The sequence below is a fragment of the Algoriphagus lutimaris genome, assembly GCF_017051705.1.
Lineage (GTDB): Bacteria > Bacteroidota > Bacteroidia > Cytophagales > Cyclobacteriaceae > Algoriphagus > Algoriphagus lutimaris.
On sequence record NZ_JAFIDJ010000001.1, the window covers coordinates 2072855 to 2188197 of the forward strand.

At 38.8% G+C, this 115343-nt stretch carries 90 protein-coding genes (2 of these 90 running past the window's edge); 58 read left to right on the plus strand and 32 right to left on the minus strand.

The window, feature by feature from the left end:
• Both JYB62_RS08530 and JYB62_RS08535 read right to left on the minus strand, forming a co-directional pair.
• Positions 1–303 carry the 5' end (the start) of a response regulator transcription factor gene (locus JYB62_RS08530; protein ID WP_205644973.1) on the minus strand. The gene continues 366 nt to the left of window position 1, outside the view, so 303 of the gene's 669 nt are visible here — the first part of the coding sequence; it begins with the start codon at positions 301–303; its stop codon lies off the left edge, out of view.
• A gap of 161 nt (positions 304–464) precedes the next feature.
• Complete coding sequence (locus tag JYB62_RS08535; RefSeq protein WP_205644974.1) at positions 465–1688, minus strand: PepSY-associated TM helix domain-containing protein; 1224 nt, start codon at positions 1686–1688, stop codon at positions 465–467.
• Between the two features lie 317 nt (positions 1689–2005).
• Between JYB62_RS08535 and JYB62_RS08540 the strand changes: the two genes are divergently transcribed.
• The gene (locus JYB62_RS08540; RefSeq protein WP_205644975.1) at positions 2006–2773 is read left to right on the plus strand and encodes a DUF6503 family protein; all 768 of its coding nucleotides are present in this window, start codon (positions 2006–2008) and stop codon (positions 2771–2773) included.
• Here the strand turns inward: JYB62_RS08540 and JYB62_RS08545 are convergent.
• The 3 genes from JYB62_RS08545 to JYB62_RS08555 form a co-directional block, all read right to left on the minus strand.
• Positions 2770–3630 carry a transglutaminase family protein gene (locus JYB62_RS08545; protein WP_205644976.1) on the minus strand — a complete coding sequence of 287 codons (861 nt, stop codon included), beginning with the start codon at positions 3628–3630 and terminating at the stop codon, positions 2770–2772. The genes JYB62_RS08540 and JYB62_RS08545 overlap by 4 nt on opposite strands.
• Positions 3631–3758: 128 nt before the next feature.
• Entirely contained in the window at positions 3759–4739 is a 981-nt protein-coding gene (locus JYB62_RS08550) for an alpha-E domain-containing protein (RefSeq protein ID WP_205644977.1), read from the minus strand.
• Between the two features lie 7 nt (positions 4740–4746).
• Positions 4747–6174: a circularly permuted type 2 ATP-grasp protein gene (locus JYB62_RS08555; RefSeq protein ID WP_205644978.1), complete on the minus strand. Its 1428-nt coding sequence runs from the start codon at positions 6172–6174 to the stop codon at positions 4747–4749.
• A gap of 297 nt (positions 6175–6471) precedes the next feature.
• On the opposite strand from JYB62_RS08555, the gene JYB62_RS08560 reads away from it, so the two are divergent.
• A complete protein-coding gene (locus JYB62_RS08560) occupies positions 6472–7377 on the plus strand; it encodes a YitT family protein (protein WP_205644979.1) in 906 nt (301 codons plus the stop codon).
• 118 nt (positions 7378–7495) lie between these two features.
• Here the strand turns inward: JYB62_RS08560 and metG are convergent, their stop codons facing one another.
• Positions 7496–9556, minus strand: coding sequence for a methionine--tRNA ligase (gene metG / locus JYB62_RS08565; RefSeq protein WP_205644980.1), 2061 nt, complete (start codon positions 9554–9556; stop codon positions 7496–7498).
• Positions 9557–9649: 93 nt separating this feature from the next.
• Positions 9650–10282: a TetR/AcrR family transcriptional regulator gene (locus JYB62_RS08570; protein WP_205644981.1), complete on the minus strand. Its 633-nt coding sequence runs from the start codon at positions 10280–10282 to the stop codon at positions 9650–9652.
• Positions 10283–10420: 138 nt separating this feature from the next.
• Here JYB62_RS08570 and ligA point away from each other — a divergent pair, with 138 nt between their 5' ends.
• The 5 genes from ligA (at position 10421) to JYB62_RS08595 (ending at position 16147) form a co-directional block, all read left to right on the plus strand.
• On the plus strand, positions 10421–12871 hold the full coding sequence (gene ligA, locus JYB62_RS08575) for an NAD-dependent DNA ligase LigA (RefSeq protein ID WP_205644982.1): 2451 nt from the start codon (positions 10421–10423) through the stop codon (positions 12869–12871).
• 73 nt (positions 12872–12944) lie between these two features.
• Positions 12945–13808, plus strand: coding sequence for a 4-hydroxy-tetrahydrodipicolinate synthase (gene dapA / locus JYB62_RS08580; RefSeq protein ID WP_205644983.1), 864 nt, complete (start codon positions 12945–12947; stop codon positions 13806–13808).
• A 5-nt stretch (positions 13809–13813) separates the two neighbouring features.
• Complete coding sequence (gene xseA / locus JYB62_RS08585) at positions 13814–15121, plus strand: exodeoxyribonuclease VII large subunit (RefSeq protein WP_205644984.1); 1308 nt, start codon at positions 13814–13816, stop codon at positions 15119–15121.
• Complete coding sequence (gene xseB / locus JYB62_RS08590) at positions 15121–15309, plus strand: exodeoxyribonuclease VII small subunit (RefSeq protein WP_205644985.1); 189 nt, start codon at positions 15121–15123, stop codon at positions 15307–15309. The genes xseA and xseB overlap by 1 nt, the downstream gene beginning before the upstream one ends.
• 133 nt (positions 15310–15442) lie before the next feature.
• On the plus strand, positions 15443–16147 hold the full coding sequence (locus tag JYB62_RS08595) for a hypothetical protein (protein WP_205644986.1): 705 nt from the start codon (positions 15443–15445) through the stop codon (positions 16145–16147).
• 26 nt (positions 16148–16173) lie between these two features.
• Here JYB62_RS08595 and JYB62_RS08600 read toward each other — a convergent pair whose 3' ends face one another.
• The 5 genes from JYB62_RS08600 to JYB62_RS08620 form a co-directional block, all read right to left on the minus strand.
• Positions 16174–16686 carry a UpxY family transcription antiterminator gene (locus JYB62_RS08600; RefSeq protein WP_205644987.1) on the minus strand — a complete coding sequence of 171 codons (513 nt, stop codon included), beginning with the start codon at positions 16684–16686 and terminating at the stop codon, positions 16174–16176.
• Positions 16687–16822: 136 nt separating this feature from the next.
• Complete coding sequence (locus JYB62_RS08605) at positions 16823–20227, minus strand: efflux RND transporter permease subunit (protein ID WP_205644988.1); 3405 nt, start codon at positions 20225–20227, stop codon at positions 16823–16825.
• A gap of 2 nt (positions 20228–20229) precedes the next feature.
• On the minus strand, positions 20230–21363 hold the full coding sequence (locus JYB62_RS08610) for an efflux RND transporter periplasmic adaptor subunit (RefSeq protein ID WP_205644989.1): 1134 nt from the start codon (positions 21361–21363) through the stop codon (positions 20230–20232).
• A gap of 55 nt (positions 21364–21418) precedes the next feature.
• Positions 21419–22801, minus strand: a complete 1383-nt coding sequence (locus JYB62_RS08615) for a TolC family protein (RefSeq protein WP_205644990.1) — start codon at positions 22799–22801, stop codon at positions 21419–21421.
• 60 nt (positions 22802–22861) lie between these two features.
• Positions 22862–23464, minus strand: coding sequence for a TetR/AcrR family transcriptional regulator (locus JYB62_RS08620; RefSeq protein ID WP_205644991.1), 603 nt, complete (start codon positions 23462–23464; stop codon positions 22862–22864).
• 368 nt (positions 23465–23832) lie between these two features.
• On the opposite strand from JYB62_RS08620, the gene purL reads away from it, so the two are divergent.
• The 4 genes from purL (at position 23833) to JYB62_RS08640 (ending at position 32008) form a co-directional block, all read left to right on the plus strand.
• Positions 23833–27519, plus strand: coding sequence for a phosphoribosylformylglycinamidine synthase (purL, locus tag JYB62_RS08625; protein ID WP_205644992.1), 3687 nt, complete (start codon positions 23833–23835; stop codon positions 27517–27519).
• An 804-nt stretch (positions 27520–28323) separates the two neighbouring features.
• Positions 28324–28827: a hypothetical protein gene (locus JYB62_RS08630; protein ID WP_205644993.1), complete on the plus strand. Its 504-nt coding sequence runs from the start codon at positions 28324–28326 to the stop codon at positions 28825–28827.
• Between the two features lie 241 nt (positions 28828–29068).
• The gene (locus tag JYB62_RS08635) at positions 29069–30547 is read left to right on the plus strand and encodes an APC family permease (RefSeq protein ID WP_205644994.1); all 1479 of its coding nucleotides are present in this window, start codon (positions 29069–29071) and stop codon (positions 30545–30547) included.
• A gap of 3 nt (positions 30548–30550) precedes the next feature.
• On the plus strand, positions 30551–32008 hold the full coding sequence (locus tag JYB62_RS08640; RefSeq protein ID WP_205644995.1) for an aldo/keto reductase: 1458 nt from the start codon (positions 30551–30553) through the stop codon (positions 32006–32008).
• 7 nt (positions 32009–32015) lie between these two features.
• On the opposite strand, the gene JYB62_RS08645 is transcribed toward JYB62_RS08640, so the two are convergent.
• Positions 32016–35111, minus strand: coding sequence for a WD40/YVTN/BNR-like repeat-containing protein (locus JYB62_RS08645; protein ID WP_205644996.1), 3096 nt, complete (start codon positions 35109–35111; stop codon positions 32016–32018).
• Between the two features lie 283 nt (positions 35112–35394).
• Here JYB62_RS08645 and ygiD point away from each other — a divergent pair, with 283 nt between their 5' ends.
• Positions 35395–36207 carry a 4,5-DOPA-extradiol-dioxygenase gene (ygiD, locus tag JYB62_RS08650; RefSeq protein ID WP_205644997.1) on the plus strand — a complete coding sequence of 271 codons (813 nt, stop codon included), beginning with the start codon at positions 35395–35397 and terminating at the stop codon, positions 36205–36207.
• 176 nt (positions 36208–36383) lie between these two features.
• Positions 36384–37520 (plus strand): patatin-like phospholipase family protein, encoded by a 1137-nt coding sequence (locus JYB62_RS08655; protein WP_205644998.1) that lies wholly within the window; start codon positions 36384–36386, stop codon positions 37518–37520.
• An 8-nt stretch (positions 37521–37528) separates the two neighbouring features.
• Here JYB62_RS08655 and JYB62_RS08660 read toward each other — a convergent pair whose 3' ends face one another.
• Positions 37529–38869: a TRAFs-binding domain-containing protein gene (locus tag JYB62_RS08660; RefSeq protein ID WP_205644999.1), complete on the minus strand. Its 1341-nt coding sequence runs from the start codon at positions 38867–38869 to the stop codon at positions 37529–37531.
• Between the two features lie 521 nt (positions 38870–39390).
• Between JYB62_RS08660 and JYB62_RS08665 the strand changes: the two genes are divergently transcribed.
• On the plus strand, positions 39391–41793 hold the full coding sequence (locus JYB62_RS08665; RefSeq protein WP_205645000.1) for an outer membrane beta-barrel protein: 2403 nt from the start codon (positions 39391–39393) through the stop codon (positions 41791–41793).
• 383 nt (positions 41794–42176) lie between these two features.
• Here JYB62_RS08665 and JYB62_RS08670 read toward each other — a convergent pair whose 3' ends face one another.
• From JYB62_RS08670 to JYB62_RS08680, 3 genes are all read right to left on the minus strand, one after another.
• The gene (locus tag JYB62_RS08670) at positions 42177–43349 is read right to left on the minus strand and encodes a dicarboxylate/amino acid:cation symporter (RefSeq protein ID WP_205645001.1); all 1173 of its coding nucleotides are present in this window, start codon (positions 43347–43349) and stop codon (positions 42177–42179) included.
• A 344-nt stretch (positions 43350–43693) separates the two neighbouring features.
• On the minus strand, positions 43694–44320 hold the full coding sequence (locus JYB62_RS08675; protein WP_205645002.1) for a hypothetical protein: 627 nt from the start codon (positions 44318–44320) through the stop codon (positions 43694–43696).
• 459 nt (positions 44321–44779) lie between these two features.
• Positions 44780–45334: a DUF2911 domain-containing protein gene (locus JYB62_RS08680; RefSeq protein ID WP_205645003.1), complete on the minus strand. Its 555-nt coding sequence runs from the start codon at positions 45332–45334 to the stop codon at positions 44780–44782.
• A 340-nt stretch (positions 45335–45674) separates the two neighbouring features.
• On the opposite strand from JYB62_RS08680, the gene JYB62_RS08685 reads away from it, so the two are divergent.
• The 6 genes from JYB62_RS08685 to JYB62_RS08710 all read left to right on the plus strand — a co-directional run bounded on the left by JYB62_RS08685 (position 45675) and on the right by JYB62_RS08710 (position 50784).
• Complete coding sequence (locus tag JYB62_RS08685; RefSeq protein WP_205645004.1) at positions 45675–46187, plus strand: OsmC family protein; 513 nt, start codon at positions 45675–45677, stop codon at positions 46185–46187.
• Positions 46188–46196: 9 nt separating this feature from the next.
• A complete protein-coding gene (locus tag JYB62_RS08690; RefSeq protein WP_205645005.1) occupies positions 46197–47024 on the plus strand; it encodes a class I SAM-dependent methyltransferase in 828 nt (275 codons plus the stop codon).
• 146 nt (positions 47025–47170) lie between these two features.
• Positions 47171–48127 carry an NAD(P)-dependent alcohol dehydrogenase gene (locus JYB62_RS08695; protein WP_205645006.1) on the plus strand — a complete coding sequence of 319 codons (957 nt, stop codon included), beginning with the start codon at positions 47171–47173 and terminating at the stop codon, positions 48125–48127.
• A gap of 40 nt (positions 48128–48167) precedes the next feature.
• Positions 48168–49493: an ADP-ribosylglycohydrolase family protein gene (locus JYB62_RS08700; protein WP_205645007.1), complete on the plus strand. Its 1326-nt coding sequence runs from the start codon at positions 48168–48170 to the stop codon at positions 49491–49493.
• 116 nt (positions 49494–49609) lie between these two features.
• Positions 49610–50416, plus strand: coding sequence for a metallophosphoesterase family protein (locus tag JYB62_RS08705; RefSeq protein WP_205645008.1), 807 nt, complete (start codon positions 49610–49612; stop codon positions 50414–50416).
• A 32-nt stretch (positions 50417–50448) separates the two neighbouring features.
• Positions 50449–50784 carry a HopJ type III effector protein gene (locus tag JYB62_RS08710; RefSeq protein ID WP_205645009.1) on the plus strand — a complete coding sequence of 112 codons (336 nt, stop codon included), beginning with the start codon at positions 50449–50451 and terminating at the stop codon, positions 50782–50784.
• A 97-nt stretch (positions 50785–50881) separates the two neighbouring features.
• On the opposite strand, the gene JYB62_RS08715 is transcribed toward JYB62_RS08710, so the two are convergent.
• Complete coding sequence (locus tag JYB62_RS08715; RefSeq protein ID WP_205645010.1) at positions 50882–51418, minus strand: pyridoxamine 5'-phosphate oxidase family protein; 537 nt, start codon at positions 51416–51418, stop codon at positions 50882–50884.
• Positions 51419–51665: 247 nt separating this feature from the next.
• Here JYB62_RS08715 and JYB62_RS08720 point away from each other — a divergent pair, with 247 nt between their 5' ends.
• The 14 genes from JYB62_RS08720 to JYB62_RS08785 all read left to right on the plus strand — a co-directional run bounded on the left by JYB62_RS08720 (position 51666) and on the right by JYB62_RS08785 (position 65091).
• Complete coding sequence (locus tag JYB62_RS08720) at positions 51666–53903, plus strand: FdhF/YdeP family oxidoreductase (RefSeq protein WP_205645011.1); 2238 nt, start codon at positions 51666–51668, stop codon at positions 53901–53903.
• Positions 53904–53957: 54 nt separating this feature from the next.
• Entirely contained in the window at positions 53958–54692 is a 735-nt protein-coding gene (locus JYB62_RS08725) for a peptidylprolyl isomerase (protein WP_205645012.1), read from the plus strand.
• A 104-nt stretch (positions 54693–54796) separates the two neighbouring features.
• Positions 54797–56386, plus strand: a complete 1590-nt coding sequence (locus JYB62_RS08730; protein WP_205645013.1) for a sulfatase — start codon at positions 54797–54799, stop codon at positions 56384–56386.
• Between the two features lie 48 nt (positions 56387–56434).
• Positions 56435–57367: an aldo/keto reductase gene (locus JYB62_RS08735; protein ID WP_205645014.1), complete on the plus strand. Its 933-nt coding sequence runs from the start codon at positions 56435–56437 to the stop codon at positions 57365–57367.
• A gap of 12 nt (positions 57368–57379) precedes the next feature.
• Complete coding sequence (locus JYB62_RS08740; protein ID WP_205645015.1) at positions 57380–58411, plus strand: zinc-binding alcohol dehydrogenase family protein; 1032 nt, start codon at positions 57380–57382, stop codon at positions 58409–58411.
• Positions 58404–59219 (plus strand): sugar phosphate isomerase/epimerase family protein, encoded by an 816-nt coding sequence (locus JYB62_RS08745; RefSeq protein ID WP_205645016.1) that lies wholly within the window; start codon positions 58404–58406, stop codon positions 59217–59219. The genes JYB62_RS08740 and JYB62_RS08745 overlap by 8 nt, the downstream gene beginning before the upstream one ends.
• An 11-nt stretch (positions 59220–59230) precedes the next feature.
• Entirely contained in the window at positions 59231–59572 is a 342-nt protein-coding gene (locus JYB62_RS08750) for an L-rhamnose mutarotase (RefSeq protein WP_205645017.1), read from the plus strand.
• Positions 59565–60509 carry an alkaline phosphatase family protein gene (locus JYB62_RS08755; RefSeq protein ID WP_317194647.1) on the plus strand — a complete coding sequence of 315 codons (945 nt, stop codon included), beginning with the start codon at positions 59565–59567 and terminating at the stop codon, positions 60507–60509. The genes JYB62_RS08750 and JYB62_RS08755 overlap by 8 nt, the downstream gene beginning before the upstream one ends.
• A 76-nt stretch (positions 60510–60585) precedes the next feature.
• Positions 60586–62139: a M81 family metallopeptidase gene (locus tag JYB62_RS08760; RefSeq protein WP_205645018.1), complete on the plus strand. Its 1554-nt coding sequence runs from the start codon at positions 60586–60588 to the stop codon at positions 62137–62139.
• Between the two features lie 89 nt (positions 62140–62228).
• Complete coding sequence (locus JYB62_RS08765) at positions 62229–62687, plus strand: nuclear transport factor 2 family protein (RefSeq protein WP_205645019.1); 459 nt, start codon at positions 62229–62231, stop codon at positions 62685–62687.
• Between the two features lie 4 nt (positions 62688–62691).
• The gene (locus JYB62_RS08770) at positions 62692–63618 is read left to right on the plus strand and encodes an SGNH/GDSL hydrolase family protein (protein WP_205645020.1); all 927 of its coding nucleotides are present in this window, start codon (positions 62692–62694) and stop codon (positions 63616–63618) included.
• Between the two features lie 3 nt (positions 63619–63621).
• The gene (locus JYB62_RS08775) at positions 63622–64215 is read left to right on the plus strand and encodes a TMEM175 family protein (protein ID WP_205645021.1); all 594 of its coding nucleotides are present in this window, start codon (positions 63622–63624) and stop codon (positions 64213–64215) included.
• Between the two features lie 14 nt (positions 64216–64229).
• Positions 64230–64538 carry a hypothetical protein gene (locus tag JYB62_RS08780; RefSeq protein WP_243431470.1) on the plus strand — a complete coding sequence of 103 codons (309 nt, stop codon included), beginning with the start codon at positions 64230–64232 and terminating at the stop codon, positions 64536–64538.
• Positions 64539–64614: 76 nt separating this feature from the next.
• Positions 64615–65091, plus strand: coding sequence for an acyl-CoA thioesterase (locus JYB62_RS08785; protein WP_205645022.1), 477 nt, complete (start codon positions 64615–64617; stop codon positions 65089–65091).
• 35 nt (positions 65092–65126) lie between these two features.
• Here JYB62_RS08785 and JYB62_RS08790 read toward each other — a convergent pair whose 3' ends face one another.
• Both JYB62_RS08790 and JYB62_RS08795 read right to left on the minus strand, forming a co-directional pair.
• Positions 65127–66002, minus strand: coding sequence for a DUF808 domain-containing protein (locus tag JYB62_RS08790; RefSeq protein ID WP_205645023.1), 876 nt, complete (start codon positions 66000–66002; stop codon positions 65127–65129).
• A gap of 73 nt (positions 66003–66075) precedes the next feature.
• Positions 66076–68112 carry a family 20 glycosylhydrolase gene (locus JYB62_RS08795; RefSeq protein WP_205645024.1) on the minus strand — a complete coding sequence of 679 codons (2037 nt, stop codon included), beginning with the start codon at positions 68110–68112 and terminating at the stop codon, positions 66076–66078.
• A gap of 243 nt (positions 68113–68355) precedes the next feature.
• Here JYB62_RS08795 and JYB62_RS08800 point away from each other — a divergent pair, with 243 nt between their 5' ends.
• Both JYB62_RS08800 and JYB62_RS08805 read left to right on the plus strand, forming a co-directional pair.
• The gene (locus tag JYB62_RS08800) at positions 68356–69687 is read left to right on the plus strand and encodes a GntP family permease (protein ID WP_205645025.1); all 1332 of its coding nucleotides are present in this window, start codon (positions 68356–68358) and stop codon (positions 69685–69687) included.
• Positions 69688–69707: 20 nt separating this feature from the next.
• Positions 69708–70511 (plus strand): polysaccharide deacetylase family protein, encoded by an 804-nt coding sequence (locus tag JYB62_RS08805; protein WP_205645026.1) that lies wholly within the window; start codon positions 69708–69710, stop codon positions 70509–70511.
• 54 nt (positions 70512–70565) lie between these two features.
• On the opposite strand, the gene katG is transcribed toward JYB62_RS08805, so the two are convergent.
• Positions 70566–72818, minus strand: coding sequence for a catalase/peroxidase HPI (katG, locus tag JYB62_RS08810; protein ID WP_205645027.1), 2253 nt, complete (start codon positions 72816–72818; stop codon positions 70566–70568).
• Positions 72819–73201: 383 nt separating this feature from the next.
• Here katG and JYB62_RS08815 point away from each other — a divergent pair, with 383 nt between their 5' ends.
• The 3 genes from JYB62_RS08815 (at position 73202) to JYB62_RS08825 (ending at position 74970) form a co-directional block, all read left to right on the plus strand.
• The gene (locus JYB62_RS08815; RefSeq protein ID WP_243431473.1) at positions 73202–73483 is read left to right on the plus strand and encodes a LemA family protein; all 282 of its coding nucleotides are present in this window, start codon (positions 73202–73204) and stop codon (positions 73481–73483) included.
• Positions 73484–73688: 205 nt separating this feature from the next.
• On the plus strand, positions 73689–74342 hold the full coding sequence (locus tag JYB62_RS08820) for an SGNH/GDSL hydrolase family protein (protein WP_205645028.1): 654 nt from the start codon (positions 73689–73691) through the stop codon (positions 74340–74342).
• An 85-nt stretch (positions 74343–74427) separates the two neighbouring features.
• Positions 74428–74970 (plus strand): dihydrofolate reductase family protein, encoded by a 543-nt coding sequence (locus JYB62_RS08825; RefSeq protein ID WP_205645029.1) that lies wholly within the window; start codon positions 74428–74430, stop codon positions 74968–74970.
• Here JYB62_RS08825 and JYB62_RS08830 read toward each other — a convergent pair.
• The 3 genes from JYB62_RS08830 to JYB62_RS08840 are packed head-to-tail and all read right to left on the minus strand — an operon-like array spanning position 74963 to position 79446.
• The gene (locus tag JYB62_RS08830; RefSeq protein ID WP_205645030.1) at positions 74963–75754 is read right to left on the minus strand and encodes an SDR family NAD(P)-dependent oxidoreductase; all 792 of its coding nucleotides are present in this window, start codon (positions 75752–75754) and stop codon (positions 74963–74965) included. The genes JYB62_RS08825 and JYB62_RS08830 overlap by 8 nt on opposite strands.
• A 34-nt stretch (positions 75755–75788) precedes the next feature.
• Positions 75789–76880, minus strand: coding sequence for a sugar phosphate isomerase/epimerase family protein (locus tag JYB62_RS08835; protein WP_243431475.1), 1092 nt, complete (start codon positions 76878–76880; stop codon positions 75789–75791).
• Positions 76881–76917: 37 nt separating this feature from the next.
• A complete protein-coding gene (locus tag JYB62_RS08840; RefSeq protein ID WP_205645031.1) occupies positions 76918–79446 on the minus strand; it encodes a DUF7133 domain-containing protein in 2529 nt (842 codons plus the stop codon).
• Between the two features lie 821 nt (positions 79447–80267).
• Between JYB62_RS08840 and JYB62_RS08845 the strand changes: the two genes are divergently transcribed.
• From JYB62_RS08845 to JYB62_RS08875, 7 genes are all read left to right on the plus strand, one after another.
• Positions 80268–81503 (plus strand): multidrug effflux MFS transporter, encoded by a 1236-nt coding sequence (locus JYB62_RS08845; protein ID WP_207758596.1) that lies wholly within the window; start codon positions 80268–80270, stop codon positions 81501–81503.
• Positions 81504–81589: 86 nt separating this feature from the next.
• Positions 81590–82723 carry a DEAD/DEAH box helicase gene (locus tag JYB62_RS08850; protein WP_205645032.1) on the plus strand — a complete coding sequence of 378 codons (1134 nt, stop codon included), beginning with the start codon at positions 81590–81592 and terminating at the stop codon, positions 82721–82723.
• Between the two features lie 60 nt (positions 82724–82783).
• Positions 82784–84541: an arylsulfatase gene (locus JYB62_RS08855; protein ID WP_205645033.1), complete on the plus strand. Its 1758-nt coding sequence runs from the start codon at positions 82784–82786 to the stop codon at positions 84539–84541.
• 135 nt (positions 84542–84676) lie between these two features.
• Positions 84677–85984 carry an APC family permease gene (locus JYB62_RS08860; RefSeq protein WP_205645034.1) on the plus strand — a complete coding sequence of 436 codons (1308 nt, stop codon included), beginning with the start codon at positions 84677–84679 and terminating at the stop codon, positions 85982–85984.
• A 95-nt stretch (positions 85985–86079) separates the two neighbouring features.
• Positions 86080–86946, plus strand: a complete 867-nt coding sequence (locus JYB62_RS08865) for a cation diffusion facilitator family transporter (protein WP_205645035.1) — start codon at positions 86080–86082, stop codon at positions 86944–86946.
• Between the two features lie 25 nt (positions 86947–86971).
• Entirely contained in the window at positions 86972–87679 is a 708-nt protein-coding gene (locus JYB62_RS08870) for a class I SAM-dependent methyltransferase (RefSeq protein WP_205645036.1), read from the plus strand.
• A 238-nt stretch (positions 87680–87917) separates the two neighbouring features.
• Positions 87918–88337 carry a nuclear transport factor 2 family protein gene (locus tag JYB62_RS08875; protein WP_205645037.1) on the plus strand — a complete coding sequence of 140 codons (420 nt, stop codon included), beginning with the start codon at positions 87918–87920 and terminating at the stop codon, positions 88335–88337.
• Positions 88338–88342: 5 nt separating this feature from the next.
• Here the strand turns inward: JYB62_RS08875 and JYB62_RS08880 are convergent, their stop codons facing one another.
• From JYB62_RS08880 to JYB62_RS08915, 8 genes are all read right to left on the minus strand, one after another.
• Positions 88343–89440, minus strand: coding sequence for a bile acid:sodium symporter family protein (locus JYB62_RS08880; RefSeq protein ID WP_394369693.1), 1098 nt, complete (start codon positions 89438–89440; stop codon positions 88343–88345).
• Between the two features lie 90 nt (positions 89441–89530).
• Positions 89531–91015: a mandelate racemase/muconate lactonizing enzyme family protein gene (locus JYB62_RS08885; RefSeq protein ID WP_205645038.1), complete on the minus strand. Its 1485-nt coding sequence runs from the start codon at positions 91013–91015 to the stop codon at positions 89531–89533.
• Between the two features lie 110 nt (positions 91016–91125).
• Positions 91126–92031: an RraA family protein gene (locus JYB62_RS08890; protein WP_205645441.1), complete on the minus strand. Its 906-nt coding sequence runs from the start codon at positions 92029–92031 to the stop codon at positions 91126–91128.
• Between the two features lie 111 nt (positions 92032–92142).
• On the minus strand, positions 92143–93420 hold the full coding sequence (locus JYB62_RS08895) for a mandelate racemase/muconate lactonizing enzyme family protein (RefSeq protein WP_205645039.1): 1278 nt from the start codon (positions 93418–93420) through the stop codon (positions 92143–92145).
• Positions 93421–93446: 26 nt separating this feature from the next.
• Positions 93447–94385, minus strand: coding sequence for an RraA family protein (locus JYB62_RS08900; protein ID WP_205645040.1), 939 nt, complete (start codon positions 94383–94385; stop codon positions 93447–93449).
• Positions 94386–94920: 535 nt separating this feature from the next.
• Complete coding sequence (locus JYB62_RS08905; RefSeq protein WP_205645041.1) at positions 94921–96060, minus strand: DUF819 family protein; 1140 nt, start codon at positions 96058–96060, stop codon at positions 94921–94923.
• Between the two features lie 120 nt (positions 96061–96180).
• On the minus strand, positions 96181–97470 hold the full coding sequence (locus tag JYB62_RS08910) for a glycosyltransferase family 4 protein (RefSeq protein WP_205645042.1): 1290 nt from the start codon (positions 97468–97470) through the stop codon (positions 96181–96183).
• A 105-nt stretch (positions 97471–97575) separates the two neighbouring features.
• Positions 97576–99030, minus strand: a complete 1455-nt coding sequence (locus JYB62_RS08915; protein ID WP_205645043.1) for an NADP-dependent isocitrate dehydrogenase — start codon at positions 99028–99030, stop codon at positions 97576–97578.
• A gap of 211 nt (positions 99031–99241) precedes the next feature.
• On the opposite strand from JYB62_RS08915, the gene JYB62_RS08920 reads away from it, so the two are divergent.
• From JYB62_RS08920 to sov, 12 genes are all read left to right on the plus strand, one after another.
• Positions 99242–100027 (plus strand): enoyl-CoA hydratase/isomerase family protein, encoded by a 786-nt coding sequence (locus JYB62_RS08920; protein WP_205645044.1) that lies wholly within the window; start codon positions 99242–99244, stop codon positions 100025–100027.
• A 15-nt stretch (positions 100028–100042) separates the two neighbouring features.
• Positions 100043–101545, plus strand: a complete 1503-nt coding sequence (locus tag JYB62_RS08925) for a polysaccharide biosynthesis C-terminal domain-containing protein (RefSeq protein WP_205645045.1) — start codon at positions 100043–100045, stop codon at positions 101543–101545.
• Positions 101546–101754: 209 nt separating this feature from the next.
• On the plus strand, positions 101755–103440 hold the full coding sequence (locus tag JYB62_RS08930) for a tetratricopeptide repeat protein (protein ID WP_207758597.1): 1686 nt from the start codon (positions 101755–101757) through the stop codon (positions 103438–103440).
• Positions 103433–104173: a DUF4292 domain-containing protein gene (locus JYB62_RS08935; RefSeq protein WP_205645047.1), complete on the plus strand. Its 741-nt coding sequence runs from the start codon at positions 103433–103435 to the stop codon at positions 104171–104173. The genes JYB62_RS08930 and JYB62_RS08935 overlap by 8 nt, the downstream gene beginning before the upstream one ends.
• Before the next feature lie 5 nt (positions 104174–104178).
• Complete coding sequence (locus tag JYB62_RS08940; protein ID WP_205645048.1) at positions 104179–105426, plus strand: murein hydrolase activator EnvC family protein; 1248 nt, start codon at positions 104179–104181, stop codon at positions 105424–105426.
• Between the two features lie 109 nt (positions 105427–105535).
• Positions 105536–105733, plus strand: a complete 198-nt coding sequence (tatA, locus tag JYB62_RS08945; RefSeq protein WP_074223171.1) for a twin-arginine translocase TatA/TatE family subunit — start codon at positions 105536–105538, stop codon at positions 105731–105733.
• 18 nt (positions 105734–105751) lie between these two features.
• Positions 105752–107179: an Asp-tRNA(Asn)/Glu-tRNA(Gln) amidotransferase subunit GatA gene (gene gatA, locus JYB62_RS08950; protein ID WP_205645049.1), complete on the plus strand. Its 1428-nt coding sequence runs from the start codon at positions 105752–105754 to the stop codon at positions 107177–107179.
• An 11-nt stretch (positions 107180–107190) separates the two neighbouring features.
• Positions 107191–108588: a LysM peptidoglycan-binding domain-containing protein gene (locus JYB62_RS08955; protein WP_243431478.1), complete on the plus strand. Its 1398-nt coding sequence runs from the start codon at positions 107191–107193 to the stop codon at positions 108586–108588.
• A gap of 118 nt (positions 108589–108706) precedes the next feature.
• The gene (locus JYB62_RS08960; protein ID WP_205645050.1) at positions 108707–109804 is read left to right on the plus strand and encodes a DUF4837 family protein; all 1098 of its coding nucleotides are present in this window, start codon (positions 108707–108709) and stop codon (positions 109802–109804) included.
• A gap of 22 nt (positions 109805–109826) precedes the next feature.
• Positions 109827–112097, plus strand: a complete 2271-nt coding sequence (locus tag JYB62_RS08965; protein WP_205645051.1) for an NADP-dependent malic enzyme — start codon at positions 109827–109829, stop codon at positions 112095–112097.
• Complete coding sequence (gene ruvA / locus JYB62_RS08970; protein WP_205645052.1) at positions 112094–112693, plus strand: Holliday junction branch migration protein RuvA; 600 nt, start codon at positions 112094–112096, stop codon at positions 112691–112693. Before JYB62_RS08965 ends, ruvA begins: the two co-directional genes overlap by 4 nt.
• Positions 112694–112900: 207 nt before the next feature.
• Positions 112901–115343 carry the beginning of a T9SS outer membrane translocon Sov/SprA gene (sov, locus tag JYB62_RS08975; protein WP_243431479.1) on the plus strand. The gene runs 4496 nt beyond the window's last position, so the window shows 2443 of its 6939 coding nt (coding positions 1–2443); it begins with the start codon at positions 112901–112903; its stop codon lies off the right edge, out of view.

Consider the following 115343-nt stretch of genomic DNA (forward strand, 5'->3'; position numbering starts at 1 on the left):
CTTTTTAATGTAATCATTAGCACCGGATTGAAGTCCAACTATGGTCTCATCCACGGTGTCTTTTGCGGTTAGAAATAGAATCGGGGTACTCGGGAATTCTTTTCTAAACTGCCTGGTAATTTCTATCCCGCTGAATCCAGGAAGCATCCAATCCAGTAAAAGCAAATCATAACTTCCTGATAACGCCAACTCCAGCCCAACCTTCCCATTATCTGCTACATCCACAGCAAAGGCCTCTTCCTCTAATCCTTGCTTTAAAAAACTGGAAATCCCAGGTTCATCTTCTACTACCAGAATACGCATCCGCTAAATGGTTTATTTCTAGATCTTCCCAACAATTGTTTATTAAAGTAAATTTCTGCGTTAAATCTTCTCGGGACAAGGCAATGCTCTTAAGATTCTCTTAAAAGTAGTAGAATGATTCAAAAAAAAGAGCCCTTTCTGCTAAGAAGGGGCTTAAAATATTAGGCCATTTCCACTTTTCTCTCTACAGGCTTTCTTTTTTTAGATGGCTTTTTCTTCTTCTTCTTTTTATTTAGCCAAATAAGGGTGCCTGTGATCGGTAAACTGGTAGCAATCAGGCATGCCAAAAACCAGATAAATTTAGTGAATTGCCCAAAGATCTCTCCTGTGTGCAAAGATTTTACCGATCTACCTACCTGCTGCCTAAATGGTAAGTCTGAGAATAAATTAGCTTCTACTACTTCAAGCGTACCTCCATTAATTTTTAACTGATCAGCTCCTGCTCTTGCAAAAAATCCACTTCTATACTTACTGACACTAATTGGTTCGGTGTCCTGCCCTGGCAAGGAAATTCTGTAAACACCTTCATAAGAAAGGGCAGCATCGGTGGCTTCTATTACTTCATCCAGAGTAAATTCTCCTGGAGTGATTGCCAGAGGTTCAGGTTTGGCACTATCCTCAACTTTAGCATTAGGGTCTCTATAGGTATCCCATGTTTTCTGCCAACCTTCTCTATACCATTGAAAAGACCAAAATGGACCTGTAGCTCCCATGATCAATAAAAATATCAAGGAATAAAAAGCTAAAGTGTTGTGCAGGTCGTGATTGACTCTTTTCCAGTTTGCATTCCATTTTACTTTCAGACCTTGTCTCCAGTTCTTCACTTTTTTAGGAAACCAGATTACTATACCAGTAATCACTCCAAGGGTAAAAAGCAAGGTCGCGATTCCGTTGATAAACCTTCCCAAATCACGATTAGACATGCTCTCCATAATTGGAGCCTCGATTCTATCTAATAACAACCATCTGTGAAGGCTAAACATATACCCCATAAACTCAGATGCTACAGTTTTAACCCCTGAATCTCCCAAAATTTCACCCGTATAAGGATTTACAAAATAGGTGGTCCCTCTCCCCTTTTCCTCCTCCTTTTTCAAGGTAAACTGAACACTACTTTCTGGATCCGTATTCCAATTGACACCTACTACGTTTGACTCCAGCTCGCCTTCCAACTTCAATTTCAATGCTTCTGCAGATTTCCTCTCCCCGATTTCCTCTACCCTGTAGAGCTCGGGATTTGCGGATTCTCTGATCTCAGTATTGTAAACATAGATCGTCCCACTTAAACAGACTACTATTACGATAATGCCAGAAATCAATCCTGCATAAAGATGGATTTCATTGAAAATATGTCGTACGGATTGCCAAAGAGTTGATTTCGTCATGAGAAGGTCAATGGATTAATGGTCTGACAGGCAGCTTCTTTTATGGTTTAGGCACAAAACTAACAATCCTAATTATTATTTAGACTAATTCCAATATAAAATAATCGATTTTTTTTAGCCTTTAAAAAGAGGAGTTTCAATTGGAACCAGAAGTCCAATATTCAAAAAATCAAGAATTCTCTATGGACTTCTTTGGAATTAAAAAACTAAGAGATAGTTCTTGGGCTTTTTCTTTGCCTAAGTATTTTTTAAATGATCCAATCCAAATGGTATTGGTTCCATGAATATCTTTAACTTGAGCCTCAAATATTCGAATAATGAAGAAAATAAGCCCTTTGTTGTCAGCCCTATTATTGGTCTTATGTTTTGCTTGTCAACCCAATGATGAAAAACCTTTACCTGAAGTATCTCCTGAATACGAAGCGTTATTGGATGCACATGGAGACTGGTCAAAATGGATACAAGCCAAAGCCATGAGTTTTTCTATGATCCACGAAACCAATTTGACCCAAGAGAACTATTTCATCAACTTAGATTCCCGAAAAATTCGATTGGATGGTTTCAATTTTTCAATAGGAAAAGATGATACTGGCACCTGGGTTTCTCCAAGTCGAGACTCTTTCGGAGGACAGTCGATTGACTTTTACCATAATTTATATTTCTACTTTTATTCTATCCCCTATGTCTTCACAGATCCGGGAATCACTGTTTCACAAGTAGAAAACAAGGTCTTAAATGGAGTCTCCTATAAAACTTTACAAGCTAAAATGAATGCGGAGAATGGAAAGTCCCCCGATGACCAATATTTCATGCTACTCAATGAAGAAACAGGAAGGTTAGAATATTTACTTTATACAGTTACCTATTTTGGCAATCCAAACCCACCCTTTACAGCATTAAGATATGAGGATTACCGAGAAGCAGATGGCTTGGTATTTCCAAGGTACCTCACAGGTTTTACCATTGAAAACGATTCTACAAAAGGCATCCGCTACCAGGTAAGTTTTGCTGACATCTTATTATTAGATGAATCTTTTGACGATTCAATTTTTGATAAACCTGAAAAAGGAGTGTATGCCGATTAATTCTTGATCAATTTGATTTGAACATCCGTAACTAGCTGAGATTCTCCTTTACCTGTAAAAGTACCTTGAACCGGTGATGCCAGAGCTGGTTTGGCATGAGCTGCTAATGGGATATAATGATGATCTGTTAATAGTCCCAAACTTGGGTCCAATCCTACCCACCCTGCTCCAGGAAGATAAACCTCCAACCAAGCGTGTAATTCATGCCCATCGTTTAATTCGGGATTAAAAGCATATCCACTTACAAACTTAGTGGCAAGCCCCATATTCCCAAGTATATTCATGAGCATCCAAGCCAAATCTCGACAGGAACCCTTCTTTTCTGAAAAAGTAAAATGAGGAGTCCAAAGGTCCATTTCATACCGGATTACATGTTGCCATTCTGCTTTTACTCCTGCCGTAATTCTAACCAAGAAACCAATGAGGTCTTCATTTCTTTTCCAAAATTTGTTTATAAAAAATTGGTAATCAGGAATCTGATCATCAAATATAAAATAAGAAATTATTTCTTTTTCAGGACCTGAATATATAAAGAAAGGGTAAGAAGAATGAGTATTCGATTGGACAAACTCATCATCCACCAAGAATGCAAACGGGTTAAAACTTTCTATTTCCAAAGTCAGTGCACTCTCTATTTTTAACCGGCTTGATAAATCATTAAACCAAACCAGAGAATAAAAATTGCCGAAAAGGTCCTGCCTCATACTTTGATTGACTGGATTAGGGAAAATCCTAAGATCTGTATTCAGAATTTTAAAATGTGGACGTACCTGTGGGAACAAATAAAGTTTATGTACACCAATGTATACCTGACCTTCATATGCATAATCAGTGACATGGTTGACTTGAAGTCTCATTATGATATAGTGTAACTATAAAAGAAATCCGGAAGTCCAAGGGAATTTTTCGCTCGCTACTTCCAATGAAAAGTACCATTTCGAAGGCAATTCAAACCGCAGATGGGTAGAAATTGAATTCGTGAATTCTATTCATTCACCTGGCTTTGTACTAAGAGATTGTCTTTGATTTTAAAGAAGTTCTCGTTGACATGATTGGAGATATGGTTGATCTTAATTTGAAGGCTATCCAAATATTCATGCAAACCTATATTTATAATCTCGCTCACTTCAGCATATTCTAGCTTGGAACGTAATTCCCCCATGGCCTTTTCCGCACTATTTTGATAGCCACCAGACATGTTCCCTGAAATGGCTAAGAGGCAGTTTTCTGCTTCTTTCAAACAATAATAGATGGACCTAGGAAAATATTTATTTAACACCATGAATTCAACAACTCCTGCGGGATCGATATTTCCATAGATTCTTCTATAAGAATTAAATCCTGTAACAGATTTCAACAGGGCCATCCAATGTAAGAAATCCAAGGGAGTCCCCACTTCATCAGAAGAAGGTAGGAGAATATGATATTTTACATCCAGTATCCTGGAAGTTTGATCTGCTCTTTCCAAAAATTGACCTAATTGCCTAAAAAACCATCCTTCGGTTCTAGCAACTGTATTATCAGCTATTCCATAAATCAATAGGATCTGGTTTTTAATTTGTTCAAAAAAGCTGCGGGGATCTTCCTTTTTCCACAATTTTTTGACTGCTCCATTTTTAATCATGTAATAAAGCTCATTTACCTCCTCCCAGGTTTCTTTGCTTAAACTTTCCCTAATAATTCGGGCATTTTCCCGAGCACGATAAATCGAATTGATCATAGAATTGGGATTTTTCTCATCAAAGGATAAGAAAAAAAGCACCTGATCTCTGGAGAAAGTTTTATGGGATTCAAGGTAAAATTTTAAATCACCTGTGGCAGCAATTAAAGGTTGCCATTGTTCTTTAAGATCAAGAGGCAAGTCCTGCATTAAATTAAAATTGACATCAATAAATCGAGCATAGTTTTCTGCTCTTTCTAGGTACCTCCCTAGCCAATAAATGTGATTTGCTACTCTACTCAGCATAGTTTAATTAGTTATATAATACCCAAGTATCTTTACTTCCTCCCCCTTGTGAACTGTTTACCACAAGGGAACCTTTTTTCAGGGCAACTCGGGTCAATGCTCCAGGTATCACCTCGATATTTTCTCCATATAAAATATAGGGCCTTAAATCCACATGTCTTCCCACTACTCCTTCGTCTGTTAAGCTTGGAACTGTAGAAAGGGATAAGGTAGGTTGAGCAATGTAATTCGAAGGATTGTTTTTAATTAAGGTCTTAAAGTGCTCATGCTCTTCTTTCGTAGCTTTTGGACCTATCAACATTCCATAGCCTCCAGCGGCATTAGTCTCTTTGACCACTAATTCATGGATATTTTCCAGTACATAGTTACGATCATCTTCCTCTCTACATAAGTAAGTAGGCACGTTATTTAAAATAGGATCCTCATCCAAGTAATATTTTATAATCTTGGGTACATAGGCATATACCGCTTTATCATCTGCTACACCAGTACCCGGAGCATTTGCCAACCCAATATTTCCTGCCTTATAGGCTTCAAAAACTCCAGGAATACCCAGCATGGAATCTGGGTTGAAAACCGTGGGATCTAAAAATGTATCATCTATTCTTCGATAGATTACATCAATTTGTTGCAAACCTTTGGTGGTCTGCATATATACTTTTTTGTTTTCTACAATTAGGTCTACCCCACTTACGAGTTCAACCCCCATTTGGAGCGCTAAATACGAATGTTCGAAATAGGCCGAATTATAAATCCCAGGTGTCAGCACACCCACTACTGGTTTTTGTTTTCCGCTTATATTTTGCAACATTTTAAGAAGCTTGGCAGGATAATCGGAAACAGGCATCACTCCTTTATTATTGAACAATTCCGGGTAAACTCTTTTAATAATCTCTCTGCTTTCCAACATATAGGAAACTCCGGATGGGCAACGGAGATTATCTTCCAGAATATAAAACTCCCCACTTTTATCCCTAACCAAATCAGTACCGGTAATGTGACACCAGATTCCTTTTGGAGGGGTTAAGCCAATACAGGGCTTTAAATAATCTTTACTTTTTAAGATCAGCTCCGCAGGTACCACCCCATCTTTTAAAATCTTTTGATCATTGTAAATATCCTGAAGGAATAGATTTAATGCGTACACTCGCTGCTTTAACCCCGCCTCCAATTTTTTCCACTCTGAATTGGAGATAATTCTGGGAATGATATCGAGATGTAAGATTTTCTCCATCCCTTGATTGTCATGGTATACATTGAAGGTCATTCCCATGGCCAATTGAGTTTTATTGGCCGAAAATTGAAGATGCTTCATTTTTTTTGAAGATGCTTTATTCAAAAACTGGAAAAAGCCTTCGTAATGAGGCCTCACTTCACCTTCTGGAGTAAACATTTCGTCAAAATGCTCCCCTGCACTATATCCTTCTGTTTTCATTAAAAATCTATTTTTTAAAATATGAGGTCAAATAAGATAGCTTAAAATAGATAAAAGTCAAATTATCAAACCATGTACGAGTGAATTTTTATCAAAATTTAATTTCAACTATAAAATATTCAAAAAACAGGTCTATTTATTAATTCAATAATATATTGATAGATTCTACTTGATATCCTATTCAAAGAGAAGAATGCCAAATATGCCATCTACTCAAAATCCGATGAATGATATAATTTACAAAGTATTCTTAAGCCTTGCTATTAAATACACTTGATAAAAGCCTTATTTTACAATATGAATAATGAAAGTTTTAATTCAGTCAGTCCGAGTTTTACATCAAGGCTTACCTCCTGGAGTACTTGGAAGGATTTTATTTTTATTGCCATAGGTACCTGTATGGCCAGTATTGGGTTAAAAGGTTTTTTACTTCCCAATGGTTTTTTTGATGGAGGAGCCATGGGAGTTTCTCTGTTATTGGAAATCCTGACCCCTGTCAATCTTTCGGTCTTAATTGTTTTAGTCAATATTCCATTTATCCTTTTGGGAGCAAAACAGTTTTCCTGGCCATTCGCCATTAAGTCCAGTATTGCCATCTTTGGTTTAGCACTCCTTGTCCATTACATAGAGGTTCCAACCATTACCGCTGATAAATTATTGATAGCCGTATTTGGAGGATTCTTTCTAGGAAGTGGCATTGGATTTGCCATTCGAGGTGGTGCGGTAATAGACGGAACTGAGGTCTTGGCTATTTCAGTTAGTAGAAAATCAAGCTTAACCGTCGGAGACTTCATTACCGTATTCAATGTATTCCTATTTATCGTAGCAGCAGTTTTTGTCAATATAGAAACAGCCATGTATTCCATGTTGACTTATTTCTCTGCTTCGAAAACTGTAGACTTTCTAATCAACGGCGTGGAAGAATACTTAGGGGTAATGATTATGTCTCCCCAAACTGAAGAAATAAAATCGATGATTTCCCACGGATTGGGTAGAGGGGTTACGGCTTTAAAATCGGATGGTGGATATGGTGAAAAAGCCAATCTGTACCCCGAAAGAAAGGTTCTTTTCTGTGTCATCACCAGACTTGAGGTCACGAGATTGCTGAATGAAATTGAAAAAATAGATCCGAAGGCATTTGTGATTCAATACCCTATCAAAGACACCAAAGGGGGAATGATCAAAAAAAGGCCGATGCATTAAAAAGCCAAAAGCCAAAGAATTGGTTTCTTTGGCTTTTTAGAATCGTTTAAGTTTGAGTTGGGCTTCAACACTGTTCAGCCCGACCAAACTTTATTCTGCTATTCTGTGTACTTTTTAATTAGGATATAGTCGATCCACTTGCAGTTCCTTCATGTGGAGTAAGTAGCTTCAACTTACCATCTTTATCTTCAGCCATTAAAATCATGCCTTCCGAATCAATCCCCATCATTTTTCTTGGGGCTAAATTGATCAGCATCGTTACTTGCTTACCCACCAGAAACTCCGGTTCAAAATGCTCTGAAACCCCGCTTAACACGGTTCTTTCACCCAATCCAGTATCTACTTTCAACTTCAATAGCTTTTTGGACTTAGGCATTTTTTCTGCCGCTAAGATCGTTACTACCCGCATATCCAGTTTTGCAAAATCATCATAGGTAATGATTTCTTTCATTACTGGCACAGGAGCATTTGCTGCCTCATTTTCTTTTTTCGCGTCCATCAATTTTTGTACTTGTTTCTCCACTACTTCATCTTCAATTTTCTCAAATAACAGCCCCATTTCTCCTAAAGAGGTTCCTGCCTTCAATAATTCCGCATCTCCAGCTTTACTCCAGTCACATCCTTCCATTCCAAACAAGTTGACCAATTTTGAAGCGGTAAACGGTAAAAAAGGCTCGGATACAATAGCCAGATTCGCAGCGATATTCAAAGCGATATTCAGTATGGTAGCAGTTCTAGTTTCATCTGTTTTGATCGTTTTCCAAGGCTCTGTATCAGCTAGGTATTTATTTCCTAAACGAGCTAAGTCCATGACCAAAGCAAGAGCTTCTCTAAATCTATATCGCTCAATCGAGGAAGCAATCTTTTCCGGGAAGCCTGCTAGTTCAGCCAACACTTCCTGATCATAGCCAGTCAACTCTCCCCTAGCTGGAATAGCTCCATCGAAATACTTTTTAGTAAGCACTACGGCACGATTCACAAAGTTTCCATAAATCGCTACCAACTCAGAATTATTTCTTCCCTGAAAATCTTTCCAGGTAAAATCATTGTCTTTGGTTTCAGGTGCATTGGCAGTCAAGACGTACCTCAAGACATCCTGCTTACCTGGGAACTCTTGCAAATATTCATGAAGCCAAACCGCCCAATTTCTAGAAGTAGAAATCTTTTCCCCCTCCAAATTCAAAAACTCGTTTGCAGGCACATTATCAGGAAGTACATAGCCTCCATGCGTTTTTAAAATCGCCGGGAAAATGATGCAATGGAATACAATGTTATCCTTTCCGATAAAGTGAACCAACTTGGTATCCTCATCTTTCCAGTAGGGCTCCCAATCAATCCCTTTCTCTTTTGCCCATTCTTTGGTAGAAGAGATATAACCGATAGGTGCATCAAACCACACATATAATACTTTACCTTCCGCATCCTGCAACGGCACTTTGATCCCCCAATCCAAATCTCTAGTCATGGATCTTGCCTGTAGTCCATCCCCGGCTTCCAGCCACGAACGGCATTGGCCTAACACGTTATTTTTCCAATCCTCAGCATGCTCCTCCAAAATCCACTTTTTCAAAAAGTTTTGGTACCTAGCCAAATCCAAGAACCAATGTTTGGTTTCCTTTAATACTGGAGTTCTTCCACTTAGCTTGGATTTAGGATTGATAAGTTCAGTTGGACTTAAAGAACTCCCACATTTCTCACATTGATCTCCATAGGCATGCTCATTTCCGCACTTAGGACAAGTCCCCTCAATATATCGATCAGCCAGGAACTGCTTGGCTTCCTCATCATAATATTGCTCCGTACTTTGCTCTAAAAACTCCCCTTTTTCATATAAATCCTTGAAAAACCCTTGAGCTGTTTCGTGGTGAATAGGAGCAGAAGTCCGGGAATAGTGATCGAAGCTGATTCCAAATTCCTGGAAACTTCCCTTCATGATTTCATGGTAATGATCCACGATTTCCTGAGGAGTCTTTCCTTCTTTTTTGGCTTTGATGGTAATGGCAACTCCATGCTCATCGGAGCCGCAGATATAGGCCACGTCCTTCCCTAAGCTTCTTAAATAACGGACGTAGATATCGGATGGAATATAACATCCCGCCAAATGGCCAATATGCAAGGGGCCGTTGGCATAAGGAAGAGCTGAAGTGACAGTGTATCTTTTAAAGTTTTTATGGCTCATATTCTGAGAATAATTCGAATGCTAAATGGGTGAAATAGATTTCAATTCAATTATTTCTGGCCGCAAAGATAAGGAAAACGATTGAGGGAGAAGTCAGGCATTTGCAAATTCATTCCTTGCTTCCTCAGTTAATATCCCGTTATAGATTATCGAAATGGCTTGATCAAAGATTTCTGAGGCAGATAGTTTCATTTCCTTTTGCATGGAATCCGGAAACTGTCCGATAAATTTAGGGTCTAATAAGGACTGTACCGCCGATGCGTAGAGCATTACTACCAGATTGATATTGATACCTGGATTCACCAAACCTTGCTCCACTCCTTGCTTTATCAATTTCTGAAATCTCAAGTAGGCAGATTCATTGATATAAATCTTCATTTCTTCCCAGATTTCATGCGCATGCTCACGCACATCTTCAAACAATTCTGGATTGATGGGAGCTAAATGATTCGCTACTACTGTTAAAGTAGACTTTAATTTGAGTGGAAAAGAAATGTATTTGTTTTCCAAAATAGCCTCCACTTTGGAGCTCATCTTTAATTTCAAAACCTCGAAAGAAGCCTCCAATAATTCCAATTTCCCCGGATAATATTTATACAAAGTTTTTTTGCTTATCCCCAAGTTTGCCGATATCTCATCCATGGTGGTATGACGGTACCCTTTCTCGAGAAAAAGTTTGTATGCTGCATCTAGAATTTTACCTTCTTGGCTATTTTTTTTACTCATGATGACTCTTATCTGCTCAAAGATAGAAATTCAATCTTAGGAGAAAATATTATTAAGGAACCTATTGTTCCTAAGATTTCTAATTGGTCTTTGTACTGGCAAAACGTATTTTTAGGATTCCAATTTTCAGGCCCATTTATGAACTACCAAGAAGCAGCAGCAAAAATTGCTCGACTCACCCAAGAAATCAATCATCATAATAATCTGTATTATCAGGAAAGCAACCCTGAAATCTCTGATTATGAGTTTGATCAATTATTGGAAGAGCTGATTAAACTGGAAACCGAGTTCCCTGACCTGTTAGATCCTGATAGTCCGAGCCAGCGAGTGGGTGGTACAATTACAAAAGAATTCAAGACGGTAGAACATGAAACCCGCATGCTTTCCTTGGGGAATACCTATTCTGTTGAGGAGTTAATTGCCTTTGACGAACGCGTCATCAAAGGTCTGGGCCATTCTGATTTTGAGTACTTCTGTGAAATGAAATTTGATGGAGTGGCCATCAGCTTGGTTTATGAAAATGGACGCTTAGTTAGGGCAGTTACCAGAGGAGATGGTTATCGTGGAGATGATGTCACTACTAATGTACGGACGATTAGAAACATCCCTCTAGAGGTTAAAGGAGAGCATATTCCATCCAAATTTGAGGTGAGAGGAGAAATATTTTTACCCTTGAGGGAATTCCAAAAAATTAACGATGCTCGTGATGAGGCTGGGGAGGCTTTGTTGGCAAACCCTAGAAATGCAGCTTCCGGAACCTTGAAAATGCAGGATTCTTCCATCGTGGCAAAAAGAAGGCTAAACTGTTATTTTTATCAATTACTCGGGGATGATTTGAGTGTCAACACCCATTCAGAAGCTATTTCACTTATAGAAGAATGGGGATTCAATGTGTCTCAGACCTATAGAAAAGTAGCAAACATCCAGGAAGTTGTTGAATACATTAATGATTGGAAAGAACAGCGATTTTCGCTACCCGTAGAGACCGATGGGGTGGTTTTGAAAGTCAATAATTATGATCAGCGAGAGGAATTGGGCTTTACAGCTAAAAACCCTCGTTGGGCAATTGCCTATAAATACAAAGCAGAGAGTGCAGAATCAGAGCTTCTATCTATCACCTACCAGGTAGGAAGAACTGGAGCCATCACTCCTGTAGCCAACCTATCTCCAGTAAGCTTGGCTGGAACAACCGTGAAACGGGCTTCCTTACATAATGCCAATGAAATTGAACGTCTGGATTTACACGATGGAGATTTTGTATACGTAGAAAAGGGTGGAGAAATCATTCCCAAGATTACTGCAGTAAACTTTGATCGCAGAAAATTAGATTCTAAACCCATCTCTTATATCACGCATTGCCCCGAATGCGGAACAGCCTTGGAGAGAAAAGAAGGAGAAGCAAAACATTATTGTCCAAATGCAGAAACCTGTCCTCCTCAAGTTCTAGGAAGAATAGAGCATTTTGTACATAAACGTGCCATGGATATTGATTCTATGGGAACTGAAAGAATCCGTGCTTTGATCGATCAGGGTTTCATCTCCAATCCTGCAGATATTTATGAGTTGGAGTACAAAAAACAGGAACTTTTAGGACTTGAAATGTCCCATGATCAATACGAAACAGAAGGAGATGGTTTATTGTATATCACGGTAGAAAAAGCACTTTTTGCTTTGACAGAGCAAATCTCTTTCAAACAGATTCATGACTTTTTATTGGAAAAAGCAGAGCTGCCACTACTGGAAACCTTGAGGTCATTTCAGGAACAAATTAGGCTTTGGAAAAAGAAAGTTCCAGCCAACGTGGGAATGGTGGAGTACCTGATCAACCATTTGAAAGACCGAAACTTACCTAAGCTGGAAGATTATGTGCCGGTAGCAGTGGTGCTAGAGATTTTACTGGGAAGAAGAGTGGATTTTGAAACTATTTTATCTATTTCTAAATCGGAAGGGACCGTCCATGGGATTTTACTGAAACTGAATTTAGACCTCTCCTCCGAAGTCCATGATCGAATTAAAAAATTGAAAGCAAATACTTTTCAGGACGGAGTGATTTCGAATATGATGGAGGGAATTTCTGCTTCGAAAAACCAACCATTTGAAAAGGTATTGTTTGCGTTGGGAATTCGAAATATTGGAGAGAATACTGCTCAATTATTGGCAAGACATTTTGGGTCCATAGAAAAATTAGAAGCTGCCACTACGGAGCAACTTTTAGAGATCAATGGTGTAGGAGAAACATTGGTACATAGCATCCATGATTTCTTTACACAGCCCAAAAACCAAGAGATCATTACCCGATTAAAAGCCTTTGGGTTAAAATTTGAAATTGAGCATCATGAAGACCGCCAACTAGGAGATGCTTTAGCGGGTAAGCGGATTTTGGCCAGCGGGAAACTTGTCCATTTCAAAAGAGATGAAATCAAAGATGCCGTCATTGCTCATGGAGGCCAATACATTTCATCCGTATCCAAAAATCTGGACTTTATCATAGAGGGTGCAGATATGGGACCGAGTAAGAAGGAAAAAGCTGAAAAACTGGGTATTCCAATGATTTCAGAGGAAGAATTCCTTAAAATGATACAAGAATAATCCAAATATCAATTTTCTTAAGATCAATTCAAGTAAGCCCATTATCTTTAGGCTTCAAACCTATTTATTACAAATGAATCAATTTAAAGGAACAGGAGTAGCGTTAGTCACACCATTTCATGATGATTGCTCTATTGACTTTACAGGATTAAAAAAGCTAATAGACCATGTGATCGATGGCGGAGTTGATTATTTAGTCGTTTTAGGAACGACAGGTGAATCCGCTACTTTGTTGCCTGCTGAGAAGAAACAAGTGCTTGCTGCTTGTTTGGAATACAATGCAGGAAGAGTTCCTGTGGTGTATGGCGTTGGAGGAAACAACACTCAATTCGTATTGAATGAGATCATCAACACCGATTTCACTGGAATCTCTGCCATTCTTTCAGTCAGCCCTTTTTATAATAAGCCAAGTCAAAGAGGAATTATTGCCCATTACAATGCAATTGCGGATAACTGCCCCGTGCCAGTGATCCTATATAACGTTCCTGGAAGGACCATGTCAAATATGACGGCTGAAACCACTTTAAGATTAGCGGACCATCCCAATATCATTGGAATGAAAGAAGCAAGTGGAAACTTGGAACAGTGCATGCAAATCGCAGCCTCCATGCCCAAAGACTTTCTATTGATCTCCGGAGATGACTTAATGACTAGAGCCATGTTTAGTATCGGTGGTTCCGGAATCATTTCTGTTTTGGCAAATGCACTTCCTTCCACTTTTAAAGCGATTTGCCATGGTTCAGAAAAAGAAAGTTTAAAAGCTTCTTTTTCCCTTTTGGATTTCAATTCCTTGATGTACCAGGAAGGGAATCCCGTTGGAATTAAAAACCTGTTGATGCATATGGGAATCTGTGGCGATCAGCTAAGACTTCCCATGTTGAGAGCAAGCCTTGAATTGAATCAGCAGATCAAAACGGTATACCAAAAATCCAAATAATCTGAATGCATAATGCACGATCCATCTCAGAATTAAACCAGCTGATCCAACAGGTAATCGATACTGAACTGGATCCGGTTTATTGGGTGGTAGGTGAAATTTCAGATTTTAGACTTTCTCCGCAAGGTCACGCTTATTTTGAAATCGTTGAGAAATCCGGGAATAAAATCCAAGCTAAACTACGAGCCAACCTATGGGCTTTCACCTATAGAAACATCGCTGCTAAATTCGAATCGGTTACTGGCTCCAGTTTGAAAAATGGAATGAATATCCTGGCTCAAGTGGCCATTAATTTTCACCCACTTTATGGACTAAGCATCAATGTAAAGGATATTGACCCTTCGTTCTCTTTAGGAGAAAGAGCAAGGTTGAGACAGGAAACGATTGACCGACTTACCAAGGAAGGGATGATAAGCCTGAATAGCCAACTTGAAATGCCTCCGGTTATTCAAAAAATCGGTATTATCAGTAGCGCTACTGCAGCAGGGTTTGGAGACTTCATCAATCAACTTAATTCTAATCCTGGAGGCTACCATATTTATTACAAATTATTCCCTTCTTTGATGCAAGGGAATGAAGCATCCGCCAACTTGATTCGGGCCATTGAGCTTGCCGAAGAATCCAAAGAAAGCTTAGGATTGGAGGCAATAGTGATTATTAGAGGGGGTGGAGCCCAGTTAGACCTTGACTGCTTTGATGATTATCAGTTGGCTCTCAAAATTGCTCAATGCAGTTTACCGGTATTCACCGGAATTGGTCATGAACGGGATGAAACCATTGCTGATCTAGTGGCACACACCAAATTAAAAACTCCCACTGCGGTGGCGGAGTTTTTACTTTCAGGTTTTCGGGAATTTGACGAAATGCTTTCCTTGCAAATTCGAAGATTGGATCGGAGTACCAGATTGCAGCTACAAGAACAATTCACGGTTTTGCAAGGTTTGAGTCATCGAATCAATTCCAATTGTATGAATAGGTTGAGTAGAGAAACCGACCGGTTAAATGCTAATCTCAACCAAATTAAAAGCGCTTCCAAAAGTTTACTTCAATTGGAAAATGTAAAACTCTCATCCTTGGAAAAAACGATAACGCAAGAGATTGAACACACCTTGGTTCAGGAATCAAATCGTATTGAGAGACTTTCAAAAACTCTTTCACAATTGGATCCAAAATCAATTTTGGAGCGTGGCTATACAAAAACAGAGGTAAATTCAGTTCCTGTTCAATTAGTAGATATAAAAGAAGGGGATCAGATGATCACCCACACATTGACAAAAACAATTAGTAGTATAATTACCCAAATTGAGGAGTAATGGAAGATATAAATTATACCGAAGCAATGAGCCGTCTAGAACAGATCTTGGTTCAATTAGAAGAAGGAAAAAAAAGCATTGATGAATTATCTGATTTGGTGAAAGAGGCTTCAGAATTGGTAAAAGCATGCCGATTTAAGCTAAAATCTACTGAAGAAGAAATTCAAAAAGCCTTCGAAAACGAGTGATTCATATTGCTCTTTGAACAATAGCTCTACCATAATCCTATTAAGGATATGAAATGTTTTAAAGGATTGGCATATTTGTTGACGAATTTGCAAACAATCCTGAAACTTTCATTTATGCATCGGGAATTCCATCATGCAAAAACTACTTTCCATACCGTTTTTTATATTTTTTCTGATATTCTTCCAGGCAGTGGAGGCTCAAAATTTCTATAAGGAAAAAATTTCCAGAGATAATATTTTAAGCATTGGTGTGGGGCCCTCTTTTGCCTACCTGGATAATGGTGGTGCATACAGAACTTTTAATTTTGAAATCAAACCTTCTTTTTCCGCTTCCATTGCAAAAAGGCTAAGTCCAATGTTTGACCTAAGAGCTACAACAGGAATTCAATGGATATCCAGTGGTGGCAATCCAAGTACAAAAGTTCGGGACTTTTGGTATGAAAACAATTCTGCATTTACCGCTAAAGGAAGTGCTATTTATTTTGATATGATGCCTAGCATAAACCTTATTCCTTTTTCGAATCACATGAACCGAAGCTTTGCAAATCTTTACGGTGGATTTGGATTAGGAGTGATGTACACTAGTACCAAACAAACCAAGTCATTTAACGAAGATGAGATCCCGGAAAAATTCAATAAAACTACAGCTTACATCCCTGTGCGAGCTGGCCTAAGCTTCCAGCTAGGGGCATATTCCGATATTGCAGCTGAAGGTACCATGCTACTCACCTTTGTAGATGATATAGACGGAAATGTTGGATTTAATAAATTTGGAGACCATTTATTTCAGTTACAAATCGTATATAGAAGATACCTTTACCCGAGGTTTGAAAAATAAAAAAAGGAGCGAATTTGCTCCTTTTTTTATTGATTTATCTTTCCAAGTGGTTGTAAAAATTTACGCGGAATACTTACTAGCATATTTTGGTAGATACTAGGTATTCTAATCAAGAAATAATCCTTATTTCCTTTTTCTATGACTTCTCCTGTCATATTTTGAAGAGCTCCACCAATCACCTCTACTTTTTCTCCGGGCTCTATGACTGTTCCATCGGATTCCACTGCCACCCCTGTGGAAATAATTCTTTCAATGATATCTAACTCCTCATCTCTGATCGTTGCATGCTGTCCAGAGAAATGAACGAATTTTACTGCTCCCGGAACCTGCAGACATTCCCACAATTGATTCCTATTCGTTTTCACAAACACATACCCGTTAAACAAAGGTCTTTTTACCTTCTTCTTCCTATCTGACCACTGCCTAACTTCCTCTATGATTGGCAAATAAACCTCTTTGCCATTTTCTCTTAATCTTTCAGCCACTTTCTTTTCGGAACGTGATGCTGTATACATCACATACCACTTCAGCTCATTCATTTTAGTAATCTATTTGGGTATTCAAAATTAACATTTTTTAGCAGCAAAGGCCGAACCAAGCTGGACTTAAAATGAAAAAAACCCCCGGGATAGAACCCCGGAGGTTTTATAAAAAAAACCACCAACCTTAAAACAATCATGCTTTAATCTTCTTTAACCGCACATTTAACTTGTCGGCCAAGAGATACATGACTGGTACAATTACTAACGTGAGGAAGGTCGCAAAGGTTAACCCAAAAATCACTGTCCAGGCCATTGGACCCCAAAAAGCTGCGTTATCTCCTCCCACATAAAATTGCGGATTAAAGTCACTTAATAATGTCCCAAAATTTATATTCATACCGATGGCTAAAGGGATCAAACCGAGCACGGTTGTAATCGCTGTAAGCAATACCGGTCTTAATCTGGTTTTTCCTGATTCCACAATACTTGCAATCATTAAGTTAAATGGTAAATGATCTTTTGGCCCCATCCCCAACTCTTCTCTTTTTCTTTCTCTTACCAAGTTGGTATAGTCAATCAATACAATGGCATTGTTTACCACAACCCCAGCCAAGGATATAATTCCAATCCCCGTCATGATCACCACAAAGTCCATATTAAAGATCACCAGTCCTAAGAATACACCGATCGTACTCAACACTACCGAAGCCATGATTATAAATGGTGTGGTCACAGAATTAAACTGTGCAACGATGATCAGGAAGATCAATGAAACCGCAATACCCAATGCGCCAATTAAGAATTGCATAGATTTTTGCTGCTCTTCTTGTTCGCCTGTATACTTAACAGAAATCCCATCCGGCACGTCATAATTTCTAAGTGCAGCTTGAATTTGAGCGTTCACTTCAGTCGGGTTATATCCATCCAATACATTGGAGTAAACCGTAATCGCTTTATCCAAATCCTTCCGTTTTACAGAACCATAAGTAGAACCATATTTAATCTCTGCGACTGCAGAAATAGGCACCTCGCGTTTCGTTCCGAACTTATCTCTAAAACCGATCTTTTTATTGATCAAAGTATTGATATCATATCGGAAGTCCTCTTCCAGCCTTAATTGAATCGGATAGTCATCCTCCCCTTCTTTAAATTTCGATACTTCCAGTCCAAAGAGCGCAGTTCTCAAATCGTTGGCAATTTCTGAAGTAGACAAACCAAACCTTCTAGCTTTCTCTCTGTCGATATTCAAGATTACTTCAGGATTCCCTAAGGAAAGATCAGACTTAAGTTCCTCAATTCCTGCTATGTTCAGATTGGTCAGGTATTCCCTGGTTTTATTTACGTATGCGATCAACTGGTCATAATCTTCCCCAACAAACTCAAGGTTGACGGCTTTTCCAGTTGGAGGGCCATTTCGCTGTTTATCTACAGTGATTAAGACTCCGGGATATTTTTCAACAAGTTGACGAATCACTTCCATCGCTTCATTGGTATTGATCCCTTGTCTATCAATGTAATCAACAAAGCCGATGGTGATTTTTGCCTTATGAGGAGTAGGTTGGTTACTTGGTCCCTCTAATGGATCTCCGGTTCCCTCTCCTACTTGACTAATTACAGACTCCAAAATTTCTTTATAATCATCCAAAGCTACCATCAACTCATCCTCCATCCCATCTACAAATTCATTGGTTGCTTCAATATCGGTACCGATAGGGAATTCAATGAATACATTGATTAATTGGGGCTGATTATCTGGGAAAAACAAAATTTTTGGAGCTCTTACACCTAATAAAACCAATGAAAAGAACAATAAGAGTACTGTGCCTCCGAAAAACATGTATGGCTTTTTACCATTTAATGCATATTCCAAAGTGGACTCATAAATATTCTCCAGCTTTACCAATAACACAGTCTGGAACCAACGAATCGCTTTCCTTAAAATAAAGACGTTGAATAAGGTCAGCACACAGGCCACTAGTAGAAGCGTTCCAAATGCAGTGATTCCAACCAAATAAAATATGGTAGACAGAATGAGAAATATTCCAGCAACTACAATTGATTTCTGTTTGGGTTTATCCTTGCTTACATCTTCCACTTTCATATACAAGGCTGTCAATACAGGATTGATCACCAAGGCTACAAACAAGGATGAGGAAAGTACAATGATCAAAGTAATCGGTAAGAATTTCATAAACTCTCCTACCAAATCATCCCAGAATGCTAAAGGAAGAAATGCCGCTAACGTGGTTGCTGTAGAGGTAATGATTGGCCAAGCTACTTCTCCTACCCCTTCTTTTGCGGCCTGAACTGCCGACTTTCCTTCTGACATCAGACGATAAATATTTTCAACCACCACAATTCCGTTATCCACCAACATCCCTAATGCCAGAATCAAAGAGAATAATACCATCAGGTTAAGAGTAATCCCAAAGGCATTCAACACCAAGAAGGAAATAAACATGGAAAGAGGAATGGCAATTCCCACAAACAATGCATTTCTGAAACCCAGGAAGAACATCAATACCAATACCACCAAGATCACTCCGAAAATAATGGAATTCTCCAAGTCGCTTACTTGAAGTCTGGTCTGCTTTGATTGATCATTGGTTATAGTAATCTCCAAATCTGGAGGAAATCTATTTGCTTTTGTTCGTTCTATAATCTCTTTGATTTTATCAGCCGCATACAATAAGTTTTCCCCACTTCTTTTGGTCACGTTGATGGTAACTACCGGAAGGTTTTTACTACGTGCATAACTGGTTCTTTCCTTATAGGTATCTTTTACTTCTGCTACATCCCGTAGGTAAACAATTTTTTGGTTATCCGTTTTGACGATGATATTCTGGAGATCCATTGGATCACTGAATTCTCCATCTATTCTAAGTGTGCGCTGATAATCCCCAGACCGGATATTACCTCCTGATATGGTAACATTTTCTGTTTGTACCGCTTGTGCAATGTCATTAAAGCTCACACCAACAGATTCCATTTTATAGGGATCTGCATTGATTTGGATTTCACGTTCCACTGTTCCTGCCAGATCTGCCTTGGATATTTCCGGAAGCTTTTCAATCTCATCTTCCAAATATTCCCCAAACTTTTTCAGTTCTGCTTCGGAATAATTTCCCGAAATATTCACATTCATAATCGGGAAATCAGAAGTATTAATTTCCAATACATTAGGATCCTGATCTAGATCAGTGGGGAGTTCACTCTTTGACTTATCGACTGCATCCTTTACATCCTGGATGGCTTTTGAAATTTCTACTCCTGGATTAAACTCGATAACAATGGAAGAAAAGTCCTGTACAGAGGTAGAATTAATATCTTTGATATCGTTTAGAGATTTCAATTCCTTTTCGATAGGACGAGTAATCAAATTCTCCATATCGACTGGGGAATTACCTGGATAGGGAGTCCCTACATAAACCGTAGGAATCACGATTTCCGGGAAACTTTCCTTGGGCATATTTCTGTAAGCACTGAGTCCTAACACCGAGATAATTAAGGTAAGGATAACCACCGAAGTGGAATTGTCCACTGACAAGCTAGACAGTCCAAACTCTCTCGTTTTTTGTGGTTTCTGTTGTTCTGCCATAATTACTGCTGTGCTATGTTCACATTGAAATTATCTCCTACTTCACGAAATCCTTTATCCACTAAAACTTCTGAACCAGTAAGTCCAGTAAGGATCTCCGTTTCCTTATCAAATGTCTTTCCTCGCTCTACATACTTCTTAATAGCTTTGCCATTTTCCACGGTAAAGACATAGTCCCCTCTGTTGTCACTTAAGATCAAATAGCTTGGTACAATTACTGCATCTGCACTTTGGTAATCCAAGATTTTTAGCACGGAAATCATATTCGGTTTTACCAATTCCAGATTTGGAAGGAAAACCTCCACCTTAAATGTTCTATTATTTGGGTTGATAATCGCTCCTACAGAAGAGACTTTTGTTTGAAGCTCTTTATTGATAGAAGGAAAACTCACCTCTACAGAATCACCTTTCGAAAGCACGCCAACGTAACTTTCTGAAATATCTGCTTCAATAAAAAGATCACTTTCACCTACAAATTGAAACATCCCTATTCCTGGCTGAACCAATTCTCCCAATCTCACTTGAACTTCTTCTATTGTCCCAGCAAATGGTGCTCTAATAATGGCCTTATCAAGATTGGTTCGGGCAGATGCCAAATTTCTTTCCAATCCTTCTTTTCTATTTTTTGCTTCTAGGTATTGAACTTCTGTTCCAATTTGCTGATTCCATAATCGCTCCTGTTTTTCAAAAAGTGTAGTCGCCAATTCCAGCGAGTTTTCTAACTCATCTATACTTCTCTCAATAGATTCCGCATCGATTTTGGCTAACACTGTTCCTTTGGCAACACGCATACCTTCCAATACTGGGATTTCCAATATTCTACCTGACGTTTCGGAACTGATTACCACGTTCTTTTTAGATAGCACAGATCCTGTTACTTCAACATAATGTTCAAATTCTCCTTTTTTAGCATTGGTGGTAGTAATTAGGATGGACTTTTGGTTCTGATTTGCAAATTCAGGATCCAATCTCATCAATTCCTCCTCTAGTAAAGCAATGGAGGTATTAAGCTCATTGGATTGATTTTTCAACTCTTCCAATTCAGCTTTTTTTACAGCCAACTCATCTTTTGGTTCGCAAGAAAAAACCAAGAAAGTCAAGCCAATCAGTGGTAAAAATTTATGTGATAATTTCATTGTGTATAAATAATATCGTTGTTACTAGTTTTTTTTGTGATAGTGGACCTACCACTTAATAATCCAATCCGTTTTTCAGAACTCCTAAAGCTTTTTCTAAATCTACTTTAGAAACCAACCCATCATAAAGAGCTCCTAAATAATTGATTTCAGATTCTATCAAGGCGGCATCCGCTTCCACTACTTCCAAATTGGAGCCTACTCCTTCATTGTATTTGATTTTAGATATGTCGTAGACCTCTTTGGCGAGTTCCATACTTTCTCTTTGTACCGCTAACACTTCCAAATCATTAGCTAAATTTTGCTTAGCCTGATACACTTCTAAAGCAATGTTTTGATTCAAATAAAACTTTTGATTTTCAAGCTGTTGCATTTGAATTCTATTTCTTTGAATCCGTGCACTTTTAGATAAACCGTCAAAAATCGGAATGTTCATGGTCACTCCCACCATGGAAGAACTAAACCAGTTAATGCTATTAAACACCCTGCTAAATGTATCCCCTGCTCCCGACCTATTGAAGTTTGCATTCAAATCGATGGTAGGCATGTACTGCGAAGTGTTATACTTTAAATCCAACTGAGTCAATTCCAAATTGGTATTGATCTGATCCATCTCTACCCTATGCCCTACCTCCATGGCTAATAAAGCAGCTAAATCTTCTTCTGGATTTAATTCCGCTAGAGTTTCGGTAATCACTATATCATAGTTCCTAGGTAATCCAAGTTGAATCTTTAATAACTGTTTGGAAATATCATAGGCTGTAAGGCTTTGCTTCAACTGAGAAAATGTATTGTTTCTTTGAACCTGAATTCTGGAAACTTCTATCTTTTCCGTAAAACCTGCCTCATTCAATGCTTTGGTTTCCTCCAAAAGAGAATCTATGCGGCTTAAATTGGATTGAGAAAGTTTGATTCGCTCTGCATTGACCAACACTCCGAAGTACGCTTTCTTCACATTTTCAATTACATCATTCTCTACTTTGACCTTGTCGAATTCGGTTAAAGCTTTGTATGTCTTGGCGGCACGTAAACCCACGAAGAATGATCCATCAAAAATCATTTGAGAGAAGGTGACCCCCGCACTTCCAGAATAGCTAACCCCAAACCTTGCGGGGATTACATCAGATGGATTATTGGGGTCTCCAAAAGGAGGCTCATTTGGCAAAAACACCACCTGCACTAAAGGATTATAATTTATCCCAACTGAACCATTGATTTGCGGTAATCCAGCAGCGGTTTCCTCCTTAATGGTAGTCTGTGAAACCATGACTTCCAGTTTGGCATTTTTTGAATCTGGATTATTCTCCAATGCATACTCCAAAGTCTCCTTTAGATTAAGCTGAAGAACTTCCAAAGGAGGAGTCTCCTGTGCTAAAACTCCTGAACCAATTAGGCTTAATAAGCTCAGGATTAGTAATTTAATCTTCTTCTTAAACATGATGTTATTCTAAATAAAAGTCGGTTTGTAGTTCAAATTTTCTATTGTATTTCTGGCTTACTAATGATTTAATTCCACTCCCTCAAGGTAGGCCTGCCTTCCTTTCTCAGTAAAAATTCCATGAAGAAAATGGTCCATTAATTCCATCTGTATATCCACCATTTTCACATCTTCTCCGCGATAATTTGAGGGATCAAAAGCTGCATTGATTTGATTTACCCGCATCCTGGCTAAGATCCTCGTATTGATTTCGTTTCGAAAATACCCCAACTTTTTACCTCTTTCTAACACCTTGACGATGTCTGTCACAATAACATTGTCCCTAAAGCATTCGAACATTTTCCATGCCTCTGGAAAATACCGTTGAACTTCTAGGACTGCCATTGGATTTAAGTTGGCAATTCGTTCCCGAATCATTCTGGAGGTATAAACTAAATGTTCTATCACTCCATCTTCATTTCTCATAATAGCATCCAGCTTTTCCTGATCCTCTTTTAACAGCATGCCAAAAGCTTCCTTTACCAACTCCTTTTTATCCTTAAATTCTTGATAAATGGTCTTTTTGGAAACCCCGGATAATCGTGCGATATCTTCCATCGTGATGGTCCTTACTCCATAACGACTAAACTGTTCTACAGCTACCTCTAAAATCTTCTTCCTCATTGAATTTCACTCTATGGTATAACGGACAGCAAAACTACGGAAACTTTTTACCTTCCAAAAGTTTCCGTAGTATCAAAAGCGAAAAATCTTCCGAGTTAACATAAAAATAACATTGAAAACCGTGCATTTTTGAACACAAAGGCCGTTCTCCAATTTTTTTTCAGGCTTAAGTAGACAAAGCCAACCCTGAAGTATTTGTTTTCACTCCTAGTTCGTTTTGGCTAAACGTCATCTAGAATTCCATAGTTCAACTATTTTCAAACTATACTGAACCAAGTGAATATTTCCTGGCTCATCAAATAACCCACTACTAAATATTTCAATCTAAAGTCCAATTTCTTACCTTTGCAGCTTACTAGCCTAAGGACATGATATTCTTCTTCGAATCCCCTCAAAACCTTATCTACGCCGTACAAACTCCACAACCTATCGCACCCGAAGATATCCAGAAATTAATCTGGCTTTTCGGAAATGCCAAAGCACTGGAAACCAAACAAGTAGAAGGTAAATTCTCCGGCCCAAGAAAAGAAATGATCACTCCCTGGTCCACCAATGCTGTGGAAATCACCCTAAACATGGGTATTCAGGGAATCATTAGAATTGAAGAGTTTTCCCCACTTCAAGAGGGGGATCAAATTGACCCCATGCTTCAAAAGTCTTACGATGGACTGGACCAGGAGATCTTTGATATTCATTTAGAGCCTGAAAAAATTCAGGAAATCTCTGATATCGCTGCCTATAATAAAAAAGAAGGATTAGCGTTAAGTCAAGAAGAGGTCGATTATTTGGAGAATGTTGCCAAGCAGTTGGAAAGACCCCTTACTGACTCAGAAGTATTTGGTTTCAGTCAAGTGAACTCTGAACATTGCCGCCACAAAATCTTCAACGGAACCTTTATCATTGATGGAGAAGAAAAGCCTTTGACTTTATTTCAACTGATCAAAGAAACTTCCAAAAAGCATCCCAATAGAATTGCTTCTGCTTATAAGGACAATGTAGCCTTTGTGAAAGGACCAAGAACACAACAATTTGCTCCAAAGACGCAGGACAAAGCAGACTTTTTTGAAACAAGAGATATTGACACCGTCATTTCCCTAAAAGCAGAAACGCATAATTTCCCTACTACTGTAGAGCCTTTCAATGGAGCAGCTACCGGTGGAGGAGGTGAAATCCGAGATCGTATGGCGGGAGGAACAGCCTCTATTCCTTTGGCTGGAACTGCAGTTTATATGACCTCCTATCCTAGGACTGAAGAAGGGAGAAGCTGGGAGAAAAACCTGGAAGCAAGACCATGGTTGTATCAATCTCCAATGGATATCTTGATCAAAGCTTCTAATGGTGCTTCCGATTTTGGAAATAAATTCGGTCAGCCTTTAATTTCTGGTTCTGTTCTAACCTTCGAACATGAAGAAGAGGGTAAGCAACATGGATTTGATAAAGTAATCATGCTTGCCGGAGGTGTTGGTTTTACCAATGCGAAGTATACTAAAAAAGAAGAACCAAAAGCCGGTGATCAAATTGTGATCATGGGTGGTGACAATTATAGAATCGGAATGGGTGGATCTGCAGTATCTTCCCTAAATACCGGTGAACTTTCCAATGCCATCGAACTCAATGCCATTCAGAGATCCAATCCTGAAATGCAAAAGCGTGTATCCAATGTGATCCGCGCCATGGCAGAGAATGAAAATAATCCGATTATTTCTATCCATGACCATGGTGCGGGTGGCCACTTAAATTGCCTTTCTGAATTAGTGGAAAATACAGGTGGAACAATTCACATTGATAAGTTACCTGTAGGAGACCCAACCCTTTCTGCCAAAGAGATCGTGGGTAATGAATCTCAAGAAAGAATGGGCTTGGTGATCGGAAAAAAAGACATTGATACACTTCATACCATTTCCGATAGAGAGAGAGCTCCTTTTTATGTAGTTGGAGAAACAACTGGAGACATGCATTTCAAATTTGAGAACCAGAAGACTGGAGAAAAGCCAGTAGACTGGAACTTAAGTTATATGTTTGGCTCCTCTCCTAAAACTATTTTGGAGGATAACACCCAGAAATCCAGCTATGCCGAAGCAAGCTATGATCCTGAGCTGATTAAATCCTATATCAGTGAAGTTTTACAGTTGGAAGCAGTGGCTTGTAAAGATTGGTTGACTAATAAAGTGGACCGCTCCGTAACTGGACGAGTTGCTACCCAACAAACCGTGGGGGCTATTCAACTTCCTTTGAATGATGTAGCTGTAATGGCTTTAGACTTTACTGGTGAAAAAGGAATTGCAACTTCTATTGGACATGCACCTGTTGCTGCATTGGCTGATCCTGAGGCTGGAAGTAGATTAGCGATCGCTGAGGCACTTACAAATTTGATATTTGCACCAATTCAAGATGGTTTGGCTGGAATTTCCCTTTCTGCAAACTGGATGTGGCCAGCGAAGAATGAAGGTGAAAATGACCGATTATACAGAGCCGTGGAAGCGGTATCTAAATTTGCGATTGATTTAGGGGTCAATATTCCAACCGGAAAAGACTCCCTATCCATGACACAAAAATATCCTGATGGAAAAGTAGTTTACTCTCCTGGAACAGTCATCATTTCTACAGTCGGGGAATGTATGGACGTAAAGAGATCTGTAAAAGCCGCGATTCAACCAGTTAAAGGAAGTAAGCTCCTGTATGTGGACTTCTCTCGAGATGAAGCTAAACTTGCCGGATCGAGCTTCTATCAGGCACTTAATAAGATAGGAACCGAAACTCCTGATGTGAAGGATTCAGAACACTTTGCAAAAGCATTTGCCTCTGTTCAGGATCTAATTGATCAAGGATGGATTCTTGCAGGTCACGATATTTCTTCAGGAGGATTAATCACCACATTACTTGAAATGTGTTTCCCAAGCCCAGGAGTAGGTCTGAAGGTTCATCCAAATAGAATGAAAGAACAGGATTTGGTAAAAATGCTATTTGCTGAGAATCCTGGGGTAATTCTTCAAGTATCTGACGAGAATGCGGTAGAAGAGCTTTTAGTTGAGGATGATGTTGATTTCGTTGAACTTGCAAAAGTTACGGATACAGGAAAAGTTGAATTCAAGGGAACTGAGCTTAGCTTAGATGTAGCTGAGTTGAGAGATACTTGGTTCAAGTCTTCCTACCTTTTGGATAGAAAGCAAAGTGGAGAAAAATTAGCAAAAGATCGTTTTGATAATTATAAAAATCAGGTTCTTTCCTATGAATTTGCAGAAGGATGGAAAGGTGATTTCAAGGCAGTTGGTTTAGACCCTTTTAGAAAAACCGCAAGCAATGCCAAAGCCGCCATTATTCGTGAAAAAGGAGTGAATGGTGATCGGGAAATGGCTTATTCTTTATGGTTGGCAGGGTTTGAGGTGAAGGATGTGCATATGACGGATTTGATTTCCGGAAGAGAAAACCTAGAGGATGTTCAAATGATTGTCTTTGTGGGAGGATTTTCTAACTCTGACGTATTGGGTTCTGCCAAAGGTTGGGCAGGTGCATTCCTTTACAATCCAAAAGCAAAGCAAGCCTTGGATAACTTCTATGCTAGACCTGATACTTTAAGTTTAGGGGTTTGCAACGGTTGCCAGCTTATGATTGAATTAGGCTTGGTTACTCCTGATCATACTGACAAACCAAAAATGCTTCACAATGCATCCCATAAGTTTGAATCTACCTTCGTGAATGTAACTATTCCAGAAAATGATTCGGTGATGTTAGGTTCATTAAGCGGCCAAAGGCTAGGTGTTTGGGTTGCGCATGGTGAAGGTAAATTCCATTTGCCTCAAGCTGAAAGCGATTATCACTTTGCTATGAAATATAGCTATGAAGCTTATCCTGGTAATCCTAATGGATCTGATTATGCCACTGCAGGGATTGCATCTGCTGATGGGCGTCACTTGGCCATCATGCCTCATATTGAGAGAAGCTTAAAACCTTGGAACTGGCCTTATTATCCAGCAGACAGAAAAGATGATTTCACTCCTTGGATGGATGCTTTTGTCAATGCTAGAAAATGGGTAGAAGAAAACTCTGAAAGCTAAAATCAGAAAGCTGAGAATTATAAACTAGTTAATATCCCTCGGAGTAATCTGAGGGATTTTTTTATCAAATAATTACAAATTTTTAACTTTTCTAATGTTTTTATATATAATTTATATTTAGTTATTATTTTTTATAATAAAAAACACACTAAATATAAACCCACAGATCAGTCCCATTACATTAAATCCTACCTAAATATTAAACCTAACCATGGCCGGTTTGCCTCGAAACAAGCTAATCTTGATAAATTCTCATGCACTGCTGATCTTATCATATTCGAAATCGTCAAATTGATGAGAGAAAGTCTCAGCTCCAAAGGTATTTCTGAAAAACTTTTTACCCTTTTAATACCGCTCGAACACATAGAAAGAACATTCTTCTCAAAACAAATTCATCAAACAATGCTGAATTATTGGCAAAATGTTTAGCAGACGGAGTGATTTAGAGAGATATACACATTTTGTGTGATTTCTAATTACTAAAAATGAACAAAATTAAGTTTGGAATTAAAAGCAAAAAATTCAACTAACTTATTATTATTTAAGGTTCAGCATTATTTTTCTAGCTATAGAATATAGAATCCTCTCAGCTATTCAGATTAAATCTGTCATTCTATTAAGCAAAGTATTAGTTTTAAAAGTTGTTTTTTTTTATAATTTCAGTTCAATAGAGAATTATAAAATTACCTATTATTGCCAAAGTTTTACTGAAGACATTGGGTCTACAATAAAAAAACCGCCCAATCACCCGGAAATTCATTGTCTTTTTCAGTTTATCACCATTTGATTATTTACCCAAAACAAATGAATGACATCCCAAAAAATCAAGTAAACCTATATACCAATCTTAGAAAAAACGCATTAGGAATTACAGCTGATCAAATTGAATCATATTCCCCCATTTCTGAATCGCAAGTATATGGAGTCATGATAGATTGGGAGATTGAAGAAAGTCTCGCCAGTTTAGTGGCTTACTTATCAGGTGATGCAAGTATATATTTAAGTGAAGGAAGGGGAATAATAGGTGGTGGAAATTTCGAAAATGTAAGGAATGAAGTTTTCTCTTTATTGGATATGGCTCCGGGATTGATTGAAAAAGCAACTAAACTAGAAGAAGTTCCTTTTCCTGAAAAGGGAACATGCAGAATTATGCTTTTTACCAAACAAGGATTCTACTGTATGGAAGAAAAGACTAAGGAGTTAAACTCTACTAATTCCATATGGGGTTCTTTTCTTTTACAAACGAAGAAGGTCCACCAGGCATTAGTTGAATCACAAAAAGAACAAGATATAAACTTGAAAAACTAAGGGTATAAATTCAGGATTTACTGAAAAGCTTAAGAAACTATTTTTCAGAATCAGTTTTAATGCAGTAAAATTGATGTTTTCAATCAACTATATTTTAATGCCTATAAATAAAATTTTGCTCGTTAATGTTCTTCTACCACCAGTCCAAAAAGTAGAGCGAAATGGAACGAAAAAAACTATCTTCAGCAAATCATATTTATTGATTTCATCCATTTTCTTTAACTAACTAATATTGCCCTAAGTGAGCAACTCTAAATTGACTCGGCAAATGGGACTTTTGGCCTTAATTGCTACAGGAGTCTGTTCTATGCTTGGAGCCTCCATCAATGTGGTTCCATTTATGATTCAAAGGAACGTTCCAGGGATAGGACCTTACGTATTACCTGCTTTTCTATTTGCAGCTATTCCTGCCCTATTTGCCGCTTTTGCCTATGGCATTTTATCATCTGCTATGCCAAGAGCTGGTGGTAGCTACATTTACGCCAGCCGTGGACTCAATCCATATTTGGGCTTCGTTGCTAGCTTTTCCCAATGGTTTGGGCTTTCTATCGTGATCGGAGTTATCTCCTACCTAACCATCCCTTTTATTCGTGACATCACCTCTAATTTTGGCTGGATTGGGATTGCCAATACATTAGAAGTAGGCTGGTTAAGAGTTTCCCTTGCCTTAGGAATTATTTGGAGTTTTGTTTTGATTAATATCCGGGGAATAAAATCTTATGAAAAGATCGTTCTTCCCATGATGTTCTTGATGTTTGCTTTGGGAAGCATTGTAATCATTTCAGGTCTAATTTTTGACTCCACTGATTTTTTAAATGCCTTGCAGGAGAAAGAGTCCAGAAACTTTGATCCTACTCCAATAGTGCCTTTTGACTTGAAAGTGTTTCTATCCGCAGCCGCTTTACTTTTCTCTAGTTTCATAGGCTTTGACTCCATTGCTCAGGCTGGAGGAGAAGCTAAAAATCCAACTAAAAATCTTCCGAAAGCAATTGTATTGGCCATTGTGGGGGTGGGAGCATTTTACTTCCTGTTTTCGGCTTCAGTTTATCACATTGTCCCTTGGAGCTTTGTGGCCGAAGAAGCATTGAAAAAAGACATTTCAGCACCTGGCTTATTGAGTTATATTTTACCTTCAGGTTGGGGAGTCGCTATCTTAGTTGGGGCTGCCATTGCTTTGATTAATGATTTACCAGCAATGTTATTGTCAGTTTCCAGATTGATGTTTGCCTGGGCAGAAGACGGTATCTTTCCGGCTGCAATTTCTAAAGTTCATCTTCAAAATCACACGCCCTATGTCGCCCTGTTAGTAGCAGGTTGCATGGCAAGTATTGGGGTTTTAGGGTCCCATTTTGCAGGTGACTTTTTTCTGGGAATTGATATTATGGTTACTTCCATGATGGTCAATTTCTTACTGATGTGTATCACCTTGGTTGCCTTACCTAGGATAAACCCCCAATTAGCGAAAGAAATTTCGGTGGTAAAAAACAGAAAAACCCAACTGATTATAGCTTGGTCCGGCATTCTAACGCTATCAGCTTTCCTGATGATCCACACCTATAAAGATTTAACTTCAAAAGCTGAGTCTTGGTATTTTCACTCCACTCCTATTTGGCTTATTGTCATGGGATTAGCAAGTATTATTTTTGCTTATAAGTGGAAACAGTTGAAAAAACACAATCCTGATTTGACAAAAACATTTTTGGAACTTCCTACTGAATAACACATGAATCCGAATATTGAATTAGCAGAAAATTTAGAGATTTCGAGGATCATCACAGGTCTTTGGCAAATAGCAGATATGGAGCGTGACGGAAACACGTTGAACCCGGTCACTACCTCAAAATACATGCAGGCCTATATAGACTCTGGATTTACTTCTTTTGATATGGCGGACCATTATGGTTCCAGTGAAATTATTGCGGGGACATTTAAGAACAGTCTATCAGATAAAGGGAAGGTTCAACTTTTTACCAAATGGGTTCCAAAGCCAGGAAAAATCACCAGATTAGATGTTCGAAACGCCATTCAAACTGCTCTGGACAGGATGCAACAAACCTCGATAGATTTGTTGCAATTTCATGCTTGGTACTATCCTGACCCAAGCTGGCTTGATGGCCTGTTTTATTTAAATGAACTGAAGGAAGAAGGACTAATCCAACACCTAGGGGTTACTAATTTTGATGCTGCCCATTTGAGAATTGCCTGTGCTAGCGGAATCCCTATTGTAAGTAATCAAGTTTGCCATTCGGTAATCGACCAACGAGCTACGCTACAGATGAAAAAGGTCTGTGATACGTATGATGTCAAATTATTGGCATTTGGCACATTGGCTGGAGGCTTTTTAACGGACAAGTGGGTAGGAAAACCAGAACCCAGCAATTCTGAAATCCAGACTTGGTCTCAAATGAAATACAAGCGCTTCATTGATGCTGCTGGTGGATGGGATGTATTTCAACAATTATTACAAACTCTCAAACAGGTAGCGAAGAAACATCAAGTATCATTAGCCAACATTGCGGGGCGGTTTATTTTAGAAAATCCTAATGTTGCAGCCATCATCGTAGGTGCACGTTTGGGAGAGAGTGAACATATTGAAGACAATAAAAAACTGCTTGAAATCGATTTACAAGCAGAAGATCTTGAGCTTATCCAAGAAGCTCAAAACCAGTTAACCCCTATTCCAGGAGATTGTGGGGATGAATATAGAAAACCTCCTTTCTTAACCGCCTCAGGAGATCTCAGTGACCACTTGGAAACTATCCCAAAGGCATTTACTCCAATTCAAAAAACAACGCAACGGACACAGATTTTCAGCGGAACAGAGTGGGAAGAATATGCTGGCTATTGTAGAGCGGTAAAAGATGGAAATAGAGTCTATATTTCCGGTACTACTTCAACTCATGGACCAGACCAAATTGGAGGCCATGATCCAGCAGCCCAAACCCATTTTGTTATTGATAAAATTGAAGGGGTCATTACCTCCTTTGGGGGCACCTTGGAAGATGTGGTGAGAACCAGGATTTTTGTCAATGACATTAAAGACTGGGAACCTGTAGCGAGAGCACACGGGGAACGGTTTAAAGGAATCAACCCCGCCAACACTTTGGTAGAAGCCAAGTTAGTGGGTGAAGGTTACCTCGTAGAAATAGAAGCGGAAGCAATTATTTCCTCCACTGATTAATTTGGTGCTAATCCAGCATTACTTTCGACTCAAAAGTTTTCCACTCTGTCTCCATAAATGATTCCACTGTTTTAGAAAAATCTTCTACCAGTTGGGAGGCAAAATCCAATGCTTCCTGATGCTGGACAGAGGGGGTTTGAGTTTGTGCTGCCGCAATTTTCAATACTTCCTGAACTTTTAAGTAAGGAGAAGATTCAAAGGATTGCCAAGCTCCTACTTGTCTTTCTGGCCTAGGAGTTTGTCCTTGGGCTCGAAGTACCTGGAGTTGTGCTTTCATGTTCTTAGCCAATTCTAAACTTGGATTCGTGTTTTCTCCTTCTTCTAATTTTTCAATCAGGTGGTCCACCTCCTTTGTTTTTTCATCAATCAACCCTAAGACCTCTGCAAGCTTATTCACCTGAAAATCAATGGATTTTCTATACTTGTACAGTTCCACATCTACCTTTGGATCCAGATTAAATCTGGGATCTGGAATTACCTGGACAGAGATGGAATCAAGATACTCCCCAAAGGAAAGTACTATCTTATATTCTCCTGGCAAGACCGGAATGTCCCTTGAAAATTCATCGGTTCCTTTCGCTCTTAGAGAGGAAGAATGCTCATCCAATTTCCAAATTAGGTAGTTCAGCCCTTTTTCCAATTGAGAAGATTCGACTGTATTGATTAATCTATCTTCAGCATCATAAATCCTTGCAGTTACCAAACTATTTTGCAAAGGGATTTCTGACAAGTAAAATGGAATCTTCGTTTGCTGGAACACTTTATTTTCCCCTTCAAAAGTGGTATTAAAACCACTCCAAATATTTCCTGTAGGATTGATAAATAAGCCTTTGACCTGGACTGCGTCATTCATAGGCAGTGCTGTAATTCCAGATTTAAGGCGATTTGAAGCTATTTCCCGAAGAGAAAGTAAATCATCTATGATCCATATTGCTCTACCAAAAGTCCCGATTATCAGGGCTGACTCTGGTTCTTGAATTTTTAAATCCATGGTGGATACTGAGGGAAATCCATTTTGAAATTGCTCCCAACTTTCTCCTTCGTCGAAGCTTATCCATAATCCATGTTCGGTGCCAAGAAATACTAAATCGGACTCTTCTGGGTCTTGAATTACAGATAGCGCATACCCTCGCACTTGATCTTCGTCTGCCATCCGATGCCAAGTATTCCCATAGTCTGTAGTTTTAAATAGATAAGGTGCATAATCACCCTTTCTATAATTATTGACCACCATCCATGCTGCTCCTTCTTCAAACCTAGAAGCCTGAATTTGGGCAACCCAACCTTCTTCAGGCATTTCTTTGATAGTGGACGTAAGATTTTTCCAGGTCTTTCCTGCATCAGTAGTCAATTGTACTTGACCATCATCTGTTCCTACCCAAATAATTTGTTCATTTAAGCTACTTGGAGCAATTGTTAAAATCGAATTGTAGCGTTCAGCTCCTGACACATCCAATGTCAGCCCACCATAGTCTGCCTTTTGATGGTCAGGATTATTGGTGGTCAAATCTGGAGAAATTATTTCCCAAGTGCGCCCTTTATCATGGGTCTTATGAACAAATTGAGATCCATAATACACTGAATTGGAATCAAAGGGATTCTTTGCAAATCCAGCATTCCAGTTAAACCGTAAACTAGTTGCTAAGTCCGGAGCCGGGGGTTGAATGCTGACATAGTATCCCGTTAATTTATCATATCGGTATAAATCACCATTTTGGGAAGAGCCATAACCAAACCTTGAATTATCTAGGTCTGGAGCAATATCAAAACCATCTCCTCCTACGAGGTATTGCCAATACAAGGTCCTTATTCCTCCACGCTTCCATGTATAGGCCGGGCCAGACCAATTGCCATTGTCCTGCATTCCACCATATACATTGTAAGGAACATCATGGTCTACACCCACATGATAAAATTGAGCTACTGGAATAGACTCAGGAAAATACCAGCTTTTCCCATGGTCATAGGTGATTCCTAATCCCCCATCTCCCCCAATGATAAAATGGTGGGCATCGTTTGGATTGACCCAAAATGCATGAAAATCAGCATGAATTCCTTTGGTTTCATCAGCAGGGATCATGGGAACCGGATCAAATGATTTTCCTCCGTCATAACTCACCGACAAAGGCTGGTAAATATTATACAGCCTGTCGGGGTCTTCGGTGTCAATGGCTAAATCCTGAAAATAAAAGGGTCTGTTATTTGCAAACTTTGGATCATCATTAATCAACTGCCAGGTATTCCCTCCATTGTCACTCCTATAGATGGCATTTCTTTTCGCTTCTATTTTTGCATACATCCTTTCCGGATTGGACTGTGAAATTGCCAAGCCAATTCTTCCTAACTCACCTACTGGAAGTCCTTCATTTTCCCCTTGTTGCTGCCAGGTTTCTCCTGCATCCTTTGTGACATAAAGACCTGAACCAGAACCACCAGAAGTAAAATAATAGGGAGTTCGCTTATGCTCATATAATGCAGCAAAAAGCATATTTGGGTTTTCAGGATGCATGACTAAATCAGCAATTCCCGATTGATTATTGGAAAACAAAATTTTCTCCCAAGTTTCCCCTCCGTCTGTAGTTTTATAAAGACCTCGATGTTCGTTGGCAGTGAATGGATCACCCATCGCTCCAACATACACTGTATTGGCATCCTCGGGGTCTATGATGATTCGATGAATGGTTTTGGTTTCTTCCAAGCCCATATGTTGCCAAGACTTTCCTCCATCTTGACTTTTAAACATTCCCATACCTAAGTTCATGGAGTTTCTGGGATTGCCCTCTCCTGTCCCTACCCAAATCACCTCCGGATTGCTTTGCTGGATCGCCAAGGCTCCGATATTTTGTGTGGGTTGCTCGTCAAAGACTGGCTTCCATGCCGAACCCCCATTTTCTGATTTCCAAACCCCTCCTGAGGCTGCACCGACATACATGATTTTTGGATTTGAAGTAGCCACGGCTATAGTCGTAATTCTTCCACTCATATTAGCGGGCCCCACATTCCTGACATTCAAATTTTGAAGGCCAGAGAGGTCGGTGGATTGAGCAAAAACAGAATGGCCAATCACTACAAAAAGCAACAAAAAGGTAAGCTTAAACTTCATTTGGGACAGGTGACGGGTTTTGGTAATCTAGATGAAATCTTCTAAAAGGTGTTGACATTTTCAACCTCGTTTTAGAGGAGTCAAGATAAAACAAAAATTAAAAAGGGTTCATTATCCTTTTTTGAAAACTCAAAAGACCATGTGATTGGTAAAATCTTTGTCCTAGAAATGGAACTTGTCCTTTAACTTCCCGATTTAAGAAATACTTATTCAAGAAATTTATAGGCAAAACTGATAAAAAAATCAGCGCTGACACTAATACGAAAGTTCTAATTCAATTGTGATGAAACAATTTATTGAGTCTTTGGGAAACACTTCTACCATGCCAGTTCTTTTTTTAGGTCATGGAAGCCCAATGAATGCCATTGAAGAAAATGAATTTGTGAAAGGGTTCAGGAAAGTATCCTCTGAAATAGAAATGCCCAAAGCTATTCTGGTGGTTTCTGCTCATTGGGAAACTCTCGGAACCAAAGTCACTGCCATGGATTCACCTCCTACAATTCATGATTTTGGAGGATTTCCCAAAGCGTTGTACGAGGTCCAATATCCCGCACCCGGAAGCCCGGCTCTTGCCAAAGAAACCCAACAACTGATTAAAGGTACCGAGGTTCATTTGGATGATCAATGGGGATTGGACCATGGGTCTTGGTCAGTAATCCGGCATATGTATCCTCAAGCAAATGTCCCTGTCATCCAAATGAGTATTGATTACAGAAAAAGCCCTCAGGAACATTATCAACTAGCACAGGAACTTCGAACATTACGGAACAAAGGAGTATTGATTGTAGGAAGTGGGAACTTAGTCCATAATTTACGAATGGTGGACTGGAGAAGACTAAACGAAAATTATGCTTTTGACTGGGCAGAGGAAGCAAGTCAAAAAATGACTGAATATATCTTGAATAGAGATCATGAAAACCTAATTCAGTTTTCTAAACAAGGAAGAGCATTCCAATTGTCAATTCCTACCCCGGAACATTATTTACCCCTTTTGTATACTTTGGGCTTACAGGATAAAAATGAGGAGATTTCATTATTCAATGACAAACCTCTTGCAGGCTCATTAACCATGACCTCTGTAAAAATTGGAGTCTAAATCAGGACAGAGTGTATTAAAGAGAATTAGGATTCTTGCCATTGATTTTTGAATGTGTCTTTTAAATCAACCGCACACTTTTTCTTGAATTATCCTTAAAACCCTCACTTGGTGCTTTATACCAACAAGAAAAAAATGTAACTTAAATAACATTTTAATTTTTAGACTTTTAGAATATGAAAAAGACATTGCATGATCACCTTTCTTTTACCGGAGAACCCAAAAACATACTTTCTTTAGATGGAGGAGGAATCCGAGGGGCATTAAGCTTGGGATACCTCAAAAAGATCGAAACCATTCTACAAAATAAGAAAGGCAAAGATTATCTCTTGTGTGATCATTTTGATTTAATCGGTGGTACTTCCACGGGGTCCATTATTGCTACTGCTTTGGCAATAGGAATGAAAGTAGATGATATTAAAGACCTCTATATGGATTTAGGAGGAAAGATTTTCGGTAAAAAATATAGCTTTTGGAATCCCCTTCAAACCTGGAAATTCTTGAAGGCCAACTACGATTATTCTGTGTTAGAAAAATCACTAAAAGGAGCTTTTGGAGATATTACCTTAGGTAGTGATCAAATCAAAACCGGACTTTGTATTGTCGCTAAAAGAGCTGACACCAATAGCGTATGGCCCCTAATCAATCACCCCCTGGGGAAATTTTTTGACACCAGTTTGGGGAAAAATAAAAACATCCCGCTGTGGCAGGCTGTAAGGGCCAGTAGTGCTGCCCCTACTTATTTTGCCCCTCAAATGATTGATGTCGGTGACGGGCAACAAGCGGCATTTGTGGATGGTGGAGTGAGTATGGCAAACAATCCTGCCATGACCTTATTGATGGTTGCTACGTTAAGAGGATTCCCATTCCATTGGGAAATGGGAGAGGATAAATTAAGTGTGGTTTCTGTAGGAACAGGCTATAGTGTTTTCAAAAAACAAGTGGGTGAGATTAAAGAAGCCTGGATGAAAACTTGGGCTATGAATGTGCCGGATATGCTCATGCAAGATGCCAGCTGGCAAAACCAAATTATGCTTCAATGGCTCTCCAACTCCCCTACCGCCCATTATATAGATATGGAAATTGAGACATTGAGAGATGATTACATCGGTGGCAAACCCATGATCAAATATCTAAGATACAATTTCCCCATCACCGAAAATGAACTCAATGGCTTAGGATTGGGTAAAAATTATACAGAAAAAGAAGTAGCAAGTCTCATAGAAATGAGCAATGCTGAAAACCGGGAGGAACTCTATAAAATCGGTGAAGCTGCTGCCAAAGAATCCGTGAAAGATTATCACTTTGACTAACAATTTTCTCAATTCTCTTTTAAAACCTGAATAACCTGCGCCACCCAATCACCTTGGGAATGATATAACTCAAGGTTATTGGCAGTGGATTCTGTTTGCCAGCTTTCATGGGCAGTCGCAATGGCATTGGATAAATATTTGAATGCTTTCTCTTTGTCATTTTGTAGGATGGCTAACTCCAAAAGACTAGCATGAGGCCAATAACCATCAAAATTTGAAGGCGCTTTTCTCATTGATACTTTTTCTTTCTTCGATAAATAGGTCAACACCGAATATTCTACCACATTGGCAAAACTAGCAGTATCCTGGTCTCCCCTTACAAATTTCAATGTAGCTGCATTTACTCCGGGATAAAAATCCCGTAAATCAGTCTGGAATCCCTCCGTATAGATGTCGATTGCCTTGTCCAAAAATCCTTTGGCCAAAAATTCATTTTGGCTTATCGCTTCCTTGTATTTATCCTTATAAATCCTTCCCAAAATCCCTAATGTCTCACTATTCGAACCTTTTTCACCCAAAATCCTAGTAAGTACATCTATGGCCTTATTTTTATTTCCTGAACGGTTTAATGCAAACCCGTACTGTTCTTGAACCAGTACAGTATTTCTTAAATGATCAGGTAAAGATTCTATATAATTAACCATTTCCTGATAAGCATTTAAAGATCGGTACGCCAACATGAAATTAATTGCTAAAGAAGCATCCCAATCATCTTTATCAGGAAGGCTTTCTTCCAGCTTTGCTAATTCTGCTGCTTTATCCAAGTTGGATTTTGACTCAACTACCTTTTGGATTAAATCACTGACATCATTTTCCTGCTTCGCTTTTTCCCGGAGCATATCTACTTTGTCAGGGGAAAGATTGTGCTTGAATTCTATCCCATCCAACAATTGATAAACCGGGCTATCCGTCACCTTATTTTTCCTAACTCCAGCGATATATTCTTTTAAAGCTTCTTTTTTACTTTCCAATTCAGAAATTTCATCCTCCACAATGGTATATGGGAAACACCGGACATCCACCAAATCAAATGGAATCTTAGTACTGGTTTCAAAAATACTAAAGGTAGTGTAGGGCTTAGCAGTGTACCGGATCCCTAATTCATAAAAAACATTGGCATTGGCGGTCGTCAAATCAGCGATGGCAAAATCACACAGAATCAAGCGCTCGTACATGGGTTTATGGATAATTCCCCCCATCATTTCCTGATCTGCACGAATCGATTCCAAACCTGACTCCTCAATAACAGGCTTGATAAAATTCTCATATACCAAATCAAAATTGATGATCCTTCCAGTGGAATCTGGCTTTTTCCCAAATGGCATAATCACAAAACATAAAGGTTTCATAGCGTTGTGGTTTCAAGTAAAATCTTATTTCAACTTCTGTACTGAGTTATTCAGTAATTTTTGCCTCATTTATCGCCTTCAGAATACTAATTCTCTTTTCTGCTTTTTCACTATTCTATATTTAAAAGAATGCTAAAACAGCTGGTTAGTTAAAGCATAATAATTTAAGAAAATTACATTTTTTCATTTTCCTAAACCTTACTGATTTTAAAGAAAAACACCATTCCTAGTACTTTGAAAAATCTCAAATAGAACGTCAATTCCTCCTTAAATAAAAGATTCATCTAAATAATAATATTTTTTTAAAATACTATATAACTATTTTTATGCATTAAAAACTAAATACGTCTCCTAATAACTAATATAAATAATTAGTTTTCAGTTTTTTATATCAATAAAAAATTATTTCATTAAAAATATTGCATTTGTAATTTTATAACTTGAAATTGTATTTTAATAATTTTTTAATGTGAATTAATTCAATTGAAATATTATTTTTCTTCAATTTTTCTCTTTTTTATATGAAACTGGTTTTCTTTTTTGCGGCATTACTTTTGACTTTGGATGTCAAAGGCCAATCAATCTCTGGAAAAGTACTCGAGCCATCTGGTATTCCTTTATCTTTTGCTAATGTACTTTTACTGACTCCTTCAGATTCTTCCTTGATCAAAGGTGCAGTTACAGACACCTTGGGCAACTTTATGATTTTTGAAGTACCCGATGGTAACTATCTTATTTCTGCCTCAATGATGGGATATAAGCAGGTTTATTTGCCACCTATCAGGATTGAAAGGGTTGCTTTAGAAGGTATTTCTATTCAACTTCAAGAAGACAGTCAACAGCTAGATGAAGTGATGGTCGTAGAAAAAAGACCATTTGTAGAACAATACATTGATAAAATGGTAGTCAATGTTTCAAATAGCATTATTGCCAGTGGCTCTACTGCTCTTGAGGTGTTAGAGAAAGCTCCAGGAGTCACAATTGACAGGCAAAACAATTCACTTCGATTGCGGGGAAAAGATGGAGTAATCGTCCAAATGGACGGAAAGCAAACCTATCTATCTATGGAGGATTTGGTTATTTTGCTTAGTACTATGTCAAGCGATAATATTGATCAGATCGAGTTAATCACTAACCCTTCTGCGAAGTTCGATGCCGCAGGGAACTCAGGGATTATCAATATCAAATTGATGGAGAATAATGATATAGGTACAAATGGATCAATTTCATTTGGAGCTGGTACTGGACGCTTTGATAGAGAAAGAGGAAGCTTGCAAATTAACCATCGGGCAAAGAAAATCAATGTGTTTGGTAACTATAGTGCAAATGCAGGAGGCGGATATTTTGATTTGGATAGTAGGCAGTTTATTGAAAACGGAGAACAACAAAATTACATTGATCAAAAAACCTACATTATATTTGATAACTGGGGGCAAAACGCAAAAGCAGGAGCAGACTATTTCTTAGGAAAAAACACAACAATTGGTGTAGTTTGGACAGGATTCTGGAGTAATAATGGCGAAGATGGAACTGCCAGTAGCGATTTCCAAAGGAATAATGGCGACTATTATTTAGAAACAAGTACAGCCAAACAAATCAGTAACATCTCTAAAAACAATGTTGGCAACCTAAATTTACAACATAAATTTGGTGAAAATGGGGGGCAGCTTACTGCAGACTTTGATATTGGTCAATTTAAAAGACAATACTCAAATACATTACAGACTGATAGTCATACCCCTGAGGAACCTAATCAACCCAGGCAGGGTCTTTTAACTGAAATGCCAACTACTATCACAATCAGAACTGCTAAAGCTGATTATAGCCGTGTGGTTTTCAACGATTGGAATATGGAAGCTGGTCTTAAAACTGCTTATGTAAAGAGCGATAATGATTTGACTTTATCTCAAGGAGAAGAAGGAAACTTATTTGTAGACCCCATTTTATCAAACCATTTTATTTATACTGAGAATGTAAATGCTGCATATATCAGCTTTTCCGGTAAACTAGGTGAATCCACCCAGGCACAAATGGGTTTAAGAGGAGAACATACAATTTCTGAGGGAAAATCTTTAAACTCGGAAAGTTCCGTTAAAAGAAATTATTTGAATGTCTTTCCCAGTGTATTTATCTCTAATAAATTATCCGAAAACCATGCACTGGTTCTTTCTTATAGTTATCGAATCAATCGACCCAGTTACCAATTCTTAAATCCCGCACGGTCTTATGTTGATCCCTTTTTATACAGCAGAGGAAATGCTTACCTTCAACCAGAATACACCCATTTGCTTGAATTAAAGCACGGTTTCAAGGACAAATTATATACCTCCATAGGCGCAAGCTTTGTATCTGATTTGATATTCTACCTCATTCAGCCTGTGGATAGTATTCGTACTGAAAGGACTCCAGATAATGTGGGAACCTCGCAATCCTATAATATTACGATGAGTTATCCTCTTGCCATCACGAAAGGATGGAATGCTCAATTGAATTTTACAGGATTTTATAGTCGGTTTGATTACCTCTATCAGGAAAATCCTATTATAGTGAAACAGATTTCCAGTAGGTTAAACATGTCTAATACCTTTGCATTCCAAAAAGGCTGGACAGGTGAGTTAACTGGATGGATTAGCTCCCCCTCTATCCAAGCTCTGGCTCGTGCTCCTTGGCTGGGTTCGCTTGACCTTGGTATTCAAAAATCATTTAGCCCAAAATTCAAAGCCAGATTGAGTATTCAAGATATTTTTCATACCAATAAGTTTATCGGAAAAATAGATGTACCGGGCTTTAACTCAGACTATCGCCTCCAACTTGATACACGAGTAGCAATGATTAACCTTACCTATACGCTAGGCAACCAAGATTTGAAAGCAGCTCGGCAAAGAAAACTTGGATCAGAAGAAGAGTCTCAGCGAACAAATTAAAGGATAGTGAAATTGATGATAGATTGTTTAGAGAAACCTATTCAATAAAAATAAAATCACATGATATGTAGCTTTATTATTAGCTAGCGACCTAGCTAAAAAGCTGCGATATTCAACTATGGAAAAGAATAAACTTTACATATTTTCAATATGTCCCATTCCAACACCTTAATTCGGATAGGTTCTTTTCGTATCTCTATTTCTATTTTCCTGTCAGCATAACACTAGCTTAAATCAGGTAATTATTTCTATAGATAGTCGGAGGATAATGATCGCATGGGAAGATCTCAAAGTATCCATGGAGTTTTCAAAAGCATCTTTAAAAAAAGAAGAATGAAAAGTCCCTTCATTGAAGATTACATTAAAAATTTCCTCCTTGCTAATTAGAGGCTTTTATCTTTGGTTACCTGATCCACCACCAATGCAATCGCTCCATCTCCAGTTACATTACAAGCAGTACCAAAACTGTCCATCGCAATATATAACGCGATCATTAGACCAATCATTTCCTCGTTGAACCCGAGCATGGACTGAAGTACACCTATGGCAGCCATGATTGCCCCGCCCGGCACTCCTGGAGCTGCTACCATGGCAATTCCTAGCATAAAAATAAACCCGGCAAACATCCCAAAATTATACGGAAGTCCCTGTAAGATCATCAATGCCATCGCGCAGGCGGTAATTTTCATAATACTTCCAGATAAATGTATGGTCGCACAAAGAGGGATTACAAAGCCTGCGATCTTCGGAGAAACTCCGTTTTTTTCTGCTTGCTCCAAAGTCACTGGTATCGTAGCTGCGGAGGATTGCGTCCCTAAAGCCGTGAAATAAGCTGGCAACATGGTAAACAATAACTTCACCGGGTTTTTCTTTACGATTGTTCCAGTTATTACATATTGCAAAATCAAAAGGAAGATATGCATAGCAAAGATTACACCGATGATATTCAGGAATACCGAAAGGATGGAATACACCTGACCACTAAAAGCCATATTGGCAAAGATTCCTAAAATAAATAAAGGCAAAAGTGGAATTATCACATTTTCAATCACTTGCATGATGATCTTCTCAAAATCCTTCACCACCTTTTTCAAGGTAGAATTCTCTTGAAAGGACAATCCCAAACCTATCACAAATGCCAATACCAAAGCAGACATCACATCAATCACCGCTGGAATAGTGATACTGAAATACGGCTCCAAATCCTTCCCACTTTCTGCTATTTCAGTAGCTTCGTTCACATGAGAGGCCAACAAAGATGGGAAAATGGTAGCGGAGGTAAAGTAGCTCATAAATCCTGAAAACAAGGTAGATCCATAAGCAATGGCAGCAGTAAGTAATAAGAGTTTTCCGGCTCCTTTCCCCAAATCAGAAATTGCCGGCATGATTAATCCCAGAATGATTAAAGGAATGGCAAAATTCAGAAATTGACCAAAAAATGCATTGAAGGTGGCAAATATCCTATTGACAGATTCTGGTAAAAAGAGGCCAAATACAACCCCCAATACAATAGCGATAAATACTTTAAAGAGTAGATTATTAAATATTAGCTTCATCTTTTTGACTACAATCCTTTAACAGTTGGCAATTTTCGAATCGCTAAGATAGAAGGATTGTTAATGAAGAAAAGAATGGAAATAAGGGAAATGTTACTTTCCCACAAGAATCATGGAGACTAATCGACATGAAAACTCTATTTGAATGAATTAAAGGAGGAGATCAACGCTATACTAAAAACTGTTAGAGGTTAAGTCAATACTCCAAATTAGATAAAAAAAAGCGGCGTAGGACCTTTTAAGTCACCACACCGCTTAATTAGTATCAATTCTTATTTTCACTTTAATTACGTAATGTGAAATTCCTTTTCATAACACTTTAGCTAATAATAACATCTAATTTATCATTCCTTGGTAACCCAAGAAATGGTTCTAGAGAACTTCTCTCCTGAAAGCATAGTAGAAAGTATGTATTCTCCTTTTGCTTGAGGATTTAAGTAATACCTAAATGGAAGTATATACTGACAGTCTCCACCACTGTTGACTACAAGCCTAATTCTATCAGATCTTAAATTAGAAAATACATCTATTTCCTCTCCGTTAAAATTTATTGAAAGGTCAAAAATCTCAATTAATTCTTCAGAATCAGCTAAGATGGAATTTATCTGCTCTTCTGTTAAACCATCCGGACATCCACCTTCATTTAATATACCCTGTATAGTAAAATTTATAGTCACCCAAGATCCCATTGGAACTTCAACAGGTATTGACTCTCCAGGAAATATTGGTATTCTAACACTTTCTCCTCTAATCAAACTTAGGTCGATCTGATTATCGTTGATTTCTTGAGTTCCGTTACGAAGTCTAAAAGAATTTCCTGAAGTAAGTTTGTCTGTTGACTTTAGAGAAAAGTCACTATCTGCTAATAGAACTTCTGAATCAGTATTCACATCATCATTTACGAAATCCACATTGCTACAGGAATAAGATCCAATAGCAAGCAATAAAATCATTATTCTAAAATGCTTCATATTTTTATTGGTTAAAAGTTTAAATATTCCAATTAATGTAACAATAAAAACACTATGAACGATAAAAAATGTATTATAAATACTAAAAAATGAATTTATAAGTTAATTTAAGTTTCAATAAATAAATCTTAATTACACAACATAAATATTAATTAACAACCTATTTTATTGTTTATGTAAATAAATAATCTCCACAATCGATAAATAAAATATAATTATACTGTCTTTATTTCATCTTTTATCATATCAAATTATATTTCTGTTATAATCATTTTCTTAAATAGACGATACTATGCTCAAGCCAAAGCGCTCCCAAGGGTGGTTGCTGTTTTTCCAGTTAATTATGATGAGAAGGCTGTTTCTCCTTACACCTAACCATACCTGTTTACCAACTTTTTCGTGAAAATGGTCCCGAAGATTACCCCGTCTTTATCCAGTTTATGAACGAATCCCTGTAAATCAGTAGGAAATAGGGATTTCCACCATGGTCTGATCCCAACCCATTCTCATGACTGCTTTGTTATTCCCTAAATCTTCAAAACGAATTGAGAAAGATTCGATCACTTGTTCACTGCGTGTGGTTAGAACGGTAAAGCGGATAACATCTTTACTTTCATCATAGCTGAATGCTCCCCAATAATCCAAATCTGAATTCAAAATGATGGTCCATTCATTCTCTCCTGGAATTGCAAACATGGAATAGGTGCCAGCAGAAAGTGATTTGCCCCCCAAAGTCACATCTTGAAATGCTTTAAATTCCACCGCTTCATTTGCTCCAAGTCTCCATACTTTACCAAAAGGAACTATTCCTCCGAAGACTACCCGTTCGGCCTTATTCGGTCTACTATAATATGCTTTTGCGATGGCCTTTTCCCCAGGCTTTCGGTCATGAGCAAAGTTATCTGGCAAATAGGCTACATCCATGGGACTTTTATCGGGGCCTCTAAATGACTGTGCTTTGGATACAAAAGCAACCCCGATAAGGAGTAAAATGGAAAGAATGAGTTTTTTCATTGAATCTATTTTTAATGGTTTAGAAAAGTATCCAATATTAAGACAAAAAATAGAAACCAACCGAAAAACCATTTTTATCTAAAAACTCTAACTCCTTGGTTTTTGGAAGCTTAGAGAAATATGGATAACTTCAATAAGAATTATCTGAATCGCTTTTTTTAAGTTTTGACCCTTGGATTTTGAAGGAATGTATTTCTCTATTCAAGCAGGCATTATTTATTCTACCAAGGAAATTCAATCATGGTTGAATCTCTTGGCTTTAAGGCACCATCAAGTCTACTGATTATAAGTAAGTAATAACCGGAATTTATATTTTTTTAGAATTTTTAAACTCAAGATTATGGAAGAGCAGGAGTTGATCAAAAATAAATTTATCAGGACCCAAAAGGCATTAAGCCTTAAACCCGCTTTAGGGTTAGGAACCGGAATATCAGTATCACGAATTACTAAAGGCCTTTCCTGTGAAATCCGCGAAGGTGATTATGTATATCATACAGATATGCCGAGTCAAGTCGGCGGAAATGAAACAGGTCCCACACCAGGAGTCTTAGGCAGAGCTGCCTTGGGTAGTTGTCTCGCCATTGGATATATGATGTGGGCCTCTAAAATGGATGTTCCAATCGATAGCCTTGAAGTTCAGATATCTGCAAGCTATGACGACGGAGGATTGTTTGATACCTCTGATTCTCCTCCTGGATATACTGTAATTGAATATTTAGTAAAAGTGAAAAGCCCAGCCAGTAAAGAGGAAGTTGAACAGGTACTAGACCAAGGAGATAAACACAGTCCTTATCTAGATGTGTTTTCAAGAGCACAACCTTGCATTAGAAAAGTAGCATACGAACCTAATTGAACCAATGCCATGAATCCTGAATTACAACGAAGAGTTCAAAGATATGGCTGGGACAAAGCCTCTGCCTTCTATGAGGAAAGTTGGCAAAAGCAACTGAAACCGGCGCATGATTTATTATTGGAAACCGCTCAGGTAAAACCTGGAGAAGGTATTTTGGATATTGCAGCAGGAACAGGACTAATTACGTTTCGCTTAGCCCAATTGACCGGTGCAGAAGGATGTATTCTCGCGACTGACATTTCAGATGAAATGGTGAAAATCGGCTCTCAAAGAGCAATAGCCAAGGGCTATCCTCATGTTAGTTTTAAAAGAATGGATGCCGAAAATCTGGATATCGAAGATTCCTCATTTGACCTAGTTACCTGCGCCTTGGGGATCATGTATTTTCCTGACCCAGATCAAGCTTTAAAAGAGATGTTTAGAGTATTAAAGCCTGGAGGAAAGGCAGTAGTGGCTATTTGGGGATCAAGAAAAAAATGCGGATGGGCAGAAATATTCCCCATCGTGGATGCAAGAGTCAGTTCAGATGTTTGCCCGATGTTTTTCAATTTGGGAGAACAGGATGTAATCAAATTTCCCTTTGAAAAAGCAGGTTTTACCAATATCAACATTCAAAAAATTGAAGTGCGTCTACCTTATTCCAGCGATGAAGAAGCTTGTCAAGCATCATTTATGGGAGGGCCTGTCGCCATGGCTTATTCACGATTTGATGAACAGACCAAAGAAGAGGCTCAAAAAGAATATATCGAATCCATTCAACCTTACAAAACAGCTACAGGGTATGAAATCCCAGGAGAATTTGTGGTAGCCAGTGGAATTAAACCTCTATCTGATTGAAATCAATTAGACAATGTCCATTAGGCGACTCCTGATACTAGGTTTCATTTTGTTCTCATTTTTGGATTAATTCAAATATTATTTGTTTTTTGAACCTTTTATGGCTTTTCAAGAAGCTGATTATTTTTCATTTCAACGGCATATAAGTGAAAGTAGCAGTAAGACGTCAATATGGAGATCAAGATTCTATTACAATAGAAAACTTTCCTAACCCTATTCCCAAAGAGGATGAATTATTGATTCAGGTAAAGGCCAGCACGGTTAATAGGACAGATTGTGCCAACCTAACAGGAAAGCCCTTTATCATGAAATTAATGCTCGGCTATTCCAAACCTAGAAAAATCATTTTAGGGACTGATTTTGCGGGAGAAGTAATACAAACAGGAAGCCAGGTAAAATCTTTTAACCCTGGAGACCGGGTATTCGGGTTTTTTGACATGGGATTGGAGTCTCAAGCAGAGCAAGTATGTATCAAAGAAGAATTAGTTTACTCCATTCCTGAAAATATCGATTTTGCTTTAGCAGCTGCCGCCTTGGAAGGAGCACACTACGCCTATTCCTTTATCCACTATGTAGCTATTAAACCAGGTCAATCCATGTTGATCAATGGTGCCACTGGAGCAATTGGTTCTGCTTTATTGCAGTTTGCAAGAATGTTTGACATAAAAATCGCGGCCACTTGCAACACCAAGAATATTGAATTGATCAAATCACTCGGAGCTGATCAAATTATCGACTTTACCAAGGAGGATTTTACCCAAACTTCAGAAAAGTTTGATTTTGTTTTTGACACCGTAGGTAAAAGCACCTTTGGTGCCTGTAAACCCATACTAAAAGAAAAAGGCATTTACATTTCTTCAGAACTGGGGCCGCATTCCCAAAATGTGCTTTTCTCTCTAACTTCCAGATTCAGTAAGAATAAAAAAGTCATCTTCCCTATCCCCTTTAGTTTGAAGAAAACCATTCCTTATATGATCGATTTGTTGGAAAAAGGAAAGTTCAAACCGGTCATTGACCAGAGCTTCTCTTTGGATGAAATTTCAGCTGCTTATAAATACGTGCTTTCTGGCCAGAAAACTGGAAATGTGATCATTAACTATTAGGAGACCTCGTATTGAAAATAACTTGCCCAACTTAACCTTTATGAAACTCAGCCAAAGCTTTTTGAATTCATTTCTGATCGCTACAATGATCATTTTTTTGTCTTGTAATGAAAACAAACAAGAGGAAAAACAGCCCAATCAACTTGTCATTTCAAAATCTACCTATCAGGATCAGCTTTATGGGTTTTGGTTGGGAGAATGCATCGCCAACTGGACAGGCTTAGTTACAGAAATGGATAAAATCGGAAATGTAGGAGCTATTAAAACTGGAGATTTTTACACTAGAAATGATTGGGGCAAACCAGATCAACCTAGTATTTGGGCAGAAGGAATCCCAAGTGATTTATCTCCAACCATTGACTTCGTATTTGCAGAAGAAGGCGAAATATGGGGATCCGATGATGATACAGACATTGAATATCTATACCAGTACCTTTTAGATCAACATCAGACCTCTTTCCTAACTGGAGAACAAATAAGAGCGGGTTGGTTGAATCATATCAAATCAGAAGAAGAAAATTACTTGTGGGTATCCAATCAAAAGGCCTTCGATTTGATGAAAGAGGGTATTACTCCTCCACAAACTAGTGATCCGGGATTAAATGAGCATTTTGATATGATTGACGCTCAATTGACCACTGAAATCTTCGGGTTATTTGCACCCGGGCGACCGGATATTGCCAGAAAAATGGCAGACTTACCCATACATACTACTGCCAGAAATGAGGCTGCTTGGATATCTAATTTTTATGTAACCATGTATTCCCTCGCTTCTCTTGAAGATCCTTCTATGAGCATGAAAGAGCGAGTGTTTTGGATGGCAGAAGAAGCAAAGCAAGTACTTCCTAGATCATCATACCCCTCTAAGATGTATGACTTTGTGAAATCAAAATACGAGTCGGGAATTCCTTGGGAGCAAGCGAGAGATTCCGTCTACTACAGATACCAAGTTGATCAATCGGATGGATATGACATTACTTCCAGAAATCTATATTGCAATGGTTGTTTTGCTGCAGGGATAAATTTTGCATCGAGCTTGGTAAGCCTATTCTATGGAGAAGGCAATATGATTGAGACTATTAAAATTGGGGCTTTGGCAGGTTGGGATTCCGATAACCCTACCGCCACCTGGGGAGGTATGCTTGGTTTTATGCTTGGAAAAGAAGGAATTGATAAAGCATTTGGAAAGACCTTTTCCAATCAATTCAATATCCATCGCACTCGAATCAATTTTCCAAACGAGGGAATTGATACTTTTGAAAACATGGCCAAAACTGGCGTTTCAATTACTGAAAGAGTTATTTTAAATGAAATGAATGGAGAAGTTGACACGAACGAGAACACCTGGATTATTCCTTTAAAGTAGCTTTTACTAACATCTAAATCACCCCTATTTTGTCCATCTATCTTGTATTAAACCATTAACTCCCCCTCAAATTCAATTTCTTTTAAGAAATTAAGGAATCCAAAGACAAACCCATTATGCAAAGACGCCCATTTCTTCAGAAACTCACATTATTCTCTACCGCAGTTTTTTCCATTCCATTGGATATCTTAAGTAAAACCATTCAGAATGAGCCGAAGAAATTACGGTTTGTTGTAGCTTCTGATGGGCATTTCGGGCAACCTAATACGGATTATACCCGAACCCATTCTGAATTAATGGAATCTATTAACAAAGAGGAACAAGTGGATTTTGTGGTGTTCAATGGGGATTTGATCCATGATAATCCTACCTTGATGCCCCAGGTCAAACTTTATTATGACGCATTGAAATCCCCCTATTTTGTGACTCGAGGCAATCATGATCGTGTGTCAAATCAAGAGTGGCTACGGATTTGGGGGAATCCAGAAAATCATGCATTTCATGCCAAGGATGGATCTGGGATCATTTTACTTAATTGCTCCAACGAAGAAGGAGAATACCTTTGCGGAGATGTAACTTATCTGAAATCAAAATTAGAGGAGTATACTACGCTTTCTCATGTCTTTGTTTTCATCCATATATCACAAAATGACTGGACAAGACATGGAGTAAAATGTGATGAGTTGCTTGAAACGATTAGCAACTACTCAAATGTCAAAGCCGTATTTCATGGGCATGATCATGATGTGGATGGAATCATGATCAATCGGGGTAAACCTTACCTATGGGATGGCCATTTTGGCGGAAGCTGGGGCAACCCTTTTCATACCTATCGTGTAGTTGAAATTTTGGAAGATGGAAAAACAATCACCTACCTAAAAACTGTGAAAGACGGTACGATCCTAAATGGTCATTCACTTTGATCCCCTATTAAAAACCCCAATTTATTTATTGAATGACTTTACTAGAAAAAATTCAACAAGAACCTCGGAACATCAATTTTCAGGAAGTAATCCAATACATAGACGAACATTATCAGTTCACTCCTACCCGATTCAGAAATGGATCTTTAGTCAATGAATCCAACCAAAACAATGGGTCATGCAAAATCTTTTCTTTTGCAAAATTGATGGGATTAGATCCCTCACAAACCCTTCAATTATTTGGCGATTATTATCGAAAAGATGTATTAAATAATCCGGAGGGGACTGATCATCAAAATATCAGGAACTTCATTAAAACAGGTTGGGAAGGTATTTCTTTTGATGGAGAGGCATTAACTCCCTTATAAAAAAAGATCCGAAAACTTTCGGATCCTTTCACAATTCAAAAACCTGTTAACTTATGCGCATTCCGCACTTCTGGGACTCTGCTTTCCCTGAAGATTTTTACACATCCAATTCCCCTTCTACTCCTACCTTCATGGGTTTACCTGTCACTAAGCCAAAAAGCATTTTGGCTCCTGCCAAACCCGCACCATGCTTGGTGTCCCAATAATGGCCTGCTTCTGGAGAAAATTGAATGATTGAAATTCTTGGATCATCTTTGCCTTTGGGAAACCAATTTTTAGCGATTCCATCCCAAAGTTCATGAATCATTTTTTTATCCTGAGAAATTTTTGCCTTACCCCTGAGTTCCAAAAATTCCATGGAACTGGGTTTTTGAAAGAAGAGTCTTGCTTTTGGATTATTGCTTATTTCGACATTTTTAGCACTATCTATAGAACTTAGAAACCAAAGCGTTCCATCCTCATCCGATTTTTGAACACTCATCGGTCTTGCGGATTGGTTTTCGTCAAATGATACTTCAGTCTGAAAAAAACATAAGCCAGAAGAATCTACCATCTCTCGGATTTTACTCACCGCGGCCTTTCCACTAAGATTTTCTACATTTCTCTGTTTTGTTTCTTTTGTTGAAGTTTCCATATTAATTGTTACATCTAATTCATCTAACTAGATGCAAACCTTCCTCCAAACAATGATAAATTCTATAATTTTTATCATAAAAAGCTGATAAACAACTGTTTAAGTAGTATTAATTTTTAATAAATCCGTCAAATCATCAACAATACTATCTTAATATTTTATCAATAATTACCCAATGTGAGGTAAAAACTTCCAACAGGATCATTCCCTGATTTATCGTATTTTTAAACAACAGTTTACGAGTTGTATGAAAACAGGAAAACCGGCAAATTCCGCTGCAGGCCCAAAAGCAGTATACCATGCCATGAGTAAAGCTTTAGAAGCAATGAAGCTTGGCAAGACATTTAAAATCCTTGGCGATTTGAATCAAAAAGGAGGAATAGATTGCCCGGGATGTGCCTGGCCAGACCCGGACCATCGATCAAAACTAGGTGAATACTGTGAAAATGGAGTGAAAGCCATCGCAGAGGAAGCGATGGATCAAAATGCAGATGCAGCATTTTTTGCGAGTCATTCCATTGAAATGATGCGAGATCAGACGGATTATTGGTTGGGACATCAAGGTAGGTTGACACAGCCCATGATGATAATAAAGGGTGATTCACATTATTCACCAGTTTCTTGGGAAAAGCTATTTGATACCATTGCCGCTAAACTTTCCAGCCTAGCATCACCCAATGATGGAATTTTTTATACTTCGGGTAGAACCAGCAACGAAGCAGCATTTCTTTACCAACTTTTCGTACGAATTTTTGGAACGAACAATATGCCTGACTGTTCCAATATGTGCCATGAATCCAGCGGGGTAGCCTTAAGTCATACCTTGGGGATAGGAAAGGGCTCGGTAAAACTGGAGGACTTTTACCAGTCGGAACTGATTTTGATTTTCGGACAAAACCCTGGAACGAACCATCCAAGAATGCTTTCAGCTCTAAAAAAAGCGAAAAGTCATGGAGCGAAAATAGTGGTTATCAATCCACTTAAAGAAGCAGGACTTATAAGCTTTGAAGATCCACAATCTGTTTCAGGGATGCTTGGTATTGGAAGTTCTATTGCTGACCTATACCTACAAGTTAGAATCAATGAAGATGTAGCCTTACTTCAAGCCATTTCTTTAAAACTTTTAGAACTGGCCAAAGACCAACCAAGTATCATCGACTCAAATTTTATAAATGAAAAAACAGATGGGTTTCAAGCATTTAAATCACACTTAGAAAACCTGAATTTCCATCATTTGATCGAGCGAACAGGTCTTCCAATGGATCAAATTGAGCATTTTGTTCAGCTCTTGACCGAACGCCATAAAATCATTGCCTGCTGGGCCATGGGGCTTACACAACATGTCAATGCCGTCGATAATATCCAGGAAGTGGTGAATTTATTATTGTTGAAAGGTAGTATTGGGAAACCTGGAGCAGGCACTTGCCCAGTCCGGGGTCATAGCAATGTACAAGGGGATCGCACCATGGGAATTTGGGAGCGCCCCAGTAAAGAATTTTTAGACAGCTTAGCCTCTACTTTTAATTTTGAGCCACCTAGAGCACATGGAGTGGATGTGGTAGCTGCTATTCAATTAATGTACCAGGAGCCCGGAAAAGTGTTCATGGCCATGGGAGGAAATTTACTTTCTGCCGCCCCGGATACTACTTATACCAAAGCGGCTCTTGAAAATTGTGGCATGACGATTCATGTTTCCACCAAATTGAACCGTTCACACCTTTATCCTGGAGATATAGGCTTCATTCTTCCCTGTTTGGGTAGAACAGATATTATTCAGGAGCAATCAGGAATCCAAAAATTGACGGTTGAAAACTCCATGGGAATGGTTCACAGTACTCAGGGAAATCAAAAACCTAGGTCTGAGCATTTGCTTAGTGAACCCCGTATTATTTCACAAATCGCTTCCCGAACAGTAGGAAATAAAATAGTCAATTGGGACTCTTTGATTCAGGACTATGATCAAATCCGTGAATTAATCAGTAAGTCGGTGAAAGGATTCGAATCCTTTAATGAGAAATTGAAAAACAATGCCGTTTTCGAACTTCCTAATGGCCCTAGAAAAGGGCAATTCACCAATGACATTGGAAAGGCCCGGTTTACTGTTAATTCATTGCCTGATTACTATTTAGAGGAAGATGAAATGATGATGATGACCATTCGCAGCCATGATCAATTTAACACTACAATTTACGGGATGGACGATCGGTATCGTGGAATTTATGGCATCCGGACGGTAGTTCTCATGAATAAATCAGACATTGCTGCTTTGGGATTAGAGGTTCAGAAACCTGTCACTTTGTATAATTCCTACGAGGAGAAGACCCGGAAAGTAGAGGGATTAACCATTATTCCTTATGACATCCCCAGAAGATGTATCGCCACCTATTTTCCGGAATGCAATGAATTAGTTCCTCTTCAACTCAAAGCCCGAAAAAGTAATACTCCAGCAAGTAAATCAGTCAAAGTAAAAATCAGTCAGACTTAAGCTTTCGCAAATTAATTATCATATTTATTGATCACTTTAACATCAATCACCTCTATGAAATCCCCTCTTGTTGCTTTTCTGGCGCTTTTTCTTTTTTCGATCTCAGCTTGCCAATCCAGCAGAAATACAGTAAAGCTAAGTTCTGAGGAAAAATCAAAAATCAAGGACTTTCAATCGCTCATTCCAAAAAAAGACAACTTATACCATGTTCTTATCGCGACCTCAGAGGGAGACATGATGGTCAAACTGTACAATGAAACGCCAATCCATAGAGACAACTTTATTCAAAAAGTGAATGAGGGGTATTATGATAGTTTAGAATTTCATCGGGTCATCAACGATTTTATGATCCAGGGAGGAAGACCAAATCCCACTGCCGACGGAACTCCCCACCCCTATTCCAAAGAATTAATTCCTGCTGAGTTTCGAACAGACCAACACATTTATCATAGAAGAGGTGCATTGGCAGCTGCTAGAACAAATAACCCTGAAAAAGCCAGTAGTAGCACCCAATTTTATATCGTTCAAAGGAAACCCTATACCCTGCCCCAATTAGAAGAGCATGCAGAAGAGAGGGAACTGACTTTAAATGACTTCCAAAAAGAATTATACACTTCTATTGGCGGTACACCCCATTTAGATGGTGCCTATACAGTATATGGAGAGTTGGAAAATGGCTTTGATGTGCTGGATAAAATTGCCTCCACTACCACCGATGAAAAGGATCAACCTACTACAGCCATCCGCATGAAAATGTACCTTCTTAACCAGCCAAAACGGCTTAAATAAAAAAAAAATTCAGAACTTATTTTTCCTTCAAAAATTTAACTGTAGGAAAATAATTTTTCTTTCAGCCCTATTTAAGCTTAATTTTAGCCAAATAATTTCCTAATATGAAAATATTAAAACCCACCATATTGATTCTTTTTAGTTTTCTGCTTTTCTCTTGTTCCAAAGAACCCAAAGCACCTTCAGAACCTAACTTTCTCTTTATTCTGGTAGATGATTTAGGGTACAATGATGTGGGGTTTATGGGTAGTGAATTTTATGAGACTCCTCATCTCGACAGGCTCGCCTCCAAGGGAATGGTGTTCACCAATGGATACGCCAATAGTGCAGTTTGTAGTCCCTCCAGGGCAAGTTTAATGACTGGAAAATTCACCGCTGTGCATGGAATCACCGATTGGATTGGAGCTCCGGCAGGAGAGGAATGGAGAAGCTATAACCGTTATTCAAAATTACTTCCCGCGGATTATGAACACCAGCTTTCAAAAGAAATGACCACGCTTCCTGAAGCATTAAAAGAAGCTGGATACCATACGTTTTTTGCCGGAAAGTGGCACTTGGGATCTGCAGAGGAGAAGTCCTTACCTACCGATCATGGATTTGACATCAATAAAGGAGGTTATCATGTGGGAGGCCCTTACTCCGGAGGTTATTTTTCTCCCTTCGACAATCCATTTATGGAGGATGCTCCGGAAGAAAAAGGAATGAGTCTTTCTTTGAAACTGGCCAAAGAAACCAACTTGTATCTAGAACAACATCAGAAAGATAAATTTCTGGCTTACCTCTCTTTTTATGCAGTGCATGCTCCTATCCAAACCTCTGAGGAAAAGTGGGCAAGATATCGGGGCAAAGCAGTAGCCATGGGGATTGATTCTATAGGTTTTGAAATGGAAAGAGTCCTTCCTGCAAGAAAATACCAGGACAACCCAGTGTATGCAGGGCTGATAGAGCAAATGGATGAAGCCGTTGGATCTGTAGTCGCCAAATTAGAAGAATTGGGATTGGCTGAAAACACTATCATCGTATTTACTTCAGACAATGGAGGAGTTGTTTCCGGAGATAATTACTCTACCAATTTAGATCCTTTGCGAGGAGGAAAAGGGTACCAATGGGAAGGTGGTATTCGTATTCCTTACCTGGTGTACGTTCCTTGGCTTCAAAACAATGGCTCGGAAAATGACACCCCTGTCACCGGAGTGGATTTCTTACCTACACTGTTGGATTATGCAGGTGTCAGTCAAATGCCGGAAGGGCTGGATGGCACTAGTCTTCGACCTCTTCTTGAAGGGGAAACCATGGAGGAGCGTTCTCTATATTGGCATTACCCACATTATGGGAACCAAGGTGGAGAACCTAATTCTACCATCAGAAAAGGAGATTGGAAATTAATCCATTATTGGGAGGATGGTCATGAAGAATTGTATCATCTTAAAAATGACCTAAGCGAGGAACAGAATGTATTAGCCGAAAATCCTGAGATCGCCGAGACATTATCTCAACAATTATTAGATTGGCTCCATGAGAGAAATGCCAATTTTGCCAAATCCGACCCACTTTACAATCCAGATTCAGCTGCCATGGTAACAGAACGTTATAGGACAACCTTAATTCAACGATTGGAAGATCAGCGAAAAGCCATGCTTTCCAAAGATTTTCAGCCTAATAAAGATTGGTGGGGCAGTAAAACCATTGACTAAAAAAAACAAATTATATCAATCACACTTTTTCAATCAACCCAAAATAACATGAAGTACCGTAAACTTGGAAATACCGATATGGAGGTTTCTATTCTAGGTTTTGGAGCATCTCCCCTAGGAAATGTTTTTGATGAATGTACCGAAAAAGATGGAGTGGAAACCGTTCATTACGCCATAGATCATGGAGTTAATTTCTTTGACGTATCTCCTTTTTATGGGCTCACTTTAGCAGAAAAGAGGTTGGGAAAAGCCTTACAAGGCAAAAGGAATGTAATTTATCTAGCCACTAAATGTGGTAGATATGGGCTTCAGGATTTTGACTTTTCAAAAACCAGGATTTTAAAAAGTATTGATGAATCCCTAACTAGATTAAAAACAGATTATGTAGACCTGTTGCAACTACATGACATAGAGTTTGTCGATAAGCGGCAAATTTTAGAAGAAGCCATGCCTGCCATTGAAGAAATCAAAGCGAGCGGAAAAGCCAGGTACATTGGAATCACCGGGCTACCTGTGCGGTACTTGGCCCAAATCGCCAGGGAAGTAAAAGTGGACACAGTTTTATCTTGGGCACATTACAATCTCTTGGAAGATGAAATAAACGATGAGTTGGTCCCCCTTTCAAAAGAAAAAGGATTTGGCTTAATGAATGCAGCTCCTTTGATGCAACGAATACTTTCTGATGCGCCACTTCCTGAATGGCATAGATCCCCTGAGGAGGTAAAAGCAATGCAACCTATTTTATTGGAATTATGTGCAAACTATGGGGTTCGCTTGAGTGATGTAGCCCTGAGGTATGCAATGGATCATCCTGATATTGCGACTACCATAGTAGGAATGAATCGCCTATCCCTTATCCAACAAAATGTAGCTGCCGTAGATTTTAAAATCCCAAGTCAATTGCTTGAGGAAATCACACAGCTTTTGGCACCGGTAAAAAACAAAATGTGGTTTGAAGGAAACCCAGAAAACAACCTATAAATACCTATTACCATGAAAGCATTAGTCATTACAGAAGTTGGGAAAACAGAAGTTCAAGAAGTAAAAAAACCAAATGTGGGAGAAGGAGAGGTTTTAGTAAGAGTAGGAATGGTTGGATTTTGCGGCGGAGACTTGAACAGTTTCAGGGGGCTATTTCCCTTGCAAGAATACCCAAATATTTTAGGGCATGAGGTTGGTGGCACGATAGAAGAAATAGGGCCGGGAGTCCCTCCTGAAATTAAATTAGGTACCAATGTCACGATCTATCCTTATCAAAACTGTGGAACTTGCAAGGCATGTAGAAAAGGTAGGCCCAACTCATGTAAGACCAATAAAACCATGGGAGTTAGACGTCCGGGCGCGATGACCAGATACATTTCCGTACCTTATCAAGACACTTTCCCCTCAGAAAAATTATCCCTTCGGGAACTTGCTTTGGCTGAACCTCTAACCGTAGGGTTCCATGCAGCAGAAAGAGGAAGAGTTTCTGAAGAGGATATTGTTGCTGTGCTAGGTTGTGGCATTGTTGGAATGGGAGCGATTGCTTCGGCTGTGGAGAGAGGGGCTCAGGTGATAGCAGTAGATCTAGATGACAATAAATTAAAGATCGCTAAGAAAATTGGAGTCGCTCACACCATTAATCCAAGTAAAGAAGACCTACACGAAGCCCTTCAAAAGTATTCAAATAATGATGGTCCAGATGTCATCATTGAAGCTGTGGGAAGCCCCTCTACCTATAGAGCTGCCGTAGAAGAAGTAGCCTTTACAGGAAGAGTGGTCTGCATTGGGTATGCAAAAAAGGATGTGGATTTTAATACCTCTTTATTTGTTCAAAAAGAAATAGAAATCCTTGGTTCCAGAAATTGTTTGGGTGACTTCCCTACTGTCATTAAATACCTGGAAGAGGGAAAGTTTCCAGTTGATGATGTCATCAGCAAAGTGGTCACCATCGATGAAGCCCCTCAAACCATGATAGACTGGGATGCAAATCCCGTTGGCATCACTAAAATTATGATTGACTTTGACCGAGAATACCATGATTAAATCTTGCGCAACTATAGCACTTGTGCCTCAAATCAATTATGGCCCCTGGATTTTTTGGAAGGATCTAGAGAAAGGAATGGCAAAAGCTGCTGAACTAGGCTTTGATGCCATTGAATTGTTTACCCCTGCCTCTACTACTGTAGAAATCGAATTCTTACATGAGTTACTAACCAAGTATCAATTAGAGTTAGCGGCGGTAGGTACCGGAGCCGGAAAAGTCATCCATGGGCTTACACTTACTGACCCGGATCCTGAGATTCGAAAAAAAGCAATTTCCTTCATATCTGATATGATTTCCTTTGGAGCAAAATTTGGAGCTCCTGCCATCATCGGTTCCATGCAAGGGAATGTACTTCCGGGCAATGTCCGAGACCAGACTTTATCCTGGTTAGCAGAGGGATTGGAAATTTTGGGAGAAAAAGCCCATGAGCTGGATACATTTTTGATTTATGAGCCGCTCAACCGCTACGAAACCAATTTATTGAATACCATGAAAGACGGTGTGGCATTTCTGGAAAAATTAGGAACGAAACACGTAAAACTCCTTGCTGATCTTTTCCATATGAATATCGAGGAAGCGGATATTTCTAAAAGTATTCTCGAAGCAAATAACCATATTGGACATATTCACTTTGCTGATAGCAATCGAAAACCAATTGGGTTGGGACATACTGAGATGATTTCTGTGGCAAAAGCAATCAAGGATATCCAATATTCAGGGTTTATTTCAGCAGAAGCATTTCCTGAACCGAGCCCAGAAGAGGCTGCAATTCAAACTATTCAGTCATTTAGAAAATTTTTCAGTTAACAAAAACCATCATGCAACGATTTTGTCTAACCCTGGATTTAATTGATGATCCAGCATCTATTCAAGAATACGAACAATATCATGCGCCAGGAAGTGCTTGGCCAGAAGTGACACAACATGACATTGACTGTGGGATTACAAATATTGAAATTTTCAGGACTGGAAATAGAATGTTTATGATTCTGGAAACAAAAGATGAGTTCACATTTGAAGAAAAAGCTAAAATGGATGCTACTAATCCTAAAATTGCAGAATGGGAAAACTTGATGTGGAAATATCAACAGGCTATTCCATGGGCAAAACCCGGAGAAAAATGGGTGCTCATGAAACGCATATTCAAATCAGGTGAATAAAACATCGATGGCAATCAATTTGAGAAAAATCATATCCCCATTGGTTTCAAGTCTATTCCTTCTAAGTTTAGCAGGATTCATCTCGCCAAAGGCCAAATCTCCTAAACATGTATTGATCATAGGCATAGATGGGCTGAGTGTTAAAGGTTTTCAAGAGGCTAAAACCCCAAATTTGGACAAATTATTTTCAGATGGCGTTTTGTCCCTTCAAACAAGAGTGGTCATGCCTTCGGTCACTTTACCTAACTGGACCAGTCATTTGACTGCTGCAGGGCCAGAACAACATGGAGTAACCAATAATAACTGGACTTTGGGTTCCCATGAGTTGAGTCCAATCGAAACTGATTTGGAAGGTTACTATCCTTCGATTTTCAAGGCATTAAAGGATGAAAACCCAGAGATAAAAACAGCCTACTTTTATAACTGGGGGAACCTGATCAATTCCATAAATCAGAAATACTTAGATGAAGTGGGATTTGAGGAAAACGATGGTTATCAGGAAAATTATGATAAAGCCTTTGAGTTTGCAAAAGCTTCTAAAGACTCCCCTTTCTTGATTTTCCTGTATACCGTGCACATAGATCATGCTGGCCATACTAATGGCTGGATGTCGAAAGAATACATCAAAGCCATCGAAGAGGCAGATAAAGCAATTGGAGATTTAATTAAAAAAATGAAATCAGAGGATGTTTTCAAGAACACGAATTTCTTTCTGATCACTGATCACGGAGGGAATGAAAAGGGCCATGGGGGACTTAGCAGAGAAGAAATGGAAGTTCCTTGGGCAATTGTAGGCCCTAACATCCTGAAAGATCAAAAATTCCAAATCCCCAATAGCAATGCCAATACTGCATCGGTCATTGCCACCATTTTTGGGGTTAAAGAATTACAGGCTTCTGCCATTGGTAAAACTCCTGAGGGAATATTTAAGAAATAAATAAAAATCCCGCATACTTGTATCGCCCAAATAATCTGTTCCAAAAAAACATTACTAACTCCCCAACTCTTAATTTATGAGAATATCGATTTTTGGCCTTTTGGCAATGGTTCTTGTTTTTGGATGTAATAGTCCTGAAACTTCAGAAAATCTTCCAAGGATTGCAATTGCTGGATTGGCAATTGAATCCAGTACCTTCTCCCCTGCCCAAAGTGATGCTGCTGCATTTAGAACTCGTGTAGGAGAAGAAATATTTAGCTATTATCCTTTTTTGGATTCAGGTTCAGTAGACAGAGGTAGAGCCGAATGGTTTCCTACCTTGAGAGGTCATGCCATTCCTGGAGGAATAGTGACACGTGAGGCATACGATTCCTTGGTTGGTGTCACTTTAGAAATGCTGAAAGAAAATTTACCCTATGATGGATTATTTTTTGATATCCACGGAGCAATGAGTGTGGTAGGGTTGGATGATCCTGAGGGAGATTTCATTCTAAAAGTACGTGAAGTGGTGGGTCAGGAAACTTTAATTTCCACTTCTATGGATTTACATGGAAATGTATCTCAAAGACTTGCGAAAAACACCGACTTAATCACCTGTTATAGAATGGCCCCTCATGAGGATGCCCTAGAATCCAAACAAAGAGCGGTAGAAAACCTGCTAGATCGATTAGAAAGTGGAAAAGGTAAACCAGCTTATAAAGCTTGGATTCCTGTTCCCATTCTACTTCCAGGTGAAAAAACCAGTACCCGAATCGATCCAGGAAAAAGCTTATATGCAAAAATCCCAAGCCAAACAGAAAAAGAAGGAGTCATCGATGCTGCCATTTGGATCGGTTATGCCTGGGCAGATGAACCAAGAAACCATGCCGTGGTAATGGTGACAGGAGACGATGAAAAAGCTGTTTCAGAATCTGCAGAATATTTGGCCAAGAGTTTTTGGGAGGTTAGAAATGAATTTGAATTTGTAGCGCCAGTTGCCACCTTGGACGAAAGCCTAAAAATGGCCTTAGAAAGTGATAAAAAGCCATACATGATTTCTGATATGGGTGATAACCCTACTGCAGGTGGTGCAGGTGATGTTACCTGGACGATTACAGAAGTTTTGAAAAGACCTGAATTCAAATCAGCAGATGGCCCTACTTTGATCTATGCATCCATTCCAGGTCCTGAATTCGTGGAAAAAGCGATGGAAGTGGGTGTGGGAGGAACAGTTGAAGGAACTGCCGGTGCGGCAGTAGATGACCGTTTTGCTCCACCTGTGCCCTTAAAAGGTACTGTAGAATTCATCAAAGAAGGAGATCGGGCTGCAGAGGTAGAAGTAGTAGTGAGAATTGGTTCAGTCCATGTGATCGTTACTAAAAAACGTAAGCCTTATCATAATGAGAGTGACTTCACCGAATTGGGATTGAAGCCAAGAGAAGCCGATATCGTGATGGTAAAAATCGGGTATTTAGTTCCTGAACTTTATGATATGAGAGGCGATTGGGTCATGGCTTTGACTCCTGGAGGTGTGGACCAAGATCTAGAACGATTGGGATATAAACGAATCAACAGACCAATGTTCCCTCTAGATAAAGATATGGAAAACCCAGACCTTAGTACTCGATTCATTCCTGCTTCGGATCAATAAAGAGTATCCTTTAAAAATTATTTTAAAATGCTGTTCCTATTGAGAACAGCATTTTTTTTATCTTCAAACCATATACACTCCAGGATTACATGAAAAAACTAAGTTTAGTACTCTTATTTTTTGGAATTGGATATTCCGTATTGGCTCAGGAAAAAGGACTATCTGATGAAGTTCAAATCCAAAATTTAGTTCAAGAATCATTCGATGTCTTGTTTTCTTCCTATGACCTCGATCAAATAGATACGTTTTATACTCCAGATATTAAAATACTGGAAAATGGTGAAATCTGGGACATGGATATCATTAAAGGCTTATTGACAAACGCTAAAAGCCGAAACTCCGGAGTTCGGACCAATAAATTTGAGTTTATTGAAACCCATGTGGATCATGACATGGGGTATACAATCTATCATAATTACGCCTCATTTTTAAAGGATGGAGAAGTAACTCGTGAGATACATTGGATTGAAAGTGTAGTTGCCATCAAAACTGAAAATGGCTGGAGAATCAAAAATCTTCATAGTTTCCCGGCCTCTGAAAAAAAGTAATTGTATGAAAGCGATACGCCTATTTTTATTCTTCTACCTTTTATTTTTTGGTCAGGCCAATTGCCAAGAAATCAATCCTATTTCAAATGAAACCAAACAAGTATTGTTTTTAGGAAATAGCATTACCTATGCAGGACAATACATCAACTATGTAGAAACCTATTATCGCCTTAAACATCCAGATTCCTCCATAGAATGGATCAATTTGGGTTTACCAAGCGAAACCGTTTCTGGTCTTTCTGAGGAAGGGCATGCAAGAGGGGCTTTTCCTCGTCCTGATTTGCATGAAAGATTATCCAGGGTGTTTAACCAGCTAAAACCCGATTTGGTCTTTGCCAATTATGGCATGAACGATGGAATTTATAAGCCTTTGGATGACCTTCGGTTTCAAAAATATAAAGATGGTATCAATTGGCTTCAGCAATCTATTTCAATAAATGGAGCAAAAGGAGTCTTCCTGACTCCCCCTATTTATGATCCTGCAAAAGGAGAAGCCTATGCAAATGTCTTGGACAACTATTCAGACTGGTTGCTTAGCAAGAGATATACTGACAATTGGGCCGTTATTGATCTGCATTGGCCCATGCGAAAATTTCTGGAAGAAAAAAGAAAGAATAACCCAAGCTATTACCTAGCAAAAGATGGAATACATCCCGGCCCAACTGGTCATTGGCTGATGGCCAGAGAAATCCTCTTTTTTCTAGGGGAAACAGAAATCTCTGCTTATGAAGAATTCAATGAGGCTATTGAAAATATGCCCAATTCCATAGAACTTTTGGAGTTAATCTCCAATAAACAAGCAATTCAAAGAGATGCATGGCTAAGATCAACGGGACATTTGAGGTCTGGGTTGAACGAGGGGCTTCCTATGGAAGATGCCCAAAAAAAGATATCTGAATTAGAAAAGCAGATTAAAAGCTTACTAAATTAAGGAATGCAAAAAGGTAGGTTGGAAGCATTTAGTGATGGGGTATTGGCAATTGTCATTACCATTATGGTACTGGAAATCAAAGTCCCTCATGGAGACGAACTATCAGATTTAAAGCCCATTATTCCAGTGTTTTTAAGTTACATCCTTAGCTTTATATATCTTGGAATATATTGGAACAATCATCATCATATGATGCATACTGTCAAGAAAGTTTCCGGAGGAATACTTTGGGCAAACCTCTATCTTTTATTTTGGCTCTCCTTGGTCCCCTTTGTTACAGGCTGGATGGGTGAAAACAATTTTGCTCCGATGACATTGGCATTGTATGGGTTCATATTGCTGATGGCAGCGGTAGCCTATTTCATCCTTCAAAATAGAATCATTCATGTTCATGGAAAGGATTCTCTTTTAGCAAAAGCACTTGGAACAGATTTAAAAGGATACCTTTCTCCTGTCTTCTATATTCTTGGTATTATCTCCAGTTTTTTCATCCCTTGGCTTGCAGGTGTCTTTTATATCCTGGTTGCCTTCATGTGGCTCATCCCCGACATGAGAATTGAAAGAATACTCAGAGAGGTAGAAAAAAAAGAAGACTAAAAGCATACAATTGAATGAAAATCAATACAAAAATAGTTCTTTCGTTAATTGCAGTGTTTTTAGGAATTTTTGGTATTTCTTTAAGCTTCTTTCCCCAGGAAATCTCCTTTTCCTTGAATCTTCAGGCAGATTTTTTTCTGTTTTTGCAACTCATGGGAGCGCTGTACTTTGGATATACCATGATTAATTGGATGGTCAAAGGCAGCACGATTGGAGGAATTTATAATAGACCTATCGCAATAGGAAATTTCAGTCACTTCGCGATTGGTACTTTGGCTTTAATTAAGTACTCTTCCAAGGCCTTAGATCAATCCCAACCATAATTTTAGCAGCTATATATACTGTATTTGCGGTAATTTTTAGCCTAATTGTATTTATACATCCTTTAAACCGAACCTGATGGAAAACTTACATAAAACCTCATTCCAATTTATCAGCGAACCTTCCGATGTGAATTTTGGAGGGAAAGTCCATGGGGGTATGGTGATGAAATGGATTGACCAAGCAGCATATACCTGTGCCAGAACCTGGGCAGAGACCTATTGTGTAACGGTTTATGTGGGGGGAATTAGATTCTATAAACCAATCAATATCGGAGAGATAATCAAAGTGGATGCAGCTGTAATTCATACTGGTAATTCCAGTATCCATATCATGGTGGAAATTTATTCCCGTGATTTCTCAGTACATGAATTTGAAAAAAAGACGCATTGTATTATCATCTTTGTTTCTGTTGATGAAAATGGAAACCCCAAAAAAGTCAAACCATGGGTACCGCAGACCGATCAAGAAAAGAAGCTGGAAGAATATGCTACAAGATTAAAAACGCTGAGGGAAACCATTCATAATGAAATGCGCCCCTTCTTTAATGAATAATAAAACAATTTAGGCTCCAGAAGGAGCCTAAATTGTTAACGTGCTTTCTTTTTAAACAACTTAAATACTGATTCAAATATTCCAAAAGCCACAAAACCTATGAATAAGCCGATTAGAATCTCTTTAATGATCGAGGGCCAAGATGGAAATAAATGGTGGAAATATTCGATGTTGTGAACGAAAATTCCCCCTGAAACCAAGATCAAGGCTATCGTCCCAATCACTCCCATACTTTTAATCACCTTAGGCAAAGCTTTGACTAAAACCTTCCCAACTTGATCAGAGAAACTATTTTCCTCCTCATTCAATGCTATTAATTTAAAGCCAAATTCATCCATTCTTACGATCAGTGCCACAATCCCATATACTCCTACGGTAGCAATTAATGCAATAATAGACACCACTATAATTTGGTTTAAGATGGGTTCCCCTACTACCGTACCCAAAGCTATGATGATGATTTCTACAGAGAGAATAAAGTCAGTGAAGATGGCAGACTTAATTTTCTCCTTTTCAAGTTTCAGTATTTCTTCTTCTGTAAGATTTTCTGCTAAAGAAACCACTTTCTTGTGTTCATGAGGCACTAAATATTCATAGATTTTTTCAGCTCCTTCAAAAGCCAAATAAACACCTCCAATCACCAATATGACTGTGACAGCAATAGGAAGGAAGGCACTTAATAAAAAGGCGACAGGAAGAATAATCAATTTATTCAGAAGGGATCCTTTGGTAATAGCCCATAAAACTGGAAGCTCACGATCAGAGACAAAACCAGAGGCCTTCTCTGCATTTACAGCCAAATCATCTCCTAAGATTCCGGCAGTTTTTTTCGCAGCAACTTTACTCATCACTGCGACGTCATCCATCAAAGTGGCAATATCATCCAGTAAAGCAAATAATCCTGAAGCCATACTTTTAACTAATCAAATTTGAAATTCCTCATTAAGCTTGTGAAGATAACGCTCCATCAAAGTCTTCCAAAAACTATTCTTTTATCTTTTCTAAAAATAAATCTTCCACGTAAAACTGCCAGTCAGAAAATCTCTTGGCTTGATTCGCCAAATGCACATGATGATCCTGATCCAAAACATAGTCATCTGGTTTATTTAATGACCGTGTTTTGCCATATACTTTTTCCAGTTCTGATTCAATTGAATTCCATTTTGCTTCCATACCTATTAATTCTGCTTTCGCAATATTTCTTTCCTCACCACTAGGATGGTCTAGTTTAGCCAATGTGATCAATGCCTGATTAGTAAATTGAACTACTTTTGCTACTTGTTCATAGGCCTCTAAGTTGTATTTATTTCGTTTTGCTACTTTTTTGGAAGCCTCTATTTTGGATAATACCTCCTCTACAACTTTTAGATTCTCGGCTGCTTTAGAAACTCTATCTTGATACTTTTCTGTCCAAGTACCTAGTGATTCCAGATCTGGCATTTCGATAACAGCTTCCTTAATAGGATCTTCTATATTCCTTAACCTGTTTCGGTCTTTGCCATCTAGCAATGCATTCTTCCAAAAGGCCACGGGACCTTCCAGACTTTCTACAAATGCAAATTCCTCAGACACCAATTCTGGTCCAAACATTCGTTGTCTAAAGGCAGTATGAAGCTCATCATCTGATCTTTTTTCCCCTGACCAGGTGTATTCTGCAAACGTAGCAATCCCTCGTTGGTAAAGTTCAAATAACGGTGAATCATCATCCCATAAAGTCAAAAGTAGCCCATCTGCTTCATTATCGATGGAGCTTAGAGCAAAATCACGAATGTTAGCGGTATTGCTATTTTCAAGTGGCATTAAATTCCATCGTGTTTGACCTGCAGTTGCGCCCATTACTTGAAATCCATTTTCAGTAAACCACTTCATAGCTTTATCATTCCCTGGTGACTCAGGCATGCTGTAATTCCAACGCATGTACACGCAATTTTTAGGGAATAAATCCACAAACCTATTTAGGTTGATTTCATTCTTTGCCCAAATACTATCCACTTGGGCAGCGGTAAGTTTTGAATTATAAATTGAACTATATACACCGGCGTTTTTCAAAGGCATATCATCCCAAAAAATCGGTGTTAAACCTCGGTCTTCTGCATATTTACTTACCTTATTTAACCAAATAAGCTGAAGCTCAAGCGGAGACTTTCCACTATTCCTTCCAGTAGTATGTACCTCATCTCCACCTACGTGTAAATAAGTGGCATGGGTAAATGCTTTCAAAGCATCGGTGTACAAATCAAATTGTACCTCATAAGTTTTTTCATTTAGTGGGTTGAACGCCCAATCGCTGGCAGGATCATCTCTCAACTCCTCATATTCAGGATGCTTTAAAATAAAGGATGCATGTCCTAAACCTTGGACCAAAGGTGAAATTCGAATATTCCTAGCCATCGCATAATCTGAAATTGCTTTCCAGTCCGCTATGGAAAAGGCATCAGAAGAGGCTACAACAGGTTGAAGTTCATATCCTAATTTATCCTCAATTTCAATGATAATCCCATTAATTTTTAAAGCCGCCAGTCTATCCATCAATTCATAGTAATACTCTTTCTGCTCCAAATGATGTTTCACATCCAACTGGATGGCTCGATATGCCAATGCTGGTTCATCAATAATCTCCACCATAGGCAAATAGGCTTCTTGATCCTCCGCATCTTGGGTAATCTGATCCAAGGTCATCAACCCATACCAAAGACCTGCTTCCGAATTGGATTGTATAAAAATCTCATTGGAAGTAATAGAAAGTTGATATCCTTCATTTTTCAATTTCAAAGAAGAGTTCAGCTCCAATTCAATGGAACCAGCATCAAAGACCTCCAATTTTCCTCCCGAAGTAAATTCACCTTTTGCCTTTTCCAAATCCCCCCTAATGGATGATGGATCTAAAGAGGATGCCCCGCTGAAATCAGCACGGGCAGGAATAGGAAGAAGATTGAAATTTGCCTCCGTATTGAGTTTTGTCTGACAAGCAGCAACAGCTGCTAGAATAAGGAATAGGTAAATTAATCTGGTGAACTTCATTTAGGGTTTATTTATTAAAGGGAAAAAGTTTTTCATTTCAAGAAACGAAAATATAGAAAAATTGCCCAGTTTACCTCTTACTTTCAGTAAAAGCAGTTCCTTTCTGATTATTTTTTGGAGAAATCAACTTGTTCCTGAACTAAATACATGATCGGCATTTTTTATTGAGCATTTTTATTTAATTTTTAGATTAACCTTATGGTAATAAAATACCATCTACCCAAAAAATAACCCAGTATCTACATGATTACCCTCCTGATTATTCTGGTGGCTCTAGCTTTTATAATGGTAGCCATCGTTAAATTTGACATTCATCCCTTTCTCGCATTATTCGTCGGAGCTATTTTTTATGGCTTATTATCTGGAATGTCTACTGATCTTATTCTAAAATCTATTTCTGATGGATTTGGAGGGGTTTTGGGAAGTATAGGCCTGTTGATTCTATTAGGAGTCATGATCGGAACATTTTTGGAGAAAACAGGAGGGGCTTTGGTAATCGCTCAAAAGATTTTATCGTGGATCGGAGAAAAAAGAGTGATTTCTGCCATGATGTTTAGCGGATATATCCTGTCAATTCCTGTATTTGGAGACAGTACTTTCATCATGATGAACCCCATCAGCAAATCTCTATCACTGAAGGGGAAAGTTCCTTATGCTGCCACCACGATTGCTTTGGCTTTGGGTGCTACTGCCTCCCATTCGTTAGTTCCTCCTACTCCAGGACCTATTGCCACAGCTGGCATTTATGAGGCAGATTTAGGCATGGTGATTTTCTGGGGCCTTATCGTCAGTTTAATCACTTTGATACCCAGTTATCTATTTGTAAAAAAGGTAGTTTCTAAATTTCCTCTTCAACCAAAGTTTGCAGTTATAAATCCTGAAAATGAACTAAAGAACACCCCAACTCCTTTTAAATCTTTCTTGCCAATAATTATTCCTTTGGTATTGATTGTGATGGCTTCTATCGCCAAATACCCAACCCAACCTTTCGGAGACAATTTCTTTACAGACATCATCCTATTTTTGGGAAGTCCAGTGATCGCTTTACTTTTAGGGACTTTTTTATCCTTTACATTACCTGCTAAATACGACAAGAAATTACTCAGTTCAAGCGGTTGGATTGGCGAGGCCATATTGATCGCTGCCCCGGTTATTTTGATCACAGGAGCCGGAGGAGTTTTTGGAAAAATGCTTCAAAATTCAGGAATTGGAGATTTGGTAAGTTCTAGCTTAAGTGGGGCAAGCTGGGGAATTTTCCTGCCATTTTTAATCGCCTTTTCTTTGAAAACGGCCCAAGGATCCTCCACAGTAGCCATGATTACCACGGCTTCGATCGTCGCTCCATTACTTGGGTCCCTAGGACTAGATACCGAAACAATGAGAGTTTTTGCAGTATTGGCCACGGGAGCAGGAGCAATGGCCGTTTCCCATGCGAATGATAGTTTTTTCTGGGCAGTCACCCAACTTTCAGGCTTGTCCATTAAACAGGGAAACCAATCCCATAGTCTAGGTACTTTCATCATGTCGATCACAGCGATTTCAATGATCTATTTGATCTCATTATTTGTAGTTTAATGGGTCTTCCTTTGTATCAAATGACACGAAGCTCAAAACCTTTGCTCCTAACCTTTCTATTCTTTGGGTGTTGCTTATTTTCTCTTGATGCACAAATTTTAAAAAAGCCTATTCCGGATAAATTGATCATCCTCACTTTTGATGATGCTCCTGCAAGTCATTATTCAGTAGTAGCTCCGATGTTAAAAAAATATGGCTTTGAAGGTACTTTTTTTGTCTGTGAGTTTCCCCCCAATTCCAAAGACAGTACACTATACATGAATTGGAGACAAATCCAGGCTTTGGACCAGCAAGGTTTTGAAATTGGAAATCATACACATAATCACGCCAATATCAGCAAGTTGACACAAGAGGAATTCCATGCACAACTTGCGTATATTGAGCATAAATGTGATTCCTTAGGAATTCAAAAGATTACAAATTTTGCCTATCCAGGATATGGACTCAATACACAAGCCTTGGTTTTTTTGCAAGAAAGAAATTACCACTTTGCCAGAGCCGGAGGAAGTAGAGCCTATGATCCATTAACAGATCATCCTTTTTTAATTCCAAGCTGGGCAACAAATGAATCAAATAAGACAGAAATTATTCAAGCACTTGATCAAGCTAAAAACGGGCATATCGTCGTTCTCACCATACATGGTGTGCCAGATATAGAACATCCTTGGGTGAATACTCCAATAGAATTATTTAAAGAGTACTTGGACTACCTCAAAAAACATGATTTTCAAGTGATCTCCATGGGAGGTTTAGAAGAATATGTGGATTTTGAACAGGCAATGACTCAATTGAGGCCAGATTATTCCAAAAAACTCAATAATTAAAAAGGGCGACCTTTGAATGGCCGCCCTACTTTTAAGTGAATTAATTAACACGCTTTATTTGAGATCAAAACGGTCTAGGTTCATCACCTTATCCCAAGCTGCTACAAAGTCATTTACAAATTTTTCGCCTGAGTCTGAACAGCCATAAACTTCTGCAATAGCTCTAAGCTCAGAATTTGAACCAAAGATTAAGTCAACTCTTGTACCTGTCCATTTAGGCTCACCGGTAGTTCTGTCGCTTCCTACAAATACATTTTGTGCATCAGTAGTGCCATTCCAAGTAGTTCTAAGATCTAAAAGATTCACAAAGTAATCATTTGTTAAAACTCCTGGTCTATTTGTAAATACACCATGCTTTGCACCATTGTAGTTGGTATTCAATACTCGCATTCCACCTACTAAAACGGTCATCTCCGGAGCAGATAACGTCATTAATTGAGCTTTGTCAATCAACATTTCTTCTGCAGAGGCTTTATGTTTTGGAGCGTAGTAATTTCTGAAACCATCTGCTGCTGGCTCTAATGCTTCAAATGATTCAACATCAGTTTGCTCTTGAGAAGCATCACCTCTTCCCGGAGTGAAAGGAACTTTTACTTCATATCCTGCATCTTTTGCTGCTTTCTCTACACCTGCACAACCTGCTAATACAATTGTGTCTGCAATAGAAATCTGTTTGCCTCCTACTTGCTTACTATTAAATTCAGATTGTATGGTTTCCAATACTTCAAGAACTTTAGATAATTGCGCAGGATTATTTACTTCCCAGTTTTTCTGAGGAGCAAGTCTCACTCTTGCACCATTTGCACCACCTCTTTTGTCCGAACCTCTAAATGTAGAAGCCGAAGCCCAAGCAGTAGATACCAATTCAGACACTGAAAGACCTGAAGCTAGAATTTTAGCTTTTAAATCTTCAACATCCGTTTCATCCACTAGTTTGTGTCTCACCGCAGGTATAGGATCTTGCCAAATCAACTCTTCAGTTGGAACTTCAGTACCCAGATATCTGGTTACTGGCCCCATATCTCTATGAGTTAATTTGAACCATGCTCTTGCAAATGCATCTGCAAACTCATCCGGATTTTCGTAGAAATGTCTTGAAATTTTCTCGTATTCAGGATCCATTTTCAAAGCAATGTCTGTTGTCAGCATTGCTGGGGCATGCTTTTTAGCTGGATCAAAAGCATCAGGGACAGTTCCAGCACCTGCACCACCTTTTGGAGTCCATTGGTAAGCTCCTCCCGGGCTTTTGGTCAATTCCCAATCATAGCCAAACAAGTTTTCAAAATAATTATTGCTCCATTTAGTTGGAGTAGTAGTCCAAGTTACTTCGATGCCACTGGTGATGGTATCCTCGGCATTTCCTTTACCAAAAGTATTTTTCCAACCCATCCCCATTTCTTCGATGGATGCGCCCGCAGGTTCAGCTCCAACATATTTAGTAGGATCCGCAGCACCATGCGTTTTTCCAAATGTATGACCGCCCGCAATCAAGGCAACTGTTTCATAATCATTCATAGCCATTCGACCAAAAGTCTCACGAATATCCCTTGCAGCTCCCACTGGATCGGGCTGACCTTTTGGCCCTTCCGGATTCACATAAATCAATCCCATGTGAGTAGCTCCTAAAGGATTCTCCAAGACACGGTCTCCACTGTAGCGATCTTCATCACCCATCCATTGACCTTCTGATCCCCAATAAACATCCTCTTCAGGCTCCCATACGTCTTCCCGGCCTCCACCGAAACCAAAAGTTTTTAATCCCATGGATTCCAAAGCACAGTTACCAGTCAAGATCATCAAATCTGCCCAGGAAAGCTTCTTACCATATTTCTGTTTAATTGGCCAAAGCAATAATCTAGCTTTGTCAAGGTTCGCATTATCTGGCCAGCTATTCAAAGGAGCAAAGCGTTGTGTTCCAGAGCCTCCTCCTCCTCTACCATCTTGAATCCTATAGGTTCCTGCACTGTGCCACGCCATTCTGATAAAGAATGGTCCATAATGACCAAAATCAGCGGGCCACCAATCTTGAGATGTTTCCATCAATTCGAAGATATCCTTCTTTACTTCTTTCAAATCAAGTGATTTGAATTCCTCTGCGTAATTGAAAGACCCTTCCATCGGATTTGATAAAGAAGAATGCTGACGAAGGATATTCAGCTTTAATTGATTTGGCCACCAATCTCGATTTCGCATTCCTCCACCAGCAACTTGTTTCATAGTACCGCCAGTAAAAGGACATTTTCCTGCTTTGTCGTTTACACCGTAACTATTTCCGTTTGATGAAGAATGATTATGAGGGTTATCCATGTTAAAATAGAGTTTTAGTTAGTTACTTAGATCAGCTAAGTTATCAAAAATTTTATTTATATAATTTAAATTTCCATAGATAATAACTATGGGTATTTCACTTACTCAATATCCAAATTGGCTGTAAGTAATTTAATAAAAAAAGAATAAAAATAGAGGCCAAAAACCCCGTAACTGACAAAAATCATTGATCTCGATCCAAAGCTAATTCCCCAATCGAGCTCCCCTAAGTACCACCACAATTTTCACACTTAAATTGACTACACGCTACTCACTTTATTTTGAGATTGGTGGAAAAAGATAGTATTTTCAACTGATGAGGTTTTATTATAAATCATTGTCAATCAGATTCTTTTGACTTCTTCCATCATTAACAATTATTTATGTCTCTACCACTCATAATTTTAGCCGTTGCCCTGGCTGTCGGCTTCATGCTGGTAAGTATTTTTAATCGCTTCGTCCGAAACAAAAACACCGTCAAAGATGCTTGGAGTAATATTGATGTGGCCTTGAAAAGAAGGTATGATTTGATTCCCAACTTAGTCGAAACAGTCAAGGGTTATGCTGCTCATGAGCAGAAAACCGTTGAGAAAGTGATTCAGGCAAGAAATGCTGCCATGGCTGTTCCCTTCGGGGAAATCAATCAACAAATCAACAATGGTTAGTTCCCCTTCAAGTTCTGGAAGCTCCGCCGGTGGTGGCTCTTTTGGTGGTGGTTTCGGAGGAGGCGGAGGTGGAAGCTGGTAATTGTAAACTTAAATGAGACTTTTCCTTTAAATTTCTGAATCAGCATCGTATCATCTACCATTGATAACCTTCTCAATATGATTAATTACTTAAATTTAATCCCTTAAAATCTCTTCAAATAGAATGTTAAAAGCATTATTAATTACAACACTTATCCTTTTTTACTCTTGGAATCTTACATTTCAAGATCCTCCAAAAATTCTAATCATTGGCGATTCCATTTCTATTGGCTACACCCCTTTTGTCAAAGAGAAATTCGGGGATGCTGCCATTGTAAAACATAATCCCGGAAATGCTCAGCACACTGGAACTGGACTAGAAAAGATTGAGGAATGGATTGGGGATGAAGATTGGGACATCATTCAAATCAATTGGGGCTTATGGGATTTATGTTACCGACACCCTGATTCTAAAGTCTATGGAAACAGGGATAAAGTAAACGGAACGCTAACCTATTCATTGGAAGAATATAAATCGAACTTAGACTCGATAGTTTCAAAAATCAAGAAAATTTCAGATGCCAAAATAATTTTTGTCACCACTACTTATGTCCCGGAAAACGAAGCTGGAAGATTTAAGAAAGACCCTAAGAGATATAATAAGGTGGCAAAAACCGTCATAAAAAAGCAGGGCGTTTTGATCAATGACATTTATAAACCTTCAATTACCATTCATAATAACTTTGGGATTGGAGACGATGACGTACATTATACTCCAGAAGGATACGAGCAATTAGGATCGATTGTATATGAATTTCTGAATAAAGAAATTCAATAATTGAAATTTTAGAAAAACCTATTCCTCTCTATCTTTTTGATTCATTCGAACCACTTTTTGTAAAACAATTGGTCAATAAATTACTATGAAAAACAGTGTCTTTATAGCAACCAGTTTGGATGGATTTATAGCTGGAAAAAATAATGAACTCGATTGGCTTTCAACTTTTCCAGAAATTGATGACATCAACACCGGATTTGATGATTTCACTTCACAGGTAGATGCGTTATTGATGGGAAAAAACACGTTTGAAATTGTAGCTGGTTTTGAAGGAGAATGGTTTTACAAGAAACCAGTATTCGTCTGGAGCAACTCCACCCCTGAATTACCATCCAAATTTCAAGGAAAAGCATTTCTAGTTAAAGGCACTTTGAAAGAAGTCCTTTCACAGATCCATAAACAAGGTTATAAAAATCTTTATATCGATGGAGGTAAGACCATTCAAAGCTTTTTGAAGGAAGATTTGATTGATGAAATGATCATCACCACCATACCAGTGCTTTTGGGAGGAGGTATTCCCCTCTTCGAAGATCTTCCAAAACAATTGGTGTTTACTTGTAAAAAAACCACCCTATTTTTAGATAAGGTGGTTCAAAATCATTTTGTAAGATTGAGGGAAACTACCTAGCGGTCCAGCCTCCATCTACAGTTACCATCGACCCTACCATATAGTTGCTGGCATCTGATGCCAAGAAAATTGCGGCTCCTTGGATCTCTTTCAATTCTCCCCACCTACCTAGAGCGGTGGCCCCAACAATAAACTTTTTCCCTTCTTCGGTATCTGCAATTGGTAAATTCATTTCTGTTAAAAATGGCCCTGGGCAAATTGCATTCACATTGATATTAAATGGAGCAAATTCCAATCCCAAAGCTCGGGTCATTTGAACGACGGCACCTTTGCTTGAGGTGTAAGGTGTCCTGTTTGCCAGTCCAACCAATCCCAAAGTACTCGCCAAATTGATGATGCTGCCACTTTTCGCAGCCTTCATATAGGGGGTCACCGCCCGGCAGCAAAGCCAAGTGCCAGTAACATTGATATCCATTACTTTTTGAAAATCTGCTAAAGTCAACTCATCGATAGCTCCTCTGATATTAATCCCTGCTGAATTGATCAATATATCTATTCTTCCAAACGCTTCTATTGCAGCTTTTGCCATCGCAATGGTTTGATCTTCCTTCACCACATCCGCTTGAAAAGCGATCGCTTTTACCCCATATATTTTAGAAATTTCATCTGCTGCAATTTGGCCTTCGTCTAAAGTCCTACTGACAAGCATCACATTTGCGCCAGCACTCGCCAAACCCGCTGCCATCGCTTGTCCCAGTCCTTTGGATCCACCGGTAATGATTGCTGCTCGTCCTTTCAGATCAAAAAGTTTTATCCCTGGTAATTCACTTACTGAAGTATTCATAGTTTAATGTTTTAATTATTTTTTTGATTTTGGATTAGCCTATTCCTAAGCTTTTCTTACTGAAAGAAAGGCAAGAAGTGATATTATTTTCTTCAAACGCCAGTCTTTGTTCATCACTTAACCCCTCCACTTTGGGTAATTCTCCTGGATAACTTTTCCCTCTTACTTCCATTATAATTTTTGCAAGTTCTTTTTCAGGAATATCTTGAAAGGTCTTCCAATAGCCACTTTCCATTACGGGGATTTCTAAAGGGTCTCGAGTAATCATCTCTAGACTAAAATGGATGGATGGGTTATATTTTTTGCAAAGTTCTACTGCTTTTTTTAAGTCTATTATTCCTGTTCCTAATGGAACTTCAGAAAGTAAAAACCCTTGTTCATATTCTTGAACCCCCATATCCTTAACATGAGTTGAAAATGCCATTGGTGCCAATGTTTCAATGACGGTAATAGGGTCTTCTAATAACGCAACATTATTCCCAAAGTCCACAGTTACCCCAACCCATTCACTTCCCAAGTTTAGGATTATTTCCGCTAGTTCTGAAGCTGTCCAATCTTTGTGATTTTCTACCGCCAACTTCATTTGGTGCTTTCTAACGATCGGTTCAGCGAGAGACAAAGCCATTAAAGCTCCGGCTTTAAACTCTAAAAACTCTTTCTCCGAATGGAAATTTTCATACCTTCTTCCATTCAAACATACTGTTCGAAGGACTTCAGCTCCAGCTTCTTTACCTGCCAATACTTCTTTTTCAAATAATGGTACTTGACCCGAAGTTTGAGGTAACCGTATGCTCCCTTCCAGATAGAGGTCACTTTTTTCTCTTACATCCCTTACTTTTTTCGCAAAATCACTCGCCCATCCATTGACACCTACTTGTACTCCTCCTGCTCCGATCTCTTTGCAATGCTTGATCAAATCGATGGCATTTTCGAAGGAAGGATAAGCCGAGCTTCCAGCTTTTGAATGCCATCGAGCAACGTAGGAATGAACCACAATACCCATTGGGATACCGGCCATGGCTTCCGGGATTTCCGGAAATGAAAAATTCATTGCAAACACTCCCAAACCTGCTGTTTTCAGGAAATCTCGTCTTCCTGAATCAAAATAACTTTGTGCATTTTTCATTGCTTATGGATTGGGTTTTTCATGGAATGTGGAAGGTTCATTCTAAATTTTCTATATGTTGATTCAACTCTTCAGCGGACCAAGGATACACCCTCCCTTGAGTTGTCAAACGCATTCCTCCTACCGTCCTCCTTGAGATAGGAGGAGCTTGGTTTCCCCATTCATTTCTGATGTAGGTCAAGATGGCTGCAATGCTAGCATCATCCATCGTAGAGTGTGCAGGCATAACAGGTAGTATTTCTGGGGCATCGTACTTTTTCCCATCCACCTCAATGGGTCCCTCTAACCCATGTAAAAGAATTAAGGAAAGGCGCTTTTCATCCCCTAATACCCATTCAGAATTTACCAAAGGTGGCCCCATTCTATTTTCTCCTCTACCATCTGAGCCATGGCAACTTGCACAACTAACCAGGAACTTCTGCCTTCCATCTGCAAATTGTTTCAAAGCAGAAGCATCTAATGAGCCGGTTACTACTTCGACTTCGTCCGGATGGAAACCTGGCCAAGTGAACAAACTTTTCAGCATCCCTATTCTTTGGTAATCCATGGGTAAGTCTGTTCGTTGAAAAATCGAAGGCTCTGAATTAAAAGATACAAAACCTTTTTCAGGAGAATTTGCAGATTGAATAGCCAGTGAACTCAGGACTGTTTGTTCTTTCCAGCCCAACTCAGGAATATCCACAAGCGCTAAGAGCCCCTTAATTTCATTTTGATCTGCTTTTTTAACGATGGAAGCTGTGAGCATTTCCAGAAATATTTCATGCTCCGGCTTCAAATCATTCCATGTTACATCCTTCCAGATAGCTTGAAGAAAATCATATTCCCGGTTGGTCAAACTACTCATTGCGGCATCCCTGATCAAAGCATCTTCTCCCTGTTTAGACAAGACTTCCAACAAGACTTTTTGAGCATCCTGATCTGACAAAGCATAAGAACTTAATGCCATTTGTAAATCGGTGGATTGCCCAGCATCTTTTGACTTCTCTATCATTTTCTTACCCAATCTCCTCCTTGTACCTTCACCATCTTTTGCAAGCTTATCCAACATGCGTAAAGCTGCACTTTGCATCAACTCAGAATCAAGGTCTAAAACTTCAAATAGAAATTCCTCATCCGCTTGTTCCATTCCTTCCAAAGTCCAAAGTGCATGAAAAGAGCCCAATTCATTAAATGAATTCAGAACAATCTCCTTTAATGCCGGAACCTGGCTTTTATCATTACTTTCCACAAGTAATCGCTGTGCCATATCCCGGTACCAACCATCTGTATGTCCAAGATAGGCTAGTAATTCTGAATCGGATTTAGAAGAAAGTTTCTCAACTTTTTTAGGATCAGTATCGATAGGAACAACTCTCCAAATTCTCCCCATATGAACTGGCGCGTCTAGTTTTCTTTGGATAGTTTGCTCCCTTAAATACTCCGTCATGTAATCCAGATGTTGAATGATTCCTCGATACATATCAACAATATATAAGGCACCATCAGGTCCCACGTAACCATTCACAGGTCGGAATCTCTCATCGGAAGATGCCAAAAATTCTCTATATGGATTTGGATCATTTGCTACCAGGTAATTACCATTTTCTTTTACCACATTTCTTTTTACCAAATTCCCGGCATTCTCCATGACAAAAATATTTCCTAAATATTCTTGAGGGAACAAAGAGCTTCTATAGACTGTAGGAGCACAAGCAGAAGTGAATTCTAAAAGCCTTCCTTCTTGATCCAAGGTACCAGGAATATAGCCTCTGTTTACTGCGAAGTTTGGTCGAATGGGATATACCCTTCGATCAATAGTTAATCCATAATCAATCCCTGTAGCAGGAGTATGGTTAGGATTGGCAAAAAGATAATTGGGAGGGACAAGATCTCCATGAAGCTGAGACCAATTGTAATTATAAATCAGTCTGCCTTTATCATCTTGAGAAATTCCCCACTGACCTCTAAACTCAGTACTGTCACGAATCCATTCATCCCCTTTTAATCGATAGCGCAATCTGGATTTAGCACTGTAATACCAATTATCAACAATTCTGACCAACCCATTATCTGTATGCTCCACCACTCCATTTTGAGAATAAGTAGAATCCAATAAGATTTTGGTATCTGCTTTTAAATCTCCATCCAGATCTTCCGTGATCCATAATGCATTATTTTCGGCGACTAAGGCTCCCCCCTTAAAAAGCCCTATAGATCTAGGCATTACCAAGCTATCCAGGTAAATAGTAGATTTATCCATCTCTCCGTCCCCATCTTGATCTTCCAAAACAGAAATTCTACCTATGGGTTGCTCTTCATCATTTCCTTCAATATCTACCATATAGCCCCGCATTTCTATTACCCACATCTGTCCATCTTCATCAAATTGTATAGACACTGGCTCTTGAACCATTGGTTCAGCAGCAACTAATTGGATTTTGAAACCTGGTTCTATTTGGAAAGTAGCATGTTCTTCAGCGGGACTTAATGGAGGAAAAATGATATTCAGACCCTCTTTTTGGGTACTTGTGCAGGCCAAAATCAGCAGCATCAAACCAACGATGCTTGGTAAGCGGATAATCGACATAGGTAAATTTCGGGCTATTTATTGCCTATTCATCACAATGAAATGCAATTTTATAAACAAGGCAGTTTTCCTAATTTGACACTTATTCAAATGATACACAAGCCTATTTTACTAAGTGGTCTAATTATTTTTGGTATTACTTCAATTCCTTTCTAAGACTATCTCCTATCACTATGTTCAGCTTCAATCCATTTTTAGTCCTAATCTTGATGATTCTCTCATCCGTTTCCACCTACCTAATTACCAAGCATTCACTCATTAAAAACGAATCGGAGGTGCTAATTTCTTAAAACTGAGTTGGAATGGAACGCAATTACCTGATTACCCTGCAGGAAAACCCAAGATTTCTATCTTCATCCTAACTCCCAATTCCTCATTTCGCAAACATATTCATCCAATAATTAATTCGGAAGAATTAACCAAAGGAGAACTGTTTGTAGAAGATGAATTTGTAAATCAATTAAAAATGAAAGCTGGAGCCCCCATCAGTGAAGTAGTAAATACAATGCATTATGGTGCAAATCGGGGGAATACCCCCTACTGAAATCATTGTCTTTTACGCGGGAAGTGAAGGGTTGACCAATAAAAAAATCATGGAAGATCTATAGTATAAAAAATTATCTCTTCTGACTATTCAGCTTGCCCGAATCTTGCTTTTCAAAAAGTAAAAACAAGCATATTTTTATTAATTTATTGCTTTATTTTCAAAATTTACTATATATATTTATTTTTTTGCTAAAGTATTAGACTAGATTTTACGAACTCAATAAGACTTTTACCTGTTGGAGGTCAAAGATTAATAGCGATTAAATCAATTTTTGTTGAAAAATCAGATTTCAAAAAAGGAATACTTCAAAATTGTCTTGGTCTTAGGGGCTCTTTGTACCATCAGCCCTTTTTCCATAGACATGTATTTACCTGGATTTCCAGCAATGGCCAGGGAATTGGAGACTCCTATTGCCAATATTCAATTGTCCTTGACTGCCTATTTAGTGGGGATTGCCATTGGCCAATTGTTTTATGGCCCCCTATTAGATAAATATGGGAGAAAAAAACCACTTTATGTAGGTTTGGGAATTTATGTGCTGGCTTCTATTGGATGTGCTTTATCGGGCTCTGTAGAGAATCTAATACTTATGAGGTTCTTACAAGCCATTGGGGGGTGTGCGGGCATGGTTGCCGCTCAGGCTATGGTTCGTGATATTTTCCCTGTGACGAAAACTGCTCAAGTTTTAGCTTTATTGACTTTAGTAATCGCTGTCTCCCCAATGATTGCCCCTACTTTGGGAGGTTTCGTAACGGCTTATTACCATTGGCACTGGGTTTTTATTATTTTGGCATTGCTTACGGTGATTATTTGGATGGCCGTAATATGGGTGCTTCCGGACGGGGCAGAACCTGACACGCAAGTTTCATTGAAGCCTAAACAGGTTTGGAAAAATTATACCCAAGTACTTCAGAACAGGCAATTCTTAGTCTATATGTCCATCGGAGGTTTGGCCGGCGCAGCTCCATTTGCCTATATCGCAGGTTCAGCTGATGTTTTTATGAATATTTATGGAGTAAGTGAAACACAATACGGGTGGATTTTTGCGCTGTTGGCTTTTGCCATGATCGGTTCCACCCAATTGAATCACTTGTTACTTAGAAGATTTACCAGCCAGCAAATCATTAATTTCTCCATGCACTATCAGGTGATAGTTGGATTGCTATTGGTTTTTGGTATTTATTTTCAATGGTTAGAAGTAGGCACTTTGTTAATGTTAATGTTTGTCTTCTTAACAGCACATGGACTAAACGGTCCAAATACTGCAGCATTATCTTTAGCTCCATTTTCGAGAAATGCAGGAAGTGCTTCCGCAATTTTAGGAAGTATACGAATGGCGTTTGGTGGATTGGCTTCTGCGGGGGTCAGCTTCTTTCATGATGGCACTTCTCTTCCCATGGTGAGTGGAATGGCTGCTTGTGCTGTAGCAGGATTCATTGTATTGAAACTTGATCAAAATATCAGAGGTAGCATTAGTAAGGTATATGATAAAAAAGCTCTAGTTAGCTAACAGCTTTGTTTTTCCTTCATTGATTCATTCCTGATTCCAATAAATTCTATCAAAGAACATCCTTACCTTTGTGCAAAATGAAGGATATGACTTTTAAAGAACTTGGATTAAACAAGCAGTTGATTTCTGCGATAGAGAAAGCGAATTACCAGAAACCTTATCCAATTCAAGCAGAAGCTATCCCTGCATTTTTGAAGCGTCAGGATATTTTGGGAATTGCCCCTACTGGATCTGGAAAAACCGCTTCTTACATTTTGCCAATCTTACAAATCCTACAAAATAAAAAGGAACACCGAAGCAGAAATATCCCTGTCTTGGTACTAGTTCCAACTAGAGAACTGGCCTCTCAAGTAGCTCAAGTAGCAGATAACTTTTCAAGGTTTTTAGAGAGAAGGGTCAAAACTGTATCAGTATTTGGAGGGGTCTCCATCAATCCTCAAATGATGAAGATGAATGGAACAGATATTTTGGTTGCTACTCCGGGAAGATTATTGGATTTAATATCACAAAATGCGCTGTCACTTTCAGAAGTAGAAATCTTGGTACTCGATGAAATGGACAAGGTCTTGAATATGGGGTTTCGTGAAGAAGTAAATCAGATATTGTCAGAAATCCCTAAAAAGAGGCAAAACATCCTATTTTCCGCCACCATGGATGAGACTTTGGAAGAAATGATTTCCTCCCTTCTCAAGGATCCTAAGCGCATAACTGTCAAACCGGAAATACTTGATGTTGATCTGATCAATCAATATGCCTATAGAGTCAGCGCTGAAAAGAAAGGTCCTCTATTAAGACATCTTATCAAAAATGGCAATTGGACTCAAATCCTAGTATTTACCTCTTCCATCCGAACTGCCAATAACGTAGTCCAAAAATTAGTAAAGAATGGCATCGATGCCATTGCATTTCATGGGGACAAAAGTCAAGGTGCCAGAATTGAAGCATTGGCAAGATTCAAGTCTGGAAAAACTCAGGTTTTGGTTGCTACTGACTTGGCCGGTAGGGGAATAGATATTCAGTTTTTACCTTTGGTGATCAACTTTGAACTCCCACGTTCTCCCAAAGATTATGTACATCGAATTGGAAGAACTGGACGGGCCGGGGCCACAGGAGAAGCCATTTCACTGATCACTGAAGAAGATTTGCACCACTTTAAAATCATCCAGAAAAAGATGAAAAAGCATGTTCAATTGAGAAGCACAGATGACTTAGATCTTTAAAAACTATTTGATTTCCCATTTTTTTAGAGGATCTTTTGTGTAGAACAAGCCCTCCAAAAAATGACGCCCTACACAAGATTAGTCAGTATTTTTCTTACTTTTTTAATTCTTCATACGAATGTATTTTCCCAAAATACTCCACCAAATATCATCTTAGTTATTACGGATGATCAAGGTTATGGAGACTTTGGCTTCACAGGAAACCCACATATCTCTACTCCAACCCTCGACCAACTCGCTCAAGAAAGTGTGGAGTTTACAAATTTTTACGTATCTCCGGTTTGTGCCCCTACCCGATCCAGTCTTATGACCGGACGCTATTCCCTCCGTACAGGAATCAGAGACACTTATAATGGAGGAGCTATGATGTCCACTGAGGAAATTACCATTGCGGAGCTTTTGAAGAAAAAACATTATGTAACAGGTATTTTTGGCAAGTGGCATTTGGGGGACAACTTCCCCATGCGTCCCAGTGATCAGGGGTTTGATGAATCGTTGATTCACTTATCAGGGGGTATGGGACAGGTGGGTGATTTTACAACCTATTATCAAGGCAATCGAAGCTATTTTGATCCAGTCCTTTGGCATAATAATCAACAACAATCCTATCAAGGTTATTGCTCTGACATCTTTACCGAAGAGGCGATCAAGTTTATAGAGAACAATAAAGACCAACCATTTTTCACCTATCTCTCTTTTAATGCTCCTCATACCCCTTTGCAAGTCCCCGATGAGTATTATCAAAAATATAAAGATTTAGATCCCAGTGAAGGATTTGGAGAAGATGGCAAACCATTTTACCCGATGTCTGAATCCCAAAAAGAAGATGCTAGAAAAGTCTATGCCATGGTAGAAAACATCGATGACAATCTGAATAAGCTATTTAGCAAATTGGAAGAGTTGGAAATTGATGACCGTACGATTATTATCTTTTTGACAGATAATGGACCTCAACAACAACGATATGTATCAGGACTTCGAGGACTCAAAGGGAATGTTTTTCAAGGAGGAGTGCGAGCACCTCTCTTGATTCATTATCCTGAAAAATACCAAAGAAGTAAGAAGATAGATCAATTAACTGCTCATTTGGATATCTTACCTACCATCGCAGAAGTAGTGGGGATTGACTTACCTAATGACCGCAAAATCGATGGCAAGAGCTTAATCCCCTTGATGAATGGGGATGCAAGCAATTTTCAAAACCGAAGCTTTTTCTCTTATTGGAACCGCAAATATCCAGAAAGGTATAATAACATTTCCATTCAAAATTCCGGTTGGAAACTAGTTGGAAAAACTGACTATCAAGCTCCCTTAGAAGATTTTGAGCTATACAACTTGACCGAAGATCCGTACGAACAAACAAATCTCATTTCCACTAAAACTTCCAAAGGGAGGGAACTAAAGATTGAAATGGATGAATTTTATGAGGAATTAATTCAGGAAAAACACTTGGTAAATCAACCTCTCATCCAGGTAGGTTTTGAGGAAGAGAACCCTGTATTCCTAAACCGAAATGATGCTGCAGGTCAAAGAGGTATCTGGGCACAAGAGGAGATTTATGGATATTGGAACGTGTTATTAGCTTCTGGAACCTATGACTTTACATTCAAATTCGTGAAAGATGTACCTTCTCAAGGCACCATGTACTTGGAAACAGGCCCTATAGTAAATCAAACAAAAATAGAGTCAGAAGGAGAAGTAGAATTTATTGAAATGAAGGACATTCAACTTCCTGAAATGAAAACCCAAATCATCCCTTTTTATCAAGTAAATGGAAAACAAATTTTCCCTTTTTGGGTAGAAATCCATAAAAAATAATGGCTGATATATTAATAAATCCATGAAGGGGTGATGCCTATAATCAAAAAATCAACCAGCACTTATAATTCATTTTTAATAGATTCAATTTTTGGCTTATCTTTTTAAATCCTAAAAATTGAAAAAAGAAAATCCATGCCGAAATCATCCAATGCCGAAGTGCAAGAAAAATTACCAAGAAACTTAGGGCTTTGGGGAGTTTGGATGCTAGTGGTTAATGGACTTATTGGAGCGGGAATTTTTGGATTACCCTCAGGGGCAGCTCGATTAGCCGGAGAATACAGTGTTTTGGTTTACGCATTTTGTGCACTGTTAATGCTTCCAGTCATTTTATGTTTTGCCGAATTAGGAAGCTATTTCAAGGGAACTGGAGGGCCAATCAAATATGGGAAATTAGCTTTTGGTTCATTTATTGGTTTTCAAGGTGGTTGGCTTTACTATTTGGCAAGATTGATTTCATTTGCCGCCAACACGGTTTTGTTAACAGATAGCATCGGTTACTTTTTACCTGCAGCAGCGGAAGGATATGGAAGACTCATTTCACTTGCAATTACCTGTGGGGCATTAAGCCTGATCAACATTCTTGGGTCTGTGGAATCCATTCGTTCTATGACCTTATTTACGATCATCAAATTCTCCGTCTTGATTGGTTTAGTGTTTGGAGGATTTATACTATTAGGCCCTGAAGTTTTACCAAATTTTGGAAGCCCACTTCCCGAAGGTTCCAATTTAGGTGCGGCAGCTTTATTGTTAATTTATGCCTTTGTCGGATTTGAAGGGGCAGTAGTCCCTGCTGGTGAAGCCAAAAGACCTGAAAGAGACATGCCGTTGGGCTTAATATTGGGTCTAGTTATCGTCGCAGTATTGTATATGTTGATCCAATTGGTAACTCAGGCAGCCGTTCCTGATTTGGCAACTAGTAGCACCCCACTATTGGATGCTTCCTCTTCTTTATTCGGGAGTACAGGTGCGGTAATCTTAATGATTGGAGTTGCGACCTCAGTGATCGCAAATTTAATTGGATCTATGTTTTCAGCGACCCGGATCACCTACGCCTTATCTCTGGAGAAATCTCTTCCTGAATGGTTCGGTAGTGTACATGAAAAATACCTGACTCCAGCCAATTCTGTACTATTTTTCGGAATAGTTGCCTTTGCCTTGGCAGCTTTTGGAACATTTACATTTCTAGCTGCGATGACTGTCTTGTCAAGACTCTTTTTATTCATGATGAGCTGTGCAGCAATTCCTGTTTTACGTCCTAGATTTAAAGAACAAAGCCCATTTATTCTCAAGGGAGGAATTCTAATTCCTGTTCTTGGAATTTTAGCCTGTCTTTGGTTGATGATTCAAGTGAGCTGGACTTCTGTTTGGTTAACTGCAGTCTTGATTTTAATTGGTTCAATTTTATATTGGTTAGGAAAAAGGCAAAGTAAGGTGGCATAAAAAGTAGGCATAAAGTTTCTTTTGCTGCATTCAAAGGCTGACCTTTGCCAAGCATTTAAGTAAAAGTGGATATCCCACTCCAATTTCGACCAAAAATGACAAATAAAAACCTTGCCATACGCACCGTGATTTTCAGTATGCTGGGAAATGTCGCCTTGGCAACTATAAAGTTTTTAGCAGGAATTTTTGGTAATTCATACGCATTAATTGCGGACGGAATTGAATCTGTGGTCGATGTATTTGCATCCATTTTGGTCTTAGTGGGTCTTCGCTATGCCAATCGGCCAGCGGATGAAAACCATCCCTATGGGCATGGAAAAGCAGAACCCCTGATCACCTTTTTAGTAGTTGCTTTTCTGATAGTTTCTGCGGCTACTATAGCCTATCAAGCGATCCAACATATCCGAATTCCACACAAGTTGCCTGAAAGCTTCACCTTATGGGTATTGGCAGCTATTATTATCTGGAAAGAATCTTCCTATCAAATTGTCATTAGGAGAAGTAAAAAAATAAACTCCGATTCATTAAAAGCGGAAGCTTGGCACCACAGAAGTGATGCAATTACTTCCATCGCTGCATTTATAGGAATTTCAATTGCATTATATTTTGGAGAAGGATATGAAGTAGCTGATGATTATGCAGCTCTGGTAGCTGTGGTTTTCATCGTGTACAACTGTTATAAAATATTCAGACCGGCTTTATCAGAGGTGATGGATGAAAATAATCATGAGGATTTAATTGAGAAAATTAGGACAATAGCTATTGAAGTAAAAGGGGTCAAGGGAACTGAAAAATGCTACATTAGAAAAGCAGGTATGGATTACCATGTGGACTTACATGCCTTGGTGGAAGGTAATCTAACCGTGAAAGAAGGACATCGAATCTCCCATTTATTGAAAGATAAACTTCAAAAGGAAATCCCTGAGATAGGACATCTACTTATTCATATAGAACCTTTTTAGGAAATCGGTTTTTTAAATTATTGCTATGAAAAAATCCACAATTGAGGAATTAAGAGCTCGATTTGACCAGGATGTAGAACGGTTTTCAAATCTAGACACGGGTCAACTTTCAACAATCGATGCACAGGTTTCTCTTGAGCTAATCACTGAAGCAGCAAAAAGGATCGTTCCCCATGCAAAGCAATTGCTCGACATTGGTTGTGGCGCTGGAAACTATACCTTAAAAATGCTTTCCAAGCTTCCCCATCTCAATTGTACTTTAGTGGATTTGAGTTTACCTATGCTCCAAAAAGCAGAAGAAAGAGTTAAACAAATTGCTCTAGGAAGAGTAAAATGCATTCAAGAAGACATCCGTATTGCAGAACTGGATGATCACGGGTACGACATAATTTTAGCAGGTGCAGTTTTACACCATTTACGAGATGATGAAGATTGGGAAAGCACCTTTACTAAACTTTATCATTTACTCAAGCCAGGGGGATGTTTGATGATATCAGACTTGATCACTCAAGAAAACTCCATTTTGAATGACTACACCTGGGAGCGATATGGAGATTATTTAGAGGCTTTGGTCGATAAAGAATACCGTCAAAAAGTCCTTGCCTATGTTGACAAAGAAGATTCGCCAAGGTCTATGAGTTTCCAATTAGAATTAATGAAAAAGGTAGGTTTTAGCAGTACTGAAATTCTACATAAAAACATGTGCTTCGGCGCATTTGGAGGCATTAAATAAATGAGCTTTCGCTTTCTACCGTCACCCTTTTCATACTGTAAATTCTTGCTTTAAAACTCGCTAGTATAACTTTTTAGGATGTTAATCTATTTTTAACAGAAAAACATTACCACTTAATAATCATTAAGTTGCAAATAAAATTATCAACTCATTTTATGTATCTTAATGTGTTTTATGGTTGAAAAATTATCTCAACAAATTCTTTATTTTTCAAACCATTCAACCTAATAATTCGCCTATGAAAATCCTTTTCACGCTTGCACTTTTCTTGTATTCTAGTTTTGTTTTTGCGCAAACAGAACAAGAAATAGCCACAAAAGTAGAAGCCTTAAGACTAGCTCTCATAGATCCTACCGAAGCGAGCTTAAAAGCGCTTAGTTCCGATAGACTGAGCTATGGACATTCTAATGGAAAAATCGAAAATAAAACTGAGTTTATAGAAGCCTTAGTCAGTGGTGTATCAGATTTTGCAACCGCTACTTTTAAAGATCAAACCATTCAGATTGAAAAAAATACGGCAATTGTAAGACATATACTGGCTGCTGATTTGGTAAATGGAGACCAAACCAACCACATAGAAATCGGAGTAATTATGTTCTGGCATAAAGAAAAAGGCCAGTGGAAATTGCGGGCCAGACAAGCATATAAATTAACTTAAGAAGTTTAGGTATAAGGACTTTCCTCTGGAATTGGTTTTTTGTGCCAATAGGACGCGAGGATGGAACCACTCACATTCATAAATGGCCCAAATACCGCCGGAGCTAGGCCTACAGTGGCTATTTTCCCCATTTCTTTGGCAATTCCGGAAGCTAGTCCACCATTTTGCATTCCCACTTCAATAGCAATTGTTCTACAATCTCGCTCGCTCAGCCTAAATAAACGGCTTGACCAATAACCCAATAGATATCCTGCAAGATTGTGGAATATGACCATAACAATAAGCATTGGCCCAATATCCAACAAGCTATCTCGTCCAGCAGCCACAATAACAACTAAAATCAAAGCAATGGCAGCCATGGAAATAATTGGCATCAAATCATCCAGCCATTTGGATTTACCTCGCAGAAAATAATTAAAGACCAGCCCTGCACCAATTGGGATAATCACCATTTTCACAATACTGAACATCATATCCACTACATCAATTGCTACAAATTCTCCTGCCAGCCATCCCATGAGGAAGGGAGTTACAAATGGAGCTAATAGCGTAGTAATGGAAGTTACGGTGATCGAAAGTGCTAAATTAGCTTTCGCTAAAAAACTCATCACGTTTGAAGCCATACCACTAGGAGAACAGCCTATCAGAATCATCCCTGCTGCAATTTCTGGGGGGAACCCACTTAATTTAGCGAGTGTAAAGCCAATGAAAGGCATAATGGAAAATTGACATAATACCCCAATCAGTACTCCTTTAGGCATTTTTACGACTCCCAAAAAATCTTTAATACTCATGGAAGTCCCCATACCAAACATTATTACTTGAATCAAGGGAACAATCAAGGCACTAAATTTAAAACCTTGGTACTCAAGGAAATATTGGGGAAAATAGAGTGCAAGCGCAACAGACCCAAAGATCATCATAGAATATGCATATCCCTTTAATTTTTCACTTCCCAAAAATGAAAGTGCACAAATAAAGAAAAAGCCAATCCATAAAAAGCTTGCATATTCAATTCCTAGAAACAGGCTAGTTCCAACCGCTCCAACAAATAGCGCAATTGAAAGAATTGAAAGAGATTTTGTGATTCTTGGATTCAAAATGAAGGTATTTTGGGTGAATGCTCATGAAATTAACCCGAAAACAAGATTTGGAGCAAGTTTCCGGTTTTATCAAAAGGTAAAATAGGAATCTTAACTGTAAGTTCTATCATGAGAACGCTTATCGTTCCACATATCAGTGGGTGCAAAATATGACTTGTCTGAAGGGTGTAAGTGAGCTTTCACTACTTCCTCATTTAATTCAATCCCCAATCCAGGTGCTTCCAGAGGAACTGGCGCGTAACCTTTGTCAATTATTTTTCCTCCTCCGGTCATGGTGACCATATCTTCCCACCAGGGAACATCTACCGAATGGTGTTCCAGAGCAAGGAAATTCTGTGTGGCAGCTGCACAGTGAACATTTGCCATAAAGGATACTGGGGTACCTGCCTGGTGCATGGCCATGGCAATTCCTTTTTCCTCGGCATAGTCGGCAATGCGTTTGGTCTCCAAAAGCCCCCCTGAAGAGGCCAAATCCGGATGCACGATATCCACTGCATGATTATCAATTAAATCTTTGAAATACTGAAGTAGGTAAATATCCTCTCCCGTAGTAGTAGGAGTATTTAATGCAGTAGTAATGGTCTTATGTTGTTCCCACATTTGCCAGGGCACCATATCCTCAAGCCAGGCAAGTCTGTACTTATCCAATGCTTGCCCCAGTCTGATACAATTGTTCAAGTCAAAATGTCCATAATGATCAGTAGAAAGTGGTATTTCATAACCTACCATTCCTCTGACGTGATCCACTATCTTGGCAAGTTCGTCCAAACCTTTTTCTGTTATTTGGACTCCAGTAAAAGGATGGGCGGTATTCGCATAGGACATATATCCTCCTTGCCACTGGCTTTTCCCTTGCTTGAAAATCTCAGGGTTGACAATACATCCTGGAATATCCATGATTTCACCAATGGAAACATCCATTTTTAGCCAAGTGTATCCTTGCTCCTCGGTTCTATATTTAATAAGTTTTAATTGCTCCTCTGGTGAACTTGCCTCAGGAGTATCCGCATACAACCTCACAGAATCTCTATACCTTCCTCCCAATAACTGCCAAGCTGGAACATTATAGGCTTTTCCGCAAAGGTCCCAAAGGGCCATTTCTACTCCACATACTCCTCCTGCTTGACGGGATTGCCCCCCAAATTGCTTGATGATTTTAAAAACCTTCTCCACATTACATGGGTTTTCTCCCAAAATCCTACTCTTAAGCATCAAGGCATATTTTGGGTCAGCGCCGTCTCTAACCTCCCCCAATCCATAGATTCCTTGGTTGGTATCTATTCTAAGAATAGCTGTACCTCCCATTACTGCAGTATGTGCATAACGCAAATCAGTAATTTTCAAATCTGAGGGAGAAGAAGCTCTACGCACATTTTTGGTTGTTTCTGCCATGGTGTCTTCTATACTAAGTCCCATCAGTGCGGAAAGGCTCAGTCCTCCCAAAGCAGTCTTCTTCAAAAAATCTCTTCTGTTATCTTTTGTCAGAGGATTATCAATTTCTGCTTGGCGTTGGGCAATATATTGCTGCTCTCTTATTTTGTTCTTTTCAATGAGTTCTTTTAGGGTATTTTTCATGATATGCAGGGTTATTGTTAAATCAATATGATTGAAGGTCAGTTTATATTAACCGGCTAAAATAAGTCTGAGAAAGGCCTTTAGTCCTTGCCACATTAAAAATGAAGTGATTAGTAATTCCTCTCTTTTAGGTAATTATCTAATTCCTCTTTCGTCATAGGTAGTTTTCCAGGATAGTTATTCAACCAATCCAAAAAGTCTTTTTTGATTTCCTCTGTCCATTGGCTATCAATTTGTCCAGCAAGGTATTTCCCCTCCCGAAGCCTTTGATGACCAAACTCATCTCTTAGGCCAGTCACTTCGGAAGTCAAGACCAATTCCTCCACCAAAAAGGCAGGTATAAAAATCACTCCATATTTTTTTGCCAACACCACATCACCGGGAAGCACGGTCGCACGCCCAATTCTAATGGGGGTATTAATAGAGATAAGCATCATTTGTTGGATATAAGATGGATCCTGTCCTTTGATCCAAGCATTAAATCCTTCAATTTCAGAAAGGCCTTCCTGATCGCGAACCGAACCATTGAATACCACACCTCTCTGAGATTTAGCAAAAATTGCATTTCCTAAATTATCCCCAATTAATGTACCGTCCGCAATTTTCCCATACCCATCTGCCACATAAACATCCCCGTTCACGAGTACATCTATTGGCCAGGAATTGGTCCCTCCTTTTGGAGATCGGCCTTCTTTTTCCACTCCTTGATCTTTCACTTGTTTTTCAAGATCAGGCCTGAGTGGCATGTATTGGGCAGTTACTACCCGGCCGGTCATCGCCTCGTCTGGCAGCATAATTTGCCAGTCACCTTCGTATTGATTTTGAAATCCTTTGTTTCTCAAAACTCCCCAAGCCTCTTCAATCGAAATGTTTTTTAATCGTTCAAGTATAGAATCAGATACTTTAGGTCTTCCATCAGGAAATCGCTCGCCCGTCCATTGAGAAGTTAAAGCTTTAATATACTCAGGGGAAGCACCAACATTTTGTGCAGTTGCTTTTCCTATCGGAAGCATCATGATGCAAGAAAGCACTAAAGCAAAAGGATAGCTTTTTTGTAGAAATTTAAAATTCATTAGTCATTTTGGGTTACTGGTTAAAATTAAATGATGATGGAAAAGAGTTAGTGTCTACTCAAAAAAGGGAATACCGGGAACGGCATGTTTTTTCATACCTTCTTCATTGATCTCTACTCCAATGCCTGGTTTTTCAGAAAGCGTGATAAAGCTGTTTTCGGTTCTTGGTCCATCGTAGGTCACGATATCTTTCCAAAGATCATCCTTGTCCATGTAGATCTGCCATTCCATAATTTGAAAATTTGGAACTGAAGCACATACATGGCAGCTTGCCATCGCACCAAGAAATGAGGCAACCATATGGGGTGAAAAAGGCACATAATACAGATTAGCCAAATTTGCGATGCGTTGGGCTTCTCCCAATCCTCCCGCCTTTTGCAAATCAGGCATGATGATATCCAGTGCTCCATCTGCCAATAGCTTGGTGAATCCATAAGCGAGATAGATATTTTCTCCAGCGCAAATAGGAGTGCTGGTCTCTTGTGTAATGTGTTTATAAACCTCAGGATTATCTGCTGGAACTGGTTCTTCCAACCACATCAGGTTCAGAGGCTCATACATTTTAGCCATTTTCATCCCTGTGACTGCATCATACCTTCCATGCATGTCCACGCAAATATCAATGTTAGGACCTACTTCCTCCCTTACTGCTGCTATGGCATTGTACATTCGATCTATTTCGGCTGGGTTTGCAGTCCAATTGAATCGATCGTATTTATTCGGATCTCTACCATTATCAACATCAAATTTCACTGCATTGTAACCCCGGGAAACGGCATCTCGAGCTGCTGCAGCATAGTCCTCTGGTGTTGGATTGGTTGAGGCATAAAGTGCAGTATCACAATACACACGGATTTTATCCCGGAACTTCCCTCCTAACAGTTGGTAAACTGGAACATTAAAAACTTTACCTGTAATATCCCAAAGAGCTGTTTCAATTGCAGTAAGTACAGCGACAAAAACTCCTGATTGGGCTCCTCCAAAAAAAGAACCCTTTCGAAGTTGTTCAGCCAATCGGTTCGGATTTAAAGGATTTTGTCCTTTCAGTTGATTCCCTAACCTTTTGACTAAGTAATAAGTACCATGAATGGCATCAACCGCCTCACCACAGCCCCAAACATCTTGGTTGGTATATATTTTCACATAAACAGCACCACGGACAAATCCACATTTGACGTCAGTGATTTTTAAATCGGAGGGATTGGAATAATTATTTTGCTTGTGGACTGCTGCTTGCAAGCCTTGGCCAAAATTGGTCAATAAGCCAGCACCAGTTAATCCAAGAGCAGCACCTTTTTGAAGGAAGGATCTACGTGATTTTTTGTTATTCATGATTGAAATTGATTTTAACAATTAGGTTACCAGGTTCTTTTCTTTAGGATTTCTTGTATCTGTTCTCTGGCGATCGGCAATTCATCGATATGGTCATTTAACCATTGTGAAAAGTCTTTTTCAATCTCATCAGACCATCTAGTATCTATTTGACCAGCTGTGTATTTACCTTCTCTAAGCCGCTGATGACCAAACATATCCCTCAGTCGAACTACCTCTGAGGTCACCACTACTTTTTCGGCCAAATGTGCAGGAATAAAAGAAACTCCTCCATCTCTTCCCAACACAACATCTCCAGCCATTACTGTTACTTGGTGAATTCTGGTTGGCTTGTTGATACCGATCAGCATGGTATTTAAGTCTCCTGGCTGATTGTGATGGGATGGGTGATAACTGGAAACATAAGATGTAAAAGAACCTATTTCCTTTAATCCTACTATATCTCTGATTGCTCCATCATATACAATCCCGTTTCCGGACTTGGCATAAATAGCATTTCCAACATTATCTCCGATGGTAGGGCCTCCATTATGAATACCAAACTGATCTACTACATATACATCACCTGGAACCAATAGATCCACTGGCCATGAATTCTGACCACGTTTCCCTTCATTCTTTCCACGCTCATCAATCGCATCATGAATATCGGGTCGCCCAGGCATAAAAGTGGCTGTCAAAGCCCTTCCAACCAAAACACTATCTGGATTAATCATTAATCCCCAACCATCTGCATATTGATATCTGTAACCTTCGTTCTTCATCACAGCCCAAGCTTCGTCATGGGTAACTTGTTTCATTCTTCTTAAAATATCATCGGATACTTTTGGTCGACCATCCTCAAATCGTTCTCCTGTCCACTTTTGAGTCAGAAAGAGCATCTCTTCTTTTGATATCTGTTGAGCGAATACTCCCGAAACAATAAGTAAGAGTAAGGCAAGGGTGAGTGAGATTTTTTTGATCATAATTCGAAATGATTTAAATAAAACGGGACTCAGTAAATCCCAAGCTCCGATTATAATTATTTGTCCCACTATACCTTGATAGCAAGATTATCCGGTCCTTGAGATGATATTGCAGCATTTACATTTTCTGAATTTACTGAAATTTCAGAATTAGGGTATGTCAATCGATTAATAATATCCACTTCTTTTCCAGGGAAAGGATTGGAATCCAAATTTGGGAAGCCTAATTCTCAGAGATTTGTAAGTACCTCAGAACCATTTAGAAATGAAAGAAGAATACTCGAACGATTCAGGGTTTATGATATCCACCTATTTCTATAACATGATTACATTCTTCGCAACAAAATTGAGTTTCACAGATTTGAAAAGTTGATTTGCTGGCAAATGCTTCGTCAAATCAGGTTATGTGTAGAAGGAAGTGATATTCCCATAAAACTGGAAACCTGGACATAATTCAGATAATTAAAATATTTTTAAAAATAATCTCACCCTACCTTATCGGGATTCTTGAAAGAGCCAAAAGCAAATATTAAAATCAGCCCAATATCCCTGCAATAAAAAATCCGGCATAAGTCCCAACCGCATTTCCCAAACTTCCCACCAAAATTCCTGGGATTAATAGGTCAGGTCTATTCAAACTTTCAGCCGCCGCTAGAGCAGTGGTATTGCCTCCCACATTTGCTTGGGAAGCAACAGTCACCACATCCCAATCAATCTTTAATATGCCTCCCAAACCATAAATCACTACCCCATGAACTAGCATCAAAATACTTACAAAAAGAATGAAAGTTCCTGCAAGGTCACCTATTCCAGAAAGTGTTTTAAAATCACATAGTGTCCCGATCACTCCTAGAAACAATAAGATTAAAAAGAAACCAATGGTATGAGTGCCCTGAATCCTTTGAATGAAAGGGAATTGGGCTAAAATTAAAGCCAGAGTCGTCAGAGTAATAATTTCGGGAATTACTGGAAAGTAAAAACTTAAGAGCTTAGAGAAGGCCATTGCCAAGAAGGACAAACCAAAAATTGCCGCCAAAGCTCCTATTGAGATGGATTCATGGGTTTTTATTTTCCCCACCTCTCCACTAGGAGGCATTATTTTTTTTCTCGGAAAAAGTTTTTGAAGATAGCGAGGCAAAAGTAAGGTAATTACAATCCAAGGTGTACCTATTAAATTATCTACTACTGTCGTAGCTGCAAACAAATCAGCATGCTCATTTACCTCATAGGCAAGAGCCACTGCATTAAAATTGATACTCCCTCCAATATAAGTTCCCGTGTACATTCCTGCAATAGCATTGGCCAAAGGTCCTATTTCCGTCTCTGGTCGAACTAAAAACCAAGCCACCAACACTCCAATAATAGTCCCCAAAGCCCCAATTCCAAACATTAATAAAATGGGAAACCCTGCCTTTTTCACACTTTTCAAATCCACATCCAATAAGGCAATAAAAATACCCATGGGTGCCAGATACAAAAATACGCTATTATAAATAGGGTGACCCGAAGTGGCAGTGGGGATAATGCCAGAATTGGCAAAAACAGCACAGATTAAAATTACCAAAATTGGAGTTCCTATGGTTCTCCCGACTTTATTTTTAGCTAACCAAACAGAAAGTAAAACAGCTATGCATAGCATTCCACTCACATAGATTGGATCTTCGGTAAATGTCATGTTGGAAAATAGTCAAAAAGTTTTCAAGTCGGGAATTTTGACTTTTAAAATGGTCAAAAACTTTACTTATTCTTAAAATCCATTTTGAAGAATTTTAGAAACTACCTTTAGTTACTACAATCAAGAAACAGAGCTTTTATCTAACAATTCGGCTAGTTGAAAACTTAAATTTTTTCGGGAATAGTGATCAATCGAAGCATTTAAACTAACTTCTCCTGAAGATTCAAATAATTCCCGAAGTCTAACTTGAACCCTTACATGATCAGTATGTGCAATTACTTTATTTGCACCTACAGAAGACAGTATTTTGGAAGCATCTCCATTCGGGTCTCCTAATGCAATTATGGGGATGTTGGTTGCTAAGTATTCAAATAATTTTCCTGGAATATTACCCTGCGCATTTTTTGTATTGGTCAAAATCAACACCAAAGCATCAGCCTTTTCATAAAAGTCAAACACTTCCTCATGGGAGACATATCCGACATAATGCACATGTTTTCTTAACCAGAAATCAGCTGAAATTTGATCTTGAATATGATTACTAACCTTTCCCACAAACGTGAATGAAACCTGATCGCTTACAGATTTGAATTCTTCTTTCATTGCATTCAATAGCGGCATTGGATTTCGAATGGAATCAATAATTCCGGAATAGACTAAGTTTAAACGATTGGGTTCTTTTTTCGCTACCTGGAAATGATCGGGGATATCAGCTGGGTCAAAACCATTGGTTAGAAGTTTTATTTCCCTATGGGCAAGCTTATTCAAGTCTCGCTGAAAAGTAGGAGAAATTGTAGTGATGACATCTGATTCTTTCAACACAGATTTCTCCATTGTCGCATGTTTTCTTCGCACCATTGACTTCATTGGAAGTTTATCCAAAAATTCCCATTGAGACCAAGGGTCACGAAAATCAGCCAACCAAAACACTCCGGTTTTCCGCTTCAGATCCCGACCAATTAAATGCATACTATGCGGGGGACCAGTAGTAATAATAGCTTGGAATTGTCCTGAATTGACTAGGTCACTTAAAAATTTGACAGAGGGTTTGACCCAAAACACTCTTGGATCAGGCACCATTAAATTAGCCCTTAACCAGACAGCTGCTTTCTCAATCCATCCCTGTTCTTTTTGTTCCAAAAGCCTCCCTGGATGACTATTTTTTTTACCACGGATTTTGTCTAGAAGCTGGTAAGGTTCCCATATTGGGAATTTCAATACCTCCAATCTAGGAGAAACTTCATCCAGTAAAGTCTCATCTTTTAAATCGAAATCAGGATTTTCAGGTGTGAAAATTACCGGCTCCCACCCTGCTTCAGGAAGGTACTTGGCGAATTTCAACCAACGTTGAACCCCACTACCTCCACTTGGAGGCCAGTAATACGTGATTATTAAAACTTTTTTTGACATAAAAATTGATAAGATACTAAGAACAGCATAGGAAGCAATTTTTCAAAAAAGGAAATAAAAAAGGGAAATGGTTTCCCAAATCCCTTTTTAAGCCATTTTTTCAAGTTATTCTCCTTGCGCCAAAGAATATCCTCTCACACCATCAAATGTATAGAGGTGCTCGGTTTTGATAAAATCAAAACCTAGATCTTGAATTTGCTTAAGCAAGGCTAATACCATATCATGTGTAATCACCTTTTGATCTGCAGTCTTAAATCTACATCTCCAGTGGTCTGTACAGAATGTTTCTCTCATTCCTTCTGGAAAAACCTTCACTCCTCTATTGGTGATAAGTTGTAATTGTAGCCCATCTACATTGGCTTTTCTTAATCTTTCACCGATCACATTGAAATCCCTGTTATCTTCATCCCAATCGATGAAAACATCAACACCAATGAGTTCTTTCTTCTCTTTTTTCTTTGGTGAAAGAGTGATTTTCATAGGTTCAGTATCCTCTTTATCATAGACTACTGGAGTCATTTTAGTAGGCTTTTGTCCCAATCGGTCAATTACCGCTTGAGCAAACTCTTTAGTCCCTACTCTTTTTGAGGATAATCCTTCCTGATAAATATCACCAGTATGAATCCCATCTTCCAAGGTTTTCATCCAAGCGTTTGAAATTTTTTCGGCCATTTCTGGCATGCCGATATGAACGAGCATCATCACAGCACCATTCAGTAATCCAGATGGATTTGCAATTCCCATTCCTGCAATGTCAGGAGCAGAACCATGAATTGCTTCGAACATAGCTACTTCTTCTCCTACATTCGCAGAACCTCCCAAACCTACTGAACCAGTCACTTGGGCAGCTACGTCTGAAATGATATCACCATAAAGATTCAATGTCACAATCACATCAAAAATCTCAGGTCTTTCAGCGATCAAAGCTGTTCCGATATCAATGATTTTATGATCATTTTCGATTTCAGGATATTCCTTAGCAATTTCATCAAATTTCTTATGGAACAGACCATCGGCCAATTTCATAATATTATCCTTCGTCATACAAGTCACTTTCTTTCTGCCATTTTTCTTAGCATACTCAAAAGCATATCGGATGATTTTCTCAGATCCAGGCTCTGAAATCAACTTTAAAGTCTGATAAACTTCCTGTGTTTGTCTATGTTCAATCCCTGCATATAGATCTTCCTCATTCTCCCTTACAATAACCATATCAGTTTTTGGAAAATGGGTACGCACAAAAGGAGAAAAAGCCCTACATGGACGCACATTGGCAAAAAGTCCAAATGACTTTCTAGTGGTTACATTCAAAGATTTGAATCCTCCTCCTTGCGGAGTAGTTATCGGTGATTTTAAAAACACCTTTGTTTCTCTCAAAGACTCGAATGCATTGGGATCCATTCCTGAAGAAATACCTTTTAGATATACTTGCTCACCTATTTCAATGACATCATATTCCAATGGTGCCCCGGCAGCCTCTAGGATAGACAAAGTTGCTTCCATGATTTCAGGTCCAATCCCGTCACCATAAGCCACTGTGATTTTTCTTTTTGAAGACATAGTTTATAATAGTGGATATAGATAATACTAATTTTCCACAAAAGTAATAAAAATGAGCGAGGGAATTTTGGGTAATTTTAAATAAGATGAATCTATTGACTTATAGCAAAATCCAAGTCAAAAATGAATACTAAACTTAAATTTTTCTAAGTCTCAAAATTTGGGATTGACTACCCTGCTTGTATATTTGTTTTAAACAGATAAACGGTTTATGGCTGAATTCAATAATATTCTGACTGAGGTAAAAGAAGGCGTTCTTTATTTAACAGTAAATAGAGAAGATAAGATGAATGCCCTAAACTTTGATACGCTTGAAGAATTGAAAGCAATTTTTGATGAAGTTGCCGATAGCAAATCTATCAAAGGGGTTATTATTACAGGAGCAGGAGAACGTGCTTTTGTAGCCGGAGCTGACATAAGTGAAATTGCCGAGCTGAACGAAGTAAATGCACGAAAATTTGCCGAAAATGGTCAGGAGATTTTTAGCATGATAGAAAACCTTCATAAACCAGTCATCGCTGTCACTAATGGGTTTACCTTAGGTGGAGGATGTGAGCTTGCGATGGCCTGCCATATGAGAATTGCCTCTGCGAATGCAAAATTCGGTCAACCTGAAGTCAATTTAGGAATCATACCGGGATATGGAGGCACGCAACGACTTACCATATTGATTGGAAGAGGCAAAGCCAATGAATTGATGATGACAGGAGAAATGATTGATGCCAATGAAGCATTAACATTAGGATTGGTAAATCATGTTTTACCTACTAAAGCAGATGCCATAAGTAAAGCTGAAGAGATCATTGAAAAAATAATTAGCAAGGCTCCTTTAGCAATCGGCATGATTATAGATTGTGTGAACGCAGCATTCTTGTCGGACGAAAATGGATTTCAAACTGAAGCAAACTGCTTTGCCCGCTGCGTTAAATCTGGAGATTATAAAGAAGGAACTACCGCATTTCTTGAGAAAAGAAAACCAAATTTCCGAGGAGAGTAATCCCTATTCTCCCTTATGAGTAATTTAAAACAACTTGCCAGCCAAACTGCGATCTATGGTCTCAGTAGCATATTAGGCAGGTCTATCAACTTTTTATTAATCATTGTATATACCGCATACCTCAGCAAAGAGGATATGGGGGCATTTACTGGGATTTATGCATTAATAGGTTTCCTGAACATTGTATTCACTTATGGAATGGAAACTTCATTTTTTAGATTTTCCACAGGAAAGAATCTGGATCCATCTAAAGTTTATAGCACCACTCAATCTCTATTAGTAACCAGTTCCTTGGTTTTAGGATCCTCCATTTACCTAGCTGCTCCAGTTTTGTCAGAATGGATGGAATATCCTGGACAGGCATATCTTTTTAGATGGACTGCTTTATTATTGACGTTCGATGCAATTTTAGCAATTCCCTTCGCCAAACTTCGATTAGAGAATAAAGCCCTCATTTTTGCCAGTGCCAAAATCTTAAACATCTTGATGAATGTTGGGTTCAATCTGATCCTAATTGTCGCTTTCCCATTTATAATTAATGAGGGGATTATTCCAGAAGGATTCCTTGGCTACAGATCTGAATGGGGAGTAGAATACATTCTTCTGGCAAACCTATTTGCAAATGGACTAATTGTACCTTTTGTTTGGTGGAAAGCTGGCATGTTTCGTTTTCAATTGGATTCATCCATCCTCTTTCCTATGTGGAAGTACTCCATCCCACTCTTATTCATGGGACTTGCGGGAGTTACAAATGAACTAATATCCAGACTTTTATTCGAATATTTATTACCAGAAAACTACTACACAGGACTCTCTACCCGTGAAGCCGCAGGAATCTTTGGTGCCAATTTCAAATTGGCCATATTGATGAATTTGGTTATTCAGGCGTTTAAGTATGCAGCAGAACCATTTTTCTTCAAAAAATCCAATGATAAGAATTCCCCTTTGCTCTATGCCAAGGTCATGCACGCCTTCATTGTATTTTGTACCATATTAATGATTGCAATTTCGGTCAATTTAAATTGGATTGGACCTCTGTTTTTGAGAAGTCCTGGTTATGAGGAAGGCTTATTTATCGTACCAACCTTATTAATGGGATATTTACTTTTGGGAATTTATTTTAATCTTTCCATTTGGTTTAAAATTACTGATCAGACCAAATATAGCTTTTGGATCACTTTGGCAGGAGCGATTGCATCCATCGTGATCATTTGGTCCCTGTTGCCAATTTGGGGATATTTTGGAGCTGCCCTAAGTACGTTGGGATGCTATCTGATTATGTGTGTGTTGTGCTTTTTTTATGGTCAGAAATACTACCCAATTCCCTATCAAACTGGTAAAGATATTTTCTATTTGATTTTAGGTTTTGGGATGAGTTATGGAGGGTATTACTTAGACCTTGAACATTTTATAGTAAATTTTATCGTTAAAAATAGCTTAGTATTGATTTTTGGAGCCTTCATCTTTCTCTTAGAAAAAGATCAAATCAAATTCTATTTGAAGCGAAGCACAAAATAAATTATTAATATTTCATCTGCTTTTGGAATCAATTATATTAAATACGTGGTTATCAAAAAAAGATAAAGTGGACAGAATGTCATTGGAATAGCATCCAGCACCTAAAAACCTGTCTATTTGCATAAAAGGCATTATGTTTGTAATCTCAAGCGGAACCCCTACAATACGTGATTTTCAATAAATTCCTTATCATATCTCTAGTTCTGACAATGGTCTCATCCATAGGCTATTCTCAGAAAAAACTTTCGAAAAAAGAGCGAAAAGCTCAGGAAACTGAAGCTAAAACTACTCGCTATTACATTGAAGGTGAGAAATACCTCGTGCTTGGCGAGTTGGATAAAGCTTATTTTTATTTACAAAAATCCTTGGAGTTTTCTCCAGAAGAACCAGCTATTCATTACAAAATTGCGGAAGTTCTTCTTAGGGGTAATAAACCAGAAAAAGCTCTGCCTTATGCAGAAACAGCAGCTAATCTGGATATAGAAAATAAATATTATGCACTGATGGTGGCCGAGATTTACACCAATCTCAAACAGCCGCTGAAAGCAGCAGAAATACTGGATCGATTAACTGCTGATGGGGAACATAACCAACAGTACAACTTAGACCTTGCTTCCATTTATTTAAGTGCCGGGGAATTTGACAAAGCCTTAGTGGTATTGGACAGAGCAGAGGAATACTATGGCATTATGGAGCCAGTTACCACACAAAAACAACGGATATATTTAAGAAAGAACAATCTTGATAAAGCCATCGAAGAAGGTGAGCGCTTAATAGAAGCGAAATCAGGTAATCCAGACTATGTGTTGAACTTAGTAGAGATATTATACAATAATAATCGAAGTGAGCAGGCTTTGGACTTGGTAAATGGGGAGTTGGAAAAATTTCCGAACCAACCAGAATTACACATGGCAGCATATACCCTTCAAAAGGAAAAAGGACAAATAGAAGAGTCGGAAAAATCCATTATCACTGCATTTTCCAATCCTGATTTAGACCCTCTAGTAGAATCTAAGGCCTTTGAATCTTTGATCAATGAGATGCAAACTTCAGGAAGGGATATTTTATTGGACAGGCTAGAAGGTTTGATGCTTCAAAACCACCCCAATGACGCATCTATTTTTGCGGTTATTGGAAAAAGAAGGATGAAAGAAGGAAAAAAAGAGGAAGGAATCGAGAGTTTCAAATCTTCTTTACAAATAGATCCTAAGAATGCTGAGTTATTAGAGCAAGTAATTACCAATTCCTTTGGTGAAAATGCGGACTTCACTGAAGTGGAAAAATTCACAATTATGGGAGTGGATGAATTTCCCGAAAGGCCAGAATTTTGGTTTTATGACGGAGTGATTAAAAATGCCATGAAAAAGGATTCCTCTGCTATTATTTCTTTGGAGAAGTCGATGGAAATCAATGCAGGAAAAAATATCGGGCTAGATCAAGCTACATATGGTGCCTTGGGGAATGCTTATTATAATTTAGGAGAAATAGATAAAGCCTTCGAAAACTTTGACATGGCAATCAAGCTCAACCCAAATGATGAGCAAGTACTGAACAATTACGCCTACTTTTTATCGATTGAAAAGCGTGATTTGGAAAAGGCCAGAAGTATGTCTGAAAAAGTTGTTAAAAGATTTCCAAACAATGGCACTTTCCTTGATACACATGCATGGGTGCTGTTCCAAAGTGGAGACTACGAAGGCGCTAAAAAATACATGGATCTTGCACTAGAACATGAAGCAGAGCCAAGTGGTGTGATGTTGGAACATTATGGAGATATTTTATACCATTTGGGAAAGAAGTCCGAAGCCATCAGCTATTGGAAAAAAGCTGAAAACAGCCCCGAAGCTTCAGACAAACTTCCTCAAAAAATTAAAGAAGGAAAATACCATGAATAAGCTTTTTGCAGGATTAACAATTCTGTTGGCTATTGGATTTTTATCAAGCTGCGCAAAGAAAAATGTAGCTTACCAAAGCAACGGGAAGATGGAAGACTTTTCCCCTTTTTACAATGACTACGATTTTTTATCTGCGAAAGCCAAAATAATAATTGAGGAAGCCTCAGGTAAAATCACTCGTGGCTCCATGAATTTAAGAGCAAAAAAAGACAGTGTCCTATGGTTTACCGTTTCACCAGGATTGGGAATGGAGGCAGTCAGGGGGCTTATAACTCAGGATAAAATCCAAATCAAAGACCGAATAGGTAAAGAAGATATCAACCTCACCTTTACTGAATTTGAAACTATTTATGGATTGAAATTATCCCTGGATCTATTTCAAAATATACTATGGGCAAACCCTCCTATTCCTTTTGATTACAAAGACCGATTGGTTCGAGTAGGAAAAGCATTTGAACTTACTCAAATCCGGGACAAAGTGAGGTATTTCAGTAAAGTGGATGTCAACACTAGAAAAGTATCTGAGTTAGTCAGCAATTCTTTAGATGACCGTGGTTCATTGTTAGCTAGCTTCCCTAATTTTCAGGAAGTAGATTCACAACCATTCCCTTTGGAAGTTCTTTACAAATTGGCCTATCAGCTTCCCGAAGGAAGTCAAAATACCATTATCAATTTGGAATGGAATTCTATTGAACCACACACAGATCCTTTAACCTTCCCATTCAGATTCTGATTTCAATGAATAGGAAAAACCTCATCATTTCTACCCTTCTTTTGGTTTTCATTTGCTGTCTGGCAGTGGATGTATCTGCGCAGACGAAAAAAACCAGAGAGCAACTAGAAAGAGAGAAAGCAGAAGTTCAAGAGCGACTTAGGGAATTTGATAAGATATTAAAGCAAACCACCGCTATCAAGAAGAATTCGATCGGAGAATTGAATGCGGTGACTCGAAAAGTTCAAACTCAATCCAGATTAGTCAACACCCTAGACCGAGAAATTAAATTATTGGATCAGGAGATTCAACAGACTGAATCAAAAATCAAAAAACTAAAACAAGAACTAGTTGACCTGAAAGCCGAATATGCCAGAATGATCTATAATACCTCCAAACTGAATAGAGGGTTATCGATTGTCTCATTCGTGTTTAGCTCAAGTAGTTTCAACCAATTGTACATGAGGTTGAAATACTTAAAACAATATACTGATAATCGGAAACAGCAAGCTGAGCAGATTCAAGCTGTCAGTGTACAATTGGCTGAGGAACAAGTTTCTCTAGATCTGAAAAGAGCCGAAAAAGAAAAGGTGCTTGAAGAAGAAAGGCTTGAAAAGTTGGCCTTGGATAAAGCTAGACAAGAGCAGCAAGGTATCGTGAACAACCTGTCCAAAAAAGAAAAAGAGATTCAGAAGCAAATTGCAGCCACTAAAAAACAGCAGGATCAATTGAATCGTATGATCAAGCAGGTGATCGAAGAGGAAATTAGACTTGCAGAGGCTGCAGCCAAAAAATCCAATAGCAACACTACCAAAAGTGCAGGAAGTAGTATGCCAATGACTCCCGAGGTGGCAGCATTATCAAGCTCATTCGCAGGAAATAAAGGACGCTTACCATGGCCGGTAGAAACTGGATTTATAGCTCAAGGTTTTGGCACTTACCCGCATCCTACTTTGAAAGGAATTACCATGGATAGTGATGGGTTAGATATTCGGACTCAACCAAATTCTAATGTCAGATCAGTATTTGATGGTACGGTCACAAAAATCACAACCATGCCTGGATTTGGCGGAACGATCATCATCAAACATGGGGAATATTATACCATGTATAGTAAGCTTAAAACCATCTCTGTAAAATCAGGGCAATCTGTCAAAGCAAAAGACGTTATTGGACAAGTAGCTACAGGACCTGATGGGCAAGCGGAGGTCCATTTCCAAACATGGAAAGGATTAAATGTAATGGATCCTGCTACCTGGATCACGTCCAAATAGTTTAAATTATCGTATATTTATAAAAAAGAACAACTCTGCACTGATTACTTTGCGTAAGCAGATGACAGTTATATCTTTGCAGGACATTTACCCTTAAACATAATTCATCATGACTACATTGGGTTTCATTCAAAATATGGGCGGAGGTTCGATTGTATTGATCGTACTTGTCGTTCTATTATTATTTGGTGCTAAAAGAATCCCTGAATTAGCACGCGGTTTAGGCCGTGGAATCAGAGAATTCAAAGACGCTACAAAAGACATTCAGAACGATCTTGAAGAAGGGCTGAAAGACAAAAAGAAATAATCCCGTAAGCCAATAGCATTGGAAAAATTCATTTCATTCGACGAAATCAAAAAATCGCTCGAGAAAAAAGAAACTGATTGTAGAGCAATCGTCAATCATTATCTTCAAAACATTAAGACGAAGGCGCACTTAAACGCCTTCGTCGAAGTTTACGAGCATTCCGCATTAGCGCAAGCTGATTTGGTCGATCAAAAGCTTTCTGAAGGAAAAGCCGGGAAACTTGCAGGAATGGTCATCGGGATCAAAGATGTACTATGTCTAGCCGGACATGAGGCCAATGCCTCTTCCAAAATCCTTCAAGGTTTTGAATCTCAATTTACCACCACAGCCATCCAAAGACTGATCGATGAAGATGCCATTATAATTGGCAGGCTTAATTGTGATGAGTTCGGGATGGGCAGTTCTAATGAGAATACTGCACATGGCAAAGTTTTAAATGCTTTGGACGAAAGCCGGGTTCCAGGTGGATCCTCCGGAGGTTCTGCCGTAGCTGTTCAAGCAAATCTCTGTACGGCCTCTTTGGGTACTGACACTGGTGGTTCCGTAAGACAACCCGCAGCATTTACTGGAGTAATAGGGATGAAACCTACTTACTCGAGAATATCAAGATGGGGTTTAATAGCTTATGCTTCCTCTTTTGATACAATAGGCACCTTTACCAAAACTGTAAAGGACAATGCTTTACTTTTAGAGATCATGGCTGGTCATGATGAGTTTGACAGCACATCTTCCAGAAAACCGGTTCTACCCTATAGTCAACTTCTTCATTTTGACAGAAAAGCTAAAGTTGCTTATTTGAAGGAAACCATCGAGTCTCCTTCTCTGCAAGAAGAAATAAAAGAGAATACACTTTCAGTTTTAGAGAAATTAAAATCTGAAGGACATGAAGTTCAGGAGGTGAATTTCCCTTTACTAGATTATATTCTCCCTACCTACTACATCCTTACCACTGCAGAGGCTTCTTCAAACCTTTCGAGATTTGACGGCGTTAAATATGGGTACCGGACTCCAAATGCCCACAATTTGGAAAGCATGTACAAATTGAGCAGAAGTGAAGGATTTGGCGAAGAAGTCAAACGTAGAATTATGCTTGGAACATTTGTTTTAAGCGCCAGCTACTACGACGCCTATTTCACCAAAGCACAAAAGGTCAGAAGGTTAATAAAAAACTTTACTGAAAATCTTTTGAATGATTTTGATTATATTATAATGCCGACAACGCCGTCTACCGCGTTTAAGTTTGGTGAACATAGAGATGATCCAGTGGCAATGTACCTGGAAGATCTTTATACTGTTCAGGCATCTGTATCAGGTGTACCTGCAATCTCTATTCCGAATGGAAAAGATTCCAAAGGAATGCCTATTGGATTACAGGTAATTTGCAACTCATTTAAGGAAGCTGAACTCTTTGCATTCAGCAATTATCTAAGTGCTTTAACCTCTTAAGAAAATTTTTAATGATGAAAAAAAACTGGAACAATCTATTCTTACTTGCGATTATTACTTGTTTGACTCCTTTGTCTCAGGCTTTTTCACAGGACGATCAAAATGTTGCTGCGCCCATATTTTCTGAAGATGAGGTTATCCCCAATTACCATTACGAATACATTCCTGACTTCACTTATAATGAAGTAGCGGAGCGTATATCCAAGATGGACACCGAAATGCCTTTTGAGCTAAATGACAGAATTTTTTCATTCATCCAATATTTCACTGTAAGAAATAGAGATTACACACGCATGGTTTTGGCCAGAAAGGATTTGTTTTTTGACATGTTTGATGAAACCCTCAAAAAACATGAAATGCCAGCGGAAATCAAATACCTTTCCATTATAGAATCTGGACTGGACCCTCAAATTAGATCCCGAGTGGGAGCTATTGGGTTATGGCAGTTTATGCCCGCCACTGGTAGAATGTATGGCATGTATGTCAACAGTGAAGTGGATGACAGAATGGACCCGGAAAAATCCACCGATGCAGCAGCCAAATATTTAAAATCATTGTATAGAATGTTTGGTGATTGGGAAGTAGCCATGGCTGCATACAACTGTGGACCGGGAAATGTCAGACGGGCAATTCGAAGATCTGGAGGAAAAAAGACATTCTGGGGTATTTATAATTACCTTCCTAGAGAAACCAGAAGTTATGTTCCACAAGTACAAGCAATGCTTTACATCCTAAACCATTTGGACGAACACAATCTAAATTTGGAAGACCCCACCTATTACCACACCACAGAGAAAATTCGTTTTGAAAGGGCACTTAACTTAACGAAACTGGCGGAATTAACAGATCTCTGCACCAAAGATTTAGAATCCCTAAACCCATCACTTAAAAGAGGTAAAGTTTCTGATGTCAACAGAAGCATTGCCCTCAATTTACCAAAAGCCAAAGCTTCTTTTGTCAAACAAAACTTAGCTTGGTTAAGTGATTCTCTCAACAACACACCTACCACCTATCTTACTGATAACGGTAAGTTTATGTTGAAACCTGTAGAGGAATTGGCAGAAGAGCCAGAGTTGAATGCCATCACCTACAAAGTGAGATCCGGTGATGTATTAGGTAAAATTGCGTCGAGACATGGGGTTACTGTCACCCAAATAAAATCATGGAACGGTCTTTATTCCAATCTCATTAGAGTTGGCCAGAATTTGACAATTTATTCAAGCAGCACACCAGCAGTGGCTGAAGTAAGAACCAATTCTTCTGGTCAGTTGCTTTACACGGTTCAACCAGGTGATTCTCTTTGGATCATTTCAAGAAAACATGCAGGCCTTACTGTAGACCAAATTAAAAGGTTGAACAATTTAAACAGCAATAACATCAAACCTGGTCAAAAGCTGATTATTGGTTGAAAAAGCAATAGTTTAACTATTTAGCCCCGCTTTTTTAACTCCTTTTAAATTTTTAAGTAAACCAGAATCCTTACTTTTAGTTTTGATAAGTAACTTATTAACACTAATTCACCAGAATATGAGAGCTCTAAAATATATATTCGGAATCCTCAGCATAGGCTTTTTGCTTATTGCCTGTGAAGGAGACCCCAACCGTGCCGACAGTACCAAACCCAAAGCAAGGGGAACTATAGGAGAAATAATTTTGGTCATCGATTCTGCCAAATGGGCTGGCCCTGTTGGAGATGAATTAAGGGATATTTTTGAGGCGGATCTTCCAGGAATGATCAGATCTGAATCAAGATTTAAAGTAAATCGGGTAGACCCTAGAGCTATGACCCGAATTCTAAAAATGTCCACCAATCTTATTTATGTCACCACATTTGATGACAAAGGAGCAGCTAGTCAAGTTATCAATTCCCAATTCTCTAAAGAGTCTAAAGAAAGAGCACAAGCGGACCCAAGTCTCTATACTTTGAGAATGGAAGATGAATATGCCATTGGACAAGAGGTACTATATCTTTTTGGAAATACGGAAGAGGAGCTTGTGACTAACCTTAAGAAAAATAAAGCAAGGTTGATCAACTTGTTTGAAGTAAGAGAAAGAGGAAGATTAGAGAAAATAATTCTTGCCAGAAAAAATACAGCTGCTTCTGCAGAAACAGAAAAGAATTTAGGAATTGAAGTGAATGTTCCTGCTTCCTATCAAATTGCAAAAAGCAAACCTGGCTTCGTTTGGTTGAGACAACCTACTCCTACTGCGAATAGAGCAGACATCAGTCTATTCTTTTATGAGACTGATTACACCAGTGAAGAGCAGACGTTCCCTGCCAATATTGTCAAATTAAGGGATGAAATTACAAGACAAGAGATATTTGGAGATCCAGAAAACCCAAATTCTTTTATGGTTTCCGAAAAACAAATCCCCCCTGCTTTCCGAAACATGGTTATAAATGATAATTTTACGACTGAAATTAGGGGCTCCTGGAAAACTAATAATTTGAGCATGGGAGGCACCTATCTTGGGTACATCATGGTCGACGAAAAGAAAGGAAAATTGTATTACATGGAGGGCTTTGTATTCTATCCGAATGAAGTTCACAGAGACGCACTTCGTGAAATAGAGACCATTCTTCTAAACACAAATGTTAGTTGGACTGAGGAGCAGGGGTCCTGACCCAAACTAACTTAGAGCTTTTATGGCAATTAAAATCCGCAAAGAGGACGCACTCAATTATCATACCCAAGGAAAAGCAGGTAAAATTGAGGTAATCCCAACCAAGCCTTTATCCAGCCAAATGGATTTGGCTTTAGCTTATTCGCCCGGTGTAGCTGAACCTTGTAAAGAAATAGCTACAGACAACGAAAAAGTTTATAAATACACAGCCAAAGGAAATTTGGTAGGCGTAATTTCTAATGGAACCGCAGTATTAGGGTTAGGCGATATTGGTCCAGAAGCATCCAAACCTGTAATGGAAGGAAAAGGCGTTCTTTTCAAGAAATTTGCAGGTATTGATGTTTTTGACATCGAAATCAACGAAAAAGATCCTAAAAAACTAATTCAAACCATTAAATCTCTGGAGCCAACTTTTGGGGGAATCAACCTAGAAGATATTAAAGCCCCAGAATGTTTTGAAATTGAGCAGACATTAAAAAAGGAAATGAAAATCCCTATCATGCATGATGATCAGCATGGTACCGCGATTATTTCTGGAGCTGCATTACTTAATGCATTAGAATTAGTAGAAAAAAATATAAGTGAAATCAAATTGGTCGTAAATGGTGCAGGTGCTGCGGCCATATCTTGTACCAGATTTTACATTACCCTAGGAATCAAAAAAGAAAACATCGTCCTATGTGATATCGATGGAATCTTGAGATCAGATCGTCCTGATTTGGATGAAATCAGAAGGGAGTTCGCCACCGACAGAGATATTTATACCATCAATGATGCCTTGGTTGGTGCAGATGTGTTTTTGGGACTTTCTGCCGGAAATGTAATTTCTCAGGACCAATTGAAACTAATGGCAGACAATCCGATTGTTTTTGCCTTGGCTAACCCAGATCCTGAAATTGCCTATGATCTAGCGATAGCTGCTAGAAAGGATTTAATTATGGCCACAGGAAGGTCTGATCATCCTAATCAGGTAAATAATGTGTTGGGTTTCCCTTATATCTTTAGAGGAGCACTTGATGTAAGAGCTACTGCTATCAATGAAGAAATGAAACTTGCAGCAGCTCATGCAATTGCGAAACTTGCCAAAGAGCCTGTTCCAGACATTGTAAACAAAGCTTATGGGGAAGATAAACTAGGTTTTGGAAGATTTTATTTGATTCCTAAACCATTGGACCCTCGCCTGATCACCACGATTGCTCCTGCTGTTGCAAAAGCAGCAATGGATTCCGGTGTAGCAAAAAGCCCAATTATGGACTGGGAAACATATGAGCTGGAACTTCAAGAAAGAATAGGCATTGATCAACGCTTGATGTCTGTTGTCATCGCAAGAGCTAAGAAAGATCCTAAACGTGTGGTATTTGCTGAAGCGGACAACAGAAAAATCCTGAAGGCAGCACAGATTCTGAAAGATGAAAAAATTGCCATTCCAATCCTTTTAGGTAACAAAGAACGGATTCTGACCCTCATCGAAGAAAACTCATTGGATTTACAAAATGTCACCATTATCGATCCAATGGAAGACAGCAAAAAACTATCTCAGTTTGCGGATATTCTTTTTGAAAAACGTCAAAGAAAAGGAATGACTTATGGAGACGCTTCCAGATTAGTAACTCAAAGAAATTACTTTGGAGCTATGATGGTGGAAACAGGGTTAGCGGATGCATTTATTTCTGGTCTTACTAGAGATTATCCTAAAACCGTTCTCCCATCCTTACATACCATTGGAGTCAGACCAGGCACCAAGCGAGTGGCAGGGATGTACATCATGAATACCAGTAAAGGTCCCTATTTCTTTTCTGACGCCACAGTAAACTTGAATCCAACTGCTGAAGAACTGGTAGAAATAATTGGTTTGACCGCTGAGGCTGTTAAGTTCTTTAACATCGAACCAAGAATTGCGGTGCTTTCTTATTCCAACTTTGGCTCTGCTAAAGGAGATATTCCTGACAAAATGGCTAAAGCTACAGCCATGGCTAAAGAAAAATATCCTGACTTGATTATTGAAGGAGAAATGCAAGCCAATGTGGCGCTTAATGATGAAATACAAAAGGAGATGTATCCATTCTCCAAATTGATCAACAAAAAGGCCAACACCTTAATTTTCCCAGATTTGAGTTCTGGAAATATTGCCTACAAACTTTTGGCTGAATTAGGAAATTCTGAAGCTATTGGTCCAATTCTTTTGGGAATGAACAAGCCTGTACATATACTTCAATTAGGTAGTTCCATTCGAGAAATTGTAAATATGGTTGCAGTGGCCGTTGTAGATGCTCAATCTAATGGAAAATCATGATAGACTATCTTAACGGAAGGCTGGTATTTAAAGACCCTACTTATGTGCTCATAGATATAGGAGGTATTGGATACCATGTCAAAATATCATTACAAACATACTCTGCCATTAAGGATGAGGAGCAAATCAAGCTCCTCACCTATCTTCATATTAAAGAAGATGCCCATACGCTGTATGGATTTAAAGAAGAGGCTGAAAAAAGGCTGTTCTTGCTATTGATCTCCATCAATGGCGTAGGCCCTAATACAGGCTTAATGATCTTATCATCCTTAAATACCAAAGAAATTGAACATGCAATTCTTTCTGGAGATGTGGCTACCATCCAGCATGTCAAGGGCATTGGAGCTAAGACAGCCCAGCGCATCATTTTGGAGTTGAAGGATAAAATAGGAAAAGATGTGGGTTCAGATGCTACCTCTTCCCAAATTGGATTTTTAAAATCTGACAATAAAGTTCGTGAAGAAGCGTTAAAAGCCTTAATTACTCTTGGTTTCCCAAAAACAGCTGCTGAAAAAAACATCACTGCTGTATTGAAAAAAACCACTGGAGAAATTTCTTTAGAAGAATTAATTAAAGCATCTTTAAAGACACCATAATTTGAAGCTGCATTGAACTTTCGGAAGTTACTGACTTTTTGCAGGAGGAGGTATTTCGGTGGTTTGCCCAAATACTTCATCCTGTTTGGGTTTATTCTGGCCTTTTCTACTTCCCAGGCTCAACAAACCGTATCCGATAGCCTCCAAACGCGAATCGATTCTCTTAATTATAGGAGAATGGCTCCCTCATTTTTGCTTTGGCAAAACATGAGAACGAGTCCTCTATACCCCTACCGAAATCCTTTTTTAAGACCTGAATCACCTTTTTTACCTGCTCCACTTACTAATCAAAATGTTCAGGTTTTAGTAGACTCTACCTTGAGATATAATATTGTGGAAGAACTCGACAGCACTAGGGTAGGAAATGAACAAGAATATGATTTTGATGAATTTTCGAAAATTCAAGAATATAAAGTAAGACAAGATTATTGGAGAAGCAGATCTAGAGGTGGAGATGGAGAAAGTGCTGTGGAAGGCCGTGGGTTAATCCCTCCATTGACTGTCAGTCCTTCATTTGACAGAATTTTTGGAGGAAGTGAAATCAACATTGTTCCAACAGGATATGTCAATTTAGACTTTGGTGCAATTTTTAGAAGGATAGACAACCCTACTCTTCCGATCAGACAGCAGCAAAATGGAGGATTTAATTTTGATCAACAGATCCAAATGGCTGTCAACGGATCTCTCGGAGAAAAAATGAAAATCGGGGCCAACTTCGATTCTAATAATTCCTTTGACTTCCAAAATCAATTGAAGTTAGAGTATGCAGGCTTCCAAGAAGACATTATAAAATCAATTGAAATAGGTAATGTGAGCATGCCAGTTCAGAACCGGTTGATTCAAGGGGCTCAAAACTTATTTGGTGTCAAAACTCAAATGCAATTTGGGAAACTTGGTGTCACAGCTGTTGCCTCCACCCAACGGGGAAGAAGAGACCAGTTAATCATTGATGCAAATGGACAAGGAAGGTCTTTTGATATTCAGGCCTCTAAATATGATGAAAACAGGCACTTTTTCTTAGCTCATTTCTTTAGAGATAATTATGAAAGATGGCTTCGAGGACTTCCCCAAGTACTTTCTGGCGTAAATGTAACCAGAATTGAAGTCTACATTATGAACAGGGCTTCCAATACAGAAACGTTAAGAAATTTTGCAGCATTCATGGATTTGGGGGAGGGACAAACCTTATTAAATCCATCCAATCCTGCCATTGGACCTGGAACTCCTGGCGCTCCTGCCGGTAATGGATCCAATAATCTTTTCAACAATATATCTAATAACCCTGCCTTCAGACCATTTGACACAGGTGCTCGGGCCATGGAGTCAAGCCTAAATATTAAAAAAGGGGTTGACTTTGAACAGATCAATGGATCTAGAAAACTAAGTCCTACTGAATTTTATTTTAACCCACAATTGGGATACCTCTCACTTTTCAGAAAACTTCAAAACGATGAAGTACTGGCCGTTTCTTATGAATATACTTACAATGGTCAGGTGTATAAGGTCGGCGAATTGACAGAGGACTATCAAAATCGTCAAGAAGATGAATTGATTTTTCTAAAACTTTTACGACCAGCTAGAATCAATCCTCGGGTTCCATCTTGGGATTTGATGATGAAAAACGTCTATAACTTAAATGCGAATCAACTTTTAAGAGATGGTTTCCAGCTTCAGGTGATTTACCGTGACGATAGGACTGGTTTAGACAACCCTTCTCTTCTGGAGGGAGAAAATGTAAAAGACGTTCCTTTGATCAAGCTAACAGGCTTGGACAATTTAAACCCTCAAAATGACCCAGCTCCAGATGGAAATTTTGACTTTGTAGAAGGGCTAACCATTCTTCCAGATCGAGGCTTACTTGTATTTCCGGTTCTAGAACCTTTCGGTTCCAACCTTGAGAAATATTTTCTGGATACAGAAATAGTACTCAAAGATAAATATGTCTATGACACCTTGTATCAGACTACTCAAGCTGATGCAGAATTAGTGACCAGACTTAATAAATATTTTATCAAAGGACGCTTAACGGCGGGCTCTGCTTCGGAGATCCAACTTCCTGGGTTAAATATTTCTCCAGGCTCTGTGATCGTTCAGGCTGGAAATATCCCCTTGACGGAAGGGGTAGATTTTACGGTAGATTACAATGTTGGTCGTGTAGTGATTATCAATGACGCCATTTTACAATCAGGAAAGCAAATATCCATCAGTTTTGAAAAGGCAGATTTGGTATCCTTTCAGACTCGTAGTCTATTGGGGACCCGATTGGACTATGTATTCAGTGACAAATTCAATTTAGGAGGTACCTTCCTGTATTTAAATGAACGACCCAATGTTACTAGAATTGCCACTGGAAATGAAACCTTAAGGAATAGCTTATGGGGCTTAGATGCAAGATTTTCGGATGAATCCCGTTGGCTTACTAAAATGGCAGACGCCCTTCCTTTTACAGATACCAAAGAGACTTCGTTAGTCAATTTTAGTGGCGAATTTGCCCATTTAATCCCTGGAACTTCCAACCAAGTAGATGGAGACCAGGCCTCTTACATAGATGACTTTGAAGCAGCAGTCACCCCATTTAATCTTGGGGGTGCGGCAAACCAAAACTGGAAATTAGCCTCAACCCCACAAACCGATGACAATCGATTTGACT

What these genes read in the sequence shown, in the direction of transcription:
- JYB62_RS08535 (WP_205644974.1), bottom strand. Translation starts at nt 1,688, where the DNA reads ATGACGAAATCAACTCTTTGGCAATCCGTACGACATATTTTCAATGAA.
- JYB62_RS08540 (WP_205644975.1), top strand. Translation starts at nt 2,006, where the DNA reads ATGAAGAAAATAAGCCCTTTGTTGTCAGCCCTATTATTGGTCTTATGT.
- JYB62_RS08545 (WP_205644976.1), bottom strand. Translation starts at nt 3,630, where the DNA reads ATGAGACTTCAAGTCAACCATGTCACTGATTATGCATATGAAGGTCAG.
- JYB62_RS08550 (WP_205644977.1), bottom strand. Translation starts at nt 4,739, where the DNA reads ATGCTGAGTAGAGTAGCAAATCACATTTATTGGCTAGGGAGGTACCTA.
- JYB62_RS08555 (WP_205644978.1), bottom strand. Translation starts at nt 6,174, where the DNA reads ATGAAAACAGAAGGATATAGTGCAGGGGAGCATTTTGACGAAATGTTT.
- JYB62_RS08560 (WP_205644979.1), top strand. Translation starts at nt 6,472, where the DNA reads ATGAATAATGAAAGTTTTAATTCAGTCAGTCCGAGTTTTACATCAAGG.
- metG (WP_205644980.1), bottom strand. Translation starts at nt 9,556, where the DNA reads ATGAGCCATAAAAACTTTAAAAGATACACTGTCACTTCAGCTCTTCCT.
- JYB62_RS08570 (WP_205644981.1), bottom strand. Translation starts at nt 10,282, where the DNA reads ATGAGTAAAAAAAATAGCCAAGAAGGTAAAATTCTAGATGCAGCATAC.
- ligA (WP_205644982.1), top strand. Translation starts at nt 10,421, where the DNA reads ATGAACTACCAAGAAGCAGCAGCAAAAATTGCTCGACTCACCCAAGAA.
- dapA (WP_205644983.1), top strand. Translation starts at nt 12,945, where the DNA reads ATGAATCAATTTAAAGGAACAGGAGTAGCGTTAGTCACACCATTTCAT.
- xseA (WP_205644984.1), top strand. Translation starts at nt 13,814, where the DNA reads ATGCATAATGCACGATCCATCTCAGAATTAAACCAGCTGATCCAACAG.
- xseB (WP_205644985.1), top strand. Translation starts at nt 15,121, where the DNA reads ATGGAAGATATAAATTATACCGAAGCAATGAGCCGTCTAGAACAGATC.
- JYB62_RS08595 (WP_205644986.1), top strand. Translation starts at nt 15,443, where the DNA reads ATGCAAAAACTACTTTCCATACCGTTTTTTATATTTTTTCTGATATTC.
- JYB62_RS08600 (WP_205644987.1), bottom strand. Translation starts at nt 16,686, where the DNA reads ATGAATGAGCTGAAGTGGTATGTGATGTATACAGCATCACGTTCCGAA.
- JYB62_RS08605 (WP_205644988.1), bottom strand. Translation starts at nt 20,227, where the DNA reads ATGGCAGAACAACAGAAACCACAAAAAACGAGAGAGTTTGGACTGTCT.
- JYB62_RS08610 (WP_205644989.1), bottom strand. Translation starts at nt 21,363, where the DNA reads ATGAAATTATCACATAAATTTTTACCACTGATTGGCTTGACTTTCTTG.
- JYB62_RS08615 (WP_205644990.1), bottom strand. Translation starts at nt 22,801, where the DNA reads ATGTTTAAGAAGAAGATTAAATTACTAATCCTGAGCTTATTAAGCCTA.
- JYB62_RS08620 (WP_205644991.1), bottom strand. Translation starts at nt 23,464, where the DNA reads ATGAGGAAGAAGATTTTAGAGGTAGCTGTAGAACAGTTTAGTCGTTAT.
- purL (WP_205644992.1), top strand. Translation starts at nt 23,833, where the DNA reads ATGATATTCTTCTTCGAATCCCCTCAAAACCTTATCTACGCCGTACAA.
- JYB62_RS08630 (WP_205644993.1), top strand. Translation starts at nt 28,324, where the DNA reads ATGAATGACATCCCAAAAAATCAAGTAAACCTATATACCAATCTTAGA.
- JYB62_RS08640 (WP_205644995.1), top strand. Translation starts at nt 30,551, where the DNA reads ATGAATCCGAATATTGAATTAGCAGAAAATTTAGAGATTTCGAGGATC.
- JYB62_RS08645 (WP_205644996.1), bottom strand. Translation starts at nt 35,111, where the DNA reads ATGAAGTTTAAGCTTACCTTTTTGTTGCTTTTTGTAGTGATTGGCCAT.
- ygiD (WP_205644997.1), top strand. Translation starts at nt 35,395, where the DNA reads ATGAAACAATTTATTGAGTCTTTGGGAAACACTTCTACCATGCCAGTT.
- JYB62_RS08655 (WP_205644998.1), top strand. Translation starts at nt 36,384, where the DNA reads ATGAAAAAGACATTGCATGATCACCTTTCTTTTACCGGAGAACCCAAA.
- JYB62_RS08660 (WP_205644999.1), bottom strand. Translation starts at nt 38,869, where the DNA reads ATGAAACCTTTATGTTTTGTGATTATGCCATTTGGGAAAAAGCCAGAT.
- JYB62_RS08665 (WP_205645000.1), top strand. Translation starts at nt 39,391, where the DNA reads ATGAAACTGGTTTTCTTTTTTGCGGCATTACTTTTGACTTTGGATGTC.
- JYB62_RS08670 (WP_205645001.1), bottom strand. Translation starts at nt 43,349, where the DNA reads ATGAAGCTAATATTTAATAATCTACTCTTTAAAGTATTTATCGCTATT.
- JYB62_RS08675 (WP_205645002.1), bottom strand. Translation starts at nt 44,320, where the DNA reads ATGAAGCATTTTAGAATAATGATTTTATTGCTTGCTATTGGATCTTAT.
- JYB62_RS08680 (WP_205645003.1), bottom strand. Translation starts at nt 45,334, where the DNA reads ATGAAAAAACTCATTCTTTCCATTTTACTCCTTATCGGGGTTGCTTTT.
- JYB62_RS08685 (WP_205645004.1), top strand. Translation starts at nt 45,675, where the DNA reads ATGGAAGAGCAGGAGTTGATCAAAAATAAATTTATCAGGACCCAAAAG.
- JYB62_RS08690 (WP_205645005.1), top strand. Translation starts at nt 46,197, where the DNA reads ATGAATCCTGAATTACAACGAAGAGTTCAAAGATATGGCTGGGACAAA.
- JYB62_RS08700 (WP_205645007.1), top strand. Translation starts at nt 48,168, where the DNA reads ATGAAACTCAGCCAAAGCTTTTTGAATTCATTTCTGATCGCTACAATG.
- JYB62_RS08705 (WP_205645008.1), top strand. Translation starts at nt 49,610, where the DNA reads ATGCAAAGACGCCCATTTCTTCAGAAACTCACATTATTCTCTACCGCA.
- JYB62_RS08710 (WP_205645009.1), top strand. Translation starts at nt 50,449, where the DNA reads ATGACTTTACTAGAAAAAATTCAACAAGAACCTCGGAACATCAATTTT.
- JYB62_RS08715 (WP_205645010.1), bottom strand. Translation starts at nt 51,418, where the DNA reads ATGGAAACTTCAACAAAAGAAACAAAACAGAGAAATGTAGAAAATCTT.
- JYB62_RS08720 (WP_205645011.1), top strand. Translation starts at nt 51,666, where the DNA reads ATGAAAACAGGAAAACCGGCAAATTCCGCTGCAGGCCCAAAAGCAGTA.
- JYB62_RS08725 (WP_205645012.1), top strand. Translation starts at nt 53,958, where the DNA reads ATGAAATCCCCTCTTGTTGCTTTTCTGGCGCTTTTTCTTTTTTCGATC.
- JYB62_RS08730 (WP_205645013.1), top strand. Translation starts at nt 54,797, where the DNA reads ATGAAAATATTAAAACCCACCATATTGATTCTTTTTAGTTTTCTGCTT.
- JYB62_RS08735 (WP_205645014.1), top strand. Translation starts at nt 56,435, where the DNA reads ATGAAGTACCGTAAACTTGGAAATACCGATATGGAGGTTTCTATTCTA.
- JYB62_RS08740 (WP_205645015.1), top strand. Translation starts at nt 57,380, where the DNA reads ATGAAAGCATTAGTCATTACAGAAGTTGGGAAAACAGAAGTTCAAGAA.
- JYB62_RS08745 (WP_205645016.1), top strand. Translation starts at nt 58,404, where the DNA reads ATGATTAAATCTTGCGCAACTATAGCACTTGTGCCTCAAATCAATTAT.
- JYB62_RS08750 (WP_205645017.1), top strand. Translation starts at nt 59,231, where the DNA reads ATGCAACGATTTTGTCTAACCCTGGATTTAATTGATGATCCAGCATCT.
- JYB62_RS08760 (WP_205645018.1), top strand. Translation starts at nt 60,586, where the DNA reads ATGAGAATATCGATTTTTGGCCTTTTGGCAATGGTTCTTGTTTTTGGA.
- JYB62_RS08765 (WP_205645019.1), top strand. Translation starts at nt 62,229, where the DNA reads ATGAAAAAACTAAGTTTAGTACTCTTATTTTTTGGAATTGGATATTCC.
- JYB62_RS08770 (WP_205645020.1), top strand. Translation starts at nt 62,692, where the DNA reads ATGAAAGCGATACGCCTATTTTTATTCTTCTACCTTTTATTTTTTGGT.
- JYB62_RS08775 (WP_205645021.1), top strand. Translation starts at nt 63,622, where the DNA reads ATGCAAAAAGGTAGGTTGGAAGCATTTAGTGATGGGGTATTGGCAATT.
- JYB62_RS08780 (WP_243431470.1), top strand. Translation starts at nt 64,230, where the DNA reads ATGAAAATCAATACAAAAATAGTTCTTTCGTTAATTGCAGTGTTTTTA.
- JYB62_RS08785 (WP_205645022.1), top strand. Translation starts at nt 64,615, where the DNA reads ATGGAAAACTTACATAAAACCTCATTCCAATTTATCAGCGAACCTTCC.
- JYB62_RS08790 (WP_205645023.1), bottom strand. Translation starts at nt 66,002, where the DNA reads ATGGCTTCAGGATTATTTGCTTTACTGGATGATATTGCCACTTTGATG.
- JYB62_RS08795 (WP_205645024.1), bottom strand. Translation starts at nt 68,112, where the DNA reads ATGAAGTTCACCAGATTAATTTACCTATTCCTTATTCTAGCAGCTGTT.
- JYB62_RS08800 (WP_205645025.1), top strand. Translation starts at nt 68,356, where the DNA reads ATGATTACCCTCCTGATTATTCTGGTGGCTCTAGCTTTTATAATGGTA.
- JYB62_RS08805 (WP_205645026.1), top strand. Translation starts at nt 69,708, where the DNA reads ATGACACGAAGCTCAAAACCTTTGCTCCTAACCTTTCTATTCTTTGGG.
- katG (WP_205645027.1), bottom strand. Translation starts at nt 72,818, where the DNA reads ATGGATAACCCTCATAATCATTCTTCATCAAACGGAAATAGTTACGGT.
- JYB62_RS08815 (WP_243431473.1), top strand. Translation starts at nt 73,202, where the DNA reads ATGTCTCTACCACTCATAATTTTAGCCGTTGCCCTGGCTGTCGGCTTC.
- JYB62_RS08820 (WP_205645028.1), top strand. Translation starts at nt 73,689, where the DNA reads ATGTTAAAAGCATTATTAATTACAACACTTATCCTTTTTTACTCTTGG.
- JYB62_RS08825 (WP_205645029.1), top strand. Translation starts at nt 74,428, where the DNA reads ATGAAAAACAGTGTCTTTATAGCAACCAGTTTGGATGGATTTATAGCT.
- JYB62_RS08830 (WP_205645030.1), bottom strand. Translation starts at nt 75,754, where the DNA reads ATGAATACTTCAGTAAGTGAATTACCAGGGATAAAACTTTTTGATCTG.
- JYB62_RS08835 (WP_243431475.1), bottom strand. Translation starts at nt 76,880, where the DNA reads ATGAAAAATGCACAAAGTTATTTTGATTCAGGAAGACGAGATTTCCTG.
- JYB62_RS08840 (WP_205645031.1), bottom strand. Translation starts at nt 79,446, where the DNA reads ATGTCGATTATCCGCTTACCAAGCATCGTTGGTTTGATGCTGCTGATT.
- JYB62_RS08850 (WP_205645032.1), top strand. Translation starts at nt 81,590, where the DNA reads ATGACTTTTAAAGAACTTGGATTAAACAAGCAGTTGATTTCTGCGATA.
- JYB62_RS08855 (WP_205645033.1), top strand. Translation starts at nt 82,784, where the DNA reads ATGACGCCCTACACAAGATTAGTCAGTATTTTTCTTACTTTTTTAATT.
- JYB62_RS08860 (WP_205645034.1), top strand. Translation starts at nt 84,677, where the DNA reads ATGCCGAAATCATCCAATGCCGAAGTGCAAGAAAAATTACCAAGAAAC.
- JYB62_RS08865 (WP_205645035.1), top strand. Translation starts at nt 86,080, where the DNA reads ATGACAAATAAAAACCTTGCCATACGCACCGTGATTTTCAGTATGCTG.
- JYB62_RS08870 (WP_205645036.1), top strand. Translation starts at nt 86,972, where the DNA reads ATGAAAAAATCCACAATTGAGGAATTAAGAGCTCGATTTGACCAGGAT.
- JYB62_RS08875 (WP_205645037.1), top strand. Translation starts at nt 87,918, where the DNA reads ATGAAAATCCTTTTCACGCTTGCACTTTTCTTGTATTCTAGTTTTGTT.
- JYB62_RS08885 (WP_205645038.1), bottom strand. Translation starts at nt 91,015, where the DNA reads ATGAAAAATACCCTAAAAGAACTCATTGAAAAGAACAAAATAAGAGAG.
- JYB62_RS08890 (WP_205645441.1), bottom strand. Translation starts at nt 92,031, where the DNA reads ATGATGCTTCCGATAGGAAAAGCAACTGCACAAAATGTTGGTGCTTCC.
- JYB62_RS08895 (WP_205645039.1), bottom strand. Translation starts at nt 93,420, where the DNA reads ATGAATAACAAAAAATCACGTAGATCCTTCCTTCAAAAAGGTGCTGCT.
- JYB62_RS08900 (WP_205645040.1), bottom strand. Translation starts at nt 94,385, where the DNA reads ATGATCAAAAAAATCTCACTCACCCTTGCCTTACTCTTACTTATTGTT.
- JYB62_RS08905 (WP_205645041.1), bottom strand. Translation starts at nt 96,060, where the DNA reads ATGACATTTACCGAAGATCCAATCTATGTGAGTGGAATGCTATGCATA.
- JYB62_RS08910 (WP_205645042.1), bottom strand. Translation starts at nt 97,470, where the DNA reads ATGTCAAAAAAAGTTTTAATAATCACGTATTACTGGCCTCCAAGTGGA.
- JYB62_RS08915 (WP_205645043.1), bottom strand. Translation starts at nt 99,030, where the DNA reads ATGTCTTCAAAAAGAAAAATCACAGTGGCTTATGGTGACGGGATTGGA.
- JYB62_RS08920 (WP_205645044.1), top strand. Translation starts at nt 99,242, where the DNA reads ATGGCTGAATTCAATAATATTCTGACTGAGGTAAAAGAAGGCGTTCTT.
- JYB62_RS08925 (WP_205645045.1), top strand. Translation starts at nt 100,043, where the DNA reads ATGAGTAATTTAAAACAACTTGCCAGCCAAACTGCGATCTATGGTCTC.
- JYB62_RS08930 (WP_207758597.1), top strand. Translation starts at nt 101,755, where the DNA reads ATGGTCTCATCCATAGGCTATTCTCAGAAAAAACTTTCGAAAAAAGAG.
- JYB62_RS08935 (WP_205645047.1), top strand. Translation starts at nt 103,433, where the DNA reads ATGAATAAGCTTTTTGCAGGATTAACAATTCTGTTGGCTATTGGATTT.
- JYB62_RS08940 (WP_205645048.1), top strand. Translation starts at nt 104,179, where the DNA reads ATGAATAGGAAAAACCTCATCATTTCTACCCTTCTTTTGGTTTTCATT.
- tatA (WP_074223171.1), top strand. Translation starts at nt 105,536, where the DNA reads ATGACTACATTGGGTTTCATTCAAAATATGGGCGGAGGTTCGATTGTA.
- JYB62_RS08955 (WP_243431478.1), top strand. Translation starts at nt 107,191, where the DNA reads ATGATGAAAAAAAACTGGAACAATCTATTCTTACTTGCGATTATTACT.
- JYB62_RS08960 (WP_205645050.1), top strand. Translation starts at nt 108,707, where the DNA reads ATGAGAGCTCTAAAATATATATTCGGAATCCTCAGCATAGGCTTTTTG.
- JYB62_RS08965 (WP_205645051.1), top strand. Translation starts at nt 109,827, where the DNA reads ATGGCAATTAAAATCCGCAAAGAGGACGCACTCAATTATCATACCCAA.
- ruvA (WP_205645052.1), top strand. Translation starts at nt 112,094, where the DNA reads ATGATAGACTATCTTAACGGAAGGCTGGTATTTAAAGACCCTACTTAT.